Origin of the sequence: Comamonas aquatica (assembly GCF_018064205.1) — a bacterium.
Classification (GTDB): Bacteria; Pseudomonadota; Gammaproteobacteria; order Burkholderiales; family Burkholderiaceae_C; genus Comamonas; species Comamonas aquatica.
In genome coordinates this window covers 1,975,707-2,091,049 of sequence record NZ_CP072916.1, presented here as the reverse complement: position 1 = coordinate 2,091,049, position 115,343 = coordinate 1,975,707, and the positions used below count along the sequence as shown (strand labels likewise).

Sequence of the window (115,343 nt, the reverse complement as noted above, 5' to 3'; positions counted from 1 at the left end):
GGACTTCCGACAGTCCCTGGACGACATGTGCATGGGGCTAAACGAGTTGGCCGAAACGGGTGCAGCCATTGAAGTGACCTTCTACGATGCTGAGTTTGACGAGGAGGATGGCGACCGCTCCGACGAGGCCCGCGATGACTTCGTGATGCTGTTTGTGGGGCCCAATCCTGCTGCCATCATGAAAGTTCAGCGTGACATGCTGGTGCAGGACGTGATTCACACCATGGAGCGCCACTTCGATGCCTCCGAGCTGGTGGGTGTTGTGGCCGAAATCGACAAGCTGTTCATGCAGCGTTTCGACAGCCTGATCAGCTCGCTGGAAATCGGCAAGCTGCCTCCCCGGGGGGGGAGCAACGGTCCCCGTAATGGCGGGGGCAGTGGTGGTCGACGTCCACGCCACTTGCATTGACCCTTTCCCTGATCAACCCAACCCGGCTGTGCCGGGTTTTTTCTTGAGGCACTTTCGTGGCATCTTTATTGCCCTATCTGCAGGCCTACCCTGCGGGGCTGCAGCAGCAGGTGGCCCAGTTGCTGGCTGTGCCGCAGGGCATTGAGCAGTGGTTGCTGCGTCGCCATCCGCAGGCCCATGCATTGCGCTCGGACAAGGCGCTGTATGCCTATGTGGATGCGCTGAAGACCTCACGCCTGCGCAAGGCGGGCGTGCTGCACAGCGTGGCGTATGACAACAAGCTGCACGTGATGCGCAATGCCTTGGGCCTGCACACCCGCAAGGCGGTGGTGCAGGGCGGGCGCTTGAATGCGCGGCACGAGATCCGGATCGCATCGCTGTTCAAGCAGATGCCCGAGCCGTTCCTCAAAATGATCGTGGCCCATGAGTTGGCGCATTTGCGTGAGTCGGATCACGACAAGAATTTTTATGCCTTGTGCTGCCACCTGGAGCCTGAGTACCACCAGCTGGAGTTCGAGGTGCGGGTGTACCTGACGCACCTGGATGCCGGCGGTCCGCGCCTATGGGTGCCGCTGGAAGCCAGCCCCTGACCGCTCTGTCCGTCGACTGCCAGTCCGGCCTGCAAGGGCATGGGGTGCCTGTGCTGTTAGGGGCAAACGGCGTTCAACGCGCCTGTGTGTTCGACGCTTGGGGTGTGATCCAGGGCTGGTAGGAGCTCAGCAGCGCGTGAATCTGCGACGCTGGCAGGGGGCGGCTGAACAGATAGCCCTGGGCCTCATCACAGCCTTGTTCGCGCAGGAACTCCAGCTGGGCCGCGGTTTCCACGCCTTCCGCTGTGGTCTGCATGCCCAGTGCCTGTGCCATGCGGATGATGGCGCTCACGATGGCGCGATCGTTGCTGTCATGGTCCAGGTCGTGCACGAACGACTGGTCGATCTTGAGCTTGTAGATCTGGAAGCGTTTGAGCTGGCTCAGTGATGAATAACCGGTACCGAAGTCGTCCATCGACAGCCAGACGCCGCGCTCCCGCAGGGCGTCCATGGTCTGGGTGGCAGCCTGGGGGTCGTGCACGGCAACGCCCTCGGTTAGTTCCAGCTCCAGGGCGGTGGCGGGAATGTCGGACTCCTGCAGGATGCGCCCCACCAGCTCTGGCAACTGGGGCTGGTGGAACTGGATGGCCGACAGGTTGACCGCCACTTTCAGGTGCGGGAAGCCTGCCTGGTGCCAGGCTTGCAATTGCGCAATCGCATTCTTGAGGACCCATTCCCCGATCTGCAGAATCTGGCCACTGTCTTCGGCCACCGGAATGAATTCGGCCGGAGAAATGGCGCCCAGCTCGGCCTGTTGCCAGCGCAGCAGGGCTTCGACGCTGCGTATCTCCCCGGTGTGCAGGCAGATTTGCGGCTGGTAGTGCAGGGTGAACTCATTGCGCTCCAGCGCCCGGCGCATGGCGTTTTCCAGTTGCAGGGCGCGCACCGATTTGGCATGCATCTGCGGCGTGAAGAAGCGGTAGGTGTTGCGCCCCTCTAGTTTTGCGTGGTACATCGCGACATCGGCAGATTGCGTCAGGCTGTCGATGTCCTGCCCATCCTGCGGAAACAGCGCGATGCCCATGGAGGGGGCCATGCTGAGTTCGTGGTGGCCGATCTGGTAGGGCTGGCGCGAGGCTTCCTGCAACTTCCCGGCCACGCGGGCTGCCCCCTGGGCGTTGGCGCCGGGCAGCAGCAGCACGAACTCATCGCCGCCCAGGCGGGCCACGGTGTCTTTTTCGCGCACCACGGCCCGCAGGCGCTTGGCGATCTGCTCGAGCAGGGCGTCGCCCACCTTGTGGCCCAGCGAGTCATTGACGTGCTTGAAGCGGTCTAGGTCCAGAAAGATCACTGCCAGTGGGCTGCTGTTGGCCTGGGCCGTGGCGATTGCGGCCTTGCTGCGCTCTGCCAGCAGTGCCCGGTTGGGCAGGCCAGTCAGCGGGTCATAGTGCGCCATCCAGTGGATGCGCTCCTGCACCCGCTTACGGTCTTCCACCTCCTGGTGCAGGGTCTGGATGGTGACGCTGAGCTCGTTGGTGCGTTCGTGGACCAGGCTTTCCAGCTCGGCCTGCGTCTGTGTGAGGATGGCCTGGATGTGCTTGCGTTCGGTGATGTCCACCAGGATCCAGACTTCGCCCTGGCTGTGGTCCAGCGGGTCCACCCAGCGGCTGCGTGCCTCGCATTCGATGAGCTGCCCCTGCTTGTGGCGCAGCGTGATTTCACCTTCGAAGTTGCCGTGGCTGCTGGCGGCCACCTCGCTCAAGACTTCCAGTGGCGAGGTGGCATGACGCAGGGTCGCCGGCACATTCGCGAGCTGGATCAGCTCTTCGGCCTCGTAGCCCAGCATGCTGGCCAGGTGCGGGTTACAGCGGCTGGGGGTGCCGCGACGCCAGTACACGATGCCGACGGCCGCGGTCTCGAACAGCAACTGCTTCTCGCGCAGGGTGGCGGTCAGCAGGGCCTTGCGACGGCATTCTTCATCGATGTCGTCAATGATCCAGATGGAACCTTCCTGCGGGGCCGTCGGGTTGATGAGGTGGCCGGTCAGGCTGGCCCAGAACAGGTGACCGCTGCGGCGTCGCAGCCGGCGTTCGGTCTTGAAGGTTTTTCCATCGATGAGGCTGTCTACGGCGGCACGCCCCAGGGCTTTGAAATCTTCCCGTGAGGCATGCAGGGTGGTGCTGCTGATGCCGATCGCCTGCTGCGAGTGCGCAAAGCCAAAAATTTTGGCGAAATGGTGGTTGCAACGGGCTACCACGCGGTGCTTGATGAAGGCAATGCCAACACCCGCGCTGTCCAGCAAGGTCTGCTGCTCGCGCAATAAGCGCTCGAGATCGGCATGTGCGGTCGCAAGTCTGGAGCTTTGCTGGACCGCATCCAAGGTCAGTGACATGGCAGACGCAGAGAGGAGATGGAAAAAGGAGTGACACAAATTATTGCAAATTGGCCGTGTGTGGTGTTTGCGCAAATGCAAACCTGGGGCCTGCAGCGTGGTTGTTCACGGCCCATGCATCAAAAAAGCCCCGCATGGCGGGGCTGGGCACGGGGCCAGATGGCAGCTTACATGCCCAGGGATTTGAGCAAGGCCTCGGTTTCCACGTCGGCGCTATCGGCTGCGGCGCTGCTGGCAGGGCGGCTGGGCTGCGAGGCCTGGGCAATGATGGCGTCGGGATCGACCACCTCGGCGGTGTCAAAGTCGTGCAGCTTGATGAATTCGGTATTGTCCACGGCCAGCTCCAGATAGAAGATGTTGTTGCTGGCGGTGTAGAAGGTGACGCGGCGGGCTTCCGGGTTGTCCAGATTGGCATCCACGCTCAGCTGCACCTGTTTGTTGAGCACCAGCATCTTGGGCTGGTTCTGTGTGATGTGGGTCTGCAGCTCGCGGCGCACCTTGCCCGTGAAGTCGCCCACCACCTGGTTCATCAGCTCGCCCATCACATTGCTGACTTCATCCGAGGTGTGGGAGCTGGCCAGATCGCTTTCCGACATGCCCATGTTCAGCAGGTAGCTGCGGTACAGCTCCATGGCGGCCGCGGCCGAGAAGTTGATGATCACCAGGCCTGAGAACCCCCCGTCGAACAGCACGAAGCAGCCGATATCGGGCTTGAGGTAGGTTTTCTTGATGCGTTGCACCATGCCGGAATACTGGATGTGGCAGGTGGTGGCGACGTTCAGGACGCGTGTGACGGAGTTGCACAGGCTGACCAGAAGTTCGTCAGTGCCTTGCACCAGGGAAGGGGTGTCGCTCATGGGGATGTGAAGGGAGGCTGGGTAACAGAGGGTGACCGATTATGGGCGCATTCTTCCCTGCTGCCCACACCCGCGGACGACGCAGGTGGGGTGCATCAAAAAAGGAGGCCGAAGCCTCCTGAAATCAGCGTGCCGCGGCACGGGCCTGTTGCAGCCAGCCGTCGAAGGTGGACTGGTGGGCCTTGATCCAGCCGTTGACATGGCGCTCGATGTCCGCGGGCTTGTTCTGGCCCTGGTTCATCATGTGGTTCTGGGCATTGATGTCGCCCACGGGCACTTGCATGACCTCGAACAGCTTGGCCGCGGCAGGGTTCTGCTCGGCCCAGGCCTTGTTGGCCACGATGTGCTGCTTGTTCACCACGAAGCCGTAGTTCTTGCCGTTGGGCAGCTTGGTGTCCACGCCCTTTTGCGCGCCCGGGGCCGAGGAGAAGGGCACCTCCAGCCAGACCACGTCCTTGCCGGGCTGCAGCACGTTGCTGACCCAGTACGGGGTCCAGGCGTAGTACAGGATGGGGTGGCCGGCCTTGTAGCGCGTGATGGTGTTGGCGATCAGGGCCGAGTAGGTGCCCTGCTGGTGCGTGACCGTGTCGCGCAGCTTGTAGGCGTCGAGGTGGTGCTCAATCATGGCCTCGCAGCCCCAGCCGGGGTTGCAGCCGGTCAGGTCGGCCTTGCCGTCACCGTCGGCATCGAACAGCTTGGCGATCTTGGGATCCTTGAGCTGTTCTACGTTGGTGATCTTGTAGGCGTCGGCGGTCTTCTTGTCGATCAGGTAGCCCTGGGCGGCATTGTCGGAGTACACGCCCTTGCGGTACAGCTTGGCATCTCCGCCGGCGTTCTTGTAGTAATCCGCGTGCAGGGGGTTCCAGTGCGAGGCGATGAAGGTGGCGTCGCCATTGCCGATGGCCAGGTGGGCCGTGGGGTACTCGACTTCCTTGATCGGTTGCACGTCGTAGCCCAGCTGTTCCAGGGCTTTCACGACCAGCAGGGTCTGGAAGGTTTCTTCGGCGATCGAGCTTTTCAGGGGCTGCACCTTGACGCCTTGGCCGGGCCGCTCATTGGCCTGGACGCTCAGGCAGCTCAGGGCCAGGGTGCTGGCAGCGACAGCAGCCAGGGTGCGCGTGGCGTGGGTGATGGATGTCATGGTCTCGTCCTCCTGGTTGAAAAAATAGGTCAAAAGTGCTGCTTACGCCCATGGAATAAGCGCAGGCAGCTATCGTTTCAGGAATTTTTGCGGGGCTTGAGCAGCCAGCCCAGCGGGCCGCGGTGCCACCAGCGCAGGCCGCCACGCTGGGGTTCGCCCATGGCCTGGGTGATGCGGTCCAGCACGATGGCCAGCAGCACGATGCCCAGGCCGCCGACGGTGGCCAGGCCCATGTCCAGGCGGCCGATGCCGCGCAGCACCATCTGGCCCAGGCCGCCGACGGCGATCATGGAAGCGATCACCACCATCGACAGCGACAGCATCAGCGCCTGGTTGATGCCGGCCATGATGTTGGGCATGGCCAGCGGCAGTTGCACCTTCCACAGCAGCTGCCAGGGCGAGGCCCCGTAGGCGCGGCTGGCTTCGATCAGGTCGGGGCGAACCTGGCGGATGCCCAGGTTGGTCAGGCGCACCAGCGGCGGAAGCGCGAAGATGATGGTCACGATGACCCCGGGCACGTTGCCGATGCCAAACAGCATCACCACCGGCACCAGGTAGACGAAGGCGGGCGTGGTCTGCATGGCGTCCAGCACCGGGCGTGTCCAGCGCTGGGCGCGGTCGCTGGCGGCAATCAGCACGCCCAGCGGCAGGCCAATCACGATGCAGAAGGCCAGCGAGGTCAGCACCAGCGACAGGGTGACCATGGCCTCGGGCCAGATGCCCAGTGCCGCAATCGCGATCAGCGACAGCGCGGTGCCGATCGCCAGGCCGCGCCCGGCAAACTGCCAGGCCACCAGGGCCACGAACAGGGTCAGCAGCGGCCAGGGCAGGGCCAGCATCAGTTGCTCCACCCCCGACAGGGTGGCATCGATCGGGGCGCGCACGGCCTGGAAGAAGGGGCGGAAGTTGTCCACCACCCAGCCCAGGCCCTGGTTGATCCAGGCCTCGATCGGCAGTCCATCGGTCTGCAGCTGCTCCCACAGGGACAGCGGTGCGTCGGGTGTGGCGCTGGCCGGGCTGGCCAGCCAGTCGGTGGCGGGAGCGGCGGCATCGGGCGCAGCGGCTGCGGCGCCCCAGGGATCGGTGGCGGTGGCCGGGGTGCTGGCGGCCGACCAGGGATCGGCGGCGGGCGCGGCGCTGGTGCTCCAGGGATCCTGGGTGGCGGCGTTCTGGTTCACTTCACTCATGCTTGTTCTCCTTGTCGGTGGCGGGCGCGTCCGAATGCTCGTGCAGCATCGCGGGGGTGTCCGCCTCCCCCGTGGGGAACAAGGGGTTGAGCGTGACGGGCGGTTGCACCGGTTGTGGCGGTGGCACCGGCGGGGTGTCGCGGTCCAGGAAGCGCATCATGGTGGTGCGGCTGATGACGCCCAGGAATTTGCGGTCCTCGCCCAGCACCGGCAGCGGGCAGGGGGCGGTGGTCATGGGGCCGAACAGGTCCGCCACCGGCGTCGCGGCATCGATCGGCACCACGTTGTCGATGAAGGCGTGCTGCAGGCCCAGCATGCCGTCGCGGCCATGCAGGGCGTCGCGCAGCGACTGGGCAGAGACCACCCCCAGCAGGCGCCGGCGGGCGTTGAGCACGTAGGCGTGGTCGCGGTCCGAGTCTTCGATCAGGCGCAGTGCCGCGCGGCATCCGCGATCGTTGTGTTCGGACACGATGGTCAGGGCCTGGCGCGCAATGTCCGACGCCTTGAACACGGCGGCGGCATCCACGCCCTTGATGAAGCTGCGCACGTAGTCGTTGGCCGGGCTGCGCAGGATCTCGTCGGGCGTGCCGACCTGGATGACCTGGCCGTCCTTCATGATGGCAATGCGATCACCGATGCGCATGGCCTCGTCCAGATCGTGCGAGATGAAGACGATGGTGCGGCGCTTGGATTCCTGCAGGCGCAGCAGCTCGGACTGCATCTCGGTGCGGATGATGGGGTCCAGGGCGGAGAACGCCTCGTCCATCAGCAGGATGCTGGGGTCGGAGGCCAGGGCGCGGGCCAGGCCCACGCGCTGCTGCATGCCGCCGGACAGCTCGTCCGGGTAGCTGGCACCCCAGGCGCCCAGGCCGACCTGCTCCAGGGCTTCCTGGGCGGCCTTCTGGCGCGCGCCCTTGTCGACGCCGGCCATCTCCAGGCCGAAGGCCGTGTTGTCCAGCACGCTCATGTGCGGCATCAGGGCGAAGGACTGGAACACCATGGAGATGTCCTTGCGGCGCAGCGCACGCAGGTCCTTGTCGTTCAGCCCATTGATGTCCTGCCCGTCCACCACGATGCGGCCACTGGTGGGCTCGATCAAACGGTTGAGCATGCGCACCAGTGTCGACTTGCCGGAGCCGGACAGGCCCATGACGACGAAGATCTCCCCGGCTTCGATGGTGAAGTCGGCGTCGAACACACCGATCGATTGACCGGTACGTTCGAGGATTTGTTGCTTGGAAAGCCCTTGGCGCACCAGGTCCAAGGCCTGTTTTGGCTGATCGCCAAAGACCTTGAAGACGTTTTCGATGCGAATTTGTTTGGCCACTGGTTGTCCTCCCTTGAGTTGTTCTTGGGGGTTACACACAGTGCAGCCGCGTCACAAGCGAGGCTTGGACGGCCTACACGCGAAGCCGAAAGTCATGCCGACCGATGCACGGGCCGGGTTGCAGCAACCTGGCCGTCATGAAGGGTTTTAGACTGGGCCCGAATGGCACGCTGAAAGGTGCGCAAGGGCCGCAAGAGAGGGCAGAGGCCGCGCACCAACAGGCGCGCCACATGATCCAAACATGTCCGTGCATCAGGGCCGAAAGTTCGGCGCTGTGGCAGTTGCACCGTTGCGGAAACAGGCAACTGCCGGGTTAATCCGAGCCATCAAGATTCGGATTACCTGCATGGCAGGTTGTTAATAAGCTGCTTATTCTAACTATTCGGCATATGGATGTCAAGAGTTTTCACATGCCTTGGCGAAAGCCTTGGCGATATCCGCTGGCAATTGGTGGCAAGCGGCTGCGAGCCGGTGTCAAAAGCCGATAAAAGCAAAAAGCCCGGAGTGGAGGCTCCGGGCTTGGCGGGATCGAGGGGGAAATGCCTCAGTGGCTGGGGTGGTGGTTGCTGTGGATCAGCTTGTCGGTGTAGGCAATCGCCAAAGCGCTGAGCAGGAACACCGCATGGATGATGGTCTGCCACATCAGCACCTTGACATCGTAGTTGCCGGCGTTGATGAAGGTCTTGAGCAGGTGGATGGAGCTGATGCCGATGATGGACAGGGCCAGCTTGACTTTCAGCACAGAGGCATTCACATGGTCCAACCATTCCGGCTGGTCCGGGTGGCTGTCCAGACCCAGGCGGCTCACAAAGGTTTCGTAGCCGCCAACGATCACCATGATCAGCAGGTTGGAGATCATGACCACATCAATCAGGGCCAGGACCACCAGCATGATGATGGTTTCATTCAGGCCCGTCATCGGGGCCTCGGGCTTGTAGCCGATGTTGTGGATCAGGGCCTGCAGCGCCGTCTGGCTGCCAAAGGCGGCCTCAATCAGGTGCCACAACTCCACCAGGAAGTGCCAGACATACACGCCTTGGGCTGCGATCAGTCCAAGGTACAGGGGCAATTGCAGCCAGCGGCTGGCAAAGATCAGACTGGGCAGGGGGCGCATGGGCGAGTTGGGTGGGGTGGAGACAGGCGACTCAGAATGAGGGTCTAAGGAGGCCATGATGGTGGGTGGTTGAAGGAAAACACGCAAAAAAGGCGCCAAGGCGCCGGGCAGGAATTGTATGCGCTGACTTCAAGGGGAAACCCTAGCTAAGCCATTATTTTTGCTTGACTAATCGACTGGGGGGCGTCAGTGGTATGTAAGTGCTGAAACCGACATTTGCCCCAACAATCACCAGATAGCAAGGAGACAAAACCATGAATGCACCCAGCTCTGCGATCGAGTCCGTATTGGTGGAAAACCGCGTGTTTCCTCCTTCGGAGGCGGTCCAAAAAAATGCCCGTATCTCCGGCATGCCGGCCTATGAGGCCTTGTGTGCCGAGGCCCAAAAGGATTACGAGGGCTACTGGGCCCGTCTGGCGCGCGAGAACGTGGTGTGGAGCAAACCTTTCACCCAGGTGCTCGACGAAAGCAACCCACCGTTCTATCGCTGGTTTGCCGATGGCGAACTGAATGCCAGCGCGAACTGCCTGGACAAGCACATGGGCACTGCGGTCGAGCACAAGACCGCCATCATTTTCGAGGCGGATGACGGCCAGGTCACTAAGATCACCTACCGCGAACTGCTGCAGCGCGTGGCGCAATTCGCCAATGGACTCAAGTCCCTGGGCATCCAGAAGGGCGACCGCGTCCTGATCTACATGCCCATGACGATCGAAGGCGTTGTGGCCATGCAGGCCTGTGCCCGCATCGGTGCGACGCACAGCGTGGTGTTCGGCGGCTTCTCGGCCAAGGCCGTCCAGGAACGGATTGTGGACGTCGGTGCGTCGGCCGTGATCACCTCCAACTTCCAGATGCGTGGTGGCAAAGAGCTGCCGCTCAAGGCGATTGTGGACGAAGCCCTGGCCATGGGCGGCTGCGAAGCCGTCAAGCATGTGCTGGTGTATGAGCGAACGGCGACGGCCTGCAAGATGGTGGCGGGCCGTGACATCACCTTCGCGGCCTTGCTGAATGGCCAAAGCACCGAGTGTCCCCCTGTGGCCGTTGGGGCCGAGCACCCGCTGTTCATCCTCTACACCAGCGGCTCCACCGGCAAGCCCAAGGGCGTGCAGCATTCCACGGGTGGCTACATGTTGTGGGCACGCCAGACGGTGAACTGGACCTTCGACATGAAGGACAGCGATGTGTTCTGGTGCACGGCCGACATCGGCTGGATCACTGGACATACCTATGTGGCCTATGGACCGCTGGCGGCGGGTGCCACGCAGATCGTGTTCGAAGGCGTGCCCACCTTCCCGAACGCCGGCCGCTTCTGGCAGATGATTGAGCGCCATGGCTGCACGGTGTTCTACACCGCGCCTACGGCCATCCGTTCGCTGATCAAGGCCGCCGAGTCCGACGAGAAGGTGCACCCCAAGAACTGGAACCTGTCGTCGCTGCGCATCCTGGGCAGCGTGGGCGAGCCCATCAACCCCGAAGCCTGGATGTGGTACTACAAGCACATCGGTGGCGAGCGCTGCCCGATCGTGGACACCTTCTGGCAGACCGAAAACGGCGGCCACATGATCACGCCACTGCCCGGTGCCACGCCGCTGGTGCCTGGCTCGTGCACGCTGCCGCTGCCCGGCATCACCGCTGCCATCGTTGATGAGTCCGGCAACGACATGCCCAACGGTGCCGGCGGCATCCTGGTGGTGAAGAAGCCCTGGCCGTCAATGATCCGCAACATCTGGGGCGACCCCGAGCGCTTCAAGAAGAGCTACTTCCCCGAAGAACTCAAGGGCTATTACCTGGCCGGCGATGGCGCGGTACGCAGCGAAGACCGTGGCTACTTCCGCATCACCGGCCGTATCGACGACGTGCTGAACGTCTCCGGCCACCGCATGGGGACCATGGAAATCGAATCTGCCCTGGTGGCCAAGACCGATCTGGTGGCTGAAGCCGCAGTGGTGGGCCGTCCGGACGATCTGACCGGGGAAGCCATCTGCGCCTTCGTGGTGCTCAAGCGCCCCGTGCCCACCGGCGAAGAAGCCAAGGCCCTGGCCAACGAGCTGCGCAACTGGGTGGCCAAGGAAATCGGTCCGATTGCCAAGCCCAAGGACATCCGCTTTGGCGAGAACCTGCCCAAGACCCGCAGCGGCAAGATCATGCGCCGACTGTTGCGCTCGATCGCCAAGGGCGAGTCGATCACCCAGGACACCAGCACGCTGGAAAACCCCGCTATCCTGGAGCAGTTGGCCAAGACCAACTGATGGGGTCCGGGCTTGCTGCCCGCTGCGCTCCTGCCAGCCACCTTCGGGTGGCTTTTTTTATGCCGGCGTGTAGGAGCAGGGCTGTGCCTGAATGTGCCGCACGCTGGCGAAGGGGTACGACCAGTTGCGGTACAAACACAGGCAAAACAGCGCAAAGGTAACCACCATGAAATCTCGCATTGCACTGCTGACCTTGATCATTCTGATCATCGGCTTTCTGGGCTTCTTCAACTTTCCGTACCTGGCACAAACGGTGCCCACATCCCTGGGCTTCACCACGGTGGACATCCCCTTGGGCTTGATCCTGGTGGGTTTGACGGCCCTGATGGCTATCGTCTTCATTGCGTATGTGATCGCAATGCAGGGGGCCTGGTTGCTGGAGGCACGCGCGCACGCCAAGGAAATGCACGCCCAGCGGGAGCTGGCCGACAAGGCGGAAGCCTCGCGGTTCACGGAGTTGCGGGCGGCGATAGAGAGCCTGCACCAGGAGGAAGAGCGGCGCTTGATGGACCGCATGGACACCCTGGAAGCCCACCTGCAGGCCCGTGCGCAGGAAAGCGACAACAGCACGGCGGCCTACGTGGGCCAACTGGAACAGCAGTTGCGCCACACGGCAGCTGCGCCAGCGCCGCAAGCGCCCAGGCTTTGAATCTGGGGCAGTGGCGGTTGGAGCGACGGACCAAGGCCCCACCAACAAGACCGTGAATGAAAAACAGGCTTCCCTTGGGAAGCCTGTGGTCGCGCCGTCGAGGGTGCTTATTCGCCCAGGTAGGCGGCGCGCACCTTGGGGTCGTGCAGCAGATCGTGCGCCGGGCCCTGCAGTGTGAGCTCCCCCGACTCCAGCACGTAGCCGCGCTGGCTCACTTCCAGGGCCAGTCGGGCGTTCTGCTCAATCAGCAAGATGGTCACGCCGCGTTGTGAAATGTCGGTAATCACCTCGAAGATCTTGTCCACCATGATCGGTGCCAGGCCCATGGTCGGCTCGTCCAGCAACAGCAGCTTGGGTTGGGACAGGATGGCCCGGCCCATGGCCAGCATCTGCTGCTCGCCGCCCGAGAGGGTACCCGCTGTTTGCTTGCGGCGTTCGGCCAGGCGCGGAAAGCGTGTGAAGACGCCTTCCAGGTCCTGGGCCACACCGTCCTTGTCCGTGCGGGTGTAGGCCCCCATGTGCAGGTTTTCTTCGATCGTCAGTTGCGGGAAGATGCCGCGCCCTTCGGGCACCATGACCAAGCCTTGGCGCACCATGCTGTGCACGGGCTGGCCCGCCAGGCTTTGGCCCTGGTAATGGATGCTGCCAGCCGCCAGCGGGACTAGCCCGCAGATGGCGCGCAGCGTGGTGCTTTTGCCGGCGCCGTTGGCGCCGATCAGGGCCACCAGCTCGCCAGGGTGGACATGCAGATTCAGCTGGCGCACGGCGCGGATGCCGCCGTAGGCAACATCAATGCCGCGCACATCCAGCAAAGGGGTCGGGGATGTGGCTTCAGTCATGGGTGGGCGGGTTCTGTGGGGTGGCTGGGGGGGGCAGCAGCGGATCCTGTGCGGCGCCCTTGCCCAGGTAGGCTTCGATCACGCGTGGATCGTGCTGCACGTCGTGGGGCTGTCCATAGGACAGGACCTGGCCGTATTCCAGCACCAGCACGCGGTCGCACATGTTCATGACCAGCTTCATGTCGTGCTCGATCAGCAGCACGGTGATGCCGTCATCACGGATCTTTTCGATCAGCGCGCGCAGCACCACGGTTTCCGACGGGTTCATGCCGGCAGCAGGCTCGTCCAGTGCCAGCAGCGAGGGGCCGGTGGCCAGGGCGCGGGCAATTTCCAGGCGGCGTTGGTCGCCGTACGACAGCGAAGACGCCACTTCGTTGGCCACATGGCCAATTCCCACGTAGTTCAGCAGCTCCAGGGCGCGCGCTTCCGTGCGTGCCTCTTCGGCGCGGGTGGCCTGGTTGCGCGTGACCGCGCCCCACAGGCCGGCCTTGGTGCGCAGGTGCTGGCCGATCATCACGTTCTCCAGCGCCGTGAGCGAGGCGAACAGGCGGATGTTCTGGAAGGTGCGGGCCATGCCTTGCGCGGCAATCTGGTAAGGCTTGAGGCGGGTGAGCTCGACGCCGTTGAACAGGCAACTGCCCGACTCCGGGATGTAGAGCGCCGTCATCACGTTGAACAGCGTGGTCTTGCCGGCACCGTTCGGGCCGATCAGGCCGAAGATTTCACCCTTACGGATCTCGAAGCTCACGTCCTTGAGGGCCTGCAGGCCGCCAAAGCGTTTGCTCAGCCCCTTGGCGACGAGCAAGGGCTCTAGCGGGGTTGTGCTGGAAGTGGGTGGCACTGCACTCATGCTTTCTGCTCCTTGCCACGGTTGAGTTCACGTTTGCGCACCTGCGAGGGCCACAGCCCTTCGGGGCGGAAAATCATCACGGCCACCAGCGCGATACCGAACAGCAGCATGCGGATCGCATCGGGATCCACGAGCACATCGCCAAACAGGGTCTGCTGAATCGGCACCACCACATTGCGCAGGATTTCGGGAAAGATCGACAGCAGCAGGGCGCCGGCGACCACGCCCGGCACATGGCCCATGCCGCCCAGCACCACCATGCACAAGATGGCGATGGATTCGCTCAGGCCGAAGCTCTCGGGACTGACAAAACCCTGCATCGAGGCAAACAGGCAGCCGGCCACACCGCCAAAGCTGGCACCCATGCCAAACGCCATGAGCTTGATGTTGCGGGTGTTGATGCCCATCGCCTTGGCGGCGATTTCGTCTTCGCGCACGGCTTCCCAGGCGCGGCCGACGCGCGAGTTCTGTAGGCGGATGCACACGAAGATGATCAGAATCACCAGCGCCATCAGCAGGTAGTAGTACTTCTCGGGGCCGGTGATGCGGAACCCGAGGATGGTCTCCGGGCGGCCCAGCGCCCATTCACCCACCTTGATGGTGTCGATGCGGTTGATGCCTTGCGGGCCGTTGGTGATGTTGACCGGCGCATCCAGGTTGTTCATGAAGATGCGGATGATTTCACCGAAGCCCAGCGTCACGATGGCCAGGTAATCCCCGCGCAGCTTGAGCACGGGAAAGCCCAGCGCAATGCCCGCCATCGCTGCCAGCGCCACACCGATCGGCAGGACCACCCAGAAGGGCAGGTGCAAATCGAAGTGGGGCGAGGCCAGCAGGGCCCAGGCATACGCGCCCACGGCATAGAAGGCGATGTAGCCCAGGTCGAGCAGGCCGGCAAAACCCACCACGATGTTCAGGCCCAGGGCCAGCATCACGTACAACAGGGCAAAGTTCAGGATGCGGATCCAGCCCTGGCCGGCGGTCGCGCCCAGCAGGAAGGGCAGCATCAGCAGCACGGCTCCGATGGCGAAGGCCCCCAGCCAGACTTTGACCGGCGTGCGGTCTTTGGAAGCAGCAAGTGTGTGGTTCATGCGCGGTCTCCCGAACGTTCGCCCAAGAGGCCCGAGGGACGGAAGATCAGCACCACGACCAGCACGATGAAGCTGAAGACGTCCTGGTAGTGGCTGCCGAACACGCCATTGGTCAGGCTGCCGACATAGCCGGAGCCCAGTGCCTCGATCAGGCCCAGCAGTAGGCCGCCCAGCATGGCACCGCCCAGGTTGCCAATGCCGCCCAGCACCGCGGCCGTGAAGGCCTTGAGGCCCAGCATGAAGCCCATGGTGTACTGCGCCACGCCGTAATAGCTGGTGATCATCACGCCGGCGATGGCGGCCAGGGCCGAGCCGATCAGGAAGGCGGCCGAGATGACGGTGTTGATGTTCACGCCCATCAGGCCTGCGACTTCACGGTTCTGTGCCGTGGCGCGCATGGCCATGCCCAGGCGGGTCTTGTGCACCAGCAGCAGCAAGGCCACCATGATCAGGGCCGAGCCCAGCATGATGGCGATCTGCAGCATGCTCAGTCGCGCATCGCCGAGCTGCAGCACGCTGGGCTCGATGATGTGGGGGAAGTTCAGGTAGTTGCGGCCCCAGAACATCATGGCCACGTTCTGGATGATGATGGACACGCCGATCGCCGTGATCAGTGCGGCCAGGCGGGGTGCGCGGCGCAGTGGGCGGTAGGCGATGCGCTCGGCCGTCCAGCCCAGCGCCATGCACACGGGAATGGACACCACCAGGGCAGCGCCCACGGCCACGAACACAGAGACGTCACCATAGTGGCCGACCAGTGACAGCACGACGCTGGTGGCGATCATGGCGCCGACCATGACCACGTCGCCATGGGCGAAGTTGATCAGGCCGATGATGCCGTAGACCATGGTGTAGCCCAACGCGACCAGCGCATACACGCTGCCCGCCGTCAGGCCGTTGATGATTTGTTGCAGAAAAATATCCATGACAGGCGCGCCTTGGGCGTGGTCAGTCGGAAAAAATGGCCTTGCCGCGGGGCAAGACCGAGGTCAGCAGCGGGGCTGCTTGGCGGGAGGGCGCTGCCACCCACACGGGGTGGCAGCGCCCTTGGCGCTTACTTGGCCGAATCAACGATGGTCTTGACCTCTTCCCACTTGCCGCCCTTGACGGTGTAGATGGTCACGGCCACTTCGTTCAGGTCGCCATTCTTGTCGTAGGCGATGTTGGCGCTGGTGGCGCCGCTGCGCTTCAGGCCTGCCAGCTTGGGCAGGTACTTGGCCGCCTTGGCGGAGCCAGCCTGTTCCATGGCGGTGATCATGTTCCAGGCACCGTCGTACGCATAGGGGGCGTAGACGCCGGGATCGGCCTTGAAGCGGGCCTTGTAGGCCGCGGCGAACTTCTCGCCCTGGGCCATGGTCTTCAGGGGCACGCCGGCCAGCGAGGCGTAGGTGCCATTGCCGGCTTCACCGGCCAGCTTCAGGAAGGTGTCGCTGCGGGTCATTTCGCCAGACACCAGGGGCTGCTTCAGCCCCAGGGTTGCCATCTGGCGGCGCATCGGGCCCGACTGTGCGTCCAGGCCGCCGAAGAAGATGGCGTCGGCGCCCTTGGCCTTGATGCTGGTCAGGATGGCGGTGAAGTCGCTGGCCTTGTCGGTGGTGTACTCACGCGCCACCACGGTGCCGCCGGCACGCTTGACGGCCTGGATCACCTGGTCGGCCAGGCCTTGGCCGTAGGCGGTACGGTCGTCGATGATCGCCACTTTCTTGGCGTTCAGGTCCTTCACCATGAAGACGCCCACGGCCGCACCTTGCTGGGTGTCGCTGGTCATCATGCGGAAGGTGTTGTCATAGCCCTGCAGGGTGTACTCGGGCGACGTGGCCATGGCGATCTGGGGGATGCCGGCTTCGTTGTACACGCGGGATGCTGGGATGGTCGTGCCCGAGTTGAAGTGGCCCAGCATGCCTTGCACCTTGTCGTCGGCAATCTGCTGCGCCACCTGCACGGCGGTGCGGGGGTCGGCCTGGTCGTCCTTGGAGACCAGCACGAACTTGGCCTTGTCGCCGTCCAGCTTGATGCCCTTGGCGTTGGCTTCTTCCAGCGCCAGCAACAGGCCGTTGCGCATGTCTTCGCCGTAATGGGCCTGGGGGCCGGTCAGCGGAGCGGCGAAGCCCAGTCGCACGGTGGTGTCTGCGTGGGCGGCGCTCATCAAGCCGCCGAAAGCGCAGGCCAGGGCCATGGTGCTGGCCACGGTCTTGAAGGATGGAGAAGATGTCATGCTGCGTTGCTCCTTGGTGGGTGGGTGAAAAAGAGGACTGTAGGAAGGCTGTGGGCCCAGGGGAATGCGGGCTTAACCCACCATCATCAAACTGGCGTTGCCGCCAGCGGCTGTGGTGTTGGTGCTGATGCTGATCTCACGCAATAAGCGTTCCTGGCGGTAGCGCTCACCGCTGCGGATCTCTTCGGTGGTCAGGCCCTGCACCAGCAGCAGCGGACCGCTGCGGGCGCTGAGTTGCTGCTGCAGCGGCAGCAGCGCATCGGTGTCGCTTTCGGCCAGCGCCGCCTGCAGGGGCGATTGTGCAATCTGTGCTGCATCCGCCCAGTGCAGGGCCGCGGCTTGTGCCGCCGGCTGGGCCTGCTGCCATTGGACGACCAGGGCGCGCAGGGCGGGTGTGTCCTGCAGCAGCAGGGTGTTGCCCGTGGCCTGGCAGGCCTGCCATTGGGCCTGCAGCCCGTCGACGGTCAGCGGCAGGCACCAGATGGCGCCACGTGCTTGCAGCAGGTACTGGTCGGTCTCGCCCGTGGGGCCATCCAGCAGTACCTGCTGGCCGGCCGCCACGTTCAGGGTTTGGGGGCCGCGTGCGGTCTGCACCGGCAGTTGCTCCAGCGCCGGGGCCTGGGCCAGCAGGCGGAACAGGTAGAGCGGGCCGCCCGCCTTGGGGCCGGTGCCCGACAGGCCTTCGCCGCCGAAGGGCTGCACGCCCACGACAGCGCCCACGATGTTGCGGTTGACGTAGATGTTGCCGGCATGGATGCGCTCGGACACATGGGCCACGGTTTCATCCAGGCGCGTGTGCACGCCGAAGGTCAGGCCAAAGCCCAGGCTGTTGATGTCCTGCAGCAGGGCATCCATGTCCTTGCGGGCATAGCGCAGCACGTGCAGCACGGGGCCGAAGACTTCGCGGCTCAGGTCCTGGACGCGGCTGACTTCGATCAGCGTGGGCGCCACGAAGTGGCCGTGGCGGCATTCGGCAGGCAGCTCCAGGCGCGTGACGGTGTGGCCCTGACCGCGCATCTGTTCGATGTAGGCCTCGATGTCCGCCCGGGCCTGGGCATCGATCACCGGGCCGACGTCGGTGGCCAGCTGGTCGGGGTTGCCCACGCGCAATTCCTGCATGGCGCCGCGCAGCATGCGCAGCACGTGGTCGGCGCTGTCTTCCTGCAGGCACAGCAGGCGCAGGGCCGAGCAGCGCTGGCCGGCCGAGTCGTAGGCCGACATCAGCACATCGCCCACCACCTGCTCGGACAGGGCCGAGGAATCCACCACCATGGCGTTGATGCCCCCTGTTTCCGCGATCAGCGGCACGGGCTTGCCGTGGCTGCCCAGGCGCTGCGACAGGCGGCGGTGGATGTGCTGTGCCACAGGGTGCGAGCCGGTGAACACCACGGCATCGGTGCACGGGTGGGCGACCAGGGCTTCGCCCACGGTTTCACCATCGCCGGGCAGCAACTGCAGCGCATTCTCGGGAATGCCGGCCTGGTGCAGCAGGGCCACGGCCTGGGCGGCGATCAGGTTGGTCTGCTCGGCCGGCTTGGCGATCACCACGTTGCCGGCGGCCAGGGCCGCGGCAATCTGCCCGGCAAAGATGGCCAGCGGGAAATTCCAGGGGCTGATGCAGACCACCACGCCCAGGGGGCGGTGGCTGCCATTGTTCAGGTGCTGCGTGGCCTGCTGGGCGTAGTAGCGCAGGAAGTCGATGGCTTCGCGCACCTCGGAGATGGCGTTGGGCAAGGTCTTGCCGGCTTCGCGGCACAGCAGGCCCATCAGCGGCTGCAGCTGGGCCTGCATCAGGTCGGCCGCACGCAGCAGGGCCTCGGCGCGCGCCTGCACCGGTGTGGCCTGCCAGATGGGGGCCGCATGCTGGGCTTGGGCCATGGTGTGGGCCACTTCCGCAGCGCCCGCCATGCGCACTTCCCCCAGCACATCGCCGGCGTGGGCCGGGTTGCTGACGGGCTGCGCCGGCAGATGGGCCGCGTGGGCGGGTTCCGCCCGCCAGGGCGCGCTGCTGCTGAGCAGGGCAGCCGACAGGGAGGCCAGGCGCTGTTCGTTGCTCAGGTCCAGGCCGGAGGAGTTGCTGCGGCCCTGGGCCGCATACAGCTGGGCCGGGGCGGGAATGCGGTCGTGCGGGCGGCCCAGGGGTGACAGGGCCTGGGCGGCTGCCACGGGGTCGGTCACCAGCTGGGCGATGTCAACCGTCTCATCCCCGATCTGATGCACGAAGGAGCTGTTGGCGCCGTTTTCCAGCAGGCGGCGCACCAGGTAGGCGAGCAGTGTCTCGTGCGTGCCCACGGGGGCGTAGATGCGGCAGGGGCGTGCCAGCTTGCCCTGGGCGATGTCGCCCACCACTTCCTCGTACAGCCCTTCGCCCATGCCGTGCAGGCACTGGAATTCATATTGGCCGCGGTAGTAGTTGTTGCCCGCCATGTGGTAGATGCTGGCCAGGGTGTGGGCGTTGTGCGTGGCGAACTGCGGGAAGATGGCTTCGGGGGCGCCCAGCAGCTTGCGCGCGCAGGCCAGGTAGGACACGTCGGTGTGCAGCTTGCGGGTGTAGACGGGGTAGTCTTCCAGCCCGTCCACCTGGGCGCGCTTGATTTCACTGTCCCAGTAGGCGCCCTTGACCAGGCGCACCATCAGGCGGTGCTTGCTGCGGCGGGCCAGGTCAATGATCCAGTCCAGCACGAAGAAAGCGCGGCGCTGGTAGGCCTGGACCACGAAACCGATGCCGTTCCAGCCGGCCAGCGAGGGCGCGAAGCACAGCTGCTCCAGCAGGTCCAGCGAGATTTCCAGGCGGTCGGCTTCCTCGGCGTCGATGTTCAGGCCGATGTCGTACTGGCGGGCCAGTTCGGCCAGCTTCAGCAGGCGCGGGTACAGCTCCTGCATCACGCGTTCGCGCTGGGCGCGGCTGTAGCGGGGGTGCAGGGCCGACAGCTTGATGGAGATGCCCGGGCCTTCGTAGATGCCGCGCCCTTGCGAGGCCTGGCCGATGGCGTGGATGGCCTGCTCGTACGACTGCAGGTAGCGCAGCGCGTCTTCCTCGGTGGTGGCAGCCTCGCCCAGCATGTCGTAGGAGTAGCGAAAGCCCTTGTCCTCCAGCTTGCGGCTGTTGGCCAGCGCGGCGGCGATGGTCTGGCCGGTGACGAACTGCTCGCCCATCATGCGCATGGCGGTGTTCACGCCCTGGCGGATCAGCGGCTCGCCACCGCGTGCGATCAGGCGGGTCAGGGCCGAGCTGAGCTTTTGCTCGCTGTGCACGGCCACCAGCTTGCCGGTGATCATCAGCCCCCAGGTGGCGGCATTGACGAACACAGAGGGCGAGTCGGTGTGCGACTTCCAGTCGCCCTTGCTGACCTTGTCGCGGATCAGGGCATCGCGCGTGGCGCGGTCGGGGATGCGCAGCAGGGCCTCGGCCAGGCACATCAGTGCCACGCCTTCCTGGCTGGACAGCGAGTATTCCTGCACCAGGGCCTCGACGCCGCTGGTCTTCTTCTGGCGCTTGTCGCGCAGGGCCTGCACCAGGCGGGTGGCCAACTGGGCCACGCCCGTGGGGTTGGTGCTGGTGGCGGGGGCCAGCAGCAGGGGGATGCACTCGGTCTCGGGGCGGCGGTAGGCGGCGGTGATGGCCGCGCGCAGCACGCTTTGCGGCTGGACGTCCTGGGCCAGGGCGTAGAACGGCGCATAGGGCTGGCTGGCATCGGCCAGGGCCTCGGGCTCCAGCAACTCGCCGCCGGGCTGGGTGCTACCCAGGTATTGCAACTCCGGCAGGGGCTTGCCCAGCTCAATGGCCTCCAGGTAGCTGTGCAGCGCCTGCTTGTGCAGCCAATGTGGGGTGCAACCCAATTGCTGGGCTGCCGCTTTGAGCCGGTCTCGCATCAATTCGTCAACTTTGATGCCGATGGTGGTGGTGGCCATATCCGTGTTGCTCCCTGGAAGAACCTGTGCACGTTGTTTGTGAAGTGGCGCGATTCTAGGAAGGTGCAACCAAGTCAGATATTGGGGTTTGCCTGTCTCTGTTTTGGTGCAACCGAATCACTTGAGAGGGTTAACTGCAGGAAGCGTGCCAGGTGGTACTGGTACAGGAGGCCTTTTAAAAAGAGGAGCTGCTAGCGTTGATGATTGAAGGTTTTTAGATGGTTTTATGGCTGAAGTGCTTGATGTACAAGCGCTAGCAGCTCTTGTTTTTGATAGTTCATCCATAAAAAAGGCTTCCCGCAGGAAGCCTTTTGGGCAGGGTGGGCCGCCGTGGGGCGGCGCCAGCCTTACACGCGCTTGCGGTATTCGCCGGTGCGGGTGTCGATTTCGATCTTGTCTTCTTGCGACACGAACAGGGGCACAGCCACTTCGAAGCCGGTGGCGATCTTGGCGGGCTTGAGCACCTTGCCCGATGTGTCGCCCTTCACGGCGGGTTCGGTCCAGGTGATTTCGCGCACGATGGTGGTGGGCAGTTCGCAGGAGATGGCTTTTCCGTCGTAGAACACGACTTCAGCCACCATGCCGTCTTCCAGGTAGTTCAGTGCGTCGCCCATGTTTTCGGCTTCGACTTCGTACTGGTTGAATTCATCGTCCATCCACACGTACATGGGGTCGGCGAAGTAGGAGTAGGTGCACTCCTTCTTGTCCAGGATGACGTTGTCGATCTTGTCGTCGGCCTTGAACACGTTTTCGGTGCCGAAGTTGCCGATCAGCGACTTCAGCTTCATGCGCACGGTGGCTGCACCACGGCCACCACGGGCGTATTCGGTCTTCAGAACGATCATGGGATCCTTACCGAACATGATCACGTTGCCGGCGCGGATTTCTTGAGCGATTTTCATAGCTTGCTTAGCTGGTTGGGTGGAGCCGCTCAACACGGCAGGCAAGCAAGGCGCTTCTGAAAAAAGCGATAAGGCCTGCCGCATGTTCCGCGGCGGGAGCCGTCCAAAAGGTCGGGGTTGCGCAAGGCTGCACAACCGCTCTGAGGAGGCAAAGGCGAGATTTTAGCTTTTTTCCGCTGCAAACGGTTGCAGCTGTGCGATCAGATCGGCTTGTTGCAGCAAATTTGTGCGTGCCTGCTGGGCGCAGTGCCGCCATTCCCGCAGCAAATCCGGGGTCAGGGTGGGCAGGCTGGCCGCGTCGCGCATGCCGTTCCAGGCGTGGTGAAAAGCCCGCAGGCTGGCAGGGGCCTGCAGCCAGTCCAGGAAGGCATCGAGCTTGGCGTGGTGGGCCTGGTCGTCCTGCGGGTAGATGTGCCAGACGAAGGGCTGGCCCGCCCACAGCGCCCGCACCAGGGAGTCTTCGCCGCGCACCAGGTTCAGATCGCAGGCCCACAGCATGGCATCGAACTCGGCCTGTGTGCGCGGCGGAAGGTAGCGCGGCTGCAAGGCCTGTGCGCCCGCCTGTGCCTGCACCGCCTGCGTGGCGCGGCCGGGGGTGACCAGCAGGCGCGGCTGCCAGCCTGCGACCGGGTGGGCGAGTTGGCCCAGCAGTTGCGGCAGCGCCGGTGGCTCATAGCAGAACAGCGAGATGGCGCAGTCGCCATCGCCCAGGCCGTGGGCCTGGCGCCAGGCTGGGCGGTCGAACTGCGCCTGGCGCAGCAGCAGGTCGGCTTCACGCAGCAGCCCGCCGGTGCGCGCGGTGAAGCCGGGGTAGAAGAACCAGCGCGTCAGCCCCCGGCCTTCGCCCGACATGATCAGCGAGGGCAGGCGGTGGCAGCGTTCCACATAGTCTTCGGCCGACAGGTACTCCAGGTTCACCAGCACGGGGCGCGGCTGGTGGTGGCTGTGGCAGTGCGCATGGCGCCGCGACAGCGCGGCCAGGTAGGGCGCGGGGGCTTCGCAGCCAAAGGCCTCTATCACCACCGCGGGGTGCTCCGCATAGGCCGCGTCATACGGCAGCACCTGCACGCCCGGGGCACCCTGCGGTGCCATCCACGCCAGGGCCGAGGCATCGTCGATGCGCAGGCGCACCGGCACGCCGCGCGCGCCCAGCTCTGCCGCCAGGCGCCAGCACACGCCGATGTCGCCATAGTTGTCGATGACCCGGCAGAAGATGTCCCAGCGCAGGGGCTGTGGGGCGGCGGAAGAGGGGGGGACAGGCATGGGCAAGGACAAGGCGCGGCAAAGAGGGGCGATGCTAGCCCAGCCAGCAGGCCCTTGCCCGCAGTGCGTGCAGTGCGTGTGGCTATGGTGTGTAGCAAGTTTGCAGTGAAATCGGCATCCAGCCCTTGTGCAGTGCGCGCTCACAGCTATTTATTTGCAAGTGCGCTGTGCCGGTGCGCGGCAGGCGCCACAATCACGCCATGTCTAGTGTCGAGCACTCTCCCGAAATCCTGGCCCAGGTGGCAGCCTTGCCGGCCCTGCCTGGCGTGTACCGCTATTTCGATGCGGCGGACCAGCTGCTGTATGTGGGCAAGGCGCGCAACCTCAAGCGCCGGGTGAGCAGCTATTTCCAGAAGGACCATGGCGGCACGCGCATCGGCCACATGGTCAGCAAGATTGCCAGGCTGGAGACCACGGTGGTGCGCTCCGAGGCCGAGGCGCTGCTGCTGGAAAACAACCTCATCAAGACCCAGCACCCGAAGTACAACATCCTGTTTCGGGACGACAAGAGCTACCCCTACCTCAAGCTCACTGGTGTGGCGGCGCACGACGGCGACACCAGCCGCTATGCGGGCCAGTGCTTTCCGCGCATCGCCTACTACCGCGGCAGCACCGACAAGAAGCACCGCTACTTCGGGCCCTACCCCAGCGCCTGGGCGGTGAAGGAAAGCATCCAGCTGCTGCAGAAGGTGTTCCGCCTGCGCACCTGCGAGGACACGGTGTTCGCCAACCGCTCACGCCCCTGCCTGCTGTTCCAGATCAAGCGCTGCACGGCCCCCTGCGTGGGCCACATCAGTCCCGAGGACTACGCGGCCGACGTGCGCAACGCCGAGGCCATGCTGCGCGGTGAAACCCAGGAACTGCTGCAGCAGCTGGAGGCGCGCATGATGGCCTACGCCGACCGGCTGGAATATGAAAAGGCCGCCGAGATCCGCAACCAGATGAGCGCCCTGTCCACGGTGCTGCACCAGCAGGCCATCGAGACCACGGACGACAAGGATGTCGACATCCTGGCGGTCAAGGTGCAAGGGGGGCGTGCCTGCGTGAACCTGGCCATGGTGCGCGGTGGGCGGCACCTGGGGGACCGCGCGTACTTCCCCTCGCAGCTGGACGACGCCATGGGCGTCTACGCCTCGGAGGACGAGGTGCAGCCGCGCACGGTGGAGGCGCGGGTGCTGGAGGCCTTCCTGGCGCAGCACTACATCGACGTGCCCACGCCGCCGGTGCTGGTGGTCAGCGAGGCGGTGGACGTGCAGTTGCTGCAGGCCTTGTCGGTGCAGGCCGGCTACAAGGTCGCGGCCGTGCAGCAGCCGCGCGAGCAGCGCCGCATCTGGCTGGAGATGGCCGAGCAGAACGCCGCCATCCAGCTGGCGCGCCTGCTGGCCGAGGAAGGCTCGCAGCACGCACGCACCCGGGCGCTGGCCGAGGCGCTGGATTTGCCGCAGGACAACCTGGAAGCCCTGTCCATCGAATGCTTCGACATCTCGCACACGGCGGGCGAGAGCACGCAGGCCTCGTGCGTGGTGTTCCACCACCACAAGATGCAGAACAGCGAGTACCGCCGTTTCAACATCCAGGGCATCACGCCGGGCGACGACTATGCCGCCATGCGCCAGGTGCTGCACCGCCGCTATGCGCCGGTGGCCCAGGCCCTGCAGGCCGCGGGCGGGGCCGAGCCGGAGCCCGGCGCGCCGCGCCTGCCCGATCTGGTGCTGGTCGATGGCGGCAAGGGGCAGGTCAGCATGGCGCGCGAAGTGTTTGCCGAGCTGGGGCTGGATGTGTCGCGCATCGTCGGCGTGGAAAAGGGCGAGGGCCGCAAGGTGGGGCTGGAGGAGCTGGTGTTTGCCGATGGCCGGGCCAAGGTCTACCTGGGGCACGACTCCGCCGCGCTGATGCTGGTGGCGCAGATCCGCGACGAGGCCCACCGCTTTGCCATCACCGGCATGCGCGCGCAGCGTGCCAAGGTGCGCGTGGGTCAGAGCAAGCTGGAGGACATTCCGGGGATCGGCCCCAAGCGGCGTGCCCGCCTGCTGCAGCGCTTTGGCGGCGTGCGCGGCGTGGCCAATGCCAGCGTTGAGGACCTGATGACGGTCGATGGCATCTCGGCCAGCCTGGCCGAAGACATTTACCGTGCGTTGCGCTGAGGAAGGCGGTGGCCGCGGCGCAAGGCTTGCATGCAAGCGGCGTCAGCCGTGACACAATCGCGTCCATGTTCTTCACCATTCCCACCCTGATGACCTGGACGCGCATCGTCGCGATCCCGCTGATCGTCGGGGTGTTCTATGCGCCGTTGGCGCCAGAGACCCGCAACCTGGTTGCGGCGCTGATGTTCATCGTGTTTGCTGCCACCGACTGGCTCGATGGTTTCCTGGCGCGTAAGCTGAACCAGACGTCCTCGTTCGGTGCCTTTCTGGATCCGGTGGCCGACAAGTTCTTGGTCTGCGCCTCCCTGCTGGTGCTGGTCCACCTGCAGCGGGCCGATGTGTTCGTGGCGCTGATCATCATCGGCCGGGAGATCGCCATCTCGGCCTTGCGCGAATGGATGGCGCAGATCGGTGCCAGCAAGAGCGTCGCCGTGCACATGATCGGCAAGGTCAAGACCACGGTGCAGATGGTGGCCATTCCGTTCCTGCTGTTTGACGGCCGCTTGCTGGGCGTGCTCGATACGCGCTTGTGGGGCCAGGTGCTGATCTGGGTGGCGGCGGTGCTGACCGTCTGGTCCATGGTCTACTACCTCCAGAAAGCCATTCCGGAAATCCGCCGCCGGGTCAAGCACTGAATGCATGCATGCATCCACTGAAGCGCCGAAGGCACACCTCGGCGCTTGGTGGCTTGCCCAGGCCCCTGCGGCGGTGTACAAAAGTGGCTGTTTGCTTCGTCACATGGCAGTGCTTGTCAATGCGGAAAGTCACCCCGCCTGCGTGCATGAAAAAAAACGTTTGTTTCGCCAAAATGCTAGGCAAACCTGTCTAGAATCTCGCCTAACGCTGACAGGCACCCCTATGGGTGCTGAGCCTTTTTGTGAAGGCTTGGTCGCAAAGGCGCTCCAACAACCATTTCTCGAGAGGCATCTTGTGAATAAGACTGAACTGATTGAGCACATTGCTAATAACGCCGATATTTCCAAGGCTGCGGCTGCCCGCGCTCTGGAATCCACAATCGACGCAGTGAAGAAAACCCTGAAGAAGGGTGGCACAGTTTCCTTGGTGGGTTTTGGTACTTTCGCCGTTGGCAAGCGTGCTGCACGTACAGGCCGCAATCCCCGTACGGGCGATACAATCAAGATCAAGGCCGCCAAGGTGCCTAAGTTCCGTCCCGGCAAGGCCCTCAAGGACGCTTTGAACTAATCCCCAGATTTTCGGCAGTGGGGTGCTTAGCTCAGTTGGTAGAGCGGCGCCCTTACAAGGCGTAGGTCAGCGGTTCGACCCCGTTAGCACCCACCACCCACTGTATAAAAAAAGCATTTAGATTTTTCTAAATGCTTTTTTATTTCAAGATCAGTGGGTGCTTAGCTCAGTTGGTAGAGCGGCGCCCTTACAAGGCGTAGGTCAGCGGTTCGACCCCGTTAGCACCCACCACCCACTGTATAAAAAAGGCATTTAGATTTTTCTAAATGCTTTTTTATTTCAAGATCAGTGGGTGCTTAGCTCAGTTGGTAGAGCGGCGCCCTTACAAGGCGTAGGTCAGCGGTTCGAGCCCGTTAGCACCCACCACTAAAACCCACTGTAAAAACAACCACTTAGAGAAATCTAGGTGGTTTTTTTTTTGTCCAATTTACCACCCGAAAAAGCGGCCTAAAGCGGCCTATACCGGCCACAAATGACAATTTACCAACCGTGCAGGGCGTAGGTTGGCGGGTGATGGTTTGAGCTAGTTGCTGGTGGCTACTTCCAAACTTGATAAATTAGTCTGATGTTTATGCCGGCTGTGGCGCTCTTGAAGTCACTCGAGGATGTGCAGAATTTTGTGTAAATGGACAATCAACTACCGGCGCAAACCGGTCTGTCCGTACACACCATGAACACCAACAAACACGACATACCCGAAGAACTGCTGTCTGGCCTGCTGGCCAACCGACGTTTCCCCGTATTTGAGTAGCGCCTGACTCTGGAGTCCAATCCCGAATACGGGAGATTGGACGTGAAAAAGAGATTTACAGAAGAACAGATCGTTGCCTTCCTGCGAGAAGCGGAATCTGGACTGCCAGTGGCAGAGTTGTGTCGCAGGTACGGTCCAGCTACTATCTCTGGCGTAACAAGTTCGGCGGCGGTATCCAGCCTGAATCTGCCTGTATCAGGCTACTTCCGCTATGCAGCGATTGCCGCCAATTGACTCCACGAGGTGAGTGACAGTTCTTGGCCGCTTAGCAGTCGTTCAGTGAAGGTGGCTTAGAGTTGTGTGAAGTCTGAAACCGTCCAGGAAAGGCTGGTCGATTCAGCTTCGCTCCAGCCCGCAACTGTTGCCGGGCTGACCCTTGCGACCATTGCGGCATGACGTTTATGCTCTTTTGCAGCACCGATAAAAGATCATGGATCTGATCCGCTGCCATGCCTGGCAGCTCCGACTCCTGCACGTTGAACTGGCGCAGTTCTGCAAGGGGACTGTAGAGCCAAGGTCCTGTTCCTGTTTTCGTTCCTCGGTTCTACGCATGAAAGTGATGACGGTCCACCCCTTTATTAGCGTTGTGCGTCTGTGCTTTGGCGTATGGGTGCTACCCCAAAGCATGGCGTGATCTCCCTGAAATCAGTGATTGCTTGTAACTATTGTTGTCTGTAAGATGAAAACATTTACAAATTACCAGCCGCTGAGGGGGCTCCATTCGTGGGGACGTGCGGTCTGAGTAGGGTTTGTGTGGACAGTTTGTGCCCGCTTCCTGCCAGTGGCTGTGTTGGTGTTTCGAACCCATCTCTATCAGCCACCATGCAAGACCACTCTGTTTCTCATTCCTGGCAGCCTTTGGCACGCCGCGTCACCCTGATCCTGGGGGCCGGCGCTGTGCTGACCGGCTGCGCCAGCTTCAATGCCCAGCCCCTGACCGATGATGAGCTGCGCAGCCAGGTGCAGGCCGACCGCCAGCAGCTGACGCAGGATGTGGCTCCGCTGCCCGCCACCGTCACGCTGGAAGAGGCGATTGCCCGCGCCATCAAGTACAACGCCGTGCAGCGCCTGCGCGCCATGGAAGAGGCCGTGGCCCAGGGAACCTACCAGGTCTCCAAATTCGACATGCTGCCCAAGCTGGTGGCCTCGGCGGGCTACCGCTACCGTGACGAAGAGTTGATCACCCGCAGCCAGGACTCGGTCACCGGTCGCCCCTCGCTGGCCAACCCCTATATCTCTACCGACCGGGAAGCCACGCTGTACTCGCTGGGCTTTTCCTGGAGCCTGCTGGACTTCGGTCAAAGCTATTACGCCGCCCGCCAGAACGCCGACCGTGCGCTGATTGCCGAAGAACGTCGCCGCAAGGCCCTGCACAACCTGGTGCAGGAAGTGCGCACCGCCTACTGGCGCGTGGCCGCCCACCAGGCCCTGCAGGCACCGCTGCGCACGGCCAGCCAGGCGGCCGATCTGGCGCTGACCGATGTGCGCAAGGTCGAAGCCGAAAAACTGCGCTCGCCGGTGGAGCCGCTGCGCTACCAGCGCCAGTTGCTGGAAAACCTGCGCCTGCTGGAAGTGATCGAGCAGGAACTCTCGCCCGCGCGCCTGGAGCTGGCGGCCCTGATGGGCATGGCGCCTGGCCAGGCGGCCGCGGCCTGGCGTGTGGCCGAGCCCGCGCAAGGTACGTCGTCCACCTGGCTGCAGCGCCCGGTGGAAGACATGGAAGCGCTGGCCCTGGTGCGCAACCCCGACCTGCGTGAAAGCCAGTACGGTGCCCGCATTGCCCGCGAAGAAACCAAGCGCGTGATGCTGCGCATGTTCCCCGGCCTGTCCTTCAACTACGGCGCCAACCACAGCACAGACAGCTACCTGATCAACGACAGCTGGCGCGAAGCCGGGCTGCAGATCTCGTTCAACCTGCTGGGCCTGCTGTCGGTGCCGGCGCAAAAGCGCCTGGCCGATGCCGGTGTGGCCCTGGCCGACCAGAAACGCATGGCCACGCAGATGGCGGTGCTCAGCCAGCTGCACATCGCCCGCCTGCAGTTTGCCAACGCCGCCCACCAGTACGAGCGCGCCGATGCCATTGCCGAAGTGGACCAGCGCCTGACGCAGCACGTGGACAACCTGGTCAAGGTGGACAAGCAGACCCGCCAGGACAGCGTGGCACAGCAGACCGCGTCCATCCTGTCCACACTGCGGCGCTACCAGGCGCTGGCGGCCCTGCAGTCGGCAGGCTCGCGCCTGCAGGCCACGCTGGGGCTGGAGCCGGTGATCGAAGGTTCTGACAAACTGCCGCTGCCCGAGCTGACCAGTGCCGTCGGTCAGGCGCTGCAGCGCTGGGAAGCGGGGCAGCTGCAATGATGCGACTGCGAGGTGTGCGCAGCGGCGCACTGGGGATGGCCTGCTGGGGTGTGGTGCTGGCTGCGGGTGCGCAGACGGCGCCAATGCCATCTACGCCCACTGCGCCCGCCACGCCCCCTGCCGCCAAGAAGCCTGCAGCCGCGCTGCCGGGTGTGGGCAGCGCGCTGGAGCAGCGCGACATCCGCGCCCAGCTGGCACCGCGCCGCTACACCACCTTGGCCGCCGAGATTGGCGCCAAGGTGCAGCGCCTGCCGGTGGTGGAAGGGGCAGCGTTTCGCCAGGGCCAACTGCTGGTGCAGTTTGACTGCAGTCTGCAACAGGCCCAGTTGAACAAGGCCCAGGCCGGGGTGGATGCGACAGAAAAAACCTGGCGTGCCAACCAGCGCCTGGCCGAGCTGAATTCGGTGGGCAAGATCGAGCTGGACACCTCGCATGCCGAATGGAACAAGGCCCGCGCTGACCTGTCGGCCAACCGCAGCCTGCTGGGCAAATGCCAGATCAGCGCGCCCTATGCGGGGCGAATCGCCGAGCAGAAGATCCGCGAGCAGCAGTACGCCCAGGCCGGGCAGCCGCTGCTGGACATCATCGACGACAGCGTGCTGGAGCTGGAATTCCTGGTGCCTTCGCGCTGGCTGAGCTGGCTGCAGCAGGGAACGGCCTTCGAGGTGCGGATTGACGAAACCGGCAAGACCTACCCCGCCAAGGTGCAGCGCCTGGCCGCGCGGGTGGACCCGGTGAGCCAGTCCATCAAGGTCAACGCCGCCATCCACGGCAAGTTCCCCGAGTTGATTGCCGGCATGAGCGGGCAGGTGCTGATGGCGCCGCCTGCGCAGAAATAAGACCCAAGACCGCCGATGAAGGAGCACCCTGTGCGCATGTCTCATAGATAGCCCGCAGCTTGCTTCAAACAAGAAATCCGGGCCGGGCCTACAGCCACCGAAGTGACGGTGTGCAGCGGAACCAGCCCCCGTATTCCGTGCCAGTGCCCTTGCAAGTGCCGCCCGTGAGCCCGAGAAAGGGCCGCCTAGGCAAAAAGGAAGGATGATTCGATGACCGCCCACAACCGCCCCTTCTGGCGCCGCCTGGCGCAAGCTGCTGCCAAACCTGCGACGTCCGCAGCCGCTGCACCAAACCTCACCGCCCCCGCAGGGCTGGGGAGCAGCATGCGCCCCCTGGCGTTGGAGCAGCGCTTCATGTTTGACGGCGCGGGCGCTGCCGACGCCGCTCATGCCGTGGTGGACGGAGCGGCCGCCACCGACGCGGCGGCAGACACCGCTGGCGCACTGCGCCATGCGCTGATGGCCGAGGCGGCCCCCGCCACCAGCCCACGCCAGGAAGTGGTGTTTGTGGACAGCCAGGTGGTCAACCTGGCTGAACTGCTGGCAGGCTTGTCCGGCAATGCCGAAGTGGTGATTCTGGACGCCAGCAAGGACGGTCTGCAGCAGATGGCCGACTACCTGCAGGGGCGCAGTGGGCTGGACGCTATCCACCTGCTGTCGCACGGCGCGGACGGCACGGTGCAGATGGGCAATGTCTGGCTCAGCAGCGCCAACCTGGCCGAGCACAGTGCGGCTCTGCAAGGCATTGGCGCGGCGCTGAAGGCCGATGGCGATCTGCTGCTGTACGGCTGCGATGTGGGCCAGGGCGACAAGGGCCAGTCCTTCCTGGACCAGCTGGCGGCCATCACTGGCGCCGATGTGGCGGCATCGGCGGACGATACCGGGGCTGCGGCCCTGGGTGGCAACTGGATGCTGGAGCGCAACAGCGGCGCCATCGAGACCAGCGCGTTGAGCGTCAGTGGTTACGACAGCGTGATGGCTTCGACCTACACCGGCGGCGCGGTGGCCAGCGCGCCGGTCTTGGGCACCACCACTAACCAGATGAAATACGTGGTCGGCGACTTCAATGGTGACGGGCGCGCCGACATCCTATATCAGGCGGCCGGAGCCGGTGGTGCCTGGAGCTATGCGCAGAGCAACGCCGATGGCACCTTCAGCATCTTCAGCCAAGCCAACTCGATGTTCGCCGGCCTGACCCTAACCGATGCGGCCACCGGCGGCGCCAACTATCACGCCGGGGACTTCAACGGCGATGGTCGCATCGATCTGCTGGCCGCACCTGTGAGTGGTCCAACCATAAAGCTCTACCTCAACACCGGGTCGGGCTTCACCAGCCAGGACGTGAGTGGTCCGTCCTTCGGCGTGCGTACGCTGGTTGGCGATTTCAATGGCGATGGCGCCCTCGACATTCTCTACCAGACCGGCGGCACCGGCTCGTCCTGGGCATTGGCACTGAACAGTGGCAGCGCCTCACCGAGCTTTACCACCCTGACCAGTGCCGACGGCGCCTGGCCATTCGCCGGTATCACCTTGCCCGACTTCAATGCCTACAACTACAAGGCTGCCGATGTCGATGGCGACGGCTACACCGACCTGATCCATGTTGCGGCCGGCATGCAGATGAGGTATTTCCGTAACAACAACGGGGTCTTCGTCGACATGACCGCCGCGGCGAGCCTGCCGACCGTGTCCGTGAACCGGGCGATCGTCGCCGACTTCGATGGCGACGGCGACGCCGATATCCTTTACCAGACCGGTAACAACGGTACGCCCTTCCGTTACGTGCGCAATGACAACGGCACCTTCGTCGATGTAGATCAGGTCAGCTCGCCGTTCGCCAACGTGATCCTGCCCGACATGAACGCGCAGCAGTTCCGTGTCGGCGACTTCGATGGCGATGGAGATCTTGACCTGGTCTCCACCTCGTCCACGGCCAACAGCACCAGCATCTTCTACCAGAGCGGTAGCCTGCCCCAGCTGGTCAGCTCGACTCCGGCCGACAACAGCCTGACCGTCACCCCGAATGCCAATATCACCCTGACCTTTGACCAATCGGTGGCCAAGGGCACGGGCAATATCTATATTGTGCGCACCAGCGATAACGCGATCATTCAGACCATCGCCGTCAGCAGTGGCGCCGTCACCGGTAGCGGCACGACCTGGACCATCGACCCGCCGGCCGACATGGTCGCCGGCGTGGGCTACGCCGTGCGCATCGACAACAAGACCTTCGTCAACGCCAACGGCCAGGTCTACAAGGGCATCCAGGACAACACGGCGCTGAATTTCACCGTCACCGCGGTGGCCGCACCGGTGATCGGCAACTTCAATGGCGACGCCGTTGCCTACACCGAAGGCGCGGCCTACGTGCTCCTCGATGACGGTGGCAACGCCACCGTCATCGACGCTGACTCCGCCAATTTCAGCGGTGGCAAGCTGACCGTGCAGATCACGTCTGGCGGTACGGCCGGCCAGGACGTGCTGTTCATTCGCGATGAGGTCGCCGGCGCCAACAAGATCATCCTGTCCGGCGCCTCGATCCTGTACAACGGCCTGGTGATCGGTACCTACACCGGCGGCAGCAATGGCAACCCGCTGGTGGTCAGCTTCACCAGCAACGCCAACCCGACCACGGTCTCCGCCCTGGTGCACAACCTGGCGTACCGCAACTCCAACACCACCGAGCCTTCGACCACGCCGCGCACCGTGTCGGTCAGCATGGACGACGGTGCCGGTGGCACCAGTGCGACTGCCACGATCGGCGTCGAGGTTCATCCGGTTAACGATGCACCGGTGGTCAACGTTTCCGCCAGCAACCCGACCTACACCGAGAACACCTCGGCGGTGCAGCTGTTCAGCGGCGCGACGGTCAACACCGTCGAGTCCGGGCAGAAAGTGATCCAGATGACCTTCACCGTCAGCGGCCTGGCCAACGGCGCGGCCGAGAAGCTGGTGATCGATGGCAGCGATGTGACCCTGATCAACGGCACCAGCCTGACCACCAACAACAACAGCATCACGGTTACGGTCTCGGTGACCAGCGGCACCGCCAGCGTCACCCTCAGCAGCGGCGCCGGCCTGGACGTGGCGACGGCGCAGACTGTCCTCAACATCATGGCCTATCGCAACGACAGCGAAAGCCCGAACACCGCCAACCGGGTGGTAACCCTGAACACCCTGAGCGACAACGGTGGCACGGACGACGGTGGCATCCCCACAATCGCGGTGGGGGTCGCCAGCACCGTGACCGTGGTCGGCATCAACGATGCACCGGTCCTGGCCGGCGGGCCGTACAGCCTGCCGAGCATCAACGAGGACACCACCAGCAGCGGCACGCAGATCTCGACCCTGCTGACCAACTACACCATGGTCGACCCCGATGTCGGTGCCCAGCGTGGTATCGCGGTGATCACCAAGTCCGGCAACGGTACCTGGCAGTACTCCACCGACAACGCCAACTGGACCGACTTCGGTGCCGTGTCCAGCACCAGCGCGTTGTTGCTGGGCTCCACCACCTATGTCCGCTACGTCCCCGATGGTGCCAACGGCGAGACGGCCAGCCTGACCTTCCGTGCCTGGGACCAGACCACCGGCACCGCCTCCGTCAACGGCATCCGCGGCACGGCCGATACCAGCAGCAACGGAGGTACCACGGCGTTCTCCACCGTCACTGCAGTTACCAATCAGCCGGTGACTTCGGTCAACGACGCGCCAGTCATGACCGGCGTATTGCCGACCCTTACCGGGTTGAACGACACGTCCACCAACAACGCGGGCAACCTGGTCAGCTCGCTGATCGGGGGCATCACCGATGTCGACACCGGCGCGGTGAAAGGCATCGCCATCACCGGACTGACCGGCACCTATGGCAAATGGCAATTCAGCCTCGATAACGGCACCAGCTGGACCGATGTCGGCGCGGTCTCGAATGCCACGGCGTTGGTCCTGAATACGACCAACAAGGTGCGCTTTGTTCCGGATGGCATCCACGGCGAAACCGCGACCCTCATCTACAAGGCCTGGGACCAGACCGGCGGTACCGCCGGCCTTGAAGGCACCAAGCGCGATACCTCCATTTCCGGCGGCACTTCGGCCTATTCCTCGGGCACCGACACCGCCAGCGTGGTGGTCACCGCGGTCAACGATGCACCTGTGGTCACTGTGAGCAGTGGTGCTGCGTCCTGGAACGAAGGCAACAACGTCACCTCCACCCCGGTCGTGGTGGACGCGGGCCTGACCCTGGTCGACGCGGACGGCCCGAACCCGCTCAATGCCACTGCGCGGATGCTGACCTACTTCAGCGCCCAGGACAGCCTGAGCTTCGTAAACGACGGGCTGACCATGGGCAATATCGTTGGCACCTGGACCGTTGGCACTGGCACCCTGACCCTGACCTCCGCCGGGAACCAGGCCACCGCGGCCCAGTTCGAAGCCGCGCTGCGGGCGATTACCTACAACAACTCGTCGAACAGCCCGAACAGCACCACCCGCACCGTCCAGTTCATCGTCACCGATGGCAGCAGTGCCCAGTCGACGGCCGTGACCCGCGACATCACCATCACGGCGGTCAACGATTCGCCAACCATCAGTGCCGTGGCCTCGCTGCCGGTCACCGAAGACACACAGACAGCGCTTGGCCTGATCACCTTCAGCGATGTCGACTCCACCCTGGGCGTCGCGACTTTCTCGGTCGGCAGCGGCACCCTCAGCGCCATAGGCGCCGGCGGCGTGACCGTGGGCGGCACGGCGACGGCCCTGACCCTGAGCGGCACCCTGGCCAATATCAACAACTTCATCGCCGCCAACCGCCTGCTCTACACCCCGGCGGCCAATGCCAGTGGTGATGTGACCCTGACCATCAATATCAACACCACCAGCGTGTCCGATGCCACCACCACGGTGACCCTGCAGGTCGCTGCCGTGAACGACGCACCGGTGATCACCGCACCAGCGTCCATCTCGGTGACCGAGGATGTGTCGAGCGTGATCAGCGGCTTCAGCTTCAGCGATGTCGATGCCGGCGCCAACACCGTCACCGCGACGTTCTCGGTGCCGAGTGGCACCCTGAGCGCCACCACTGGCATGGGCGTCACCGTGGGCGGCGCTGGTACTGGCGAGCTGACCCTGTCCGGCAGCCTGGCCGACATCAACGCATTCATTGCGGCCAATAGCCTGACCTTCAAGACTGCCCAGGATTCCACCACCAACGTGGTGCTGACGGTGACCCTCAACGACAAGGGTTCCAGCGGCAGCGGCGGCGAGCAGACCGACACCCAGACCGTCACCCTCAACGTCAGCGCGGTCAACGATGTGCCCGTCAACAACGTGCCGGGCGCGCAGACCGCCTCGCAGAACATCGCCCTGGGCTTTAACACCGCCAACGGCAACGCCATCTCCATCACCGACGTGGACGCCGGCAATGGCTTGATGACGGTGACCCTGACCGCGACCAACGGCACGCTCAGCCTGGGCAGCCCGAGCGGCATCACCCTGCTGCTGGGCACCGGCACCAACGACGCGAGCATGATCTTCGAGGGCAACCGCGCCAACATCAATGCCGCGTTGCAGACCTTGAACTTCAAGTCCGGCAGCACCTTCCTTGGTGCTGCCAGCGTGACCATCGAGACCAACGACAACGGCAATTCCGGCAGCGGTGGGGCGAAGACCGATGTTGACACCATCTCGATCAATGTGATCCCGGTGAACCCCAGGGTGACCAGCGTGTCCGCACAGGGCCCGGACCGTGCGGTGAAGGCAGGGGACGAGGTGCTGATCAGCATGACCTGGGACCAGGCGGTCAATGTCGATCTCAGCAGTGGCAGCCCGACCTTGTTGCTGGAGACCGGGCTGGTCGATCGCGATGCGGTGTACCTGAGCGGTTCGGGCAGCAACACCCTGGTGTTCAAATACACCGTGCAGGCCGGCGATCTCAGTGCCGACCTGGACTTCCAGAGCAGTGCCGCGCTGCAACTCAATGGTGCGGTACTGGCCAACGCCAGCAACGATCTGGCGGTGCTGACCCTGCCCACCGTGGGCGGCTCTGACTCCCTTGGCGGGCGTAGCAATATCGTGGTTGATGGTGTGGTGCCGGTGGTGGGCAGCGTTCAGGCACCGACCGATGGCACCTACATCACTGGCCAGAATCTCGATTTCACCGTCAACTTCAGTGAGAATGTGGTGGTCGACACCACCGGCGGCGTGCCGCGCATCGCCGTGACCCTGGATACCGGTGGCACCGTTTATGCCGAGTACGTGTCCGGCTCCGGTGGCAGCGCCCTGGTATTCCGCCTGACCACTGCCAGCGGCCAGCTGGACAGCAACGGCGTGACCTTGGGTAGCGCGCTGCAGCTCAACGGCGGCAGCATCCGCGACACGGCCGGTAACGATACCGTGGTGACCTTGAACAGCGTCGCCAGCACTGGCGGCATCCATATCGACGGCGTGGTGCCGACGGTGACCAGTGTCACCACGCCGCTCGATGGCAGTTACAAGGCTGGCGACGTGCTGACCTTCACCATCAATGGCAGCGAAGCGCTGCAGACCGGCGCATTGCCGCCGCGCCTGGTGCTGGATGTGGGCGGGGTGACCCGCTATGCCACCTATGTCTCCGGCAGCGGCAGCGCGGCATTGGTGTTCCAGTACATTGTGCAGGCAGGTGACATCGACCCCAATGGCATCGCGGTCAGCAGCATCGACCTGCGCGGCGAGCAGCTCACCGACCTGGCCGGCAATGACCTGGACCTGACGCTGAACAGTGTGGGCAGTACCGCCGGCGTCCTGGTCGATACCACTGCTCCGAGTGCCGGCAACATCGTGCGGGTCGATGCCAACCCGAGCAACAGCGCTTCGGTTAGCTTTACCGTCACCTTCAGCGAAGATGTCAGCGGTGTGGACACCAGTGACTTCAGCTTGACGACCACTGGCACAGCAGCAGGCATTATCAGCAGCATCACTGCGGTCGATGGCCATACCTACACGGTCGTGATCGGTAGCTTGACCGGTACTGGCAGCCTGCGCCTTGACCTTCACAACAGCAGCACAGGCATCGTCGATGCCGCCGGCAATGCCATCAGCGGCGGCTTGACTGGTGCCAGCTACAGCATCGACCGGGTTGCCCCCAGCATCACCAGCGTTGATGTGCCGGCCAACGGCACCTATGTCGCAGGGCAGGACCTGGATTTCACGGTCCATCTGGATGAGGCGGTGCAACTGGACACCACGGGCGGCACGCCTCGTATCGCTGTGAGCCTGGACAATGGCACCACGGCGTATGCCACTTACCTGTCTGGCACGGGGTCCAATGCCCTGGTGTTCCGGTTGACGGTTGCCAATGGCCAGCTGGATACCAACGGCATTGCTCTTGGCAGCGGTCTGCAACTCAATGGTGCAACCCTTCGAGATGGTACAGGCAACGATGCCAACATCGCCCTCAATGGTGTGGGCGACACCAGCCAAGTGCGTATTGATGCGGTGGCTCCTGTCGTCAGCTCGGTGAGCGTTCCGGTCGATGGCAGCTACAAGGCCGGTGACGTGCTGACCTTTACCATCAACGCCAGCGAAGCGCTGCAGACCGGCTCATTGCCTCCGCGCCTGGTGCTGGATGTGGGCGGGGTGAGCCGTTACGCCACCTATGTGTCCGGCAGCGGAAGCGACATGCTGGTGTTCCAGTACGTGGTGCAGGCCGGGGACAACGACGCCAATGGCATCGCTGTCAACAGCCTGGACCTGCGTGGCGAGCAACTGACCGACCTGGCTGGCAATGACTTGACCCTGACACTCAACGGAATGGGGAGTACCGCAGGTGTCGTGATCGACACTACTGCACCAAGCGCAGGCAATATCGTGCGCGTCGATGCCAACCCGAGCAACGGCGGTTCGGTCAGCTTCACCGTGACCTTCAGCGAGGATGTCAGCGGAGTCGACGCCAGCGACTTCAATCTGCTCTTCGGCGGCAGCGCCGCGGGCAGCATCAGCAGCATCACTGCTGTGGATGGTCATACCTATACGGTCGTGGTCGGGGGCTTGACTGGTACCGGTAGCCTGCGCCTGGACCTCAAGGGCAGCGGCACCGGGATCGTCGACATTGCAGGCAATGCCATCAGTGGTGGTTTGACTGGAGCCACCTATAGCATCGACCGAGTCGCACCCAGTGTGACCAGCGTCGATGTGCCAACCCATGGTACTTATCTTGCCGGACAGACCCTGGACTTCACCGTGCACCTAGATGAAGCGGTGTACCTTAATACTGCGGGTGGCACACCACGCATCGAAGTGACCCTGGACAATGGCACCACGGCGTATGCCACTTACCTGTCTGGCACGGGGTCCAATGCCCTGGTGTTCCGGTTGACGGTTGCCAATGGCCAGCTGGATACCAACGGCATTGCTCTTGGCAGCAGTCTGCAACTCAATGGTGCGACCGTGCGAGACGGCACAGGCAACGATGCCAACATCGCCCTCAATGGTGTGGGCGACACCAGCCAAGTGCGTATTGATGCGGTGGCTCCTGTCGTCAGCTCGGTGAGCGTTCCGGTCGATGGCAGCTACAAGGCCGGTGACGTGCTGACCTTTACCATCAACGCCAGCGAAGCGCTGCAGACCGGCTCATTGCCTCCGCGCCTGGTGCTGGATGTGGGCGGGGTGAGCCGTTACGCCACCTATGTGTCCGGCAGCGGAAGCGACATGCTGGTGTTCCAGTACGTGGTGCAGGCCGGGGACAACGACGCCAATGGCATCGCTGTCAACAGCCTGGACCTGCGTGGCGAGCAACTGACCGACCTGGCTGGCAATGACTTGACCCTGACACTCAACGGAATGGGGAGTACCGCAGGTGTCGTGATCGACACTACTGCACCAAGCGCAGGCAATATCGTGCGCGTCGATGCCAACCCGAGCAACGGCGGTTCGGTCAGCTTCACCGTGACCTTCAGCGAGGATGTCAGCGGAGTCGACGCCAGCGACTTCAATCTGCTCTTCGGCGGCAGCGCCGCGGGCAGCATCAGCAGCATCACTGCTGTGGATGGTCATACCTATACGGTCGTGGTCGGGGGCTTGACTGGTACCGGTAGCCTGCGCCTGGACCTCAAGGGCAGCGGCACCGGGATCGTCGACATTGCAGGCAATGCCATCAGTGGTGGTTTGACTGGAGCCACCTATAGCATCGACCGAGTCGCACCCAGTGTGACCAGCGTCGATGTGCCAACCCATGGTACTTATCTTGCCGGACAGACCCTGGACTTCACCGTGCACCTAGATGAAGCGGTGTACCTTAATACTGCGGGTGGCACACCACGCATCGAAGTGACCCTGGACAATGGCACCACGGCGTATGCCACTTACCTGTCTGGCACGGGGTCCAATGCCCTGGTGTTCCGGTTGACGGTTGCCAATGGCCAGCTGGATACCAACGGCATTGCTCTTGGCAGCAGTCTGCAACTCAATGGTGCGACCGTGCGAGACGGCACAGGCAACGATGCCAACATCGCCCTCAATGGTGTGGGCGACACCAGCCAAGTGCGTATTGATGCGGTGGCTCCTGTCGTCAGCTCGGTGAGCGTTCCGGTCGATGGCAGCTACAAGGCCGGTGACGTGCTGACCTTTACCATCAACGCCAGCGAAGCGCTGCAGACCGGCTCATTGCCTCCGCGCCTGGTGCTGGATGTGGGCGGGGTGAGCCGTTACGCCACCTATGTGTCCGGCAGCGGAAGCGACATGCTGGTGTTCCAGTACGTGGTGCAGGCCGGGGACAACGACGCCAATGGCATCGCTGTCAACAGCCTGGACCTGCGTGGCGAGCAACTGACCGACCTAGCCGGCAATCACCTGGACGTGACGTTGAATGGGGTGGGCAACACCGCAGGTGTTCTGATAGACAACGTTGCGCCTACGGCCGAATTGTTCCTGGACAAGACCACCTTGAATGCGCAAGAGACTGCACTGTTGACCATACGCTTCAGCGAAGCGGTCACCGGTCTGGATGTGGCCGATTTCACAGTCACCGATGGTCATCTGAGTGCGTTGACGAGTACGGATGGAGGCATCACTTGGACTGCCACCCTGACCCCTGTGCAGGGCACGGTGCAGGCCAATCTGCGCGTGATTTTGAACAATGCGGGATACACCGACCGCGCTGGCAATGCCGGGATCCATACCAGCGTGTCGGACAGTTACGCCATAGACACCGTGCTGCCAGCGCAACCGGTGCTGCAGGTCGAGAGCAACGCAGAGGGCAACGCCACGGTGCGTGTGGATGCGCTGGAAGTGGGTGCACAGTGGGAGTACTCCCTGGATGCGGGCCAGACTTGGCAAACCGGTCAAGGCAATGTGGTGGCCATCGCCAGCCCCGGCCAGTACCTGCTGCAGGTGCGTCAGACCAGTGCTGCGGGGAACCGGTCTGCAGTGGCAGCACTGACTGTGGATGTGGCCCCGCTGGCGGTTCCGCCCACCGTGGAATGGCCTGTGGCAGGGATTTTTGGCAATGCGGGGATCTGGGAGATTGCGGTGCCCTCGTTGGGGGCGGTGCCCTTCGGGTCCCTTGGTACAGAACCTGTCGCACCCCGGGCCAGCGGCGCATTCCTGGGGAATGACGGCGCACCATCGGGTGCCTTGGCCACTTCCCCGTTCTTCAACGCCGATGTGGCGACGGACCGCAGCGAGCTCTCGCTGGGCTTCCTGGGCTTGGGTCCGCGCAGCATGGACGAGGTGCCCGGTGCACCCGCACCGCTGGGCGTGACTGTGTTGCCGGGGGGGGTGCCGATCGCCTGGTGCTGCTCCATTCCGTCGAGGCGGTGGTGGCCGATACGGACCGGCAGGTGGACTGGAAAGTGCCGCCCACGATGTTCGGTCACAGCGATCCGCTGGCGAACGTGCAGTTTGCGATGACGCAGGCCGATGGCCGTCCGCTGCCCGCCTGGCTGAAGTTTGATGCGCGCACGGGCCAGGTCAGCGGGACCATGCCTCCCGGGTTCCAGGGGGAGCTGACGCTGCGCCTGACGGCCCGGGACAGCCAGGGCCATGCGGTGAGCACCGTCATCAAACTCAAGGCGGGTGATGTCGGCCCTGCGGCGCGCTCGGGCATGGCCGAACAATTGCAGCGCCATGCCCAGCTGCGTGCCGGCCAGCTGGCGGCCCAGCGTCTGCATCTGTGATGAGGCCTGCTGGGTGCAGTGTAGGGATGGTGCAGTGCGCACCTTGATCCCGACCGGCAACGTGCACCCTGTGGGGCCGTTGCCGGTGGGGCAGGGCGCGGGCAGGTCTCGCATGCAGAGGCTGGTCGCGCCTGCATCACCGTGTGGTGTGGACAATGCGATGGTGAAACAACAACTGCCAGCGCACAGGCCGAACAGGCCAAGAGCAGGCTACGAGGACAGAGTGAGGATGTCGCAGTGAATGCCCCGATGACGTCAGGCAGTGTGCACCCCGCCGTGCTGCTGCTGGAATTGGGCCACCGGGCCCGGCAGGCACAGACGGTGCAGGAGCTGGAGTTCCTGCTGGTGAATGACACCCGCTTGCTGCTGCCCTACCGCCAGGCTGTATGGTGGACGCAGGAGGGTGGTGTGCAAACCCTGTCCGGGGTGGTAAAGCCGGATGCGAACGCGCCCTATGCCCAGTGGGCGGTGCAAGTGTGCCGGCATATGGCACAGCACCAGCCACGGCTTGGTGCTTTCACCGCGGCCGATGTGCCCCCCGATCTGGCGGCGCAGTGGTCGCAGTGGTGGCCCGCCCATGCGGTGTGGTTGCCCGTGTCGCAACCCACCCCGGGCACACCGGGCTCCCCGCAGCGTGAGGCGGCATCTGCCGGCCTGCTGCTGGTGGGGGCAGACCCGTTTCCCGCAGACCGGCTGCCGGTATTGGGCGAATGGTGCAGCATGTGGGGCTATGCGTGGCGGGCCTTGCAGAGCCGGCGCATGGCATCGCCGCGGCAGTGGTGGGCGCATCTGCGCCAGCAGCAGGCGCAATCGATCTGGTGGCGTCGGCCTGTGGTGTGGGCTGTGGCGGCTGTGGCGGTGTTGGCGGCCTGGCCGGTGCACCTGACCGTGCTGGCACCAGGCGAACTGGTGGCCGCGCAGCCGGCCGTGCTGCGCGCACCCATGGATGGGGTGGTGGAGCAGATCCATGTGCAGCCCAACGAGATGGTGAAGCAGGGCCAGTTGTTGTTCAACCTGGACGAGGCGCAGCTTGCCAGCCGGCTGGAAGTATCAGCGCAGGCCCTGCAGACCGCAGAAGCGGAGTACCGCCAGTTTGCGCAGTTGGCGCTGGGCGATGTGCGTTCCAAATCCCAGCTGGCAGCGCTGGCCGGCAAGATTGGCGAACGTCGCGCCGAACAGGCGTTTCTGACCGAGCAGCGCCAGCGCGCCCAGGTGCTGGCACCGCAGGATGGCATGGTGTTGTTCGATGCCCCGTCGGAATGGATTGGCAAGCCGGTGCAGACGGGCGAGCGCGTGATGCGCATTGCCCAGCCCGATGCGGTGGAGGTGGAAGCCTGGCTGCCGATTGGCGATGCGATTGCACTGCAGCCCGGTGCCTCGGTGCAGCTGTACCTGGCGGCCGACCCCTTGGCGGCCGTGCAGGCCCAGGTGCGCTATGTGGCCTATGACGCCGTGGCCCGCCCGGACGGCCAGTATGCCTACCGTGTGCGTGCGCAGCTGGTGCAGCCGGGCACGCAGCGCATCGGGCTCAAAGGCACGGCCAAGCTGCAAGGTGAGCGGGTCAGCCTGGCCTATTGGATGGTGCGCAAGCCCTGGGCCAGCATCCGCCAGTGGGTGGCGCTGTGATCGGAGCACCTGCCCCCTGGCAGCCCTTGCGGGATGAGCTGGATCTGCTGCCCGGTCCGGCCTTGCCCGATGGCCAGCCCAGCTGGACCTTGCACGACCCGGTGCGCAATCTGTTCTTTCAGCTGGACTGGGCCAGCTTTGAAGTGCTGCGCCGCTGGGACATGGCCGATGCCCAGGCCATGGCACGCGATATTGCGGCGCACACCACTTTGCAGGTGACTGCGGCGGACGTGCAGGTGCTGCAGCAGTTTCTGCTGGGCAACGAGCTGCTGCAGCCGCCGCCCCATGCTGCACCTGCGCTGGCCGAAAAGTGGCACAGCCGGCGTGGCGGCTGGTCGCAATGGCTGCTGCACAACTACCTGTTCTTCAGGGTGCCGCTGCTGCGCCCGGACCTCTGGCTGGGGCGCTGGGCGCCCCGGCTGGATTTTCTGTTTCGGCCCGGCTTCTGGTGGCTGACGCTGGCGGCCTTCCTGTGGGGGCTGTGGGGCGTGGTGCGCTCTTGGGAAGTGTTTCACGCCACCCTGGTGGACATGTGGAGCCTGCAAGGCCTGCTGGCCTATGGCGTCACCTTGCTGGGGGTGAAATGCCTGCACGAGCTGGGCCATGGCATCACCGCCAAACGCTACGGCTGCCGCGTGCCCACCATGGGCGTGGCGTTTCTGGTGCTGTGGCCCGTGGCCTATACCGATACCAACGAGGTTTGGAAGCTGACGCGCCGCGACCAGCGGCTGAAGGTGGCGGCAGCGGGCATCACCACCGAGCTGGTGATTGCCGTTTGGGCCTTGCTGGCCTGGCTGTGGCTGCCTGATGGCTGGCCCAAGGCCATGGCGTTCTTGCTGGCCACCACCACCTGGGTGAGCACGGTGCTGATCAATGCCAGCCCCTTTATGCGCTTTGATGGCTATTTTCTGCTGTCGGACTATCTGCAGATGCCCAATCTGCACAGCCGTGCCTTTGCCCTGGCGCGCTGGGATCTGCGCGAACGGCTGTTTGCGCTGGGTGAAGCACCGCCCGAGCGCTTTGCCCCCACGCGCCAGCGCATGCTGATTGCCTTTGCCTGGGCCACCTGGATTTACCGTCTGGTGCTGTTTCTGGGGATTGCGGCCCTGGTGTACCACTTCTTCATCAAGGCGGTCGGGATTTTGTTGTTTGCGGTGGAAATTGTGTGGTTCGTTGCCAAACCGGTGTGGTCGGAAGTAAAAGCCTGGCGGGAGCGCAAGGCGCAGATTGCGCACAACCGCCGTGCGCGTTGGAGTGCGGCGCTGGCGGTGGGGTTGCTGGCCTTGCTGGTGGTGCCCTGGCCGGTGCCGGTGCTCAGCAGCGGCATGCTGCAGTCTGGTGCGCAATGGCAGCTGCATGCCCCTGAGGCCGCACAACTGGCGCAAGCACCCTTGCCTGAAGGCAGTGCGGTGGCGGCCGATACCGCCGTGTTTGCGCTGACTTCACCCGCCTTGCAGGCAGCAGCCCAGCAGAATCAGGCGCGTTTGCAGCAGGTGGTGCGGCAGTCGGCAGCTGCCGGCATGGACGGAGAACTGCGCCGCGACTGGCAGGTGTGGCAGGACCGCCAGGCCGAGGCCTTGGCACAGCAGGCGGCGCTGGACACCGATGCCGCGCGCTACCAATTGCAGGCAGGCGGCAGCGGCGTGCTGCGCGATGTGGACCCGGACCTGCAGGCCGGCGAATGGGTGGCCCGCAGGGAGCTGCTGGGCCGTGTGGTGGACCTGCAGAAACTGGAAGTGGTGAGCTATGTGGCGGAGCAGGAGCTGCACCGCATACGGCCGGGCGATAGCGGTCTGTTCATCACCGAGGGTGCCGGTGGTGCCGCACTGCCGGTGCGCGTGCGCAGCATTGACCAGGACGCCAGCCGCAGCCTGAACGAAGGGGCGCTGTCCGCGCAGGCCGGTGGCAATGTGCCGGTACGCAACCAGCAGGGGGTGCTGTACCCCGAGCAGCCGGTGTACCGGGTGGTGCTGGATGTGGTGCACACGGAGGCCTTGCCCGCCTGGGCGGCCCAGCACCGCTGGCGCGGCCGGGTCAGCATCCGGGGTGCCTGGGAAGCGCCGGGGGCGCAGTTTGTGCGCACGGCGGCCAGCGTGTTCTGGCGCGAAGCAGGGTTTTAATGTGTGCGATAAGACCTCAGTACGCTGCTGATAGACCAGTCGAGACGGGCCTTTTGCCCCTAAGTGTCAGGTCCCGGATGATTGGCTGCTTACAACCAAGCGCCCGTTGCTCCATAGCAGACAAGTGCTGCAGGCTGTTGTGGCAACATGGCAATCGTCTTCCAAGGCGCCGCTATGTTGATTGCTCTACACAAGAACGCAACGACCACGCCTGCTACACGACGTGCATTGCAGCAAGCCAGTGGCACGGACCGGGAGTTGGCCCAGCAATACGGCATTGGCCTGGACACGGTGCGCAAGTGGCGTCATCGCACTACGGTGCACGATGCCAGTCATACGCCGCACCGATTGCAGACCACGCTCAATGCGGCACAGGAAGAATTGGTGGTCTATCTGCGCACCCAACTGCTGCTGCCGCTCGATGATTTGCTGGCGGTAGTGCGGGCAAATGGATCAAGCTTGGTAGAGAGCGTGCGCTGTGCAACGCGAGGCTGCACAACATCGGAGCGCAAATACTTGCGGATGGTATTGCGAGAAAGCCCGGTTCTGCGGGCGATCTCCCGGATGGACAGGTGCTCACGCAGAGCCCAGCGCCTGATGACACTCAAAGTAGCCACGTCAATCACTCCTGGTCTCCTGCTGCACATAAAAGCAGCAGGCTAGGGTTAATGCGTGGGTCAGATTGAGATGGAAAAACCGGAGGCTAGTGGGTCACTTCTGGATGGAAATCAACACCACTGGCTTGCTGCAATGCCAAACGGGTGGCAGGTGTGGTCGTAGCGTTCTTGTGAAGGCTGATCAGCATGGCAACTCCTTGGCACGGGATTGCCATGTTGCCAGAACTGCTTGCAGTACCTCTCGGCCATGCAGCAACGGACGCTTGTTTTTAAGCAGCCAATCGTCCGGGACCCGACACCTATGCCAATGCCGTATTGCTGCGCCAACTCTCGATCAGTACCACTGGCTTGCTGCAATGCCAAACGGGTGGCAGGTGTGGTCGTAGCGTTCTTATGAAGGCTGATCAGCATGGCAACTCCTTGGCACAGGATTGCCATGTTGCCAGAACTGCTTGCAGTACCTCTCGGCCATGCAGCAACGGACGCTTGTTTTTAAGCAGCCAATCGTCCGGGACCCGACAAATATGTTTATGGTTCTAAATCGGATGTGCTGTTCAGTGAGAAACAAGTGCCGCCATCCGAATGTGGAAAATGCGGTGCGCAAGACCTTCATCATCGCCAGCCCAGCATTTGGAAACGCATGACCAATCGGGAACTCCCCAATCCTTGAGTAGGGCGTGAAGGGCATGCCCTTGAACTCAGTGATGCAGCCTACCCGTGGAGGCACCGGAGGACGTGCTTTGAGAGGGTCCCTATGGCCTGCGGTGCAACTCTGGGGGGCGTGGGCCGTGCTGGTTAGCTGCTCGAGAGACTGTGCGGATTAATATGCCCAACGGCGTCAATCACTTTCAATTTTGTAAAAAAAGATCGCAGTTGGTAAACGCGGTTGGTGAATTTCCTAAGTGGTTGATTTGCAACGCAGGACTACCCCCTTACAAGGCGTAGGTCAGCGGTTCGACCCCGTTAGCACCCACCACTTCATCGTGGCAAAAAGCACCAGGAGCAATCCCGGTGCTTTTTTTGTTGGCAGCTGGCATTGGCGCGGATCAATGCGGCGCAGCGCCACAGGGAATCTGTGGCGCGATTGTCCGTGACCGATGCGGTGCAATCGCTGAAGGCGCGTGTCAATCAAAGGGTAGAATCTTCGGGTTTCCTTATGGCGAGTGGTGTGTGCAGCAGTGAATCAATGCGTCCTCACAGGATGCCCGTCCAGTGCTTGGAGCGGGGCACGCATCATTCGTAAAAGGCGAGCGCAAGTTCGCCTTTTTTTATGCATCCTCAGAAAGATTGACTATGCTCGAATCAATCCGCAAGCATTCCAAGTTCGTCATGATCTTGTTGTTCTTGCTGATCATTCCCTCGTTCATTTTTGTCGGTATCGATCAGAGCTACTTTTCGGGTGCCAGCCCGACGGTGGCACGGGTGGCCGGGCAGGACATCACCCAGAACGACTGGGACAACACGCACCGCGTGGAGAGCGATCGTCTGCGGGCAGAAAATCCCGGCATCGATCCCAAGTTGCTGGACTCGCCCGAGGCGCGCTATGCCACCCTCGAGCGCATGGTGCGTGACCGTGTGTTCCAGGCCGCTGCGCAAAAAATGCACCTGGTGACCAGCGATGCCGCATTGGCGCGCACCCTGCAGGGCATTCCCGCGATTGCCAATCTGCGCAAGCCGGACGGCAGCCTGGATGCCGAAGGCTACCGGGCCTTGCTGGCAGCGCAAGGTATGACCCCCGAGGCCTATGAGGCCTCGCTGCGCCGCGACATGTCGGTGGGGCAGGTGGTGGGCAATGTCATGAATACGGCCCTGGCCACACCGGTGGTGGCGAATGCCGCGATGGATGCATTCCTGCAGCGCCGCGAAATCCAGGTGGCGCAATTCAAGCCCCAAGACTATGTGGCGAAGGTGCAGGTGAGCGATGAGGCGCTGAAGTCGTTCTATGCCGCGAATACCGCCAAGTTCCAGCAGTCCGAGCAGGCCCGTGTGGAGTATGTGGTGCTGGACCTGAAGTCGGTCCGTGACAGCATTGAGCTCAACGAGGCGGATCTGCAGACCTATTACAAGGAAAATGCGGCCCGTCTGGCGGGTGGTCAGGAAGAGCGACGTGCCAGCCACATTTTGGTGAATGCGCCGAAGACCATGTCGGCTGCTGAGCGTGATGCCGCCAAGGCCAAGGCGCAGGCGATTGCCGACAAGGTCAAGGCCAATCCTTCCAGCTTCGCCGCCGTGGCCAAGGCCGAGTCGCAGGACACAGGTTCGGCCCCCCAGGGCGGGGATCTGGGCTTCTTTGGGCGCGGTGCCATGGTGCCCGAGTTTGAACAAGCAGCGTTCAGTATGAACAAGGGTGCGATCAGCGATGTGGTGGAGTCCGAGTTCGGCTTTCACGTGATCCAGGTGACGGATGTCAAATTGCCGGCCGTGCCCAGCTTTGCCGCAGTGCGCGAGAAGATCGTCAATGACCTCAAGGACCAGCAGGCCCAGCGCAAGTACGCGGAAGTGGCCGAGTTGTTTGCCAATACGGTGTACGAGCAGTCGGACAGCCTGCAGCCCGTGGTCGACAAGCTGGGCCTGAAGCTGCAAATGGCCGATGGCGTGACACGCGAACCCCGCCCAGGTGTCGAAGGTCCACTGGCCAATCCCGCCTTCCTGCAAGCCCTGTTTGCGGCGGACAGCATCGATCACAAGCGCAATACCGATGCGATCGATCTGGGCTCGAACCAGATGGTGTCCGGCCGGGTAGTGAACTACCAGCCTGCCAAGCAATTGGCGTTGGAGGACGTGACCGATCGCGTCAAGACCCTGTACGTGCAGCAGCAATCTGCCGTGCTGGCCCGCGAAGCGGGTGAGGCCAAGCTCCAGGCGTGGAAGGCCGATGCGTCCCAGGCGCAGGGCTTGCTGCCTGCGGTGGTGGTGTCGCGCGACAACCCGGTCGGCATGCCCCGTCAGGTGCTGGATGCGGCGCTGCAGGCCAAGACCGACAGCTTGCCGGCTTGGGAAGGTGTCAGCCTGGGCGATGCTGGCTACGCCATCGTCAAGGTGAACCGGATCGTGGGTCAGGCAGAAAGAACTGCCGACTTTAACCAGCAGGCCTCCATGCAGTATGTACAATTGTTTGGTACTGCAGAAGGCGCGGCGTATTACGAACTGCTGAAGAAGAAGTTCGATGTGCAAATCAAGGTTGCACGGCCCTGAGTAAGAAAAACATCTTGCTTTCCTTTTGAGGGCTTGGAAACAAGCTACAATACAAATCTCTTCCGGTGGCTGTAGCTCAGTTGGTAGAGTCCAGGATTGTGATTCCTGTTGTCGTGGGTTCGAGCCCCATCAGCCACCCCAAAATTTGACAGTGAAAACCCGCTTTGCGAGAGGCGGGTTTTTTCATCCCTCTACGGTGGCTGTAGCTCAGTTGGTAGAGTCCAGGATTGTGATTCCTGTTGTCGTGGGTTCGAGCCCCATCAGCCACCCCAAATAAAAAGCCTGCATCGCAAGATGCAGGCTTTTTTGTTGTCTGTGCATGCGGTGTGGGTCAGCTCATCCGGCGCCTTGGCAGACCATGGCCTGGATTGGTGAATGGGCGGGCTTTGCCTATCATGCAGGGCATGGGTTCCCAGTCTTCGTCCTTTTGCTTGCGCATCTGGCGGGCCGCGCGCGACATGGTGGTGGCCTGGGGCCGTATTGGCTATCTGGGCGCCGTGGTGGGGGTGCTGCTGTTGTCACCGTCGACCTACCGCGGGCATGCCCTGCGCCCGATCTTGCGGCGCATGTACCGGGATACCGCACCGATCCTGCTGGGTTTCACGCTGCTGGCGGCACTGATCTGCCTGGTGATCACCCGCATCGTGGTGGTCACGGCGCTGAGCTACGGCCTGTCGCGCTATGCACTGGAGATGGTGATCCGCGTGCTGGTGCTGGAGTTGATTCCGCTGACGGCGGCCTTGTTCGTGGCGATGCGCTGCACCATTCCGAATGCCACGGAGCTGGCGTTGATGCGCCAATCGGGCGAGTGGGCGGCGCGCGAGCAGCGCGGCGAGGCCCTCATCCGGGCGGAAGTGCTGCCGCGCGTGGTTGCGGGCCTGTACGCCAGCGTGACCCTGGCTGCGCTGTCCTGCGTGGTGGCCCTGGTCACGGCCTACCTGGGGGTGTACGGTTTCACCTGGGCCGGCCTGCCGGGCTACACGCGCATGTTTGGCCAGGTGTTCAACCCTTCGGTGACCCTGCTGTTTGTGCTGAAGACCTGGCTGTTTGGCCTGGCCGTGGCCATCATCCCGGTATCGACGGGACTGTATGCCCGGCCCACACACCACGACATCCGCCCCGGGGGCGAGCTTTCGGGCCTGGCGCGCATGTTTGCCGTGCTGCTGCTGATCGAGCTGACTTCGCTGATGGGCAATTACTACTGAATCCGAAGGGACCATTTTGTCTGAGCCACGCCTGCCACCTTCCGAACGTCCCGCGGCGGCGGACACCGCCGCCTTGCGCGCCGTCAGCCACCTGGAGCGCAAGGCCGCAGCCTTGCTGCTGCTGACGCTGGCCCTGATCGTCGGGGCGGCGCTGTACCTGCTGTATGCGCGCGGTGCGTTCGAACCGACCCAGAGCCTGGTGCTGACCTCGGACGATTCGGAGGGTGTGACGGTCGGCATGGACATGACGTTTTCTGGCTTCCCGATCGGGCGGGTCAGCAAGCTGGAGCTGGCCCCGGACGGCAACGTGCGCATCCTGGTGGCCGTGCCCCGCAAGGATGCACACTGGCTGCGCGAATCCAGCGTCTTCACCCTGGTCAAGGGCCTGGTGGGCGGCACCACCATCAAGGCCTACAGCGGCATGCTGCAGGATCCGCCGTTGCACGACGGGGCGGAGCGCCCCGTGCTGCGTGGCGATGCCACGGCGGAAATCCCCCAGATGGTGGCCATGGCCAAGGAGCTGCTCAACAACCTCAGCCTGATGACGGCCCGCGACTCGCCACTGGGGCAGTCGCTGGAGCAGGTGCGCCTGCTGGGGCAGAAGCTCAACGGTGACAGCGGCGCCATGGAGGTGCTGCTGGGCACGCCCGAGAACGCGCGCAAGACGGTGGAAATGCTGGACCGCGCCAACCAGCTGCTGGCGCGCATGGACCGGGTGGTGCAGCGCACTGACCAGCAGGTGTTCGATGCGGACGGCCTGATGCCGCAGCTGCGCACCACGGTGCAGACCCTGAACCTGGTGCTGGCCGACACACGCACCAGCCTGCGCAAGCTGGATGCGGTGCTGGCGAATGCCGAGGGCATCAGTGCCAATGTGCAGGAGGCGAGTACCGACATCGGCCAGCTGCGCAACGAAGTGGAGAGCAATTTGCGCAAGGTGGAGGACCTGCTGACGGAGCTGCAGCGCAAGTGGCCGTTTGCCAAGGATGGAAAGGTGGAGCTGCCATGAACGCGGAACGTGCAGGACGGTGGATGTGGGTCGGCGTGCTGGGTCTGGGAGGGTTGCTGGGGTGCAGCAGCCAACCGCCGACGCCCAGCTGGGCGCTGGAGGCGCAGTCGGCCACACAGCGCGCCGTGCAGGCCGATCTGCAGGGCCAGCGCCGCGTGGCCGAGGTGGAGTGGCGCAAGGCCTTTGCCGAAGTGGCGGCCACCGGGCAGCCGGCGGCCATGGCCCGGGTGGCGCTGTTGCAGTGCGCCGTCCAGGCAGCGGTGGTGGCACCGGCCGACTGTCCGCGCTACCAGCGGTATGCGGCCGGTGCGGCGCCGGCGGAGCAGGCCTATGCCCGCTACCTGCAGGCCCGGCATACACCGGACGATGTCGGCCTGCTGCCTGCCGCCCAGCAGGCCACGGCCCAGGCCTTGCTGGCCAGCGCACCGGTGGGGCAGCTGCCCGCAACCCAGGACCCCTTGTCCGCTTTGACCGCGGCCGGAGTGGCCTTGCGTGCCGGGCAGCTCGCACCTGCCGCCGTGCCGCAGGCGGCCGCGTTGGCTTCTGCCCAGGGCTGGCGCAAGGCCGCCCTGGCGTGGCTGCTGGTGCAGCAGCGGCTGGCCGAGCAGGCCGGCGATGCCGCCCAGGTGCAGGCCTTGCAGTTGCGGCTGCAGGTGTTGCAGGAAGACGGACGCTGAGCGTGGAGCGACGGTTGGAGCACAGGCACCGCGTGTGCGGGTCTGAGGGCATTGGCGGCAGGGTTGTGGTGGTCGGCTCGCTTGCCACCGCTGGGCTGCAATCGGTGCTTGGGGTTTTCAAAGAAGTGAGCGGCTCGCGCGCGCCGAGCAAGCTTCTTGATGGTGTTGGGTTCTGAAAGCCTTTCAAGTCGAGCGGTATGCGCTCACTTTTCAGAATAATCACCATGAAAAAAAAGCGCCCGAGTGGGCGCTTTTTTTGGGGGGGCTTGCTGCGCTTAGAAGCGGTGGCGAATACCAATGACAGCGCTGGTGCCTGTTTCGTTCTTGGCACCATCAAAGCTCAGCTTGTCATACATCACGGCAGTGTAGACATCGGTGCGCTTGGACAGGAAGTGGTCGTAACCCAGCGTCACGGTGGTGCGCTTGTTGTCAGTCTGGGCGCTGTAATCGCGGTCAGAGTAAGCGGCGGCCAGCTTCAGCGTACCGGCCTTGGTAACCGGAACATCCAAGCCCAGGCTGTAGGTTTTTTGGTCCAGGGTCTGGATAGAGGCCACTTCCTTCTCGGATTGACCGTATGTGGCGTACAACTTGGCAGCGCCAAAATCGTAAGTGCCGCCCAGCATCCAGTTTTCATTCTTATTGCCAGCTGTATAAGTGGGAGTGGATGGAGTTCCCAGGATGTCGGCTTGCTCGTAGAACGCGGTCAATGCGAGAGGGCCGCTGCGGTAGGTCAGGTTGGCGCCGACATTGTTAGCGCCCGACTTGCCAGCTTGTTCACCAAACTGGTAGTGCACGTTGGCTTGGAAACCAGCCACGGAGGGGGTCGAATAAGTGATCTGATTGCTCCAGCCGGTATCCACAGCTGTGGAATTGGCGGAAGGGACAAAGCTCATGTTGGCGTGCAGCACCAGAGGCGAGATCGTGAAGGAGTCGCCGAAGGGGTTGAACAGGATGGTGGGCAGGAAGTTGGGGGCCATGGAGCGGCCCAGCTTCACCGAACCGAAGCCGCCGGACAGCGACACGTTGGCGTCACGGGCGAAGAAGTTGTCGACGTCGGTGCGGCCAGGGGTGCCGGTGTCCGCGCGGAAGAAGGCGCCCAGTGCAAAGCCCACCTTCAGGCCGTTGCCCAGGTCTTCCGTGCCGTTCATGCCCCACCAAGAGGTGGTCATGCCGCCCGAGCCGACTTGGCTGGTGCGTTCGTTGCCGGCGGTCTTCATGGAGCCGGCGTACATGTCCACCAGACCCGACAGTTGCACATTGCTTTGTGCCTGGGCAGCGCCCATGCAGGCCAGAGCGGCACCAAAAGCGATCAGAGATTTTTTCACGGAGGAACTCCCTCAAAAGGTCGAATTAAAAAGCGGTCAGCCGATTGCCCACTTCAGGTGCGTGGGGCACACCTGAGTGCTGCTTTTGTATACAAAGCACAAGCTGTGCCAGTGTGCAGGACGTGGGGCGGAGCGCTGCGGCAGCGCTGGATGAACGGCTTATGGCGCGGGGATCAAACCCAGTAAATGTTGTGCGGCCGCATCAGGGTCGGGGGCATTCACCAGGGCGCGCACCACGGCGATGGAGCCCACGCCGGTGGCCAGGATGGCCGGGAACTGCTCGGCCGCGATGCCGCCGATGGCCACCAATGGGTATTGCTGCATCAGGCGCACATAGGCTTGCAGGCGGGCCACGCCTTGCGGGGCCGTGGCCATTTTCTTGAGCGTGGTGGGAAACACGGCACCCAGGGCGATGTAGCTGGGTTGCACGGCATGGGCGCGCACCATCTCCGCATAGCCGTGGGTGCTGACCCCCAGGCGCAGGCCGCTGGCGCGGATGGCGTTCAGCTGTGCGCCTTCCAGGGCGTCCAGGTCTTCCTGGCCGACGTGGATGCCGTAGGCGCCGGCATCGATGGCGGCCTGCCAGTGGTCGTTGATGAACAGGCGCGCGCCGGTGCCTTGCACGGCCTGCACGGCGGCCTGCACTTCGCGGCGGATGGTCGCCTGGTCATCGCTCTTGAAGCGCAATTGCACCGTGGGCACGCCGGCGCGGGCCATGCGGCCCACCCACTCGGCCGTGGGCAGCACGCCATACAGCCCCAGCGCGCGCGGGCAGGGCGGGAAGGCGAGTTGCGGATCGGCCCCGGCCAGACCGAAGTCCTGCGGGTTGCTGGGCCAGCAGTGGGCATCAAAGCCACCGGTACGCACGCTCTGCCGCTGCCAGGCCTGGGCCAGGCATTCGGCGTCGATGGCGATGAAGCCCAGGGCGCTGCAGGCCTGCAGCGCCGCCAGATAGGCGGGGTCCTGGCGGGTGGCCGCTGGCGTGGGCTGTGCCGGCAGGCGCTGTTCGTCGGGGGCGAAGGTGGCGCTGTGGGCGGCCACGATGGCCTGGGCCATGGCGGGGATGTGCAACTCAGTCATGGTGCCAGAACGGTGTGCCCAGGACGGGGGTGCTGGGCTGGGCGGCGGTCTGCTCGGCCATGGCGCCGGCCAGGTAGCCGTCACGACCGGCCTGGGTGGCGTCGGCAAAGGCGCCGGCCATGCGCACCGGATCTTCGGACAGGGCCACGGCGGTGTTCAGCAGCACGCCGTCAAAACCCCACTCCATGACCTGGCAGGCGTGGCTGGGGCGGCCCAGGCCGGCATCGACGATCAGGGGCACGTCCAGGCGCTCGCGCAGCACCTGCATGGCGTAGGGGTTGGCGGGGCCGCGGCCGGTGCCGATGGGCGCCGCCCAGGGCATGACGGCCTGGCAGCCCACGTCGACCAGGCGCTGGCACAGCACCAGGTCCTCGGTGCAGTAGGGCAGCACCTGGAAGCCGTCCTTGATCAGGAGGGAGGCAGCCTCCACCAGGTTCAGCGTGTCGGGCTGCAGGGTGTAGTCATCACCGATCAGCTCCAGCTTGATCCAGGGGGTGTCGAACACCTCGCGCGCCATCTGGGCCGTGGTCACGGCTTCCTGGATGGTCATGCAGCCGGCAGTGTTGGGCAGCACGGGCACGTTCAACTGGCGCAGCAGCTCCCAGAAGCTGGCGCCGGTTTCGGCGGCGTTGCTGCCCTGGCGGCGCAGCGAGGCGGTGACCATGGCGGGTTTGGCACGGGCCACGGCCGCTTCCAGCACGGCGGGCGAGGGGTAGCGCGATGTGCCCAGCAGCAATCGACTTTGGAAGGTCTGGCCGTACAGCACCAGGCTGTCTGCGGCGGGGGTAGGTGTGCTCATGGCGAAATTTTGATAGCTGCCAGCGCTTGATAGAAAAGAGCTAGCGGCTGATTTTATGAAGAGGCGGTGCCCCGGACCCTCAACCGCCCGTCACGGGGGCGATGATTTCCAGGCGGTCGCCCTCGGCCAGCTGGCGCGTGGCGTACAGCGATTTGGGCACGAACTCGGCATTCACCGCCACCGCAAACGGTGGCTGGGCCTGCCAGTGGGCCACGGCGTCGGCCACATTGGCCGGGTCGGGCAGTTGCACTGCCTGCTGGTTGATGGTGATGTTCATAAGCAAAAGGCCCGTATTGTCGGCGAAGCGCGGTGCTCAGGCGAGCATGGGGGCGTGCACGGCCACGTCAAAGTCCTTGGCCAGCGCCGCGCTGCCCGTGCGCAGCAGCTGCAGCGTGGCGTCCAGCATGGCGGGGGAGATCATGTAGCCGTGGCGGTACAGGCCGTTGACCTGCAGCACGCGCTCGTCCAGCCAGCGCAGGGCGGGCAGGTTGTCCGGCAGGGTAGGGCGGCACTGGGTGGCAATTTCCAGGATGCGCGCCTCGGCAAAGCCGGAGTGCACGGTGTAGAGCGCGCTGAGCAGCTCCATCACCGAGCGCAAGCTGGCCGGGCCCATGTCGTCGGATTCGATCTCGGTCGCACCGATGACGAAGATGTGGTCCTGCTTGGGCGCGATGTACAGCGGGTAGCGCGGGTGCACCAGGCGCGTGGGGCGCTGCAGCGTCACCTCGGGGGCGTGCACGCGCACCACCTCGCCGCGGATGCCGCGCAGCGCGCTCCACTGCGTGCGCGCGCCCAGGCCGCGGCAGTCCAGCACCAGATCGGGCTGACCGCTGGTGCCGGGCTGGAAGTCGGTGGTCTCACGCGGGGTGTGCCAGTGCAGGGCCACGCCCAGGCGGGTCAGTGTCTGCTCCAGTGCGGCCAGCAGCTGGCGGTTGTCCAGCTGGCCTTCGCCGGGCAGGTAGACGCCCTGGTTGAAGCGGCCTTGCAGGGCCGGCTCGACCTGGGGCAGGCGCTGGGCATCCAGGTTCTCCAGCGCGGGCAGGCTGGGGTTGAGGCGGTGGTTCTTCTCGAACAGGCCGCACAGGCGCTGGGCATCGGCCGCATCCTGGCGGTGCCAGACCACCAGCGTGCCGTTCTGCTGGAAGTACACGGGGGCGTCCAGCTGCGCGATCAGCTGGGGCCAGCGGGTCAGCCCGTACTGGCCCATGCGCACCACGCCGGGTTCGGTGATGGCCGATTCGGCCAGCGGGGCCAGCATGGCGGCAGCCACGCGCGCAGCGGCGCCGTCGGCCTCGGGCCCCTTGGCTTCGAACACCTCGACGCGATGCCCCTCGCGCGCCAGCTCCAGCGCCAGCAGGCGGCCCATCAGGCCGGCGCCCAGGATGGCAATGTGCGAAGTTGTGGTCAAAGCGAGCATAGTGAAGGGTTCCCGTTGGTAAGTGTCGCCAAGGACAAAACGGGCATCGCAGCCGTGCGGCTGCTGCTCTGTGGAAACTCCCCACGCCAGCATGACCTGGATCGGGTAACGGGGCGCAGGGCCCCAGGGTGTTTCTCAGTCGCGCACTGCGCCGGCACGGTGCCGGTGGCAGCGGGACACCCCTGTTTCGTCCGCAAGCGGCAATTACAGCACAAGGGCAGGAACAGCGGCGCCAGTGCGTGAACAAGCCTTGGCTTGGGTCATAATTTTTGCCATGACTACGCAACCCCTGCCACACGGCAGTGCACCCCCCCGTTTTCCGCGCTATGCGCGCGTGCTTTCCATCGCCGGCTCGGACAGTGGCGGTGGCGCCGGCATCCAGGCCGACCTGAAGACCTTCAGCGCCCTGGGCTGCTACGGCATGACGGCCATCACCGCCATCACCGCCCAGAACACGCTGGGTGTGCGCGGCATCCATGGCATCCCGCCCGAGATGCTGCTGGCGCAGATCGACGCCGTGGTGCAGGACATCGGGGTGGACGCTATCAAGATCGGCATGCTGCATGCGCCCGAGATCGTGCAGGTGGTGGCCGATGCCATCCGCCGCTACGGGATTGCGAACGTGGTGCTGGACCCGGTGATGGTGGCCACCAGCGGCGACAAGCTGATCCACGATGAAACCGTGGCCGTGCTGGTGCGTGAACTGTTTCCGCTGGCCAGCGTGATCACCCCCAACCTGGATGAGGCCGGTTGGCTGATTGGCCGCAAGATCGCCGATGTGGCGGACATGGCGTCCGCCGCCCAGGCCTTGCTGGACATGGGCGCGCAGCAGGTGCTGCTCAAAGGCGGGCACCTGCCGGGAGACTGGGTGGTGGACTTGCTGGCCGGTCGCGACGGCACGCGCCAGGAGCTGGGTTCGCAGCGCATACCCACGCACAACGGCCATGGCACGGGCTGCACCCTGTCCTCGGCGATTGCCGCCTACCTGGCGCGCGGCCTGCCGCTGCCTGCGGCGGTGGAAAGCGCCCGCAGCTACATCCTGGGGGCCATCGCCGCCGGGGCCGAGGTGTACACCGGGCGGGGCCATGGCCCCCTGAACCACGGCTTTGCGCCCCAGGCCCAGCTGGTGTTCACGGGCTGAGGGTGGTGGCCTGGCAGGGCCGCGATTCTCCATAAAAAAACGGCGCTCAGGGCGCCGTTTTTTATAGAAGTTCTGTCTGCCAGGAGTGTGTGACTACCAACCCCATCCCAGCTTTTCCAGCATCCAGCCAGACTGGCCCTCGGCCGTCTGGACTTTGGCCCAGTCGTCGCGCTTTTCCAGGGTCTTGACGATGTCGTACTTGCTCAGCTTGGTCACCACGCTGTGGTTGGTGCCCGGGCCTGCGCGCAGGTTGACGGTGTCGGCCTTGATCAGGTAGTGGGGCACGCTGTCGGTCAGGGGCTGGTGCACCCAGCCCAGCGGGCCTTCAAAGTCCTTGACCTTGATCCAGTCGTCCCGGCGCTCCATCACCTGCACGGGATAGCCTTTGATCAGTTCCCAGGCAATCTCGGACTTGGTCGTGGGCTTGGCGCGGATGTTGACGGTATTGCCCTTGATGCTCAAAAACTCTTGTGCTTGGGCCAAGGCAGGGGCGGCGGCAAGCACACCGGTCAACAGCAGGGCAGCAAGGCCGCTGCTGCGCAGGCGGCGGGAGAGGTGGGGGGCAAGTGGTGACAACACGCGGCAATAACTCCTGTGAATCAAGGGGGCCCAGGTGCGGGCCGTGTGCCCCGTACCTGTAAGAATTTGCATCATGCCCGCGCAGTTTCACTGAAATTTGCATTCCACTCACAAAAAAATGCGTGAAATGTGACCGCCGTCGTGTTTCTGGTCATGCTTGGCGATGAACCGTCTGGACAAACCGACCAAATTGCGGCTGGCCTGGGGTCACTGCGCCGGGGTCGCGCGTGGCAGCAGTCGCGCCAGTACAAAGCACACCAGCAGCGTTGGCAGCGCGCTGCCTGCGGCAGGGGCCAGCAGGGGCACGCCGTGGTAGAAGCCCACACCCGCCAGCCACAGCAGCACGGCTGGCCAGTGCGCGCCGCGCGCCTGCGCCAGCCATTGCGGGGCCTGGGCCAGGCGCTGGTCGGCCGCTTGCCAGGCCAGGCGGCCCAGGATCACGCCAAACAGGGGCACGAAGACCGAGCTGAGCATCAGCAGGAAGGGCTCGATGCTGTGCATGGGCAGCACCAGGGCCAGCAGCACGCAGACCACGGTCAGCCCCAGGCCCCAGCGGCGCAGGCTCCAGCGTGGTGCCATGCTGTGGGCAGCCATGGCGCCCGAGTAGGTGTCGCCATAGGCGTTGTCCACCTCGTCAATCAGGATCAGCGTCAGGGCGATCAGGCCCCCCTGGGCCAGCAGCAGGGCGGTGACCAGGTTCTCGCTGGGCAGGGTCAGCGTGATCAGCACGCCCAGGCCGTAGCACCACACGTTGGCCAGTCCAAAGCCAAGCCAGGTGCCGCGCAGGGCGCTGCGACCATCGCGGCCATGGCGGGCATAGTCCGCCACCAGCGGCAGCCAGGAGATGGGCATGGCCACCACCAGGTCCATGGCGGGCAACCAGCCCATGCCACCGGTGCCGGGGCGTTGCCAGATGCCTTCCCAGCCCTGTTCCAGGGCCAGGCCGACAAAATGCCAGGTCAGCCACAGCAGCGACAGCACCACCAGCGGCAGCGCAATGCGGGCAATCAACTGGCGCACCAGCTTGAGCATGGAGCCACTGATCAGCAGCCCGATTACGGCACCCCACACCAGGGTCATGACCACCGGCCAGTGGCTGGCCGCCATGCCGCCGGCCTGGCGTGCAATGGCCACGCTGGCGTCGCGCATCACCACCAGTTCGAAGGTGCCCCAGCCGATCAGTTGCACCAGGTTCAGCAGGATGGGCAGCTTGGCGAACTGGCGGCCGTAGACGTGGGTCATCAGCGCGGCGCTGGACAGCCCGGTGTCGCAGGCAATCTTGGCCATCCAGCCCAGCAGGCCGGCGCCCAGCAGCGACCCGCAGACGATCGCCAGCACGGCCTGCTGGGTGGACAGGGCGGGCAGCAGGTAGGCGCCCACCTGCATCACCAGCAGGCCCACGCCCAGGCTGAACCACAGCGCGGCATGGTCGTGCAGGGCGAACACCCGTTCAGACGGTGTGGTGGGAGACAGCGCCTGGTTGGCGGGCGCGGAAGACGAGGAATGCATACATGCTCCGTAAGCCTACGAAGCAGGGGCCGTGACAGGCTCGCGGCCCGCAATGACCAACAGCCTGCGGACGAGCAACCAGCATGAACAGCTTCCCTGCGCGAGGATGATCTCAATCAGGTTCAAAGGGACTCTCTCAGCCCGGCCTTGCGGCAGGGCACCCCCAGCGAGCGCCGCACCGTGCGATGCAGCGGGCGCGATTGTCCCATGAAACCGCGGTTTCCCCGACCGCAGACCCGCCCAGGGGCCGTACCGCAGCTGGACCCGGAGCACCGGAACACGCCCTAAACTTCAGCCATGCCAAATCTCTACGACTCTCTGGTTGAGGCCTTGCGTGCGCACTGGAAGGCGCACGACAACGCCTACCCTTCGTGCATTGAGCTGACCGCCGCCGACCTGCAGGCCTTGAACGCCGAGCGCAAACTGATCAACGACACCATGAACTTCAAGCAGGCTGAGGGCTGGGAGGATGTGTTTCATGGCGCCAAGCTGCAGGTGGGCGCCACCAACTGCCTGGTCCTGGCCAGCGGCGAGCGGGTGCCGGTGGCCTTGGCGGGCGCGGTGTCCACGTCTTGAAACTGCATCCAATCGGCGTTGAAGGCAGGTAAATCCTGCGCAGACAGCTATGGATGAATGAGCAAAGCGGCATGTCGGCTGGGGCGGACATGCCGCTTTTGCATGGTGGCAGCCCACCCGGTGGGCGCGGTGCTGGGCCACGGCCAGGCGGTGACCGAGACCGGGCTGGGTGGTGCTGGCAGGGTTCTGCTGGGCGGAATGCCCGAGTTGAAAAAACCTGCGATGGACCGTGGTGTGGTGCACAGCCTGGGACTGGAAAACGCGTGCAGCATCAAAGGGTTAAGGGTTTACCCTTTGTTTTTGGGGTGGGCGCGATCCAGACTGTCACTTTCTGGACAAGTTCATGCCCAGGGGGCGCTTTCAGACCCCAAGCGGCTGGTCTCTGACGCGACAATGGTCAGGTTTTCAGTCACAGAAACGACAGGATATGGACGACCCGATTCTTACTATCGAAGAACGTGAAGCGATCAATGCAGGTCGCTGGTTTTCATCCCTCTCACCTTCGCTGCGGCACGACATACTCCGATGCGCTTACGTCAAACGATTCAAGGATGGTGCTTTGATCTGCGCCCGCGGCGAAGTGCCGGAGGAATGGTTTGCGTGTGCCAAGGGGGCCGTGCGGGTGAGCTCGACGTCCATCACGGGCAAGCAGATCACGCTGACCTATGTGGAGCCGGGGCTGTGGTTTGGCGATACCTCGATCTTCGACGGGGATCGCCGCACGCACGATGCGTATGCCCACGGGGCGACCACGCTGCTGTGCGTGGCCAAGGCGGACTTCAAGCGCATCCTGGCAACGCACACCGAGTTCTACGAGGCCATGCTGTGGCTGGCGGCGCGCCGCATCCGGCAGCTGTACGGCCTGGTCGAGGACCTGAACACGCTGCCGCTGCGCGCGCGGCTGGCCAAGCAACTGCTGCACCTGGTGCGCAGCTATGGCATTCCCAGCCTGGCGCATGCCGAGGAAGTGCGCATCGGCCTGCAGCTGGCGCAGGAAGAGTTGGCCCAGTTGCTCGGGGCTTCACGCCAGCGCGTGAACCAGGAGCTCAAGGGCATGGAGCGCGAGGACATCATCCGGATCGAGCCGGGGGGTCTGGTGGTGCGCGACCGCGATGCGCTGCTGCGCATTGTGGAAACTGACCTTTAAACAACCATGAGTAACTTTGACCATTTTGTAGGTACCAAGCCAGTTTCCGACACCCATGCGTTCGATGTGTCGGCTCTGGAGGTCTGGATGAGCACCCAGGTGGCGGGCTTTGCAGGCCCGATCACGGTGGAGATGTTCAAGGGCGGACAATCCAACCCCACCTACAAACTGGTCACGCCGGGGCGCAGCTATGTGATGCGCTCCAAGCCCGGTCCGGTCGCCAAGCTCCTGCCCTCGGCGCATGCGATCGAGCGCGAATTCAAGGTCATGCAGGGGCTGGCGGGGACCGATGTGCCCGTGCCGCACATGTATGCCCTGTGCGAGGACGAGTCCATCATCGGGCGCGCCTTCTACATCATGGAGTTCAAGGCCGGCCGCGTGCTGTGGGACCAGTCTCTGCCCGGCATGACGCCGCAGCAGCGCGGTGCGATCTATGACGAGATGAACCGTGTGATGGCTGCGCTGCACACGGTCGATGTGACCCGCCAGGGCCTGGCCGACTACGGCAAGCCGGGCAACTATTTCGAGCGCCAGATCGGCCGCTGGAGCAAGCAGTACGTGGCCTCGGTCACCCAGCCGATTGACGAGATGGACAAGCTGATGGCCTGGCTGCCGATGAACATGCCGGCCAGCGCCAAGGACGACAGCAAGGTCTCCATCGTCCATGGCGACTACCGCATGGACAACCTCATGTTCGCAGCCGATACCCCGCAGGTGGTGGCCGTGCTGGACTGGGAGCTGTCCACGCTGGGCCATCCCCTGGCCGACTTCAGCTACCACTGCATGGCCTGGCACATCCCGGCCAGCCTGGGGCGCGGCATTGGCGGCCTGGACATTGCAGCCCTGGGCATTCCCAGCGAAGCCGAATACATGCGCCGCTACTGCGAGCGCACCGGGCTGGCCACGCCGCAGCAGTTGCAGGCCGACTGGAATTTCTACCTGGCCTACAACATGTTCCGCATCGCGGCCATCTTGCAGGGCATTGCCAAGCGGGTCGAGGCGGGGACCGCCTCCAGTGCGCAGGCCAAGGCCGCGGGCGATACCGCGCGGCCCATGGCGCAGCTGGCCTGGTCCTACGCGCAAAAGCACGGCGCCTGAGCCCGGCGGCGCAGGGGCCGCACCCCAGTTTTCCCCTCGTGTGTTAGACGGCTGCAGCTGCCGGGGGGCAGTGCACGCCCATGTTTGCCTGTTAACGAAAAGGAGCACTCCATGGATTTCGACTACTCCCCCAAGACCAAGGAACTGCAGGCGCGGTTGCTGCGCTTCATGGACGAGCACATCTATCCCGCCGAAGCGGCCGTCCACCACGAGCTGGAGGCCAACACCCAGGCGGGCAAGCGCTGGACCCCGCTGAAGGTCATCGAAGACCTCAAGGACAAGGCCAAGGCCCAGGATCTGTGGAACCTGTTCCTGCCCCAGGACAGCGCCGAGATCGCCGGCGTGCGCGGTGCCGGCCTGACCAACCAAGAGTACGCGCCCCTGGCCGAAATCATGGGCCGTGTGGGCTGGGCATCGGAAGTCTTCAACTGCTCGGCGCCTGACACCGGCAACATGGAAACCATTGCCCGCTACGGCACCCAGGAGCACCGCGACCAGTGGCTGCTGCCCTTGCTGCGCGGTGAAATCCGCTCGGCCTTTGCGATGACCGAACCCGAGGTGGCCTCCAGCGATGCCACCAACATCTGTACCCGCATTGAGCGCCAGGGCGACGAGTACGTCATCAACGGCCACAAGTGGTGGATCTCCGGGGCGGGCGACCCGCGCTGCGCCATCTACATCACCATGGGCAAGACCGACCCCGATGCGCCCAAGCACTCGCAGCAGAGCATGGTGCTGGTGCCGGCCGATGCCCCTGGCGTGCGCGTGGTGCGTCCGCTGAGCGTGCTGGGCTACGACGATGCACCGCACGGCCACATGGAGATGTATTTCGAGAACGTGCGCGTGCCGGTCAGCAACATCCTGCTGGGCGAGGGCCGTGGCTTCGAGATCGCCCAGGGCCGACTGGGCCCCGGCCGCATCCACCACTGCATGCGCCTCATCGGCCAGGCCGAGCGGGCGCTGGAGCTGATGTGCCAGCGCGCCTCCAGCCGCGTGGCCTTCGGCAAGACGATTGCCCAGCAGACCGTGACCCAGGAGCGCATCGCCGAGGCGCGTTGCCGCATCGACATGGCGCGCCTGCTGACGCTCAAGGCCGCGTGGATGATGGACACCGTGGGCAACAAGGTGGCACGTACCGAAATCGCCATGATCAAAGTGGTGGCGCCCAAGCTGGCCTGCGATGTGATCGACTGGGCGATGCAGGTCCACGGCGGTGGCGGCATGAGCCAGGACTTCCCCCTGGCCCACGCCTACGCCACGGCGCGCACGCTGCGCTTTGCCGACGGCCCGGACGAAGTGCACCGCAACGCGATCGCCAAGTGGGAGCTGGGCAAGTGGGGCACCTACGGCCGCGACGCGCAGGTGCCGATCACGCGCGGCGCCTGAGTGGGCGGGTGCAGCCAGGCAGGGCGCAGGCCCTGCCGGCCATGAAAAAAGCGACCCGATGGGTCGCTTTTTGCTGGCCTGTGGGCGGGGGGCTTATTGCACCTTGGCCTTGGCGCGCAGGGACTCCTGGAACTGCATCATCTTTTGCTGTTCCAGCTGCTCGGCGATCTGGGGTTTGATGTCGTCCAGCGAAGGCAGCTGGGCGTCGCGCAGGTCGTCCACGCGGATGATGTGCCAGCCAAATTGGCTCTTCACGGGCGCATCGGTCAGGCCACCCTTTTGCAGCTTGACCATGGCCTCGGTGAACTCGGGCACATAGTTCGCGGGGCTGGCCCAGCCCAGGTCGCCGCCTTGGGCGCCCGATCCGGGGTCCTTGGACTCCTTCTTGGCGATGTCTTCGAACTTCTTGCCGGCCTTGACTTCGGCAATGATGGCCTTGGCGCGGTCTTCGGATTCCACCAGGATGTGGCTGGCGCGGTATTCCTTGCCGGCGTTGGCCGCCACGAACTTGTCGTACTCGGCCTTGATCTCGGCGTCGGTCACGGGGTTCTTCTTCTGGTAGTCCACGAACAGCTCGCGGATCAGGATGGTCTGGCGGGCCAGGTCCATCTGCTGCTTGTATTCGGGCGTGGCATCCAGGCCACGCTTGGTGGCTTCCTGCAGGAAGATTTCACGGGCAATCACTTCTTCCTTGATCTGGGCCTCCATCTCTGCAGGCACCTGGCGTCCCGAGCGCTCGATCTGCTGCTTGAGCACCTTCACGCGCTCCAGAGGCACGGGCTTGCCATTGACGATGGCCAAGTTTTGCGCAGAAGCCGAAAGGGCGGCTGTGCCCAACACGGCGACAGCCACGAGGCTGGGCAAAAGCTGTTTTTTCATGCGGAAATCCAACAAAGAGGTAAGAGTAGGTGATTGCCGCCAACGACCGTTGGCGTTTCTAGCAATGGGGTTCGTCAAAGCACTTCGATGGCTAAAGCATGAAGGCCTTGGTCGATGAAATGCTGCAAAGAATCATACACAACACGGTGGCGTGCCACGCGGCTCTTGCCTTCAAAAAATGGTGAGGCAATGCGTACGCGAAAGTGGGTGCCAAAACCCGTGCCGTTGGCGCCGGCGTGGCCGGCGTGCGCGCCGCTTTCATCGATGACTTCGAGCTGGGTGGGCGCCAGTTGGGCGCGCAGCACCTGCTCGATGGCGGCGGCGGTGATGGCCTCACTCATGGCCACGCTCCTGCGAGGGGGCCTGTTCGCCGTCCTTGAGGTAGCGGCCCAGGTAGAAGGCCTGGCCCACGACGAACAGTAGCATCAAACCCATGCCGCCGAACATCTTGAAATTGACCCAGGTGTCGGTGTCAAAGTTGTAGGCCACCCACAAGTTGAGCACGCCCATGACGGCGAAGAAGCCGGTCCAGGCCCAGTTCAGCGTGGTCCAGACTGGCTCGGGCAGCTGCAGCTGCCCGCCCATCAGGCTCTTGAGGAAGTTCTTCTTGAACAGCACCAGGCCCACCAGCAGGGCACCGCCCATCAGCCAGTACAGCACGGTGGGCTTCCACTTGATGAAATTCTCGTCGTGGGCGATCAGGGTGGCGCCGCCGAACAGCACGATGACCCCCAGGCTCAGCCATTGCATGGTCTCGACCTTGCCTGTCTTGATGCGCAGGTAGGCGATCTGCGCGATGGTGGCCACGATGGCCACCGCCGTGGCGGCGTAGATGCCCCAGACCTTGAAGGCCGCGAAAAACAAAATGATGGGGAAAAAGTCGATCAGCAGTTTCATGAAAAGAATTCGGGCGCCGCAGGGCCCAGGGTCATGCGAAAAGATGCCAAGCATGCCATAGCCCCGGGGGCTGGCGGGTGCACAAATCCGGGAAGTCCAAGGGTTTCACTCGCCGAGTGCGTGCCGGTCGCCGGGCAAGACCGAAGGCGCCCGGGGCTGGCTGGCTCCGCAGGGGCGCACGCCTTCAGGCCTCGGGTTCCTGGAACTGCAGCGAGGCCGAGTTCATGCAGTAGCGCAGACCGGTCGGCTGGGGACCATCCTCAAACACATGGCCCAGGTGGGCGCCGCACTGGCTGCACACGGTTTCGGTGCGCACCATGTGGTGGCTGTGGTCCACGATCTCGGTGATGGCGCCGGGGATGGCCTGGTGGAAGCTCGGCCAGCCGCAGCCGGCGTCGAACTTGGTGTCCGCATCGAACAGCTTGGCGCCGCAGCAGATGCAGTGGTAGCTGCCGTCGGCCCAGTGCTGTTCGTAGCGGCCGGTGAAGGGGCGCTCCGTGGCGGCGTGGCGTGTGACCTGGTAGGCCACGGGCTCGGCCCCCTTGGCACGCAGGGTGTCCAGCCATTCGGCGTCGGTTTTCTGGATGGGGTAGGTCATGAGGAGCAGCTGATGGCGATGGAGGACGCCCAGTCGGGCGGGAAGTCGGCCCAGGCGCGGTGCGCCGGGTGGTCGTCAAACGGGGTGCGCAGCACCTGGTGCAAGGATTGCACCACGCTGAAGTCGCCTTGCTGCGCGGCGCGAATGGCCAGCTCGCCCACATGGTTGCGCAGCACGAAGGCGGGGTTGGTGTGCAGCATCAAATCGGCGTCTGGCGCTTGTCCCATCTGCGTAGACAGCTCTTGATAGGTGAGCAACCAGCGGTCGAAGGCCTCGGTGTCCAAGAACAGCTCGCGCGTGCGCTCGGGGTCACCGTCCTGGGCCGACAGCGACAGGCGCCGCCAGAAGATGCTGTGGTCCACGCGCTGGGCCGCCAGCAATTCCAGCAGCTGGCCGATGGTGGCGGTGGCGGCCGCTTCGTGCTGCAGTTCGGCACCGGGCAGGCCCAGCTTGCGGCACACCTGGGTGCGGAAGGCCTGGCTGAACGCCGGGCGGTAGGCTTCCAGCGCCGCCACGGTCACGTCCTGGTCTTCGATCAACGGCAGCAGGGCCTGGCCCAGGCAGAACAGGTTCCAGTAGGCGATCTGGGGTTGCTTGTTGAAGGCGTAGCGCCCCTGGTGGTCGCTGTGGTTGCAGATGTGGCCGGGGTCGAAGCCATCCAGGAACTGGAAGGGGCCGTAGTCGATGGTCAGGCCCAGCACGCTCATGTTGTCGGTGTTCATCACGCCGTGGCAAAAGCCCACGGCCTGCCAGTGCGCCAGCAGGGTGGCCGTGCGCTGGCCAATCGCATGCAGCAGGGCCGCATAGGCGTTGCCGTGCAGGGTATTGCCCTCGGCATCCTGGCCGGACCAGCCCTGGCGGCAATCGGGGTCGTAGCGGTCGATCACATAGTCGGCCAGGGCGCGCAGCTCGGTCTGCATGTCGCGGGCGGCAAAGTGCTCGAAATGGCCAAAGCGGATGAAGCTGGGCGCGGCCCGCGTGACCACGGCGGCGGTTTCCATGGTCTCGCGGTGCACCGGGGCGGGCGAGGCGGTCAGGCACAGCGCGCGCGTGGTGGGAATGCCCAGGGCGTGCATGGCTTCGCTGCACAGGAACTCGCGGATGGAGGAGCGCAGCACGGCCCGGCCATCGCCGCCGCGCGAATACGGGGTGCGGCCTGCGCCCTTGAGCTGCAGCTCCCAGCCCGCGGCGGTCTCGCCCAGGTGCAGGGCACGGCCATCGCCCAGCTGCCCGGCCCACACGCCGAACTGGTGGCCGCTGTAGACGCTGGCATAGGGCTGGCTGCCGGGCAGCACGGTGTTGCCGCTGAAGGCCTGCAAGGCCGTCTCGGACGGCATGAAGCCCGGGGGCAGGCCGACCAGCTGCGCCACCTCTTCGCTGTGCGCCACCCAGGCGGGGGCGGGCAGCGGGGTGGGGGGCAGGTGGGTCAGAAACGCCGGGCCCAGGGCGGCAAAGCCGGTGTGCCAGTCCGGGGTGGGGGAACCGTCAGGGGAATGCATGCCCACCATTGTGGCCAAGCGGCTTGACCTTGCACGCCCTGGGCGATTGGGGCCTCGGCCGCGCACGGCACGCTGCGAATTGCCGCCCAAGTGACACCTGGGCGACACATGCATGCAGGAAAGCCCGCACCCGCAGTGCGGGACATGCGCTTAGGATGGGGGTGAATGCGCGCGTGGCGGCGATGGGCCGTGGCCGTGCAGCACCATAAAAACCAGGAGCACCATTTCCATGCAAGGCTTGATGCAGAACCAGCAGCTGCTGATCTCGAATCTGATTGAATTTGCCGCGCGCCACCACAGTGATGCGCAGATCGTGTCGCGCCGGGTCGAGGGCGACATCCACCGCTACACCTACCAGGACCTGTGCGGGCGCGCCAAGCAGCTGGCCAATACGCTGGATGCGATGAAGCTGGCGCATGGCGACCGCGTCGCCAGCCTGGCCTGGAACGGTTACCGCCACATGGAGATGTACTACGGCGTCAGCGGCTCGGGCCGCGTGCTGCACACCATCAACCCGCGCCTGCACCCGGACCAGGTGGCCTGGATCGTCAACCACGCCGAAGACCAGGTGCTGTGCTTCGACATGACCTTCCTGCCCATCATCCAGGCCGTGCACGCCAAGTGCCCCACGGTGCGCCAGTGGGTGGCGCTGTGCGATGCCGACAAGCTGCCGGCGGACAGCGGCATCCCCGGGCTGATCAGCTACGAGGCCTGGATCGGCGGCCAGTCGCCGCACTACCGCTGGCCGCAGCTGGACGAGAACACGGCGTCCAGCATGTGCTACACCAGCGGCACCACGGGCAACCCCAAGGCGGCGCTGTACAGCCACCGCTCCACCGTGCTGCACGCCTATGGTGCGGCATTGCCCGATGTGATGTGCCTGTCCTCGCGCGATGCGGTGCTGCCCGTGGTGCCCATGTTCCACGTCAACGCCTGGGGCCTGCCGTATTCGGCCGCGCTGACCGGGGCCAAGGTGGTGTTCCCCGGCCCAGCGCTGGATGGCAAGTCGCTGTACGAGCTGATCGAAGCCGAGGGCGTGACCTTTGCCGCCGGCGTGCCCACGGTCTGGCAGATGTTGCTGGGCCACGTGCAGCAGAACGGCCTGAAGTTCCGCACCCTGAACCGCACGGTGATCGGCGGCTCGGCCTGCCCGCCGGCCATGATCGACATGTTCGAGGACACCTACAACGTGCGCGTGCTGCACGCCTGGGGCATGACCGAGATGAGCCCGCTGGGCACCCTGGGCACGCTCAAGAACAAGCACCTGGACCTGCCCAAGGCCGAGCAGCGCCGCCTGCTGCAAAAGCAGGGCCGCTGCATCTTCGGCGTGGACATGCGCATCGTCGGCCACGACGGCAAGGACCAGCCCTGGGACGGTAAGACCTATGGCGACCTGCTGGTGCGCGGCCCCTGGATCATCGACCGCTACTACAAGGGCGACAGCCCGCTGATCCTGGATGAGCAGGGCCTGGGCTGGTTCCCCACCGGGGACGTGGCGACCATCGATGCCGATGGCTTCATGCAGATCACGGACCGCACCAAGGATGTGATCAAGTCCGGCGGCGAATGGATCAGCTCCATCGACGTGGAGAACATCGCCATGGGCCACCCGGCCGTGGCCATGGCGGCCTGCATCGGCATGCCGCACCCCAAGTGGGACGAGCGCCCCATCGTGGCCGTGGCCAAGAAGCCGGGCGCCGAGGTCTCGCGCGAGGAACTGCTGGCCTTCTTCGAGGGCAAGACCGCCAAGTGGCAGATCCCGGACGACGTGGTGTTCGTCGACGCCATCCCCCTGGGCGCGACCGGCAAGATGCTCAAGACCAAGCTGCGCGAGCTGCTCAAGGACTACAAGCTGCCCACGGCCTGAGCGCCAGCGCCCGCTGTGCGGCGGGTTGAAAAATCATGAGCGCCTAGCGCTTGTCCACTCTTGGTTTGGATATGAAAAGTATCTGAAACCCAGCGTGGATGAGCGCCAGGCGCTCTTTTTTTATGGGTATTCCTACGGAGGGGGATAGTCCCAAGAGTGAAACCACCATGCGTTTTTGACGCAAGGCTGACTACGCTTGTCGGGTGTTTCGGTGAGTTCCAACCAACCCATCCCATTCCAATGCAGGAGACAAGCATGCAGTTTGTGTTGAAGACCGTGGCCGCTTCCGTGTTGCTCAGCTGTGCCGGCGCTGCCGTGGCGCAGCAGGGCGAGACCGTCAAGATCGCGTGGCTGGACCCCTTGTCGGGTCTGATGGCCGCGCTGGGGACCAACCAGATGAAGAGCTGGCAGTACCTGGCCGAGGAGTTCAGCAAGAACAATCCTGCCGGGGTGAAGTTCGAGATCATCCCCATCGACAACAAGCTCAGCCCTCAGGAGACCACCAGCGCCCTGCGCTCGGCCATGGACCAGGGTGTGCGCTACGTGGTGCAGGGCAATGGCTCGGGCCCGGCGCTGGCCATCATGGACGCGCTGGAAAAGCACAACGCCCGCAACAAGGGTAAGGAAGTGCTGTACCTGAACTACGCCGCCGTGGACCCCGACCTGACCAACAGCAAGTGCAGCTACTGGCACTTCCGCCTGGATGCCGACACCTCGATGAAGATGGAGGCGCTGACTACCTACATGAAGGACCAGCCCGAGGTGAAGAAGGTCTACCTCATGAACCAGAACTACGCGCACGGCCACCAGGTCAGCAAGTACGCCAAGGAGATGCTGCAGCGCAAGCGCCCCGACATCGAGATCGTGGGCGACGACATGGCCCCGCTGGCGCAGGTGCGCGACTTCTCGCCCTACATCGCCAAGATCAAGCAGTCCGGCGCGGACAGCGTGATCACCGGCAACTGGGGCTCGGACCTGTCGCTGCTGATCAAGGCCGCCAACGATGCGGGCCTGAACAACGTCAAGTTCTACACCTACTACGGCGCCACCACCGGCGTGCCCACGGCCATGGGCGCGGGCGCGGCGGGCAAGGTCTACATGGTGGCGTACTCGTACACCAACCAGCCCGGGCCGATCAATGACGTGGTCAAGGGCTTCAAGGCCAAGTTCAACGACGACATGTACACCGGCGCCGTCTACCACGGCTTCGCCATGCTCAGCGAGGCCTTCAAGCGCGCCAAGAGCACTGATCCCGTGAAGGTGGCGGCGGTGATGGAGGGCATGAAGTTCAAGAGCTTCAACGGCGAGGTGGAGATGCGCAAGCAGGACCACCAGTTGCAGCAGGGCCTGTACATCAGCCGCTGGGACAAGACCGATGCGCAGAACCCGATGGACATGGAAAACACCGGTCACACCTTCAAGCAGGTGAAGTTCTTCGAGCCCTACGTGGCCAGCACCCCCACGTCCTGCCAGATGAAGCGCCCCAGCTGACCGGCTGGGTGCATGGCCCCGCAGCGCGCCCTTGCGCTGCGGGTGGGTACGGCCCGCGCACGCGGCGGGCCGCGGTGGCTTCAGCGCGGGTAGGGTCTGATGAATCTTGAATTTTTTACCATCTCCATGCTCAACGGCATCAGCTACGGGCTGCTGCTGTTCATGCTGAGTTCGGGCCTGACGCTCATCTTCAGCATGATGGGCGTGCTCAATTTCGCGCACACCAGCTTCTACATGCTGGGTGCCTACTTCGGTTACATGCTCTCGGGCGTCATCGGCTTCTGGCCGGCGCTGCTGCTGGCGCCGCTGCTGGTGGGGGCGCTGGGCGCGGTGTTCGAGCGCTACAGCCTGCGCAAGGTGCACAAGTACGGCCATGTGCCGGAGCTGCTGGTCACCTTCGGCCTGTCCTACCTGGTGCTGGAAGTGGTGCAGTTGGTCTGGGGGCGCAGCGCTGTGCCCTACGGCCTGCCGCCGTCGCTGCAGGGGCCGCTGTTCACGCTGTATGGCACGCAGTTTCCCAAGTCGCGCTCCTTCATCATGCTGATGGCGCTGCTGATGCTGCTGGCCGTGTGGCTGCTGCTGACGCGCACGCGCATTGGCCTGGTGATCCAGGCGGCGCTGAAAAAGCCCGAGATGGTGGAGGCCCTGGGCCACAACGTGCCGCGCGTGTTCATGCTGGTGTTCGGCGGCGGCTGCGCCCTGGCCGGGCTGGCCGGCGTGATCGGCGGCAACACCTATGTGACCGAGCCGGCCATGGCCATGTCGGTCGGCTCCATCATTTTCGTGGTGGTGGTGGTCGGTGGCCTGGGGTCGCTGGCCGGGGCCTTCCTGGCCTCGCTGCTGATTGGCGTGGTGCAGACCTTTGCCGTGGCGCTGGACTACTCCGGCGCCAGCGCGCTGCAGGCCCTGGGCCTGCACCTGACGCCCGAGAGCTTCGGCTGGTCGCTGCTCAGCCTGACGATCTCGCAGATGGCGCCCATCCTGCCGTACCTGTTCCTGGTCCTCATGCTCATCTTCCGCCCCAAGGGGCTGATGGGCACCCGGGAGGATTGATCCCATGTCCGCCATCCTGATTTCGCACATGCCCAACGAAGTCGTGCCCGTACCGGGCGAGGGCGCCGCGCGCACCGCACCGGCCTATTACCGCTTCAAGCCCTGGAACATCGGGCGCATGGTGGTCTGGGGCGTGTTCGCGCTGCTGCTGATCGCCGCGCCCCATGTGTTCACCAGCTCGCTGGCGCTAACCATGCTCAGCCAGATGGGTTACGCCATCATCATCTGCCTGTCCTACAACATCCTGCTGGGGCAGGGCGGCATGCTCAGCTTCGGCCACGCGGTGTACACGGGCCTGGGCTCGTTCGTGGCCATCCATGCCATGAACCGCGCCGCCGACGGCAGCCTGCCGATTCCGCTGGTGTTGATCCCCGTGGTGGGTGGCCTGGCCGGCATGTTTTTCGCCGCCGTGCTGGGCTGGGTGACGACCAAGAAGTCCGGCACCACCTTCGCCATGATCACGCTGGGCGTGGGCGAGCTGGTGGCGGCCATGTCGCTGATGCTGCCGGGCTTCTTCGGTGGCGAGGGCGGCATCACCACCAACCGCGTCTATGGCCAGCCTTTGCTGGGGCTGGACTTCGGCCCGGGCATCCAGGTGTACTACCTCATCGCCTTCTACTGCTTTGTCTGCACGGCGCTGATGTTCGCCTTCACCGCCACGCCGCTGGGCCGCATGCTCAACGCCGTGCGCGACAACCCGGAGCGTGTGGCCTTCGTCGGCTACAACACCCAGCGCGTGCGCTACATGGGCTTCATCATCGCGGGCTTTTTCGCCGGCATCGGTGGTGGGCTGGCGGCGATCAACTTCGAAATCGTCACCGCCATGGACAGCGTCAGCATCATCCGCTCCGGCACCTTCCTGCTGTTCACCTTCCTCGGGGGCGCCACCTTCTTCTTCGGCCCCATCATCGGTGGCGTGCTGATGGTGATTGCCACGGTGTTCCTGTCCGAGTTGACCAAGGCCTGGATGCTGTACCTGGGCCTGATCTTCCTGTTCATGGTGATGTATGCGCCCGGCGGCATCGCCAGCCTGATCATGATGAACCTGCGCCTGGCCAAGTACGGCAAGCTGGGCCGCATCTTCGGTGCCTACCTGGCGCTGGCCGGCACGGCGCTGGCCATGCTGGTGGGGCTGGCGGCGGTGGTGGAGATGCTCTACCACCTGCAGCTCAACAGCGCGCTGGGCGACACGCTGCGCTTCATGGGCATGCAGCTGAACGTGCGCAGCGTGGACAGCTGGCTGGGGGCGGTGCTGGTCTTTGCGACCGGGCTAGGCCTGTTCGAGCTGACGCGTCGCGAGTACCTGCGCCACTGGGGCCAGATCCAGGAAGAGATTGAGCACGAGATCCAGCGCGCGGAGGGCCACTGATGACGCACACATCCACCTATGCGCTGGAGCTGCGCGACCTGCGCAAGAGCTTTGGCAAGACCGAGATCATCCGCGGCGCCGACCTGGCCGTGCAGGCCGGCGAGCGCGTGGCCATCATCGGCCCCAACGGCGCGGGCAAGAGCACGCTGTTCAACCTGATCAGCGGGCGCTTCGCCCCCACCAGCGGCGAAGTGCTGCTGCACGGCCAGCGCATCGACGGCCGCCAGCCGTACGAGATCAACCGCCTGGGCCTGTCGCGCAGCTTCCAGATCACCAACATCTTCCCCAAGCTCAGCGTGTTCGAGAACCTGCGCTGCGGCGTGCTGTGGAGCATGGGCTACCGCTACACCTTCTTGCGTTTCCTGTCGCGCATGGATGCGGTCAACGAGCGTGCCAAGCAACTGATGGAGCAGATCGGCCTGCACAAGAAGCGCGACGAGCTGGCCGTGAACCTGACCTATGCCGAGCAGCGCGCGCTGGAGATCGGCATCACCATCGCCGGCGGGGCCGATGTGATTTTGCTGGACGAACCCACGGCCGGCATGAGCAACAGCGAGACCGCGCGCTTCATCAACCTGATCCGCGAGGTGACCGTGGGCAAGACCTTGCTGACTGTGGAGCATGACATGGGCGTGGTGTTCGGCCTGGCCGACAAGATCGCCGTGGTCGTCTATGGCGAGGTGATCGCCTTCGACACGCCCGAGGCAGTGCGCGCCAATCCACGGGTGCAGGAGGCCTACCTGGGCTCGGTCATCGCCGAAGAGCAGGCGGCCCTGCATTGAGGAGGGGGAGACACCATGTTGAAGATCAATAACCTGCACGCCTATTACGGCAAGAGCCATGTGCTGCACGGCGTGGACTTTGCCGTGCAGCCCGGCGAGATCGTGGCCCTGCTGGGGCGCAATGGCTCGGGCCGCTCCACCACCGCCAAGGCCATCATGGGGCTGGTGGACTGGGAGGGCGAGATCACCTGGAAGGACCGCGCCTTGCACGGCCACAAGACCTACGAGATCGCGCACCTGGGCCTGGGCTATGTGCCCGAAAGCCGCGACGTGTTCCCCAACCTGACCGTGCACCAGAACCTGCTGCTGGGCCAGAAGGGCCGCGGCAAGGGCAGCCGCTGGGGCTTTGACGACATGTACGCCATGTTCCCGCGCCTCAAGGAGCGCCAGCACACCGAGGCCGGCGTCATGTCCGGCGGCGAGCAGCAGATGCTGACCCTGTGCCGCACGCTGATGGGCGATCCGGACCTGATCATCATCGACGAACCCACGGAAGGGCTGGCGCCCAAGATCGTCGAGCTGGTGGGCGAGTACCTGCAAAAGATCAAGCAGCGCGGGGTGTCGGTGCTGCTGATCGAGCAGAAGCTGACGATCGCCATGCGCATCTCCGACCGCGCCCTGGTCATGGGCCATGGCGCCATCGTGTTCGACGGCACGCCCGAAGGGCTGAAGGCCAACCAGCACATCCGCAAGGAATGGCTGGAGGTGTGAAAACCATAGCTGCTGACGCTGGATGGGTAAGCGCTGGTGGCCGTTTTGGCTGATATTCCTGCCGCCATCAAAAAAGGGCACCGCGAGGTGCCCTTGTGCATGACGGGGCCGTGGTTTACTGCACGGCCTTGCGGCTGCCGTCCTTGGCCAGCTCGAACACCACGAACTCGAAGTCCTTCAGGTCGCCCTTGGCGTCGAACGCCACCTTGCCGATCACGGTGTCGAAGGTGTTGGCGTGCATGTAGGCGGCCACCTTCTTGGCGTCGGGGCCCACGGCCTTCATCGACTTGTCCAGCACCTGCAGGGCCGCGTAGGCGGGCATCTGGTAGGCGCCGTTGGCCGAGCGCTTGGCCTTCTTGAAGGCCTCGACCACGGACTTGTTCTCGGGGCGCTGGCTGAAGTCGGCGGGGAAGGTGAACATCATGCCCTCGACGGCGGGACCGGCGATCTCGATCAGGCCCTGGTTGAACACGCCTTCGGGGCCGATCCAGCGGGTCTGCAGGCCTTGCTCCTTGGCCTGGCGCAGCAGCAGGCCCATTTCAGGGTGGTAGCCACCGAAGAACACGGCATCGACCTTGGCGGTCTTGAGCTTGGTGATCACAGCGGAATAGTCGCTGTCGCCGGCATTCAGGCCGTCGTACATCACCACGGGCACCTTCAGGCTGTCCAGCGTGTTCTTCACGTGCTGGGCCACGCCGGCGCCATAGGTCTGCTTGTCGTGCAGCACGGCCACGGCCTTGGGCTTGATCTTGTTGGCGATGAACTTGGCGGCGAACGGGCCTTGCTGGTCATCGCGGCCGATGGTGCGGAAGAAGTAGTGGCCCTTGAGGCCGTCGGTCACCTGGGGCGCGGTGGCGCCAGGGGTGATGGCGACGATGCCTTCTTCCTCATAGATCTTGGAGGCGGGAATGGTCACGCCCGAGCAGACGTGGGTGATGGCGAATTTGGCACCCGAATTGAGCACGCGGTTGGCGGCTGGCACGGCCTGCTTGGGTTCGCAGGCATCATCGATCAGCACGGGCTTGTACATGCGGCCATTCATGCCGCCGGCGGCGTTCAGCGCCTCCACGGCAGTCAACAAACCCGCCTGCACCTCGTCGCCATACTGGGTGTTGGGCCCGGTCATGGGGATGGGCACACCGATCAGGATGGGGTCCGCCGCATGGGCGCCCAGGGATGCCGTGCCCAGCAGGGCGGCGGCGGCCCAGGAGGTACTCAGGCGAATGAATGTTTTGCGTTGCATAGAGTGAGCCTTCCGATAGGGGTTGAATGCACGCGCCACGGCACGCGCTGTGCACATTGTTGGGGCAGCCCTGACCGGCATGGCTATGGCTTTCCCCAGCGTTTTATTGCAGCCACAGCCCCTCCGGCGCTGCGCTTGCGCAGACCGCATAGCAAGAACTGCGCCACACCACAGGCACGGTCCTGACCGTTGGTCGGATCGTGGCCGTGCCCCCGGCGCACCGGTGGGGCGCTGGGTGGTGTTCCGACCTGCAGAACCTGCCTTGGCCCAGATGTCCCAGTTGAGACAAACACAGGGCAAAACGCGATGGCGTTGTGCCGGCACCCTTCCTAGAATGAATTGCAGAACGCCCGTTCTTTTTTCATAGAACTGAAGGAGACAAGCCATGACGGCTGAATACAAGGTCCACGGCGCCGTGGCCGTGATCACGCTCAACAATCCTCCGGTCAATGGCCTGGGGCTGTCCACCCGCCGTGCGGTCATCGAAGGCCTGAACCAGGCCAACACCGACAGCAGCGTGCAAGCCATCGTGATCACCGGTGCCGGCAAGGCCTTCTCGGGCGGTGCGGACATCAAGGAATTCGGCAAGGAGGCGGCCCTGCAGGAGCCGAACCTGCACACCGTGATCGCGCAGGTGGAGCAGTCCGGCAAGCCCGTGGTGGCCGCCATCCACAGCGTGTGCATGGGCGGCGGGCTGGAGCTGGCCCTGGGCTGCCACTACCGCATTGCGGCGCCCGGCACCACCGTGGCCCTGCCGGAAGTCAAACTGGGCCTGCTGCCCGGCGCCGGGGGCACGCAGCGCCTGCCGCGCGCCATCGGCGTGGAGCCGGCGCTGAACATGATCGTCAGCGGCGAGGCCGTGAAAAGCGAGCTGCTGGCGCAGATCCCCGGGCAAAAGCTGTTCGACAAGCTGGCCTCCAGCCCCGAAGCGCTGGCCGCCGAGGCCCTGGCCCTGGCCCAGACCGTGGGCGAGCGCCATGCCGACGGTAACGAGGCCCTGCCTCTGGTGCGCGACCTGAAGTGCAAGCACCCCCAGGGCGATGCCTATTTCGGCTTTGTGCGCAACATGGTCAAGGGCATGTCCAAGAACTACCCCGCGCCCCTGAAGTGTGTGGACGCCGTGGAAGCGGCCACCAAGCGCAAGTTCCAGGAAGGCCTGGACTTCGAGCGCGAGCTGTTCGTCAACCTGATGTGGACGCCCGAGTCGCGTGCGCTGCGCCACCTGTTCATGGCCGAGCGTGCGGCCTCCAAGATTGCCGACGTGCCCGCCGACACCCCGGTGCGTGCCATCCAGAAAGTGGGCGTGATCGGCGCCGGCACCATGGGCGGTGGCATCAGCATGAACTTCCTGAATGCCGGCATCCCCGTGACCATCCTGGAGACCAAGCAGGAGGCGCTGGACCGTGGCGTGGCCACCATCCGCAAGAACTACGAGGCCCAGGTCAAGAAGGGCAAGCTCAAGGAAGACAAGTACGCCCAGCGCATGGCCTTGCTGTCCACCACGCTGGCCTATGACGACCTGAAGGATTGCGACCTGATCATCGAGGCCGTGTTCGAGGAGCTGGGCGTCAAGGAAGCCGTGTTCAAGCAGCTGGACGCCGTGGCCAAGCCCGGCGCCATCCTGGCTTCCAACACCTCCACGCTGGACGTGGACAAGATCGCCGCCTTCACGCGCCGCCCGCAGGACGTGGTGGGCATGCACTTCTTCAGCCCCGCCAACGTGATGAAGCTGCTGGAGGTGGTGCGCGGCAAGGCCACGGCCCACGATGTGCTGGCCACCGTGATGCAGATCGCCAAGAAGATCAAGAAGACGGCCGTGGTCTCGGGTGTGTGCGACGGCTTCATCGGCAACCGCATGATCGAGCAGTACAGCCGCCAGGCCGGCTTCCTGATCGAGGAGGGCGCCACCCCGCAGCAGGTGGACAAGGCCGTGGAGAAGTTCGGCTTCGCCATGGGGCCGTTCCGCATGGGCGATCTGGCCGGCAACGACATCGGCTGGGCCATCCGCAAGCGCCGCTATGTGGAAAAACCGCACATGAAGTACAGCAAGACCGCCGACCTGCTGTGCGAGATGGGGCGCTATGGCCAAAAGACCGGCAAGGGCTGGTACGACTACCAGGCTGGCAAGCGCGACGCCATCCCCAGCCAGGAAGTGCTGGACATGATCAGCACCTACCGCCAGAGCCAGGGCATCACGCCGCGCAAGATCTCCGACGAGGAAATTGTGCAGCGCCTGGTGTTCGCCCTGGTCAATGAGGGGGCGCAGATCCTGGAGGACGGCATCGCCAGCAAGGCCGGCGACATCGACATGGTCTACCTGACCGGCTATGGCTTCCCCATCTACCGCGGCGGCCCCATGCACTACGCCAGCGAGCTGGGCCTGATCAACGTGGTGCAGGCCATGCAGCGCTTTGCCCAGAACCCCCATGACGATGCCAGCTTCTGGCAGCCCGCGCCGCTGCTGGCGCGCCTGGCGGCCGAAGGCCAGCGTTTTTCCTGAGCGGTGTGCGCCGCTTGAACACCCAGAGATTGAAGGATTGACCCTATGACATCCGCAGTGATTGTTTCCACCGCGCGCACCCCGCTGGCCAAGAGCTGGAAGGGATCGTTCAACATGACCTATGGCCCCACGCTGGGCGCCCACGCGGTCGCGCACGCGGTGCAGCGTGCCGGCATCGACGGCGCCGAGGTGGAGGACGTGATCATGGGCCTGTCGCTGCCCGAAGGCACGACCGGCGGCAACGTGGCGCGCCTGATCGCCACGCGCGCCGGCCTGCCCGTGACCACGGCGGGCATGACCATCAACCGCTTCTGCTCCTCGGGCCTGCAGGCCATCGCCCTCGCGTCGCAGCGCATCATCGCTGGCGAGAACGAGGTGCTGGTGGCCGGCGGCCTGGAGTCCATCTCCTGCGTGCAGCTGGAGGTGAACCAGCACATGGCCCACGACCCGGAGCTGACCAAGATGAAGCCCGAGATCTACTGGTCCATGCTGCAGACCGCCGAGCAGGTGGCCAAGCGCTACCAGATCAGCCGCGAAGCCATGGACGAGTACGGCGCTGCCAGCCAGCAAAAGGCCTGCGCAGCGCAGGCCGCGGGCCTGTTCGACGCCGAAATCGCCCCCATCACCGTGACCATGGGCGTGGCCGACAAGGTCATGGGCCTGACCACCAAGCAGGTCACCGTCAGCAAGGACGAGGGCACGCGCGAGGGCACGACCGTGGAAGGCATTGCCGGCCTGCGCAGCGCGCTGCCCGGCGGGCTGGTGACGGCGGGCAACGCCAGCCAGTTCTCCGACGGTGCCGGCGCCTGCGTGGTGGTGCACGAGGACTACGCCAGCAAGCACGGCCTGCAGCCGCTGGGGCGCTTCCTGGGCTTTGCCGTGGCCGGTTGCGAGCCGGACGAGATGGGCATCGGCCCGGTGTTCGCCATCCCCAAGGTGCTCAAGAAGCTGGGCCTGAAGGTCGAGGACATCGACCTGTGGGAGCTGAACGAGGCCTTTGCCGTGCAGGTGATCTACTGCCGCGACAAGCTGGGCATCCCGAACGAGCGCCTGAACGTCAACGGTGGTGCGATTGCCCTGGGCCACCCGTATGGCGTCTCGGGCCAGCGCCTGACGGGCCATGCGCTGATCGAAGGCAAGCGCCGCGGTGCCAAGCGCGTCTGCGTGACCATGTGCATCGGCGGTGGCATGGGCGCGGCCGGTATCTTCGAGGTGCTGTGAGCGCGCGCGACGCCGCGCCCGCGGCGGCCACGCCCGAGGCCGTGCTGGCCTTTGGCCGGCAGATTCTGGCCAGCCAGCCGTTCAGTCAGTTGCTGGGCGCGGAGCTGACGGAGCTGACCGCCGAGGGCGCGTGCGAACTGCGCCTGCCCCTGCGCCCGGCGCTGACCCAGCAGTACGGCTTCGCCCACGGCGGCGTGGTCAGCTACATAGCCGACAACGCCCTGACCTATGCCGGGGCCGTGGCCCTGCGGGTGCCGGTGATCACCAGCGAGTTCAAGATCAACTACCTGCGCCCCGCCGTGGGCGAAGGCTTGATCGCGCGCTCCAGCTGCATCCATGCCGGCCGCTCGCAAGCCGTCACGCGCTGTGACGTGTTTGCCGTGCAGGACGGCGTGGAAAAACTGTGCGCCACGGCGCAGGGCACGATCAACGTCCTGCCTGCCCCCAAGGCCTGAAGCCGTGCCGGTGCGGGGCTTTGCCTCGCACCGCGCCCCGGTGTGTCAGTTTCAACAACCATAGCTGTCGGCGCTTGCCCAGCAAGCGCTGGAGGCTGATTTCGCTTCAAAACCATGTCCCAGTTGCGCTCCACCCTGGAATTTTTGGTCTATGACTGGCTGCACGCCGAAAGCCTGACCGCCCGCACCCGCTATGCCGACCACAGCCGCGAAACTTTTGACGCGGTGTGGGACACCTGTGAGCGCATCGCCCGCGAGAAGTACGCGCCCTTCAACCGCACGGTGGACACGCAGGAGCCCAGCTTCGACGGCGAGAAGGTGATCCAGCCCGCCTGCACCGGCGAGGCGCGCAAGGCCTATGCAGACAGCGGCATGCTCAGCGCGGCCCAGCCCTACGAGCAAGGCGGCATGCAGCTGCCGTATGTGGTGGAGGCCGCGGCCAACAGCTTTTTTGCCTGCGCCAGCATCAGCATCGGTTCCAACCTGCTGACCGTGGGCAACGCCAACCTGCTGCGCGTGCACGGCACGCCCATGCAGCAGCAGGTGTTTGCCGACAACGCATTCAACGGCCGCTGGGCCGGCACCATGGCGTTGTCGGAGCCCCAAGCCGGTTCATCCCTGAGCGACATCGCCACGCGTGCCGAGCCCGATGGCGCCGACTTTGAGGCCGACCCGCTGGGCGCCCGCTACCGCCTCAAGGGCAACAAGATGTGGATCAGCTCCGGTGACCACGAGCTGACCGAAAACATCGTGCACCTGGTGCTGGCCAAGATCCCCGGGCCGGACGGCAAGCTGATTCCGGGCGTGAAGGGCATTTCGCTGTTCATCGTGCCCAAGAAGCTGGTGGACACCACCGGCCAGTTGACCGGCGAGCGCAACGACGTGGCCCTGGCCGGCCTGAACCACAAGCTGGGCTGGCGCGGCACCACCAACACGCTGCTGAACTTTGGCGAGGGCAAATACCCGGTGCGCGGCGGCGCGGGCGCCATCGGCTACCTGGTGGGCAAGCCGCACGAAGGCCTCAAGTGCATGTTCCACATGATGAACGAGGCGCGCATCGGCATTGGCATGGCGGCCACCATGCTGGGCCTGGCCGGCTACTACGCCAGCCTGGACTACGCCAAGAACCGCCCGCAGGGCCGCCCCATGACCGAAGGCGGCAAAGACGCCAGCAGCCCGCAAGTGGCCATCATTGAGCACGCCGACGTCAAGCGCATGCTGCTGGCGCAAAAGGCGTACTGCGAAGGTGCGCTGGCGCTGAACCTGTACTGCGCCCAGCTGGTGGACGAAGGCCGCACAGGAACGCCGGAGGAAGCAGCCCGCGCCAAGCTGCTGCTGGAGGTGCTGACCCCCATCGCCAAGAGCTGGCCCAGCGAGAACTGCCTGGAGGCCAATTCCCTGGCCATCCAGATCCACGGCGGCTATGGCTATACGCGCGACTTCCCGGTGGAGCAGTACTGGCGTGACAACCGCCTGAACATGATCCACGAGGGCACGCATGGCATCCAGGCGGCTGATTTGTTGGGCCGCAAGGTGCTGATGCAGGGCGGCGCAGGCCTGCAACTGCTGGCCACCACCATCCACGCCACCATCGAGCGGGCCCTGCAGCAGCCGGCCCTGGCTGCTTATGCCAACCAGTTGGCCCAGGCACTGCAGGAGGTGGGCAGCGCCACCAAAAAAGCCTGGGCCACCGGCAACCCGCAGGAGGCGTTGGCGAATGCCGTGCCCTATATGCAGGCCTTTGGCCACATGGTGCTGGCCTGGGTGTGGCTGGACGTGGCGCTGACCGTGTTGCAGCGCGATGCTGCGCTATCGATAGCTGCCAACGCAGGCAGGATGGGTGCAGTACGCTATTTCTACCACTATGAGTTGCCCCAGATCACCGCCTGGCTGCAGGTGGTGAAGGCGCGCGATCTGACCTGCGCCCAGTTGCCGGCCGAGGCCTTCTGACGGCCCACGGGCCTGCCCCCTTCCTGGCGGGCCTGTGCAGGCCGGCCGGGGTTGGGGGCGTGCCCGGCACGTTCCAGGGGAATGTCCTGCGCTGCGTGCCGAGAGGTCGCGCCGCAGGATCTGCGGGGTGCCCCGGCCTGTGGGCGGCCCCTGTCTTGGGTTCCGCTGCACAAATTAATACCAAGGCCGGCACCGCCATCGCGTGGGCCGCTTTGGAAGGCCGCGAATATCTCCAACCTCGCAAATCCGTACATGCCGCCGTGCATGGCGCGGAGTGGCTTCGGGCATGCCCCAAAAAAATCGCCTCCTGGGAAGAAGGCGCAAAATACAAGCGTCTGTCTGTGGGTCACAACAGCAAGACACGCGGATTCTAGGGGGACGGCCGCAGGGCGCTGCAAAAATATGTGTGCGCGCATCTCGCTATGCGAAATTCCATGCCTACAGGGAATTCTGAAATTGAATAAGCCGCAGGTTTATTGCAGGGTGCACTGCATTCATCTTGAATATCCAATGGAAAATGCGGCCGATATGCCATCGGCGCATGAATCCGCAGGTCGTATAAATACTCAGGTGGCATTAATTTTTTGCAGTCTTTTATAAGACTTGATGCATTTGCAATACCTTGCAACATTTGATCGGCCACTTGTGTGACCGCTTCATGGCAGGGCGTGGCAACCCTGCTTGCTTGTCGGCTGTCCAACCGGGGATTGCGCCGCCGCGCCGTGCCGGCGCACAATGGACTGAATCTTTTTTCCCATGCCACCGCTGGACCGCGCCCGGGTCATTCCGGGCGCGGTCTTGCTTTGGAGCGCCACGCTGCGCGTTCCTGTGGCCTTACACACTGCTTGAAGAATGAAGTTGAGAGGTTCGCCCTTTGCGTGGGTGAGTTTTGCCATGATCGTCGGCGTGATGGGCACGGCCCTCATCAGCCCGCTGTACGCGCTCTACAAAGAGGCATGGCAACTGCAGGCCAGCGACATCTCGCTGATCTACGTGGTCTACATGAGTGGGGCGCTGTGCAGCCTGCTGTTTCTGGGTCGCCTGCCGGACCGCGCCGGCTTCAAGGCCGTGATGCAGGCCGGGCTGGTGCTGACCCTGCTGGGCACCTTCCTCAGTCTGGTCGCCTGGAACATGACCAGCCTGGTCGTCGGGCGCTTCATCGTCGGCGTGGCCTCCAGCCTGATGACCACCAGCGCCACGCAGGGGCTGGCCGTGTTGTCGCGCCCCGGCCATGTGCAGCGCGTGGCCATGGTCACCGGCTTTCTGATGGCGCTGGGCTTCGGCCTGGGTCCCCTGGTCGGCGGCATCATGGGGCAGTGGGCCCCCTATCCGCTGGTCACCACCTACATCCCGACCCTGGTGCTGGGCGGGCTGGGCCTGTACGTGCTGGCGCGGCTGGAGCTGCCACCCGCCGCGCTGCCGCGCCAGGCGGGCCGGCTGCGGCTGCAGGACGTGCTGCCCAAGCTGACCTGGCCGGAGCCCAGTGCCTCCACGGCCTTTGTGTTGACCTGCATGCTGCCCTTCCTGGCGTTTGGCGTGTTCGGCCTGTATGCCTCGATGTCGCCGCTGTTCCTGGACCGGCTGGTGCCCTGGCATGGCCCCGTGGTCAGTGGCACGGCCATCGCCGTGATCCTGCTGGCCTCGGCCTGCGTGCAGGTGCTGGTGGGCAACCTGCCCACGCAGTGGTGCGGCCTGGGCGGCCTGCTGAGCCTGGCCCTCAGCAATGCGCTGCTGATGGTGAACCTGTGGGTGGGCTCGGCCTGGCTGTTCGTGCTGGGCGTGGCGTGCACGGCCATGGGCCACGGCATGAGCATGTTGTCGGGCATGAGCATGGTCAACCGCATTGCCACCCCGTCCAACCGCTCCGGCTTGCTGTCGACCTATCTGGTGATCGGCTACATCGGCAGCATGCTGCCCATGCTGGGCATGGGCTGGCTGGCCGACCACTGGGGCATGACGGTGGCGGTGTGCAGCTTCTGCGCCATGGTGATCGTGCTGGGGCTGGTGGTGGGGGGGCTGTTCCACCGCCACCCGCGCATGCGCAGCAGCGTGCAGTAAGGCGGCCCTGGTTCAGGCGGCCTGCGCCGGGCCGAAGACCGCGGGGCGATCGCGCCCGGGCAGGCGCAGGGCCACGCCTGCGGCCAGCACCAGCAGGGCCGCGGCGCTGCCAAAGGCCAGCCAGTGCGTGCCGTGCTGCTCGAACCCCCAGCCGCCCAGCCACGCGCTGATCATGGCGCCCACCTGGTGGCCCAGGTAGGCCCAGCCATACAGCATGCCCACCTTCTTGACGCCATACACATCGGCCAGGATGGCGGACGACAGCGCAATGCTGCCGGCCCAGACCACGCCGCCCACTGCCGCCACCCCGTACAGCTGCCAGGCGCTGCCCACCAGCATCAGCCCCAGAAAGCCCAGGCCGCGCACGCCGTAGATCACGCTCAGCATCTTGCGCCGCTCCACCCGGTCGGCCAGTCGGCCCAGCACCATGGTGCTGGGAATGGCGACCAGGCCGATCAGCCCGATGCCCAGGGCGCTGGTGGTGGTGTCAAAGCCATGGTCCAGCAGCATCGGCATGCAGTGCGTGCCCATCAGGTTCATGCTGAAGCCGCAGGCAAACAGGCCCAGCGTCACCTTCAGGAACGGTGCCGTGCGCATGGCTTGCAGCACGCTCAGCTCGGCCCCCGGGGCGGGGCGTGCGGCGGTGCTGCCGGTGGCCGTGCCCAGGGGAGCGTCACCGCCTTCGGGGGCGGCGTCGCGCACCACCCACAGCGCCGCGGGCACGGTGATCAGCGTGAACACGGCCGCAAAGCCCAGCAGCGTGTGCTGCCAGCTGAAGTGCTGCAGGGCCCAGCCCAGGGCCGGGGTCATGACGGCAATGCCGGCCATGGAGCCGGTGGACAGAAAGAACAGCGCCATGCCGCGGCGGCGCTGGAACCAGCGGCTGATCACCGGCGTCAGGGCCACGGGGCTGGTGAAACCCGCACCCACCGACATGCAGACGCCGAAGCTCCAGAAAATGCCCTGGGCCGAGCGGGTGTTGACCGCCCACAGCGTGGACAGCACCAGGATGGCCGTGCCCAGCAGCAGCACGTGGCGCGTGCCCACCCGGGCCACCAGCCAGCCCGCCACAGGCATGGCCAGGCCATAGCACAGCATGCCGATGGCGATGATGCCGGCCAGCAGGCTGCGGCTGAAGCCCAGATCGTCGGCCATGGGCAGGAACAGCGGGCCGATGCCCAGGCGCATGCCGACGGTCAGCAAGGTGAGCAGCGTGGCGGCCGCCACGATGTTCCAGCCGAAGTACCAGCCGCCGGTGGGCGTGGAGGGGTGGGGTGGTGTGTGCATGGTGAATCTCCCTGGCGCGTGGTATGGATGTAGTAGGTATCGCGCGGCGCGCATGGTAGGCCATGGCGGCAGGGGTGACTGTCACCCCTGCAGGGAAATTCCATTTTTTTGATAGCTGTTTGCGCTGGCTGCATCAGCGCTGCCAGCGTTTTGGGTGCTGACGTTAGCGTTGTGCCAGCGCCCGCTGCGTCAACGGCGCACGCCGCCGAACTGCCAGTCCGGCATGGCGCGGGCAATGCTGTGCACCACCAGGGCCGTCAGGGCGCACTTGATCAGGTCGCCGGGGATGAAGGCCACATTCACCCAGATGGCCTGGGTCAGCGGCAGCTTGGCAATCCACACTAGGCCGGCGATGCCGAAGGCATACAGCACGGCAATGCAGCCCACGGCCGAGGCGACGAAGGCGCTGCCCGCGGCACGCAGGGGCGTGGACTTGGGCAGCAGGGCCATCAGCCAGCCGGTGACGAAGGCCGCAGCCGTCCAGCCCACCAGGTAGCCCGTGGTCGGCGCCATGAACACGCCCAGGCCGCCACGGCCACCCGAGAGCAGGGGCAGGCCGGCGGCCACAGCCACCAGGAACACCAGCATGGCCTGCAGGCCGCGCCAGGGGCCCAGCAGGCAGCCGGCCAGCATCACGCCCAGGGTCTGGATGGAGATGTGCACGCCCAGCGGCAGGTCGATCTTAGGGATCAGCCCCATTACGCCGAGCAGGGCGGCAAACAGGGCCACCAGGGCGATGGATTCGGAGTGGCGGCGGGTTAGGGCGGTGGTCATGGCAGGTGTTCCTAGCGGTGGTGGCGGTATTTTATGCACGCCAAATTGCAGAAACGCATGCGGAACATGAATGCATCTGCATTTAAATCTGCCTTTTTGACCGTGCCTAACTGCGTCGATCTGCGGGCGGTGATGGGGTGTGAAACACCACATTTCGCGGCAATTGCCGGCAGGATGGCGCAAGTGCTGTCTATCCGCGTGCAAGCCGCCGGCAACCGTGTTCAACGGGTGTCAAAACCCGTAGAACTTGGCGCGACAGGGGTGCGCAGCCCCGCGCCGGCTGTCGCGACGCGGCGGGCTGCCGCAGGCCGCACACCGGGGATCGCCTGCCGAGGTCGGTGTGCGCCGTGCTCAGCGTGCCTGGCTGCGCACCTGTTCTAGCATCTGGCAGGCGGCTTCCACCGCCTGGCGCGCTGCGGGGCTGGCGACCAGCATGCGGGCAAAGCCGTGCACCATGCCTTCGGCGCGCGTCCACTGCACGGCCGGGCCTTGGGGCAGGGCCTGGAGCTGGCGCGCAAAGTCCTCGGCCTCGTCGCGCAGGATGTCGTGGCTGGCGGTGACGATGGCCGTGGGCGGCAGCTGCGGCAGGGCATCGATGCACAGGCCCGGGCTTCGCCAGGCCAGTTCGGCGCCGCCCAGCTGCTGCCAGTAAGCGTCCATGGCGGCGTCGGTCAGGCCGTAGCCCTGGGCGAATGCCGCCATGCTGGGCGTGGACAGGCCGGGCTGCAGGCAGGGGTAGAACAGCAGCAGGGCCTGGATCTGCGCGCGGTTGGCAGCGGGTTGCTGGATGGTATGCACCGCGCTGCACAGGGCCAGGTGGCCGCCCGCGCTGTCACCGCCCAGCAGCACCTGGGGCTGGGCGAAGGGCAGCACGCCCTGCATCTGGTGCAGCCACTGCAGCACGGCGTGGGCATCCTCCACGGCGGCCGGGAAAGGGCTTTCGGGCGTGCGGCGGTAGTGCACGCTGAGCACGGTGTGGCCGCTGAAGTGGGCCAGGTGTTCGCACAGGTCGTCGTGCGTGTCCAGACTGCCCACCATCCAGCCGCCGCCATGCAGCCAGACCAGGGTCTGGCCGCTGGCGCGGGCCGCCGGCGTGTAGCTGCGCACGGCAATCTCGCGCCCGGGGGCGCTGACAAAGTGCTGCTGGATGGCAATGCCCGGCAGCGGCTGGGTGCGCAGCAGGCGCGCCTGCAGTTCGCTGAGTAAGCGGCGGCGCTGCACATAGTCCAGCTGGGGCGTGGGCGTCTGCGCTTCCAGTTGGGCAAAGCGGTGCTGGGTGTGTGCCAGGGCGGGATCGATGGGGGTGGGGTCAGGGGTGTGCATCATGAAAATCCATAGCTGTCAGCGCTTGCTGTGAATGGGTGAAATGCCTGTTTGGTGTGTCAAACCGGCGCCAGCCCGTCGGCCGCCGGGGCGCGGTACAGCAGCACCTTCAGGCTGCGTTCCTCGTCCACATCGGCAAAGGCGGCGGGGTTGGCGATGCGTTCCACGAACTGCAGCGTGGGCGCGATCTCGGCCATCTGGTCCTGGAGGAAGGCCGTGCCCAGTTCGGGCGCGTTCAGGCACAGCAGCGCATGGCCGCCGGGGCGCAGCAGGTCGGGCAGGCGGCGCATCAGCTTGGCGTAGTCCTTGGTGGCCACAAAGCTGCCCTTCTGGTAGCTGGGCGGGTCGATGACGATCAGGTGGTAGGGGCCGCTGCGCGTGATCTTGCCCCAGCTGCTGAAGATGTCGTGCGCCAGAAAGCTGGCCCCCGTCAGCCCGTTGAGCTGGTGGTTGTGCTGGCCCGTGGCCAGGGCGCCCTGGGCCATGTCCATGTTCAGCACCTGGCGCGCGCCGGCGTCCAGCGCGGCGACGGAGAAGGCGCAGGTGTAGGCGAACAGGTTCAGCACCTTCAGGCCATGGCGGTGTTCGGGGTGCTGTGCCACATGCGCGCGCACCCAGCGACGGCCGGCGGCCATGTCCAGGAACAGGCCGTGGTTCTGGCCGCGCAGCACGTGGGCGCGGTACTGCAGACCGGCCTCGGTGACGATGTGCGGCTCGGGCACGCTGCCGCGCACCAGGCGCGTCTCGGCCTTGGTGCCGGGCTGGCGCATCTGGAAGACCCAGTTCAGCGGCTGGCCCTGGCCGATCTGCGCCCAGCGCGCGAGCAAGGCGGCGTCCAGGGCCTGCAGCGCGGCTTCGTCCAGCGGCTGGAAGCTAGTCAGCACCAGCACGGGGGGGAAGGCGTCCAGCACCAGGTGCTCGCAGCCGGGGTGGCGCCCGCCGCGGCCGTGGAACAGGCGGCAGGCATCGGTCGGGACTTCGAGCTGGGCGATGGTGTCGAGCAGGGCTTGCATGGCATTCACGGAAAAAACACAAGGGCGAGAGTATGCGGCCACAGCCCTGGCCCTGGCGGCGGCCGGTGTACGGCGCCTGCGGGCTGCGGCGGGCGGTGCGGCTGTCACACAGGCTTCACGCAGTTGTCGCGAGCCTGTCACGGCAGTTCCCGACCATCGCGACACCCCGCTTTTGCAAGGATGCGCCCATGATTTCCGTGGACCAGATCGTCGACCTGCACCTGCCGCAATTGCAGCGGCACCCCCGACTCAGCCAGGGCGTGCGCGGCGTGCTGCGCCGGCTGCTGCGCGAGCAGAGCTTCCGCAGCTTTGCCCAGCAGTACCCGCACCTGGAGGGCTTCCAGTTTGTGGAGCAGGTGCTGGAGCACTTTGCCTTCAGCACTGCCGTGCGCGACAACGAGCGCGAGCGCATTCCCGCCCACGGGCGCGTGGTCATCATCGCCAACCACCCCATCGGCTCGCTGGACGGCCTGGCCCTGCTGAACATGGTGGGCGGCATTCGCCGCGACGTGAAGATCGTCGCCAACGGCCTGCTGGCCGAGCTGGCGCCGCTCAAGCGCCTGCTGCTGCCGGTGACCATGATGGGCGGGCGCAGCGCAGCGCGCCAGCTCAAGGCCATCATGGAACACCTGCAGGGCGAGGGCGCGGTCATCATCTTCCCGGCGGGCGAAGTCTCGCGCCTGCACCCCGAGGGCGTGCGCGATGGCCGCTGGAACCCTGGTTTCCTGCGCCTGGCCGGCCAGGCCCAGGCGCCCATCGTGCCCATCCACATCGACGGGCGCAATTCGGCGCTGTTCTACGGTGCCTCGCTGCTGTACAAGCCCCTGGCCACGCTGCTGCTGGTCAAGGAGATGTTCGGCCAGCACCAAAAGAGCATTGCCCTGCGCATCGGCCACCCGATCCCGCACAGCAGCTACGGCAGTCTGCCGGTCGAGCCCGAGGCCGCCGCCAAGCTGCTGCGCAAGCACCTGTACCGCGTGGCCCAGGACAAGCCCAATCTGCTGAAGGTGGAGACGGCGATTGCCCACCCGGTCAACCGCAGCGCCCTGGCCCAGGCCGTGACGGCCTGCGAGCTGCTGGGCGAGACCCCGGATGGCAAGCGCATCCACCTGTTCCGCGGGGCGCTGGATTCGCCCATCCTGCGCGAGGTGGGGCGGCTGCGCGAGCTGTCCTTCCGCGCCGTGGGCGAGGGCAGCGGCGCCCGCCGCGACCTGGACCGCTATGACGCCCACTACGACCACCTGATCCTGTGGGACCCGCAGGACCTGGAGATCGCCGGCGCCTACCGCATGGCGCGCACCGCCCAGGTGCTGGCCGAGCAGGGGGTGGAGGCCTTGTACACGCACAGCCTGTTCGAGTTCACGCCCGGCATGCAGAGCTTTTTGCAGCAGGGGCTGGAGTTGGGGCGCTCCTTCGTGCAGCCGCGCTACTGGGGCAAGCGTTCGCTGGACTACCTGTGGTTTGGCATCGGGGCCTACATCCAGCGCTATCCGGAATGCCGCTACCTGTTCGGCCCGGTGTCCATCAGCCGCGAAATGCCCCAGGCAGCGCGCGATCTGCTGATCTACCACTACCGCACGCACTACGGCGCCGCCTGCCTGGCCCACGCCCGCCGGCCCTATGTGCCGGGCGAGGGGCTGGAGATGTGCTCCCAGTTCACGGGCGAGGACAGCGCGGCCGACTTCGTGCGCCTCAAGCACCTGCTGGCCCACATGGGCTCCAGCGTGCCCACGCTGTACAAGCAGTACGCCGAAGTGGCCGAGCCCGGGGGCGTGCGCTTCCTGGACTTTGGCGTGGACCCGGATTTCTCGCACTGCGTGGACGGCCTGGTGCTGGTGGATGTGCAGCGCCTGAAGCCGCACAAGCGTGACCGCTACATGCCCCGCCGTGATGCCGAGGCTGGCACCGAAGCCGTGACCGAAGTCGTCACCGCAACCGCCGCAGCCTGATCGCACCGTAGCGCGTCAAAAAGCAGAGCAGCAGGCGTCCTTCGGACGGGCGCCTGCTGCTTTTTCGTGCCTGATCGCCGGGACGGGCACTGGGTGGACTGCGGTGTCGCATGGGGTATTCCAAAAAAGATACAAAACAGTCGCAGATGGGCGCATGCAATGTGGGTATTGCGTATCTTTTTTGAGATTAAGATGCTTTCTTAGCAACCCTCACAGCCTGCGCGTCGCGTGCGGCAGGCCCGTCCGACATGGAACTGCAGTCTCTACAGCCACTGGCACAGCAACTGTTTGCCGACATTCGTGCGCTGACTTTCGATGGCGTGGGCGTCACCCGTGCCAGCTATGGGGCCGGTGAAAACGCCTGTGCCCGCCATCTGGAGGCCTTTGCCCGCGCCGAGGGGCTGGAGGTGACCACCGACCGCGCCGGCAACTTTGTCTACAGCGACCCGGCCGACACCCGCCAGGGGCCGGTGATCTGGACCGGCTCGCACCTGGATTCCGTGCCGCAGGGCGGCAATTACGACGGCCTGGCCGGCATCGTCGCCGGCCTGCTGGTGCTGATTGCGGCCAAGCGCCAGGGCGTGACGCTGCCCGCGCCGCTGCAGGTGATCGGTTTCCGCGGTGAGGAGAGCGCCTGGTTCGGCAAGGCCTACATGGGCTCGGGCGCGCTGTGGGGCAAGCTGACGGCCGCCGACCTGGCCCTGCAGCGCCGCGAGGACGGCGTGACCCTGGGCGACGCCCTGGCTGCCTGCGGCGCTGACCTGGCCGCCATCGCCCGCCAGGACAAGCTGTTCAACCCTGCCGACATCCGCGCCTATGTGGAGCTGCACATTGAGCAAGGCCCGGTGATGGTGGCGCGCGAGATTCCCGTGGGCGTGGTCAGCGGCATCCGCGGCAATGTGCGCCACAACAAGATCGAATGCTTTGGCGAGGCCCAGCACTCCGGCGTGGTGCCGCGCTGGCTGCGCAAGGACGCGGTGTTCGCCGTGTCCGACCTGATCGTGCGCCTGGACACCCACTGGCGCGCGCTGCTGGAGCGCGGGACCGACCTGGTGGTGACCTGCGGCGTGGTGCAGACCAACCCGGCCGAGCACTCCATCTCGCGCGTGCCGGGCTATGCACATTTCAGCTTCGAGGCGCGCAGCAAGAGCAGCGACACGCTGGAGGCCTTCTACCAACTGGTGCAGGCCGAGATGGCCTCCATCGAGCGCGAGCGTGGCGTCAAGTTCCAGCTGGACCGCCGCCTGCTGAGCGAGCCCGCTGTCACCGACCCCCAGCTGTGCGACCTGATGGCCAAGGCCTGCCGCGAGCGCGGCATTGCCCACGAGCGCATCCCCAGTGGCGCCGGCCACGATGCGGCCCTGTTCGCCAACGGCGGCGTGCCCTCGGCCATGGTGTTCGTGCGCAACCAGCATGGTTCGCACAACCCGCACGAGGCCATGGAGCTGTCGGACTTCATGCTCGGCACCCAGGTGATGGCCGACACCATCGCCGCCATTCCCGTGGCCCCGGCCTCGGTATAGTCGCGGGCAGCCGCCACCATGACCACGGACCCCTTCACCTCCCACATCGACTATGCCGCGCTGGGCGACCGGCTGCGCGCCTACCGCATGGGGGCGGGCCTGCAGGCCGACGAGGTGGCGCAGCAGCTGGGCGTGTCGCGCGCCGTGGTCTACCGCATGGAAAAGGGCGAGATCGTCAAGATCGACACCCTGGAGCGGCTGGCCCACCTGCTGGGCACCAGCCTGGCCTCGCTGCTGGGGGTGGAGGCCGAGTACTATGCCTCGGCGCTGGCGCTGTTCGAGCGCATGCGCCAGCTGGAACAGACCTCGGACCGCATCCTGGCGCACTTCGAGCCGATCTCGCTGCTGCTGATGTCCGAGCACTACCTGGAGCACCTGGGCCTGATGCTGGCCGAGGCCTTGCCGCAGGGCGCCGATGCCCCGCTGCACGCGCGCCAGGCGCAGCAAATCATGAACATCCTGCGCGAGCGGCGGCTGAACTTCGAGCGGCGCAAGCCGCACATCGTCAGCCTGATCGGCCTGCGCGAGCTGGAGCGCTTTGTGCAGACCGGCCTGATCGGCCGCATGGACGTGGCACCCGGCGTGCGCCGTGCCCGTGTGCAGGCCGCGCGCCAGGAGGTGCAGCGCATCGCCGAGCTGATGGACAGCGAGCCCTGGTACGCCCAGGTGGGGCTGGTGGATGATGCCATGCCTTCGGCCACCTACCAGGTGCTGATTGGCCCCGGCCACCGGGTGCTGATGCACAGCCCGTTCCGCCTGGGTGAGCTGCCGAATGTGCGCAATGGCATCGCCATGGTGACCGCCTCGCAGGAGGCTGTGGCGCTGCACGAGCGCATGACCACGAATTTATGGGCCACGGCCAGCAAGGGTCCCGCCGGCGCACAGCGCCTGCGCGCCTTGCTGGAACGCACGGCCCCGGACTGACCCAAGAAAGAAGATTGCAATGACACCTTTGATGAGCCAGCAGGCCGCGGCCTGGTTGTTGGAAGCCGGTTGTGTGGAAGTGCGCACCGATGCGCCCTTCGTGCTGCCCTCGGGCTGGGCCAGCCCGGTGTACATGGATGCCACGCGCCTGATCTCGCTGCCCACCATCCGCCGCGAGCTGATGAAGCAGGGCGTGCAGCGCCTGCTGGATGCCGGCGCCCTGCAGGGCCTGAGCGCCGTGGCCGGCGGCGAGTCCAGCGGCATTGCCTTTGCCGCCTGGTTTGCCGAGAAGCTGGACATGCCGCTGCAGTACGTGCGCAAGCGCGCCGTGGGCAGCCGCCAGATCGAAGGCACGGTCGAGCCGGGGGGCAAGGTGCTGCTGGTGGACGACATGGTGTCCGCCGGCCAGTACAAGCTGAGCTTCATCGACGCCCTGCGGGCCCAGGGCGCGCGCGTGGAAGACCTGTTCGTGGTCTTCGACTACGCCTGCTTCGGCTCCGACGCGGTGCTGGCCCAGCACGGCGTGCGCGTGCACGCGCTGTGCAACTGGCAGGACGTGCTGGCCATGGCCTTCCAGCGCGGCGGCTTCTCGGTCGAGCAACTGGCCGTGTGGCAGACCTTCCTGCAGGACCCGGCCAAGTGGTCGCTGGCCCACGGCGGGATCGGTAAGTAAAAAACAGAGCGTCTTGCGCTGGTCCTGCCAGCGTTTGCAATCGATTGTTGGCGGAAACGCCCTGCAGCCGCGCGCGGGCTGCTCCTGAAATGCGCAATGCAAAAAGCCTGCTGATCCAGCAGGCTTTTTGGTGTGGGTACCAGGGCGGCGCTCAGGCGGCCACGGCGGCCTTCACATCGTTGGCAGCGCTTTCAAAGGCGGCGGCCACAGCGTCGGGTCCCATGCCCAGACCTTCGGCGCGCACAAAGCGCACGTCGGTGACGCCGAAGAAGCCCATCACCACCTTCAGGTAGCTTTCCTGGTGCTCCATGGCCTGACCGGCTTCGCTGGTGGAGTACATGCCGCCGCGCGAGGAAGCGATGATCACGGTCTTGCCCTTGGCCAGGCCTTCAGGGCCGTTGGCGGTGTAGCGGAAGGTGCGGCCGGGCTGGGCGATGCGGTCGATCCAGGCCTTCAGCTGGGTGGGGATGCTGAAGTTGTAGAACGGGGCACCGATCACGACCACGTCGGCCGCCAGGAACTGGCTCACCAGCTGTTCGGACACGGCGTTCTCGGCCACTTGCTCGGCGGTCAGGCCGTCGGTCTGGCCGGTGCGGGGGGTCATGGCGGCCATGGTGAAGTGGTTGGGGGCCTGGGCCACCAGGTCCAGGTAGGTCACTTCGGTGCCGGCGTGCTTGGCCGTCCAGGCGTTGACGATTTGCTGGGTCAGCTTGCGCGAAGCCGAGTTGTCGCCGGTGATCGCAGAGTCAATGTGCAGCAGTTTCAAGGGGTGCTCCTGAGAAATCAAAGTTCGATGGGTTGAAGTATGCATTGATACCGCTGTTCCGATAAGTCATCGAAAATGCGATAGATTGTTCTGAATATCGATTCAATCGGACCCAACCATGCAAGATCTCAATGACATGCTGTACTTCGCCGAGGTGGTGGAGCGCGGGGGCTTCGCCGCAGCGGGCCGGGCCCTGGGCATTCCCAAGTCGCGGCTGTCGCGGCGCATTGCCGAGCTGGAGGCCCGCCTAGGCGTGCGTCTGCTGCAGCGCACCACGCGCAAGCTGTCACTGACTGAGGTGGGGTCGGCCTACCTGCGCCATTGTCAGGCCATGCGCGATGCCGCCGAGGCCGCACAGGACACGGTCGAGCAGGTGCAAAGCGAGCCGCGCGGCACGGTGCGTGTCAGCTGCCCGGTCACCCTGTCGCAGACCGTGCTGGCCCCGCTGATGCCGCTGTTCCTGGAGAAGTACCCCCAGGTGCGGGTGGAGATGATGGTGGTCAACCGCCCCGTCAACGTGGTGGAAGAGGGCGTGGATGTGGCCCTGCGGGTGCGCTCCACGTTGGAAGACAGTGCCAGCATGGTCGTCAAGCGCCTGGGGTTGGCCAACCAGATCCTGATGGCCAGTCCGGCCTATCTGCAGCGCCAGGGCACGCCGCAGAACCCGCAGGACCTGCTGCAGCACCACGTGCTGTCGATGTCGGTCTTCGACGGCGTGGCGCACTGGCGCCTGCGCAGCGACACCGGCGCCGAGGTGCAGCTGCAGCCCCAGGTGCGCTACATGGCCGACGATTTGCTGACGCTCAAGTACGCGGTGCTGGGCGGCGCGGGCGTGTGCTATCTGCCCGATTACATGTGCCAGGCCGAGATGGACCGGGGCGAGCTGGTGCATGTGCTGCCGCAATGGCGCTTCCCGCTGAGCATTGTCCACGCCGTGTTCGGCTCGCGCCGCGGCCTGACCCCGGCGGTGCGCAGCTTTCTGGATTTTCTGGGCGAGCACATGGCCAGCCACGGTCCGGGCCCCGATGCCGGCGTGCGGGCCAGTTGAGGAGGCGTGCCCTGTTGTCCACCACCGACACAGAAGCCCTTCGATTCCTGGGTGGTCGGGGTGGCAAGGCCAGCAAACCGTGGCAGAATTCATAACAGGAATAATTCTCACTCTGAAGCAAAGCCCGAATGGCAGTGCTTCTCCTGTTTGGCCAGCGCACCCGCTGGCTGTTCCCTGACCACTGGAAGCGAAGAAGATGAAAATTTGGAAGACGGCGCTGTGCCTGAGCTTGGTTGGCGCGGCCACTTTGGCCCAGGCTGCACAGCCCCAGGCTGTGACGGTGTACTCCGCACGCATTGAAGCCCTGCTCAAGCCCACGTTGGACGAATACACCAAGCAGACCGGTGTCAAGATCAACCTGCTGACCGACAGCGGTGGCTCCCTGACCGAGCGCCTGGCCGCCGAAGGCGCCAGCTCGCCCGCCGACGTGCTGATCACCGTGGACGTGGGCAATCTGTGGAACGTGGCCGAGCGCGGCCTGCTGCAGAAGGTGGATTCGCCCCTGCTGAACGCCAATGTGCCCGCCAACTTCCGCGATCCCGGCAACCGCTGGTGGGGCCTGTCGGAGCGTTCGCGCACCATCTTCTACGCGGCCGATCGCGTCAAGCCCGAGCAGCTGAGCACCTACGAAGACCTGGCCGACCCCAAGTGGAAGGGCAAGCTGTGCCTGCGCACCTCCAAGCAGGCCTACACCCAGTCGCTGGTGGCCATGCTGATCGCCAAGCACGGTGTGGAGAAGTCCGAAGCCATCGTCAAGGGCTGGGTCAACAACCTGGCGGGTGACGTGTTCACCAACGACAGCAGCCTGCTGAAGGCGATTGCCGCCGGCCAGTGCGACGTGGGCATTGCCAACACCTACTACTTTGGCCGCATCCTGGCCAAGGAGCCTGACTTCAACAAGCAGGTCAAGCTGTTCTGGGCCAACCAGGGCAAGAACGAGGGCGGCGCCCACGTGAACCTGTCCGGCGCTGGTGTGACCAAGCACGCTAAGAACCCCGAAGGCGCGCGCAAGCTGCTGGAATGGCTGTCCTCGGCCAATGTGCAGACGGCTTACACTCACGGCACGTACGAAAGCCCGATCAATCCCAAGGCGGATGTCGATCCCATCGTCAAGGCCTGGGGCAAGTTCACGCCCAGCCCTCTGAATGCTTCGGACATCGGCTCCAAGCAAGCGGAAGCGATCAAGCTGCTGGATCGTGTAGGCTATCGTTAATCGGTTTTTGGAATTAGGTTCGAACCTTGTCTGTTGTAGACCATGCCGCGCCAGCGCACCGCTGGCGCGGTTTTGCTTTTGCGCTGCCCATCGCCTTGCTGACCATCGTGCCTTTGCTCACGGTGGTCGGCATGGCATTGACGCCCCAACCTGAGATCTGGCAGCACCTGTGGAACTACGTGCTGCCGCGCGTGCTGGGCAACACCTTGCTGCTGATGCTGCTGGTGGGCAGCGTGGTGCTGGTGGTGGGCGTGCCCCTGGCCTGGCTGACGGCGATGTGCGAGTTCCCGGGCCGCAAGTTCTTTGCCTGGGCCCTGGTGCTGCCGCTGGCCATTCCGGCCTATGTGCTGGCCTTTGTGCAGATGGGCCTGTTCGAATATGCCGGGCCGGTGCAGCGCCTGCTGCGCGAGGTGGTGGGCAGCAGCCACTGGTTCCCCGACATCCGTGGCAGCCTGTGGGGCCTGGTCATGGTGCTGGTCATGGCCTTCTACCCCTACGTCTACCTGATGGCGCGCAGTGCCTTCCTGACGCAGGGCCACCGCAGCATGGAGGCCGCCCAGGCCCTGGGCTACAGCCCCCTGGCCGCGTTCTTCAAGGTGGCCTTGCCCCTGGCGCGGCCCTGGATCGGCGCCGGCCTGGCCCTGGTGCTGATGGAAGTGCTGGCCGACTTTGGTGCGATCTCGGTCTTCAACTTCGACACCTTCACCACGGCCTTGTACAAGTCGTGGTTCAACCTGTTCAACATCACGGCCGCCGCGCAGCTGGCCGCGATCCTGGTGCTGGTGGTGCTGGTGCTGGTGGCGGCGGAGCAGCGCTCGCGCCGCGCCAAGCGCTTCCACGTCAGCAACCCGCAGCAGCAGCGCACCGTGCTGCAGGGCGGCCGCCGCTGGCTGGCGTTCGCCGCCTGCGCCCTGGTGTTTGGCGCGGCCTTTGCCGTGCCCATGGTGCAGATCGTGGCCTGGGTGTGGTCGGTGTGGCGCCAGGACCTGAACAGTGATTACTGGGGCTATGTCTGGAACACGCTGTGCCTGGCGCTGTTCACGGCCGCCGTGACCACGGTGTTCGCCCTGCTGCTGTCGTGGACGCGGCGCCGCCACAGCGACCCCTGGACGGCCTGGACCGTGCGCCTGGCCGTGCTGGGCTATGCCATGCCCGGCGTGGTGCTGGCGGTGGGCGTGTTCGTGCCGATTGCCTGGCTGGACGAGCGCCTCATCGCCCTGCTGGCCCCGCTGGGGATCGAGACCCTGGCCATCCTCAAGGGCAGCCTGGCCGGTATGCTGCTGGCGCTGGCCGCACGCTTCATGGCCGTGGCCTACAACGCCACGGATGCGGCCATGCAGCGCATCACGCGCAGCCAGGAAGAGGCCTGTGCCTCCCTGGGCCTGGGGCCGTGGCAGACCTTGCGCCGCCTGCACCTGCCGTTGCTGCGCACGGGCCTGCTGTCCGCCTTCCTGATGGTGGTGGTGGACGTGATGAAGGAAATGCCCATCACGCTGATGATGCGCCAGTTCGGCTGGGACACCCTGGCCGTGCGCGTGTTCCAGCTGACCTCCGAGTCCATGTGGGACCAGGCGGCCTTGCCCGCGCTGGCGATTGTGCTGGTGGGGCTGCTGCCCGTGATCCTGCTGGTGCTGCAGACCGAGAAACAACCGTCTGCGGCCGGTTGAATATCGCCGAGATTTTGTGATGCTTGAAGTCAAAAACGTTTCACTGGGATACGGCGCCACCACGGTGGTGCAGAACGTCAGCCTGCGTCTGGACCAGGGCGAGATCGGTTGCCTGCTGGGCCCTTCGGGCTGCGGCAAGACCACCTTGCTGCGGGCCATCGCTGGCTTCGAGCCGGTGCGTGCCGGCCACATCGACCTGCAAGGCCGCACGGTGGCGGCCGTGGCGCAACGCGTGCCACCCCAGCACCGCGACATCGGCATGGTGTTCCAGGACCATGCCCTGTTCCCGCACCTGACGGTGGACGGCAATGTGGGCTTCGGCCTGCAGCAGCTGTCCAAGACCGAGCGCGCCGCGCGCGTGCAGGAAATGCTGGAGCTGGTGGGCCTGCAGGGCATGGGCCAGCGCTGGCCACATGAGCTGTCCGGCGGCCAGCAGCAGCGCGTGGCGCTGGCGCGCGCCCTGGCCCCCAAGCCCCGCCTGCTGCTGATGGACGAGCCGTTTTCCAGCCTGGACACCACCATGCGCGAGAGCATCGCGCGCGAAGTGCGCGCCATCCTCAAGCACGCCAAGGCCACGGCCCTGATGGTCACGCACGACCAGAACGAAGCCTTTGCCATGGCCGACAACGTGGGCGTCATGTCGCACGGCCAGCTCATGCAATGGGGCAATGCTGTGCAGGTCTACTGCGCCCCCGCCACGCAGGAGGTGGCCCGCTTCGTGGGCGAGGGCGCGCTGGTGCCGGCGCAATCCACGCCCGGGGGCCAGTGGCAGACGGCGCTGGGCATGTTGCCAGCCGGTCACCCCCACTTCCAGACCGAGCAGGGGGTGCAGGTGCTGCTGCGGCCCGAGCATGTGCGCCTGGTGGAGCAGGGGGTGAGTGCCCAGGTGCGCGAGCGGACCTTTCGCGGCAGCCACTTCGTGTTCGAGCTGGAGCTCCCCGACGGCCAGCCCATCATGGCCAAGGCCTCGCTGAATGCCTTGTACGGCAGTTGCGATACCGTGCGCATCGGTCTGGCTGCCGATCTCTGAGTCAGCAACCATAGCTGCCAGCGCCCATCCCGCAAGGGCTAGGGCGCTTTTTCATGCCCGAAATCGGGCGCTCCACTTGCCGGGCCTGTGTCGTGGGTCGCCGGTGCTATAGGGTGGGGGCGTGCCTGGGGTGGCTGTTGGCTGCAGGGGACATGCGGTGGCATCTGTCTAGCAACCCCAAGGGGATGGTGCGCTCCACGCAGGCAGCGGCAAACAGGGCAGTGCCTGTGCACCGCACCGCCGGCTCCCATGGATCGGTCCATGGGAGCCGGCCCGGTGTTGTATGCGCCATCTTGATGGTGCGCGGCTGCATCTGAATGCGGGCTTGAGGCCGGCGCTTCTAGATTCCCTGCATCGCAACCACGGGCATGCACGGGCAGCCCTTCCAGGTATGAAACCTATCGCCATTCTTCAGCATGAAGCCACCCAGGGGCCGGGGGTGCTTGAGGAGTTCCTGCAGCAGCAGGGCATTGCTTACGAGCTGATCCAGCCTTGCCATGCCGGCCTGGCCCCGCGGCATGCCGCAGATTTCCGCGGGCTGGTAGTGCTGGGCAGCAACCACTGTGCGAACGAGCCGCTGCCATGGGCCGACGCAGAGCGGTGCCTGCTGCAAGACGCACTGGCCCATGACGTGCCGGTGCTGGGACATTGCTTTGGCGCCCAGATGCTGGCGCGCGCCATGGGCGGGCGGGTGTGGCGCAACCCGTGCCCCAACATCGGCTGGAGCCAGGCCTGGGTGACGCCCCAGGCGCAAGCGCTGCTGCAGCTGCCGCTGCCGCGCGAGATCACGCTGTTCAACTGGCACTACGACACCTTCGAAATTCCCCAGGGTGCGCAGCGCAGCATGTCTGGCGCCTATTGCCTGAACAAAGGCTTTGTGCACGGCCGCAACTGGGCGTTCCAGGGGCACCTGGAAGTGACGGCACACAGCGTGCAAGCCTGGTGTGACGCAGGACGGGAGGAGCTGTGCCAGGCCCGGGGCCCCGCCGTGCAGCGCCAGGCACAAATACTGGCCCAGCTGCCGCAGCGCATGCAGGCGCTGCGGGCCCTGGCGGTGCGCGTGTATGGCGCCTGGGTGGCGCAGTTGGAGCGGCCCGCCGAAGTCCGCCCAGGCCAGCCCGGCGATCCCCTGGCCGATGTGGGCGCGGCAGGCCCACTGTCCACACCGCAGTGGGCGCTGCAGTACCAGGCCGTGCTGGCCGCTCACACCCGGGAGATCCTGGCGCGGTTCGCGCGCTGAGGCGATCCCCAGCCTGGATGGTGGCAATCTTGATGCCGTCTTGATACCCGGCGGGACATTCTCTACACGGTATTGACGGGGGAATTTCTACATTCGTTCCATGGACCTTTGGCGGCATCCCCCTGCGCAGTGCAGGGGAGCGCCACCGGTCATTGGAGAAACGAAATGCCCACCAGCCACTGGATGGAAGCCCTCGCCGCCTGCCTGGCGTTCGGCCTGTTTGTGTACCTGGCCTATGCGCTGCTGCGCCCTGAGAAATTCTGAGGAGACGGCCATGCACGCACTGCAAGACCTGCTGTTTGTCAGCCTCACGGTTGTCTGTTTTGTCGCCCTGCTGGGCTTTGTCCGCGCCCTGGTGCGCATCTGAAGGGGATGGCCATGTGGTTACCCTGGATCGAATTCGCCGTGGTCCTGGCCGTCATGGCGCTGCTGGCCATCCCCATGGGGCAATGGCTGGCGCGCTGCTTCACCAGCGAGCACCATACCTGGCTGGAGCGCTGCACCTATGGCGCCCTGGGCGTCAACCCGCAGGAGCGCATGACCTGGCAGCGCTATGGCGCCAGCCTGCTGCTGTCCAACGCCATGATGATGCTGCTGGGCTACCTGGTCTTGCGCCTGCAGGGTGCCCCCCGCATCCTGCTGATCGAAGACGATGCCAGCATCCGCCGCTTTGTGCGGCTGGCGCTGGAAGACGAAGGCTGGCAGGTGTTTGAAGCCGAAACCGCCAAGCGGGGCCTGATTGAAGCCGCCTCCCGGCAGCCCGACGCCGTGGTGCTGGACCTGGGCTTGCCCGACGCCGATGGCAAGCAGGTGATCACCGAGCTGCGCAGCTGGAGCCAGCTGCCCGTGCTGGTGCTGTCCGCGCGCGAGCGCGAGGAAGAGAAGGTGGCGGCGCTGGACGCCGGGGCCGACGACTACCTGTCCAAGCCCTTCGGCGTGCCCGAGTTGCTGGCGCGCCTGCGCGTCATGCTGCGCCGGCGCCAGCTGTCGCACCAGGGGGGGCGCCAGCCAGCCAGGTCAGCTTTGGCACGGTGGTGGTCGATCTGGCCAGCCATGAGGTGCGGCGCGGCGACGAGGTGGTGCACCTGACGCCCATCGAGTTCCGCCTGCTGGCCGCGCTGATCGCCGGGCAGGGCCGGGTGCTGACCCACAGGCAGCTGCTGCTGCAGGTCTGGGGGCCGGAATACCTGGACCGCCCGCATTACCTGCGCGTGCACATGGCCAATTTGCGCCAGAAGATCGAAGAGAACGCCGCCCAGCCGCAGTTCCTGATGACGGAGCTGCAGGTGGGCTACCGCCTCAGCCTCAAGCCCCTGGCGTAAGCCGCGGGTGCCCGGGGTGCGGGTGGGGTGGTGGCAGGTCGCCCCGGATTTTGCGCGGCGCTCTCAATTTCTGCGAGCGTGTGGACCACCGGTCGCGCGCAGCCCGGTCCGGGTGCCTGCCGCCAGGGCCTGAGGCGGCCTGGACGCCCCAGCAGGGCTGCCGGCGCACAAGCTTATGCACATAAGAAAACAACCAATCATTCGTTGGGTTTGGCGGCATGGGCGCAGACAATCGGCGGCCTCAAAGGAGGGCCAGCCATGGCACACACAGAACCGCGCATCGTCATCGTTCCGGGGTGGCGCAATTCCGGCCCCGATCACTGGCAGAGCCTTTGGGCCCACAGCCTGCCGCAGGCCGAGCGGGTCGAGCAGGACGACTGGCTCACCCCCAAGCGCGCCGACTGGGTCCCCACACTGGAGGCGCTGATCCTGTCGCGGCCCGAGCCGGTCATCATCGTGGCCCACAGCCTGGGCTGCATCACCACCAGCCACGTCGGTCCGGAGGCGGCCGCGCGCATCCAAAGCGCCTTGCTGGTGGCGCCGGCCGATCCCGAGCGGCGGGCGCACCTGGCCGACTTTGCCCCCGTGCCCTACCAGGCGCTGCCGTACCGCAGCATCCTGGTGGCCAGCAGCAACGATCCCTATTGCCCCGTGCGCCTGGCCGGTGCCTATGCCCGCGCCTGGGGCAGCGAGTTTGTGCGCCTGCAGAACGCCGGCCACATCAACACCGAGTCCGGGCACGGCGAATGGCCGCTGGGCCGGGCACTGCTGCAATCCCTGGTGCAGGACATGGCCTGGGGGGCCCAGCCGCGCACGGTGGTAGCCTGAATTTGCATGAAATCGTGGTCTTTCGCTTGCTGGGTCTGCGCAGATAGCTCACTTTTTCTTTATTCTTATTTTGGATTAATTTAAAAAAATATATTCTTTTGAGTTTTAAAGATTGTTCTTCACAATCCGCTGCATCTCTTGCAACAGACTCCGCGTGAGTAAGGCGACCGCACCATGACCTCTTTGAAGCTCAAGACTATCCTGGCAACGATTGCGCTGGCCGCCTCCGGCATGGCCTCTGCGCAGAGCCAGTTGCTCAACGTCTCCTACGACGTGGCCCGCGAGTTCTACAAGGACTACAACCAGGCCTTCATTGCGCACTACAAGAAGACCACCGGCCAGGATGTGAAGATCGACCAGGCGCACGGCGGCTCCAGCGCCCAGGCGCGCGCGGTCAACGACGGCCTGCCCGCCGATGTGGTGACCTTCAACACCACCACCGACATCGAGTTCCTGGCCAACAACGGCGTGGTGGCCAAGGACTGGGCCAAGCAGTTCCCGCACGACGCCTCGCCCACCACCTCGACCATGCTGTTCCTGGTGCGCAACGGCAACCCCAAGAACATCAAGGACTGGAAGGACCTGACCCGCCCCGACGTGAAGGTGGTGGTGGTCAACCCCAAGACCGGTGGCAATGGCCGCTACGCTTACCTGGCGGCCTGGGGCTCGGTGCGTGAAGCTGGCGGGACCGACGCCCAGGCCCAGGAATTCGTGAAGCAGCTGTACAAGAACGTGCCCGTGCTGGGCAAGGGCGGGCGCGATGCCACGGCCATCTTCCTGCAGCGCAACATCGGCGACGTGCTGATCACCTTCGAATCCGAGGTGATCTCCGTGGACCGCGAGTTCGGCAAGGGCAAGGTGCAGGCGGTTTACCCCTCCAGCTCCATCGTCGCCGAGAACCCCGTGGCCATCGTGCAGCGCACGGCCGAGAAGAAGGGCAGCAGTGCCCTGGCCAAGGCCTACCTGGACTACCTGTACTCGGACGAAGCCCAGGAAATCGCCGCCAACCATGCCCTGCGCCCCCGTTCCGAAGCGGTGCTGAAAAAGCATGCCAATGTGTTCAAGCCCCTGAAGCAGTTCACCGTGGCCAAGTACTTCGGCTCGCTGGGTGAAGCGCAGAAGGTGCACTTCAACGACGGCGGCAAGTTCGACGAGATCTACACCCCCGGCAAGTAAGCCCGGGCTGTGCATGGGGCGCTGGCCACAGCGTCCCTTTTCATAACAACAACGATTTCTGGCCGACTGGGAAAAACCAACAATGTCCGTCGCATCCCCTGCCAGCCCCACGCCCAGCGCCACAGCCTCCGGTCAGCCCTCAGGGCCACGCCGGGGCCGTGGCGCGGGCCGCGTCCTGCCCGGTTTCGGGCTGACGCTGGGCTACACCCTGTTTTATCTGAGCGTGATCGTGCTAGTCCCCTTGTCGGCCTTGCTGTTCAGAACCTTTGACCTGTCCTGGGCCCAGTTCTGGGAGGCCGTGGCCGCACCGCGCGTGGTGGCCTCGTACAAGCTGACCTTTGGCTCGTCGTTCATCGCGGCCTTGGTCAATCTGGTGTTTGGCCTGCTGATCGCCTGGGTGCTGGTGCGCTACCAGTTCCCCGGCAAGAAAATCGTCGATGCCCTGGTCGATCTGCCGTTTGCCCTGCCCACGGCCGTGGCTGGCATCTCGTTGACAGCCTTGCTGGCCGGCAACGGCTGGGTGGGCCAGTACCTGGAGCCGCTGGGCGTCCAGCTGGCCTTCAACCCCAACGGCATCGTCATTGCCTTGATCTTCATCGGCCTGCCGTTCGTGGTACGCACCGTCCAGCCTGTGCTGGAAGACACCGAGAAGGAGCTGGAAGAGGCCGCCACCAGCCTGGGCGCCACCCGCTGGCAGATCTTCTACAAGGTGATCCTGCCCAGCATCACACCGGCCTTGATGACCGGTTTTGCGATGGCGTTTGCGCGCGCGGTGGGCGAGTACGGCTCGGTCATCTTCATCGCCGGCAACATGCCCATGATTTCCGAAATCACACCGCTGATCATCATCGGCAAGCTGGAACAGTATGACTACGCCGGTGCCACGGCCGTGGCGGTGGTGATGCTGCTGATCTCCTTTGTGCTGCTGCTGGTCATCAACGCCTTGCAGGCGTGGCAGCGCCGCCATGCAGGAGCCCCCGCATGAACGAACAACACTATTTCCTGTTGAAGCTGCTGCTGGCCGTGCTGGTGCTGGCCGTGGTGGCCTACCACCTGACGGCCCCGCGCAAGGGCAGCAAGCCCGAAAAGCTGTCCACCACCGAGCCGCGCTGGGTGCGCTGGGTGCTGACCGGGGTGGCGCTGTCCTTCATCGCCCTGTTCCTGGTGCTGCCGCTGGCGGCGGTGTTCACCGAGGCGCTGCGCAAGGGCTTCGGGGCCTACCTGGAGGGTTTGAACGAACCCGACGCCTGGGCCGCCATCCAGCTGACGCTGATCACCGCGGTGATTGCCGTGCCGCTGAACCTGGTGTTCGGCGTGGCGGCCGCCTGGTGCATCGCCAAGTACAACTTCCGTGGCAAGGCCTTCCTGATCACGCTGATCGACCTGCCGTTCTCCATCTCGCCCGTGGTGGCGGGTCTGATGTATGTGCTGGTGTTCGGCGCGCATGGCTGGTTCGGCCCCTGGCTGGCGGCACATGACATCAAGATCATCTTCGCCGTGCCCGGCATCGTGCTGGCCACCGTGTTCGTGACCTTCCCCTTCATCGCCCGCGAGCTGATCCCGCTGATGCAGGCCCAGGGCAATGACGAGGAGCAGGCCGCCATCGTGCTGGGGGCCAGCGGTTGGCAGACCTTCTGGAAGGTGACGCTGCCCAACATCAAGTGGGGCCTGCTGTACGGCGTGATCCTGTGTAACGCCCGTGCCATGGGCGAGTTCGGTGCGGTGTCGGTGGTCTCGGGCCACATCCGCGGCCAGACCAACACCATCCCGCTGCACGTGGAGATCCTCTACAACGAATACCAATCCGTGGCGGCGTTTGCGGCGGCCTCCCTGCTGGCCCTGCTGGCGCTGGTGACCCTGGTCATCAAGACCATGGCCGAATGGAAGCATGAACAACAGCTCAAGGACGCGGCCAGCCTGCCGCCCGAGCAACCCACGCCACGCACCGCCGCCTGAAGCGCGGCGCGCATGAAAGATCAAGACCATGAGCATTGAAATCCGCAATGTCAGCAAGCAGTTCGGCGACTTCCAGGCCCTGCGCGATGTGAGCCTGGACATCCAGTCCGGGGAACTGATTGCCTTGCTGGGCCCCTCGGGCTGCGGCAAGACCACGCTGCTGCGCATCATCGCCGGGCTGGAAACGCCCGACGTGGGCAGCATCCACTTCAGCGGCGAAGACACCACCGACGTGCACGTGCGCGAGCGCAACGTGGGCTTCGTGTTCCAGCACTACGCGCTGTTCCGCCACATGACCGTGTTCGAGAACGTGGCTTTCGGCCTGCGCGTCAAGCCCCGCCGCGAGCGCCCCAGCGAAGCCCAGATCAAGGAAAAGGTGATGAGCTTGCTCAAGCTGGTGCAGCTGGACTGGATCGCTGACCGCTTCCCCTCCCAGCTGTCGGGGGGCCAGCGCCAACGTATTGCCCTGGCGCGCGCCCTGGCGGTGGAACCCAAGGTGCTGCTGCTGGACGAGCCCTTCGGTGCGCTGGACGCCAAGGTGCGCAAGGAACTGCGCCGCTGGCTGCGCCACCTGCACGATGAGCTGCATGTGACCTCCATCTTCGTGACGCACGACCAGGAAGAGGCGCTGGAAGTGGCCGACCGCGTGGTGGTCATCAACCAGGGCAAGATCGAGCAGGAAGGCACGCCGCAGGAAGTCTGGAACAACCCGGCCAGTCCGTTTGTCTACGGCTTCCTGGGTGATGTGAACCTGTTCAAGGGGCGCGCCCAGGACGGCCACGTGGTGCTGGCCGATGGCACGCAGCTGGCCAGCAGCGATGCCGCCGGGGCCGTGGACCGCAACGCCTTCGCCTATGTGCGCCCGCACGAGCTGGAGGTGGAGCGCTATTCCCCCGGCCAGAACACCGACGGCAACGGCCGCCAGACCGGCATGGTGGTGCAGCTCAGCCGTGCCATCGTGGTGGGTCCGATCGCGCGCCTGGAACTTATTCCCGCGGACGACACCCAATCCGCAGACAATGCGGGTTCCGAGCGTTTGATCGAGGCGCAAATCCCTGCCCAGCAGTTCCACGAGATGGCACTGCGCGAGGGGGAGACCTTGGTGGTCACACCACGGCGCGCCAAGGTATTCTTGGACGAAGCAGCCGGTATCTGAGTCCGCCACCTGCATGGGGCAGGGGGCGCTGGTGCCGTCCCCTGAAATGAGAACAACATGCTGGTTTTGAACTGGATCACCTCCACCCCGCGCCGCACGCTGGCGCTGATTGCCGCCGCCTGCGTGGCCTTACTGGCCTTTGGCATGTACCTGCAGCACGTGCAGGGCCTGGAGCCTTGCCCCATGTGCATCGTGCAGCGCTATGCCCTGGTGCTGGTGGCCCTGTGCACCGGCCTGGCCAGCCTGGGCCGGCGCAGTGCCTGGTGGAAGACCTGGAGCCTGCTGGCCACGGTGGCCGCCGGCCTGGGCGCCTTCGTGGCCGCCCGCCAGAGCTGGCTGCAGTGGAATCCGCCCGAGTTCGCCAGCTGCGGCCGTGACCTCTACGGCATGATCGAGAACTACCCCATCAGCCGCGCCATTCCCATGATCTTCCGTGGCTCGGGCGACTGCACGGCCGTGGACTGGACCTTCCTGGGGGGCACCATCGCCAACTGGTCCTTCCTGTGGTTTGTCGGCTTTGCGCTGGTGCTGTTGGCACTGCTGTGCAAAGGCGCCCAGCGCCGCTGAGAACCAGCTCCCCCTGAGGATTGCAGCCCCGCATGCCTGGCATGCCGGGGCTTTGTTTTGGGCCGACAATCACGGCCTTTGCGCACTATCGATCCGGCATGCCCCAGTACATCCTCTTCCACAAGCCGTATGGCGTCCTGTCCCAGTTCACCCCCGAGGATGGGGCGCGGTCGCTGGCGGAGTTCGACCTGCCGCCCGGGGTGTACCCGGCCGGGCGGCTGGACAAGGATTCCGAGGGCCTGCTGCTGCTGACCGACGACGGCCCGCTGATCGAGCAGTTGCTCCACCCACGCCACCAGAAGCCCAAGACCTATTGGGTGCTGGTCGAACGCGTGCCCGACGAGGCCGCCTTGCAGCGCCTGCGCGACGGCCTGCGCATCGAGGACTACACCACCTTGCCGTGCCAAGCACAGCTGCTGCAGCCCCAGCCGCAGGTCGCGCTGCGCGATCCGCCGGTGCGGGTGCGCAAGAGCGTGCAGGACGTGTGGCTGGAGATCACCGTGGTCGAGGGCAAGAACCGCCAGGTGCGCAAGATGACGGCGGCCATCGGCCACCCCACCTTGCGCCTGATCCGGCGCAGCATTGCCAACCTGCAGCTGGACGCGCTGGCCCCGGGCCAGTGGCGCGCGATTGCGCGTGAAGACATCCAGTGGGGCGACGTGGCTGCAGCGGGCAGCCAGGCGTCGGCGGGCACGACATCACGGCGCCCAACGGGCAGTCCGGTGGCCTCGGCGCGCCGGCCCGGCGCCTGGTTCCACAAAGGCCGCTGAGCGGGCCTGGCGCCTTGGGCTGCGATGGCCAGCCCGTGCCCAGAAGCCGGCTGGCGATGGCAGGGGAGGCCCGCGGCGGGCGTCGGCGTTGCGCCGTTCCGTCCACGGCCGGTGAGGGCCATGGCCGCATGGCGGGCTGCCCCACCCCTCGGTCGGGGTGCCGCGCAAGCCTGTGATGCAGCATTGAAAAGAGGAGCTGCTGCCCCTTTCTGCTTATGCGCTACAGGCCAAAAATGCTTGCAATGGTCAGCGCACCGGCTCAGGCCGATTCGATGCTGTCGGTGCTGAAGGTCGGGCCCCGTGTGCCAGGGATCCAGCCGGGGTAGGTTTCCATGATCTCGGCAAACAGCGCCGAATCGATCCAGCGTTGCAGCCAGTCCTGCAGGTGGGGCCAGGGCTGCTCGGCCCACTGGGCTTCATCGATGCGCGCAAACTGGCGCACGAAGGGACGTAGCGCCATGTCGGCCAGGCTGGGGTTCAGGCCGAACAGGTAGCCGCTGTCGGCCAGTTGCTCATCCAGATCGGCCAGCCAGGTGATGGCATCGGTCTGGGCTTGGTTGACCTCTTCGGCCGTGTAGCGCTCGGGGTACTTGCAGCGGTCCAGTGCCTGCTTGAAGAAGCCGTCGTTGCGGCCGATCAGCGCCAGCATGTCGTCCAGCGTGCCCTGGGTGGGGGCCAGCCAGCCGTCCGGGTCGTTGGCGAGCAGGGCATGCAGCATGATGTCCAGGCTTTGCTCGATCACGCGGCCGTCCTGCAGCACCAGCACCGGCACCGTGCCCTTGGGCGAGGCCTGCAGCAGCTCCTGCGGCTTGGCGCGCAGGTTGATTTCGCGCAGCTCGCAGGCCTGTCCGGCATGGGCCAGTGCCAGACGCGCACGCATGGCGTAGGGGCAACGGCGGAAGGAATAGAGCACGGGCAGGGCAGGCGAAAGGGTCATGGGAGCGATGGTGCTGGTGAAAACGCAGCAGGTTGGAAAGACAAGCTGCGTACTTTAAGTCCTCAGGACAAAGCCTGTATCGCGGCGGAGTAAGCCAGCCGTGCCCTGCCTGGGGTAAGCTCGCCCGCTTGGATGGTGTAAGCGAATGAAACACAACAAAAAAAATATAGCGCCGGCGCTCATCGCCTGGCTGCTGCTGTTGAGCCCCTGCCTGTTGGAGGGCGTGCATGCGAAATCCCTGGGTCTTTGGCTTCTCGCCGCGGTGCTGTGGGCGCCGTTGCTGCTGCTGCGGCCGGTGCGCTGGCTGCTGGTGCCCGCTGTGTGGCTGCTGGGGCTGGTGAATGTGGTGCACGTGGGCTTCTTTGGCTATCTGGCCGATCAGTTCTTCCTGGCCACGGCGCTGCGCACCACGTCCAGCGAAACCTGGGAGTTCGTGCACACCCTGCCCACGCTGACCGTGGTGATGGCCTTGCTGTGGCTGCTGGGCTCCGGCTGGCTGGGCTGGACGCTGCTGCGCTGGCCCGCGCAGTCGCTGCGCCGCAGCCCGCTGCTGCGTGTCGCCTGCATCGCCAGCACGCTGGTGTGGGGTGGGTTCGCGCTGTATGGCGCCAAGAAGGGCTACGACGGCTGGGGCTACCTGAACAAGCTCGACCGGGTGTACCCGCTGCACATCGTCAAGGCCTACCTGCTGCACCGGCAAATCAATGCGGCCTTGTTCTACAGCCCGCAGCTGCCGGTGCCGCCGTCGCAGCCGGCCCCGGTGCAGACGCTGGTGGTGGTGATCGGCGAAAGCGCCTCGGCCCAGCGCTGGTCGCTGCTGGGCTATGACGGCGGCGACACCAACGCACCCCTGCGTGACATTCCCGGGATCGAGGCCATCCGCGTGATGGCCCAGGGCTCGAACACGGCGGCCGCCTTGCCCTTCATGCTGACGGGCCTGTCGGCCAACGACAGCGTGCAGCAGCAGGCCCCCTCGTTCCTGGATGTGGCGCACCAGGCGGGGTTCAAGACCTTTGTGCTGACCAATTCGCGCTTTTTCGACAGCCAGGAAGACTTCTTTGTGCAGACCCTGCGGCGCTCGGCCGATGTCTACACCAAAGTGGGCGATGGCGGGGACGACGATGCACTGACGGAGCCCTTGCGCCGAGCGCTGCAGGACCCCGCCACGCACAAGCTGGTCGTGCTGCACACCTTCGGCAGCCACCCGGACGTCAAGCACCGCTACCCCGCGGACTACGCCGCGCTGGAAGATGCCTATGACAACTCCCTGCACTACAGCAGCGCCTTGCTCGCCAAGTGGACGCAACTGCTCGACCAGTCCTCCCGCCCGGGCAGTCCCTCCCTGCTGGTCTACAGCAGCGACCACGGGCTGGTGCTGCCACCGTGCAGCGAGGGCTATCGCACGGGCTTGAGCCGCAGCACGCTGGAGGTGCCGCTGCTGGTCTGGCGCAACCCGGCGCTGGTGGCGATGGCCGAGGCGGCCGGCATGCCCCGCTTCAGCGCGCAAGAGCGCGAGACGCCCCTGCATGGCAATTCGATGGTGGCCCAGCTGGTGCGCTGGGGCGTGGGCGATGGGGTAGCACCACTGCACCACGCGCCGCAGGCGCTCCAGTTCCAGGGGCGTGACTGGCAGGCGATTGCCAAAGCGGATCGCTGCTCGCTGGAGTGAGCGTCATCCGTCCATAAAAAAAGGAGGCCAAGGCCTCCTTTTTTCATAGCTGCTTGCGCAGGCTGGATCAGCCGCAAGCGCCGATATAGCCACAGGCGGTGCAGAACGAGCAACCATCCTTCTTGATCACGGCGTGGGCGCCGCAGTCGGGGCACTTCTTGCCGCTCATGGTCTGCGTGGCATCGGCCACAGGCGCTGGTGCAGGGGCCGCGCTGGTGCTGGGGGCGGGCTGGGCCTCACCGCGGTTGGCAATGATGGCCTGCACGGCGTAGGCCAGCAGGGCCACTTCGCTGTCGTGCCACAGTGGCACGCGGCTGCCGTCGGCCTTGTCCATCCAGCCGTAGCGGATGGGGCCACGGTCCCAGGCCACCTTGCGCAGGTCGTCCAGGGCCTTGTCCAGGAAGCCGCCGCGCGCGGCCAGCGACAGCGAGCGCATGGTGGCGGTGATCCACTGCTGGCTCTCACCGGTCTGGCCCACGGGCATGAAGAACTCGATGGGGCGCTCCACGCCGTCCACCAGCATGAAGCTGACCACCAGGTACAGGCGGCGCGCGCCGTCGTGCGTGAAGTACTCGATCTTGTCGACCACGGCGTTCAGCGGGCCTTCGGGGCGGCGTTCCACCACGGCGGCGATGTTGCTGCTGTGGGTGCTGGCCACGGGCTTGGGCGCTTCGGCGGGCTTGGGCGGCTCCACGGACAGCACGGCACCCAGCGTGTCGTTGGGGCGGTAGGTGGCGCAGCCCTTGAGGCCGGCCTTCCAGCTTTCCATGTAGAGGTTCTTGAAGTCCTCGAACGGATAGTCGGCGGGGATGTTCACCGTCTTGGAGATGGCGGTGTCGATGTAGGGCTGGACCACGCGCATCATCGCCACGTGCTCGGCGGCGGTCATTTCCAGCGCGCTGACGAAGGCTTCGGGCAGGGGCGCATCGGCGCCGTGCATGGCCTTGAACACGCGGTAGGCGTGGTCTTCCACGGTGTAGTGGCTGTTGCCGCCATCGGCCGTGCGCTTCTTGCGGTTGTAGGTCCACGAGAAGGGCGGCTCGATGCCGTTGGAGGCGTTGTCGGCAAAGGCCAGCGACACGGTGCCGGTGGGCGCGATCGACAGCAGGTGGCTGTTGCGGATACCGTGGGCACGGATCTCGGCGCGGATGGCTTCGGGCAGGCGCTGGGTGAAGCCGCTGGCCAGGTACTTGTCTGCGTCGAACAGCGGGAAGGCACCCTTTTCCTTGGCCAGTTCGACCGAGGCCAGGTAGGCGGCGTCGCGCATCTGGCGGGCGATTTCTTCGCCCTGCTGCACACCGGCGTCGCTGTTGTACTTCAGGCCCAGCATGATCAGGGCATCGCCCAGACCGGTGAAGCCCACGCCGATGCGGCGCTTTTGCTGCGATTCCTTGTGCTGCTCGGGCAGGGGCCAGACGGTGGCGTCCAGCACGTTGTCCAGCATGCGCACCTGGATGGCGACGGCGGCGCGGAAAGCGTCCACATCGAAACGGGCTTCGGGCGTGAAGGCATCGCGCACGAACTTGGTCAGGATGATAGGGCCCAGGTCGCAGCAACCGTAGGGGGGCAGGGGTTGCTCGCCACAGGGGTTGGTGGCGGCAATCGTCTCTGCGTAGTACAGGTTGTTGTCGTTGTTGATGTTGTCGATGAACAGGATGCCCGGCTCGGCGAAGTCGTAGGCCGACTTCATGATGCTGTCCCACAGTTCGCGCGCCTGCGCGGTGCGGTAGACCCACTTGCCGTCGTCGCGCTGGTAGGCGCCGGCATCGATCTGCAGGTCCGAGGGGGTGGCCACGTGCACCAGCTCCCAGGGGGCATCGTTTTCCACGGCCTGCATGAAGTCGCTGGTCACGCCGACCGAGACGTTGAAGTTGTTCCAGCGGCCCTTCTGGCGCTTGGCGGTGATGAAGTCCAGCACATCGGGGTGGTCGATGCGCATCACGCCCATCTGCGCACCGCGGCGCGCACCGGCGGATTCCACGGTGGTGCACGAAGCGTCGAACACGTCGATGAAGGAGCAGGGGCCCGACGCGTAGGAGTTCGTGCCCTTGACCCGCGCACCCTTGGGGCGCAGGTTGGAGAAGTCATAGCCCACGCCGCCGCCGCGGCGCATGGTTTCCGCGGCCTGCGACAGCGCGGTGTAGATGCCGGGGTTGCCGTTTTCGTCAAAGCCGTTGGTGGCGTCGGCCACGGGCTGCACGAAGCAGTTGATCAGCGTGGCCTTGGTGTCCAGGCCGGCGGCCGCCATGATGCGGCCGGCGCCGATGGCACCGGCTTGCATGTTTTTGAAGAACTTCTCCGCCCACTCGGCGCGCAGCTCCGGCTTTTCTTGGTCTGCCAGAGCCTGGGAGACACGTCGGAACAGGTCTTCGGCGGTGTGTTCGCCGGCAGCCAGGTATTTCTCGGCCAAGACGTCTTGGCTGATCGGTTGGGTGTTCAAAGAAGTCATTGCGTCTTTGCAGTAAGAAGAATGTCGAGACAGTCCTTGCACAAGCAAAAGCCATGCACAGGGAACGAAAAAAAAGAGGCCGGGCGTACTTGGCACGCCCGGCCAGGGGATCGGATTCGGGCCTGGTGGGCCCGGTTGGCGCCAGGGCCAACAAAGGGTGAATTGGAACCCAAAATCCGAGCCTCCGGCATGCGGGCGCTGCAATAGTGGTGCCCTGGTCGGGGGCTATCGCAGCGGTTTCTGCACCGAGCACGGCGCGTATTCTAGTCAGGTTTGGAGTATGAAATTAATAGCAAAAAATCATGTATTCATGAGAATTTTGCTGCTATTTGTTGGCAAGTGCTGTTTAAAATTTTTTACCGTTGATCGGTAAACGTCGGTTACAGCTTCTTGACCAGCACCTGGCTCTTGCGGTCCCAGTTGTACTTGGCCTTGCGCGCTTCTGGCAGCCAGTCCGGGCTGACCGGCTGGAAGCCCCGCTTGATGAACCAGTGCATGGTGCGCGTGGTCAGCACGAACAGGGTGTCGCAGCCCATGATGCGGGCGCGCTGCTCGATGCGTTTGAGCAGCTTTTCGCCATCGCCCGTGCCCTGGGCCTTGGGCGAAACGGTCACGGCGGCCATCTCGGCGGTCTTGGCTTCGAGGTAGGGGTGCAGGGCCGCGCAGCCGAAGATCACGCCGTCGTGCTCGATCACGGTGTAGCTGGCGATGTCGCGCTCGATCTCGGTGCGGTCGCGCTTGACCAGGGTGCCGTCGTTCTCGAAGGGCTCGATCAGCTGGATGATGCCGCCCACGTCGTCGATGGAGGCCTCGCGCAGCTCCTCCAGCTTCTCGTCGATGACCATGGTGCCGATGCCGTCGTGCACATAGATTTCCAGCAGCAGCGCGCCATCGACCGCAAACGGCAGGATGTGGCTACGCTCCACGCCCTGTTCGCAGGCGCGTACGCAGTGCTGCAAGTAAAAGCCCGTGTCCGTGGGCACCTGCGGCGCGGGCAGCTTGGCCAGCAACTGGCGCGCGGCGGCCAGGGGCAGCTCGGTGTCGATGGGGTTGTCATCGCTCTCGGGCGCCATTGGGTCGGTGCGCACGCCAGGCACTTCGGTCAGGAACAGCAGCTTGTCGGCCTTCATCTCGCTGGCCACGCGGGTGGCCACCTCTTCCATGCTGAGGTTGAAGGCCTCGCCCGTGGGCGAGAAGCCGAAGGGCGACAGCAGCACCATGGCCTCCGAGTCCAGGGCGCGGCGGATGCCTTCCACGTCCACCTTGCGCACCAGGCCGGAGTGCATGAAATCCACGCCATTGACGATGCCCACGGGGCGGGCGGTCAGGAAGTTGCCCGACATGACGCGCACCCGGGCGCCGGCCATGGGGGTGTTGGGCAGGCCCTGGCTGAAGGCGGCCTCGATCTCGTAGCGCAGCTGGCCGGCGGCTTCCTGGGCGCAGTCCAGGGCCACGCTGTCGGTCACGCGGGTGCCGTTGTAGTACTGCGGCTCCTGGCCCTTGAGGCGCAACTGCTCGTTCACCTGGGGGCGAAAGCCGTGCACCAGCACCAGCTTGACGCCCATGGCCTGGATCAGCGCCAGGTCCTGCACGATGCCTTGCAGCTTGCCGGCGGCAATCGCCTCGCCCGTGATG

The 115,343-nt window shown here is 65.1% G+C and carries 88 protein-coding genes, 5 tRNA genes, 5 pseudogenes and 1 riboswitch (2 of these 99 cut by a window edge); of the genes and pseudogenes, 61 read left to right on the top strand and 37 right to left on the bottom strand.

What is annotated here, in order from left to right; translation table 11 throughout:
- Positions 1-409, top strand: partial view of a DUF6806 family protein gene (locus KAQ61_RS09920; protein ID WP_210931840.1) — the 3' portion only. Its footprint begins 227 nt before the window's first position; the window shows 409 of its 636 coding nt (coding positions 228-636); its start codon lies off the left edge, out of view; the stop codon is at positions 407-409.
- Positions 410-465: 56 nt separating this feature from the next.
- Positions 466-999 (top strand): YgjP-like metallopeptidase domain-containing protein, encoded by a 534-nt coding sequence (locus tag KAQ61_RS09915; RefSeq protein ID WP_210929066.1) that lies wholly within the window; start codon positions 466-468, stop codon positions 997-999.
- A 73-nt stretch (positions 1,000-1,072) separates the two neighbouring features.
- Here KAQ61_RS09915 and KAQ61_RS09910 read toward each other — a convergent pair whose 3' ends face one another.
- The 6 genes from KAQ61_RS09910 to KAQ61_RS09885 form a co-directional block, all read right to left on the bottom strand.
- Positions 1,073-3,331 carry a sensor domain-containing protein gene (locus KAQ61_RS09910; protein WP_042412985.1) on the bottom strand — a complete coding sequence of 753 codons (2,259 nt, stop codon included), beginning with the start codon at positions 3,329-3,331 and terminating at the stop codon, positions 1,073-1,075.
- 167 nt (positions 3,332-3,498) lie between these two features.
- Positions 3,499-4,188: a DUF3334 family protein gene (locus tag KAQ61_RS09905; RefSeq protein WP_210929065.1), complete on the bottom strand. Its 690-nt coding sequence runs from the start codon at positions 4,186-4,188 to the stop codon at positions 3,499-3,501.
- Between the two features lie 124 nt (positions 4,189-4,312).
- Entirely contained in the window at positions 4,313-5,329 is a 1,017-nt protein-coding gene (proX, locus tag KAQ61_RS09900) for a glycine betaine/L-proline ABC transporter substrate-binding protein ProX (protein WP_210929064.1), read from the bottom strand.
- Between the two features lie 77 nt (positions 5,330-5,406).
- The gene (gene proW / locus KAQ61_RS09895; protein ID WP_210929063.1) at positions 5,407-6,516 is read right to left on the bottom strand and encodes a glycine betaine/L-proline ABC transporter permease ProW; all 1,110 of its coding nucleotides are present in this window, start codon (positions 6,514-6,516) and stop codon (positions 5,407-5,409) included.
- The gene (proV, locus tag KAQ61_RS09890) at positions 6,509-7,843 is read right to left on the bottom strand and encodes a glycine betaine/L-proline ABC transporter ATP-binding protein ProV (protein ID WP_210929062.1); all 1,335 of its coding nucleotides are present in this window, start codon (positions 7,841-7,843) and stop codon (positions 6,509-6,511) included. The genes proW and proV overlap by 8 nt, the downstream gene beginning before the upstream one ends.
- Positions 7,844-8,387: 544 nt before the next feature.
- The gene (locus KAQ61_RS09885; protein ID WP_043387258.1) at positions 8,388-9,014 is read right to left on the bottom strand and encodes a TIGR00645 family protein; all 627 of its coding nucleotides are present in this window, start codon (positions 9,012-9,014) and stop codon (positions 8,388-8,390) included.
- A gap of 197 nt (positions 9,015-9,211) precedes the next feature.
- Between KAQ61_RS09885 and acs the strand changes: the two genes are divergently transcribed.
- Both acs and KAQ61_RS09875 read left to right on the top strand, forming a co-directional pair.
- Entirely contained in the window at positions 9,212-11,206 is a 1,995-nt protein-coding gene (acs, locus tag KAQ61_RS09880) for an acetate--CoA ligase (protein WP_210929061.1), read from the top strand.
- Between the two features lie 166 nt (positions 11,207-11,372).
- The gene (locus KAQ61_RS09875; RefSeq protein ID WP_045267956.1) at positions 11,373-11,855 is read left to right on the top strand and encodes a hypothetical protein; all 483 of its coding nucleotides are present in this window, start codon (positions 11,373-11,375) and stop codon (positions 11,853-11,855) included.
- Between the two features lie 107 nt (positions 11,856-11,962).
- On the opposite strand, the gene KAQ61_RS09870 is transcribed toward KAQ61_RS09875, so the two are convergent.
- From KAQ61_RS09870 to earP, 8 genes are all read right to left on the bottom strand, one after another.
- Complete coding sequence (locus KAQ61_RS09870; RefSeq protein WP_210929060.1) at positions 11,963-12,694, bottom strand: ABC transporter ATP-binding protein; 732 nt, start codon at positions 12,692-12,694, stop codon at positions 11,963-11,965.
- Complete coding sequence (locus KAQ61_RS09865) at positions 12,687-13,544, bottom strand: ABC transporter ATP-binding protein (protein ID WP_210929059.1); 858 nt, start codon at positions 13,542-13,544, stop codon at positions 12,687-12,689. The genes KAQ61_RS09870 and KAQ61_RS09865 overlap by 8 nt, the downstream gene beginning before the upstream one ends.
- On the bottom strand, positions 13,541-14,635 hold the full coding sequence (locus KAQ61_RS09860) for an ABC transporter permease subunit (RefSeq protein WP_045267025.1): 1,095 nt from the start codon (positions 14,633-14,635) through the stop codon (positions 13,541-13,543). The genes KAQ61_RS09865 and KAQ61_RS09860 overlap by 4 nt, the downstream gene beginning before the upstream one ends.
- Positions 14,632-15,561, bottom strand: a complete 930-nt coding sequence (locus tag KAQ61_RS09855; protein WP_183302949.1) for a branched-chain amino acid ABC transporter permease — start codon at positions 15,559-15,561, stop codon at positions 14,632-14,634. The genes KAQ61_RS09860 and KAQ61_RS09855 overlap by 4 nt, the downstream gene beginning before the upstream one ends.
- Before the next feature lie 128 nt (positions 15,562-15,689).
- A complete protein-coding gene (locus KAQ61_RS09850; RefSeq protein WP_225890691.1) occupies positions 15,690-16,811 on the bottom strand; it encodes a branched-chain amino acid ABC transporter substrate-binding protein in 1,122 nt (373 codons plus the stop codon).
- A gap of 111 nt (positions 16,812-16,922) precedes the next feature.
- Entirely contained in the window at positions 16,923-20,762 is a 3,840-nt protein-coding gene (putA, locus tag KAQ61_RS09845; RefSeq protein WP_210929058.1) for a trifunctional transcriptional regulator/proline dehydrogenase/L-glutamate gamma-semialdehyde dehydrogenase, read from the bottom strand.
- A 347-nt stretch (positions 20,763-21,109) separates the two neighbouring features.
- A complete protein-coding gene (efp, locus tag KAQ61_RS09840; protein WP_042412962.1) occupies positions 21,110-21,664 on the bottom strand; it encodes an elongation factor P in 555 nt (184 codons plus the stop codon).
- A 162-nt stretch (positions 21,665-21,826) separates the two neighbouring features.
- Positions 21,827-22,927, bottom strand: coding sequence for an elongation factor P maturation arginine rhamnosyltransferase EarP (gene earP / locus KAQ61_RS09835; protein ID WP_210929057.1), 1,101 nt, complete (start codon positions 22,925-22,927; stop codon positions 21,827-21,829).
- 200 nt (positions 22,928-23,127) lie between these two features.
- Between earP and uvrC the strand changes: the two genes are divergently transcribed.
- The 14 genes and pseudogenes from uvrC to KAQ61_RS18810 form a co-directional block, all read left to right on the top strand.
- Positions 23,128-25,071, top strand: coding sequence for an excinuclease ABC subunit UvrC (uvrC, locus tag KAQ61_RS09830; RefSeq protein WP_210929056.1), 1,944 nt, complete (start codon positions 23,128-23,130; stop codon positions 25,069-25,071).
- Positions 25,072-25,136: 65 nt separating this feature from the next.
- Positions 25,137-25,706 carry a CDP-diacylglycerol--glycerol-3-phosphate 3-phosphatidyltransferase gene (gene pgsA / locus KAQ61_RS09825; RefSeq protein ID WP_045267020.1) on the top strand — a complete coding sequence of 190 codons (570 nt, stop codon included), beginning with the start codon at positions 25,137-25,139 and terminating at the stop codon, positions 25,704-25,706.
- A gap of 295 nt (positions 25,707-26,001) precedes the next feature.
- Positions 26,002-26,274: an HU family DNA-binding protein gene (locus KAQ61_RS09820; RefSeq protein WP_043387285.1), complete on the top strand. Its 273-nt coding sequence runs from the start codon at positions 26,002-26,004 to the stop codon at positions 26,272-26,274.
- Positions 26,275-26,294: 20 nt separating this feature from the next.
- A tRNA-Val gene (locus KAQ61_RS09815) sits at positions 26,295-26,370 on the top strand.
- Positions 26,371-26,429: 59 nt separating this feature from the next.
- A tRNA-Val gene (locus KAQ61_RS09810) sits at positions 26,430-26,505 on the top strand.
- A gap of 59 nt (positions 26,506-26,564) precedes the next feature.
- A tRNA-Val gene (locus KAQ61_RS09805) sits at positions 26,565-26,640 on the top strand.
- Between the two features lie 427 nt (positions 26,641-27,067).
- A pseudogene (locus KAQ61_RS09800) lies at positions 27,068-27,195 on the top strand (transposase); the annotation flags it as partial.
- Between the two features lie 652 nt (positions 27,196-27,847).
- The gene (locus tag KAQ61_RS09795; RefSeq protein WP_244982859.1) at positions 27,848-29,383 is read left to right on the top strand and encodes a TolC family protein; all 1,536 of its coding nucleotides are present in this window, start codon (positions 27,848-27,850) and stop codon (positions 29,381-29,383) included.
- Complete coding sequence (locus tag KAQ61_RS09790) at positions 29,380-30,222, top strand: efflux RND transporter periplasmic adaptor subunit (RefSeq protein WP_244982858.1); 843 nt, start codon at positions 29,380-29,382, stop codon at positions 30,220-30,222. Before KAQ61_RS09795 ends, KAQ61_RS09790 begins: the two co-directional genes overlap by 4 nt.
- A 210-nt stretch (positions 30,223-30,432) precedes the next feature.
- A complete protein-coding gene (locus KAQ61_RS09785; protein ID WP_210929055.1) occupies positions 30,433-41,103 on the top strand; it encodes a DUF4347 domain-containing protein in 10,671 nt (3,556 codons plus the stop codon).
- On the top strand, positions 41,058-41,369 hold the full coding sequence (locus KAQ61_RS09780) for a putative Ig domain-containing protein (protein ID WP_210929054.1): 312 nt from the start codon (positions 41,058-41,060) through the stop codon (positions 41,367-41,369). The genes KAQ61_RS09785 and KAQ61_RS09780 overlap by 46 nt, the downstream gene beginning before the upstream one ends.
- Before the next feature lie 237 nt (positions 41,370-41,606).
- Positions 41,607-42,995 (top strand): efflux RND transporter periplasmic adaptor subunit, encoded by a 1,389-nt coding sequence (locus KAQ61_RS09775; protein WP_244982857.1) that lies wholly within the window; start codon positions 41,607-41,609, stop codon positions 42,993-42,995.
- Positions 42,992-45,115 (top strand): site-2 protease family protein, encoded by a 2,124-nt coding sequence (locus tag KAQ61_RS09770; RefSeq protein WP_244982856.1) that lies wholly within the window; start codon positions 42,992-42,994, stop codon positions 45,113-45,115. The genes KAQ61_RS09775 and KAQ61_RS09770 overlap by 4 nt, the downstream gene beginning before the upstream one ends.
- 174 nt (positions 45,116-45,289) lie before the next feature.
- Positions 45,290-45,559 (top strand): annotated as a pseudogene (locus KAQ61_RS18810) (IS481 family transposase); the annotation flags it as partial.
- On the opposite strand, the pseudogene KAQ61_RS09765 reads toward KAQ61_RS18810, so the two are convergent.
- Both KAQ61_RS09765 and KAQ61_RS19080 read right to left on the bottom strand, forming a co-directional pair.
- Positions 45,508-45,741, bottom strand: a pseudogene (locus tag KAQ61_RS09765) (winged helix-turn-helix transcriptional regulator); the annotation flags it as partial. The pseudogenes KAQ61_RS18810 and KAQ61_RS09765 sit on opposite strands and share 52 nt — an antisense overlap.
- Positions 45,742-45,843: 102 nt before the next feature.
- Positions 45,844-46,143, bottom strand: a complete 300-nt coding sequence (locus tag KAQ61_RS19080; protein WP_210929053.1) for a hypothetical protein — start codon at positions 46,141-46,143, stop codon at positions 45,844-45,846.
- 882 nt (positions 46,144-47,025) lie between these two features.
- Between KAQ61_RS19080 and KAQ61_RS09755 the strand changes: the two genes are divergently transcribed.
- The 6 genes from KAQ61_RS09755 to KAQ61_RS09730 all read left to right on the top strand — a co-directional run bounded on the left by KAQ61_RS09755 (position 47,026) and on the right by KAQ61_RS09730 (position 51,818).
- Positions 47,026-48,927 carry a SurA N-terminal domain-containing protein gene (locus KAQ61_RS09755; RefSeq protein ID WP_210929052.1) on the top strand — a complete coding sequence of 634 codons (1,902 nt, stop codon included), beginning with the start codon at positions 47,026-47,028 and terminating at the stop codon, positions 48,925-48,927.
- Positions 48,928-48,992: 65 nt separating this feature from the next.
- Positions 48,993-49,068: transfer RNA gene (locus KAQ61_RS09750), tRNA-His, on the top strand.
- A gap of 55 nt (positions 49,069-49,123) precedes the next feature.
- Positions 49,124-49,199 (top strand) — tRNA-His (locus tag KAQ61_RS09745).
- Positions 49,200-49,331: 132 nt separating this feature from the next.
- Positions 49,332-50,132, top strand: a complete 801-nt coding sequence (locus tag KAQ61_RS09740) for an MlaE family ABC transporter permease (RefSeq protein ID WP_210929051.1) — start codon at positions 49,332-49,334, stop codon at positions 50,130-50,132.
- Positions 50,133-50,148: 16 nt separating this feature from the next.
- Positions 50,149-51,141 carry an MlaD family protein gene (locus KAQ61_RS09735; protein ID WP_210929050.1) on the top strand — a complete coding sequence of 331 codons (993 nt, stop codon included), beginning with the start codon at positions 50,149-50,151 and terminating at the stop codon, positions 51,139-51,141.
- Complete coding sequence (locus KAQ61_RS09730; protein ID WP_210929049.1) at positions 51,138-51,818, top strand: hypothetical protein; 681 nt, start codon at positions 51,138-51,140, stop codon at positions 51,816-51,818. The genes KAQ61_RS09735 and KAQ61_RS09730 overlap by 4 nt, the downstream gene beginning before the upstream one ends.
- A gap of 275 nt (positions 51,819-52,093) precedes the next feature.
- Here KAQ61_RS09730 and KAQ61_RS09725 read toward each other — a convergent pair whose 3' ends face one another.
- From KAQ61_RS09725 to KAQ61_RS09705, 5 genes are all read right to left on the bottom strand, one after another.
- Positions 52,094-53,143 (bottom strand): porin, encoded by a 1,050-nt coding sequence (locus KAQ61_RS09725; protein WP_210929048.1) that lies wholly within the window; start codon positions 53,141-53,143, stop codon positions 52,094-52,096.
- Positions 53,144-53,302: 159 nt separating this feature from the next.
- Complete coding sequence (gene thiE, locus KAQ61_RS09720) at positions 53,303-54,223, bottom strand: thiamine phosphate synthase (protein WP_210929047.1); 921 nt, start codon at positions 54,221-54,223, stop codon at positions 53,303-53,305.
- Positions 54,216-55,022, bottom strand: coding sequence for a thiazole synthase (locus KAQ61_RS09715; protein WP_042412950.1), 807 nt, complete (start codon positions 55,020-55,022; stop codon positions 54,216-54,218). The genes thiE and KAQ61_RS09715 overlap by 8 nt, the downstream gene beginning before the upstream one ends.
- Positions 55,023-55,101: 79 nt before the next feature.
- Positions 55,102-55,299, bottom strand: coding sequence for a sulfur carrier protein ThiS (gene thiS / locus KAQ61_RS09710; RefSeq protein ID WP_045267014.1), 198 nt, complete (start codon positions 55,297-55,299; stop codon positions 55,102-55,104).
- A 36-nt stretch (positions 55,300-55,335) separates the two neighbouring features.
- Positions 55,336-56,439 (bottom strand): FAD-dependent oxidoreductase, encoded by a 1,104-nt coding sequence (locus KAQ61_RS09705; RefSeq protein ID WP_210929046.1) that lies wholly within the window; start codon positions 56,437-56,439, stop codon positions 55,336-55,338.
- Positions 56,440-56,713: 274 nt separating this feature from the next.
- Here KAQ61_RS09705 and thiD point away from each other — a divergent pair, with 274 nt between their 5' ends.
- Positions 56,714-57,580 (top strand): bifunctional hydroxymethylpyrimidine kinase/phosphomethylpyrimidine kinase, encoded by an 867-nt coding sequence (gene thiD / locus KAQ61_RS09700; protein ID WP_210929045.1) that lies wholly within the window; start codon positions 56,714-56,716, stop codon positions 57,578-57,580.
- A gap of 93 nt (positions 57,581-57,673) precedes the next feature.
- On the opposite strand, the gene KAQ61_RS09695 is transcribed toward thiD, so the two are convergent.
- Positions 57,674-58,159, bottom strand: a complete 486-nt coding sequence (locus KAQ61_RS09695; RefSeq protein ID WP_244982855.1) for an SH3 domain-containing protein — start codon at positions 58,157-58,159, stop codon at positions 57,674-57,676.
- A gap of 207 nt (positions 58,160-58,366) precedes the next feature.
- Positions 58,367-59,668: a purine-cytosine permease family protein gene (locus KAQ61_RS09690; protein WP_210929044.1), complete on the bottom strand. Its 1,302-nt coding sequence runs from the start codon at positions 59,666-59,668 to the stop codon at positions 58,367-58,369.
- Positions 59,669-59,744: 76 nt separating this feature from the next.
- A riboswitch (TPP riboswitch) is annotated at positions 59,745-59,843 on the bottom strand.
- A gap of 122 nt (positions 59,844-59,965) precedes the next feature.
- On the opposite strand from KAQ61_RS09690, the gene KAQ61_RS09685 reads away from it, so the two are divergent.
- From KAQ61_RS09685 to KAQ61_RS09665, 5 genes are all read left to right on the top strand, one after another.
- The gene (locus KAQ61_RS09685) at positions 59,966-60,244 is read left to right on the top strand and encodes a hypothetical protein (RefSeq protein WP_210929043.1); all 279 of its coding nucleotides are present in this window, start codon (positions 59,966-59,968) and stop codon (positions 60,242-60,244) included.
- 102 nt (positions 60,245-60,346) lie between these two features.
- Positions 60,347-60,706 (top strand): hypothetical protein, encoded by a 360-nt coding sequence (locus tag KAQ61_RS09680; protein WP_210929042.1) that lies wholly within the window; start codon positions 60,347-60,349, stop codon positions 60,704-60,706.
- Positions 60,672-61,391, top strand: a complete 720-nt coding sequence (locus KAQ61_RS09675; RefSeq protein ID WP_043384622.1) for a Crp/Fnr family transcriptional regulator — start codon at positions 60,672-60,674, stop codon at positions 61,389-61,391. Before KAQ61_RS09680 ends, KAQ61_RS09675 begins: the two co-directional genes overlap by 35 nt.
- 6 nt (positions 61,392-61,397) lie before the next feature.
- Positions 61,398-62,489: a phosphotransferase gene (locus tag KAQ61_RS09670; protein WP_210929041.1), complete on the top strand. Its 1,092-nt coding sequence runs from the start codon at positions 61,398-61,400 to the stop codon at positions 62,487-62,489.
- A 111-nt stretch (positions 62,490-62,600) separates the two neighbouring features.
- Positions 62,601-63,875, top strand: coding sequence for an acyl-CoA dehydrogenase family protein (locus KAQ61_RS09665; protein ID WP_043384631.1), 1,275 nt, complete (start codon positions 62,601-62,603; stop codon positions 63,873-63,875).
- Positions 63,876-63,968: 93 nt separating this feature from the next.
- Here the strand turns inward: KAQ61_RS09665 and KAQ61_RS09660 are convergent, their stop codons facing one another.
- The 5 genes from KAQ61_RS09660 to KAQ61_RS09640 all read right to left on the bottom strand — a co-directional run bounded on the left by KAQ61_RS09660 (position 63,969) and on the right by KAQ61_RS09640 (position 67,757).
- Positions 63,969-64,754 (bottom strand): peptidylprolyl isomerase, encoded by a 786-nt coding sequence (locus tag KAQ61_RS09660; protein ID WP_043384634.1) that lies wholly within the window; start codon positions 64,752-64,754, stop codon positions 63,969-63,971.
- Between the two features lie 74 nt (positions 64,755-64,828).
- A complete protein-coding gene (locus tag KAQ61_RS09655) occupies positions 64,829-65,095 on the bottom strand; it encodes a BolA family protein (protein WP_042412933.1) in 267 nt (88 codons plus the stop codon).
- Positions 65,088-65,651 carry a septation protein A gene (locus tag KAQ61_RS09650; protein WP_210929040.1) on the bottom strand — a complete coding sequence of 188 codons (564 nt, stop codon included), beginning with the start codon at positions 65,649-65,651 and terminating at the stop codon, positions 65,088-65,090. Before KAQ61_RS09650 ends, KAQ61_RS09655 begins: the two co-directional genes overlap by 8 nt.
- Positions 65,652-65,835: 184 nt before the next feature.
- Positions 65,836-66,249 (bottom strand): peptide-methionine (R)-S-oxide reductase MsrB, encoded by a 414-nt coding sequence (msrB, locus tag KAQ61_RS09645; RefSeq protein ID WP_043384640.1) that lies wholly within the window; start codon positions 66,247-66,249, stop codon positions 65,836-65,838.
- Complete coding sequence (locus tag KAQ61_RS09640) at positions 66,246-67,757, bottom strand: protein adenylyltransferase SelO (protein ID WP_210931828.1); 1,512 nt, start codon at positions 67,755-67,757, stop codon at positions 66,246-66,248. The genes msrB and KAQ61_RS09640 overlap by 4 nt, the downstream gene beginning before the upstream one ends.
- 220 nt (positions 67,758-67,977) lie before the next feature.
- On the opposite strand from KAQ61_RS09640, the gene KAQ61_RS09635 reads away from it, so the two are divergent.
- From KAQ61_RS09635 to KAQ61_RS09610, 6 genes are all read left to right on the top strand, one after another.
- Positions 67,978-69,615, top strand: coding sequence for a 3-(methylthio)propionyl-CoA ligase (locus KAQ61_RS09635; RefSeq protein WP_210929039.1), 1,638 nt, complete (start codon positions 67,978-67,980; stop codon positions 69,613-69,615).
- A gap of 255 nt (positions 69,616-69,870) precedes the next feature.
- On the top strand, positions 69,871-71,106 hold the full coding sequence (locus KAQ61_RS09630; RefSeq protein WP_045267005.1) for a branched-chain amino acid ABC transporter substrate-binding protein: 1,236 nt from the start codon (positions 69,871-69,873) through the stop codon (positions 71,104-71,106).
- Between the two features lie 99 nt (positions 71,107-71,205).
- Entirely contained in the window at positions 71,206-72,159 is a 954-nt protein-coding gene (locus KAQ61_RS09625; RefSeq protein ID WP_154163895.1) for a branched-chain amino acid ABC transporter permease, read from the top strand.
- A gap of 28 nt (positions 72,160-72,187) precedes the next feature.
- Entirely contained in the window at positions 72,188-73,528 is a 1,341-nt protein-coding gene (locus KAQ61_RS09620) for a branched-chain amino acid ABC transporter permease (protein WP_210931826.1), read from the top strand.
- Entirely contained in the window at positions 73,528-74,310 is a 783-nt protein-coding gene (locus KAQ61_RS09615) for an ABC transporter ATP-binding protein (RefSeq protein ID WP_042412921.1), read from the top strand. Before KAQ61_RS09620 ends, KAQ61_RS09615 begins: the two co-directional genes overlap by 1 nt.
- 15 nt (positions 74,311-74,325) lie before the next feature.
- Positions 74,326-75,021: an ABC transporter ATP-binding protein gene (locus tag KAQ61_RS09610; RefSeq protein WP_043384651.1), complete on the top strand. Its 696-nt coding sequence runs from the start codon at positions 74,326-74,328 to the stop codon at positions 75,019-75,021.
- Between the two features lie 115 nt (positions 75,022-75,136).
- Here KAQ61_RS09610 and KAQ61_RS09605 read toward each other — a convergent pair whose 3' ends face one another.
- Positions 75,137-76,264, bottom strand: coding sequence for a high-affinity branched-chain amino acid ABC transporter substrate-binding protein (locus tag KAQ61_RS09605; RefSeq protein ID WP_154163897.1), 1,128 nt, complete (start codon positions 76,262-76,264; stop codon positions 75,137-75,139).
- 385 nt (positions 76,265-76,649) lie between these two features.
- Here KAQ61_RS09605 and KAQ61_RS09600 point away from each other — a divergent pair, with 385 nt between their 5' ends.
- The 5 genes from KAQ61_RS09600 (at position 76,650) to KAQ61_RS09580 (ending at position 84,448) form a co-directional block, all read left to right on the top strand.
- Entirely contained in the window at positions 76,650-78,764 is a 2,115-nt protein-coding gene (locus KAQ61_RS09600) for a 3-hydroxyacyl-CoA dehydrogenase NAD-binding domain-containing protein (RefSeq protein ID WP_210929038.1), read from the top strand.
- Between the two features lie 45 nt (positions 78,765-78,809).
- On the top strand, positions 78,810-79,985 hold the full coding sequence (locus KAQ61_RS09595) for an acetyl-CoA C-acyltransferase (protein ID WP_045267001.1): 1,176 nt from the start codon (positions 78,810-78,812) through the stop codon (positions 79,983-79,985).
- Positions 79,982-80,440 carry a PaaI family thioesterase gene (locus KAQ61_RS09590; RefSeq protein WP_244982853.1) on the top strand — a complete coding sequence of 153 codons (459 nt, stop codon included), beginning with the start codon at positions 79,982-79,984 and terminating at the stop codon, positions 80,438-80,440. The genes KAQ61_RS09595 and KAQ61_RS09590 overlap by 4 nt, the downstream gene beginning before the upstream one ends.
- Before the next feature lie 114 nt (positions 80,441-80,554).
- Positions 80,555-82,390: an acyl-CoA dehydrogenase family protein gene (locus tag KAQ61_RS09585; RefSeq protein ID WP_210929037.1), complete on the top strand. Its 1,836-nt coding sequence runs from the start codon at positions 80,555-80,557 to the stop codon at positions 82,388-82,390.
- 852 nt (positions 82,391-83,242) lie between these two features.
- Complete coding sequence (locus KAQ61_RS09580) at positions 83,243-84,448, top strand: MFS transporter (RefSeq protein WP_244982852.1); 1,206 nt, start codon at positions 83,243-83,245, stop codon at positions 84,446-84,448.
- Between the two features lie 12 nt (positions 84,449-84,460).
- Here the strand turns inward: KAQ61_RS09580 and KAQ61_RS09575 are convergent, their stop codons facing one another.
- The 4 genes from KAQ61_RS09575 to KAQ61_RS09560 form a co-directional block, all read right to left on the bottom strand.
- Entirely contained in the window at positions 84,461-85,735 is a 1,275-nt protein-coding gene (locus KAQ61_RS09575; RefSeq protein ID WP_210929036.1) for an MFS transporter, read from the bottom strand.
- Between the two features lie 189 nt (positions 85,736-85,924).
- The gene (locus tag KAQ61_RS09570) at positions 85,925-86,509 is read right to left on the bottom strand and encodes a biotin transporter BioY (protein ID WP_042412906.1); all 585 of its coding nucleotides are present in this window, start codon (positions 86,507-86,509) and stop codon (positions 85,925-85,927) included.
- 351 nt (positions 86,510-86,860) lie between these two features.
- Positions 86,861-87,835, bottom strand: coding sequence for an alpha/beta hydrolase (locus KAQ61_RS09565; protein ID WP_210929035.1), 975 nt, complete (start codon positions 87,833-87,835; stop codon positions 86,861-86,863).
- 56 nt (positions 87,836-87,891) lie between these two features.
- Entirely contained in the window at positions 87,892-88,845 is a 954-nt protein-coding gene (locus KAQ61_RS09560; RefSeq protein WP_210929034.1) for a class I SAM-dependent methyltransferase, read from the bottom strand.
- Between the two features lie 188 nt (positions 88,846-89,033).
- Between KAQ61_RS09560 and olsF the strand changes: the two genes are divergently transcribed.
- The 4 genes from olsF to KAQ61_RS09540 all read left to right on the top strand — a co-directional run bounded on the left by olsF (position 89,034) and on the right by KAQ61_RS09540 (position 93,914).
- Entirely contained in the window at positions 89,034-90,794 is a 1,761-nt protein-coding gene (olsF, locus tag KAQ61_RS09555) for a bifunctional ornithine lipid synthase OlsF (protein ID WP_210929033.1), read from the top strand.
- Between the two features lie 248 nt (positions 90,795-91,042).
- Positions 91,043-92,317 (top strand): hydantoinase/carbamoylase family amidase, encoded by a 1,275-nt coding sequence (locus tag KAQ61_RS09550; RefSeq protein WP_210929032.1) that lies wholly within the window; start codon positions 91,043-91,045, stop codon positions 92,315-92,317.
- Between the two features lie 18 nt (positions 92,318-92,335).
- Positions 92,336-93,241 (top strand): helix-turn-helix domain-containing protein, encoded by a 906-nt coding sequence (locus tag KAQ61_RS09545; RefSeq protein WP_210929031.1) that lies wholly within the window; start codon positions 92,336-92,338, stop codon positions 93,239-93,241.
- A gap of 19 nt (positions 93,242-93,260) precedes the next feature.
- On the top strand, positions 93,261-93,914 hold the full coding sequence (locus KAQ61_RS09540; RefSeq protein ID WP_051519554.1) for an orotate phosphoribosyltransferase: 654 nt from the start codon (positions 93,261-93,263) through the stop codon (positions 93,912-93,914).
- A 151-nt stretch (positions 93,915-94,065) separates the two neighbouring features.
- On the opposite strand, the gene KAQ61_RS09535 is transcribed toward KAQ61_RS09540, so the two are convergent.
- On the bottom strand, positions 94,066-94,680 hold the full coding sequence (locus KAQ61_RS09535; RefSeq protein WP_042412894.1) for an FMN-dependent NADH-azoreductase: 615 nt from the start codon (positions 94,678-94,680) through the stop codon (positions 94,066-94,068).
- Between the two features lie 118 nt (positions 94,681-94,798).
- Here KAQ61_RS09535 and KAQ61_RS09530 point away from each other — a divergent pair, with 118 nt between their 5' ends.
- The 15 genes and pseudogenes from KAQ61_RS09530 to KAQ61_RS09460 all read left to right on the top strand — a co-directional run bounded on the left by KAQ61_RS09530 (position 94,799) and on the right by KAQ61_RS09460 (position 108,653).
- The gene (locus tag KAQ61_RS09530) at positions 94,799-95,728 is read left to right on the top strand and encodes a LysR substrate-binding domain-containing protein (RefSeq protein WP_210929030.1); all 930 of its coding nucleotides are present in this window, start codon (positions 94,799-94,801) and stop codon (positions 95,726-95,728) included.
- A gap of 196 nt (positions 95,729-95,924) precedes the next feature.
- Entirely contained in the window at positions 95,925-96,941 is a 1,017-nt protein-coding gene (locus tag KAQ61_RS09525; RefSeq protein ID WP_210929029.1) for an extracellular solute-binding protein, read from the top strand.
- Between the two features lie 26 nt (positions 96,942-96,967).
- On the top strand, positions 96,968-98,608 hold the full coding sequence (locus tag KAQ61_RS09520; RefSeq protein ID WP_043384685.1) for an ABC transporter permease: 1,641 nt from the start codon (positions 96,968-96,970) through the stop codon (positions 98,606-98,608).
- 19 nt (positions 98,609-98,627) lie between these two features.
- Complete coding sequence (locus KAQ61_RS09515) at positions 98,628-99,638, top strand: ABC transporter ATP-binding protein (protein ID WP_210929028.1); 1,011 nt, start codon at positions 98,628-98,630, stop codon at positions 99,636-99,638.
- 391 nt (positions 99,639-100,029) lie between these two features.
- Entirely contained in the window at positions 100,030-100,878 is an 849-nt protein-coding gene (locus KAQ61_RS09510) for a type 1 glutamine amidotransferase (protein WP_210929027.1), read from the top strand.
- A gap of 165 nt (positions 100,879-101,043) precedes the next feature.
- On the top strand, positions 101,044-101,142 hold the full coding sequence (gene kdpF, locus KAQ61_RS09505) for a K(+)-transporting ATPase subunit F (RefSeq protein ID WP_183302986.1): 99 nt from the start codon (positions 101,044-101,046) through the stop codon (positions 101,140-101,142).
- 108 nt (positions 101,143-101,250) lie between these two features.
- Positions 101,251-101,445, top strand: a pseudogene (locus KAQ61_RS19030) (potassium-transporting ATPase subunit KdpA); the annotation flags it as partial.
- Positions 101,446-101,466: 21 nt separating this feature from the next.
- Positions 101,467-102,200: pseudogene (locus KAQ61_RS09495) on the top strand (response regulator).
- Between the two features lie 258 nt (positions 102,201-102,458).
- Positions 102,459-103,028: an RBBP9/YdeN family alpha/beta hydrolase gene (locus tag KAQ61_RS09490; RefSeq protein WP_210929026.1), complete on the top strand. Its 570-nt coding sequence runs from the start codon at positions 102,459-102,461 to the stop codon at positions 103,026-103,028.
- A gap of 174 nt (positions 103,029-103,202) precedes the next feature.
- Positions 103,203-104,204, top strand: a complete 1,002-nt coding sequence (locus KAQ61_RS09485; RefSeq protein WP_210929025.1) for a sulfate ABC transporter substrate-binding protein — start codon at positions 103,203-103,205, stop codon at positions 104,202-104,204.
- A gap of 82 nt (positions 104,205-104,286) precedes the next feature.
- On the top strand, positions 104,287-105,189 hold the full coding sequence (cysT, locus tag KAQ61_RS09480; protein ID WP_210929024.1) for a sulfate ABC transporter permease subunit CysT: 903 nt from the start codon (positions 104,287-104,289) through the stop codon (positions 105,187-105,189).
- Positions 105,186-106,160 carry a sulfate ABC transporter permease subunit CysW gene (gene cysW, locus KAQ61_RS09475; RefSeq protein WP_210929023.1) on the top strand — a complete coding sequence of 325 codons (975 nt, stop codon included), beginning with the start codon at positions 105,186-105,188 and terminating at the stop codon, positions 106,158-106,160. The genes cysT and cysW overlap by 4 nt, the downstream gene beginning before the upstream one ends.
- 28 nt (positions 106,161-106,188) lie before the next feature.
- Positions 106,189-107,316 carry a sulfate/molybdate ABC transporter ATP-binding protein gene (locus KAQ61_RS09470; protein ID WP_154163918.1) on the top strand — a complete coding sequence of 376 codons (1,128 nt, stop codon included), beginning with the start codon at positions 106,189-106,191 and terminating at the stop codon, positions 107,314-107,316.
- A 60-nt stretch (positions 107,317-107,376) separates the two neighbouring features.
- Positions 107,377-107,883, top strand: coding sequence for a disulfide bond formation protein B (locus tag KAQ61_RS09465; RefSeq protein WP_042413050.1), 507 nt, complete (start codon positions 107,377-107,379; stop codon positions 107,881-107,883).
- Positions 107,884-107,981: 98 nt separating this feature from the next.
- The gene (locus KAQ61_RS09460) at positions 107,982-108,653 is read left to right on the top strand and encodes a pseudouridine synthase (RefSeq protein ID WP_210931640.1); all 672 of its coding nucleotides are present in this window, start codon (positions 107,982-107,984) and stop codon (positions 108,651-108,653) included.
- A 259-nt stretch (positions 108,654-108,912) separates the two neighbouring features.
- On the opposite strand, the gene KAQ61_RS09455 is transcribed toward KAQ61_RS09460, so the two are convergent.
- On the bottom strand, positions 108,913-109,590 hold the full coding sequence (locus tag KAQ61_RS09455) for a glutathione S-transferase (protein WP_210931638.1): 678 nt from the start codon (positions 109,588-109,590) through the stop codon (positions 108,913-108,915).
- A 145-nt stretch (positions 109,591-109,735) separates the two neighbouring features.
- Here KAQ61_RS09455 and KAQ61_RS09450 point away from each other — a divergent pair, with 145 nt between their 5' ends.
- Positions 109,736-111,259, top strand: a complete 1,524-nt coding sequence (locus tag KAQ61_RS09450) for a sulfatase-like hydrolase/transferase (protein WP_210931636.1) — start codon at positions 109,736-109,738, stop codon at positions 111,257-111,259.
- Between the two features lie 67 nt (positions 111,260-111,326).
- Here KAQ61_RS09450 and KAQ61_RS09445 read toward each other — a convergent pair whose 3' ends face one another.
- Both KAQ61_RS09445 and argA read right to left on the bottom strand, forming a co-directional pair.
- Entirely contained in the window at positions 111,327-113,708 is a 2,382-nt protein-coding gene (locus tag KAQ61_RS09445) for an adenosylcobalamin-dependent ribonucleoside-diphosphate reductase (protein WP_210931634.1), read from the bottom strand.
- A gap of 380 nt (positions 113,709-114,088) precedes the next feature.
- Positions 114,089-115,343, bottom strand: the 3' portion of a protein-coding gene (argA, locus tag KAQ61_RS09440) for an amino-acid N-acetyltransferase (RefSeq protein WP_154163923.1). The gene runs 92 nt beyond the window's last position; the window shows 1,255 of its 1,347 coding nt (coding positions 93-1,347); the start codon falls outside the window, past its right edge; the stop codon is at positions 114,089-114,091.

What these genes read in the sequence shown, in the direction of transcription:
- KAQ61_RS09615 (WP_042412921.1), top strand. Translation starts at nt 73,528, where the DNA reads ATGACGCACACATCCACCTATGCGCTGGAGCTGCGCGACCTGCGCAAG.
- KAQ61_RS09455 (WP_210931638.1), bottom strand. Translation starts at nt 109,590, where the DNA reads ATGACCCTTTCGCCTGCCCTGCCCGTGCTCTATTCCTTCCGCCGTTGC.
- KAQ61_RS09515 (WP_210929028.1), top strand. Translation starts at nt 98,628, where the DNA reads ATGCTTGAAGTCAAAAACGTTTCACTGGGATACGGCGCCACCACGGTG.
- olsF (WP_210929033.1), top strand. Translation starts at nt 89,034, where the DNA reads ATGATTTCCGTGGACCAGATCGTCGACCTGCACCTGCCGCAATTGCAG.
- KAQ61_RS09715 (WP_042412950.1), bottom strand. Translation starts at nt 55,022, where the DNA reads ATGAGCACACCTACCCCCGCCGCAGACAGCCTGGTGCTGTACGGCCAG.
- KAQ61_RS09575 (WP_210929036.1), bottom strand. Translation starts at nt 85,735, where the DNA reads ATGCACACACCACCCCACCCCTCCACGCCCACCGGCGGCTGGTACTTC.
- KAQ61_RS09875 (WP_045267956.1), top strand. Translation starts at nt 11,373, where the DNA reads ATGAAATCTCGCATTGCACTGCTGACCTTGATCATTCTGATCATCGGC.
- KAQ61_RS09885 (WP_043387258.1), bottom strand. Translation starts at nt 9,014, where the DNA reads ATGGCCTCCTTAGACCCTCATTCTGAGTCGCCTGTCTCCACCCCACCC.
- KAQ61_RS09790 (WP_244982858.1), top strand. Translation starts at nt 29,380, where the DNA reads ATGATGCGACTGCGAGGTGTGCGCAGCGGCGCACTGGGGATGGCCTGC.
- KAQ61_RS09510 (WP_210929027.1), top strand. Translation starts at nt 100,030, where the DNA reads ATGAAACCTATCGCCATTCTTCAGCATGAAGCCACCCAGGGGCCGGGG.
- KAQ61_RS09565 (WP_210929035.1), bottom strand. Translation starts at nt 87,835, where the DNA reads ATGATGCACACCCCTGACCCCACCCCCATCGATCCCGCCCTGGCACAC.
- KAQ61_RS09610 (WP_043384651.1), top strand. Translation starts at nt 74,326, where the DNA reads ATGTTGAAGATCAATAACCTGCACGCCTATTACGGCAAGAGCCATGTG.
- cysW (WP_210929023.1), top strand. Translation starts at nt 105,186, where the DNA reads ATGAACGAACAACACTATTTCCTGTTGAAGCTGCTGCTGGCCGTGCTG.
- KAQ61_RS09670 (WP_210929041.1), top strand. Translation starts at nt 61,398, where the DNA reads ATGAGTAACTTTGACCATTTTGTAGGTACCAAGCCAGTTTCCGACACC.
- KAQ61_RS09865 (WP_210929059.1), bottom strand. Translation starts at nt 13,544, where the DNA reads ATGAGTGCAGTGCCACCCACTTCCAGCACAACCCCGCTAGAGCCCTTG.
- thiD (WP_210929045.1), top strand. Translation starts at nt 56,714, where the DNA reads ATGACTACGCAACCCCTGCCACACGGCAGTGCACCCCCCCGTTTTCCG.
- KAQ61_RS09490 (WP_210929026.1), top strand. Translation starts at nt 102,459, where the DNA reads ATGGCACACACAGAACCGCGCATCGTCATCGTTCCGGGGTGGCGCAAT.
- KAQ61_RS09740 (WP_210929051.1), top strand. Translation starts at nt 49,332, where the DNA reads ATGGGTTCCCAGTCTTCGTCCTTTTGCTTGCGCATCTGGCGGGCCGCG.
- putA (WP_210929058.1), bottom strand. Translation starts at nt 20,762, where the DNA reads ATGGCCACCACCACCATCGGCATCAAAGTTGACGAATTGATGCGAGAC.
- KAQ61_RS09705 (WP_210929046.1), bottom strand. Translation starts at nt 56,439, where the DNA reads ATGCTCGCTTTGACCACAACTTCGCACATTGCCATCCTGGGCGCCGGC.
- KAQ61_RS09650 (WP_210929040.1), bottom strand. Translation starts at nt 65,651, where the DNA reads ATGAAACTGCTGATCGACTTTTTCCCCATCATTTTGTTTTTCGCGGCC.
- KAQ61_RS09795 (WP_244982859.1), top strand. Translation starts at nt 27,848, where the DNA reads ATGCAAGACCACTCTGTTTCTCATTCCTGGCAGCCTTTGGCACGCCGC.
- KAQ61_RS09635 (WP_210929039.1), top strand. Translation starts at nt 67,978, where the DNA reads ATGCAAGGCTTGATGCAGAACCAGCAGCTGCTGATCTCGAATCTGATT.
- KAQ61_RS09470 (WP_154163918.1), top strand. Translation starts at nt 106,189, where the DNA reads ATGAGCATTGAAATCCGCAATGTCAGCAAGCAGTTCGGCGACTTCCAG.
- KAQ61_RS09690 (WP_210929044.1), bottom strand. Translation starts at nt 59,668, where the DNA reads ATGCATTCCTCGTCTTCCGCGCCCGCCAACCAGGCGCTGTCTCCCACC.
- KAQ61_RS09540 (WP_051519554.1), top strand. Translation starts at nt 93,261, where the DNA reads ATGACACCTTTGATGAGCCAGCAGGCCGCGGCCTGGTTGTTGGAAGCC.
- KAQ61_RS09595 (WP_045267001.1), top strand. Translation starts at nt 78,810, where the DNA reads ATGACATCCGCAGTGATTGTTTCCACCGCGCGCACCCCGCTGGCCAAG.
- KAQ61_RS09525 (WP_210929029.1), top strand. Translation starts at nt 95,925, where the DNA reads ATGAAAATTTGGAAGACGGCGCTGTGCCTGAGCTTGGTTGGCGCGGCC.
- proX (WP_210929064.1), bottom strand. Translation starts at nt 5,329, where the DNA reads ATGACATCCATCACCCACGCCACGCGCACCCTGGCTGCTGTCGCTGCC.
- KAQ61_RS09585 (WP_210929037.1), top strand. Translation starts at nt 80,555, where the DNA reads ATGTCCCAGTTGCGCTCCACCCTGGAATTTTTGGTCTATGACTGGCTG.
- KAQ61_RS09755 (WP_210929052.1), top strand. Translation starts at nt 47,026, where the DNA reads ATGCTCGAATCAATCCGCAAGCATTCCAAGTTCGTCATGATCTTGTTG.
- KAQ61_RS09680 (WP_210929042.1), top strand. Translation starts at nt 60,347, where the DNA reads ATGGTGGCAGCCCACCCGGTGGGCGCGGTGCTGGGCCACGGCCAGGCG.
- KAQ61_RS19080 (WP_210929053.1), bottom strand. Translation starts at nt 46,143, where the DNA reads ATGCTGATCAGCCTTCATAAGAACGCTACGACCACACCTGCCACCCGT.
- thiS (WP_045267014.1), bottom strand. Translation starts at nt 55,299, where the DNA reads ATGAACATCACCATCAACCAGCAGGCAGTGCAACTGCCCGACCCGGCC.
- KAQ61_RS09530 (WP_210929030.1), top strand. Translation starts at nt 94,799, where the DNA reads ATGCAAGATCTCAATGACATGCTGTACTTCGCCGAGGTGGTGGAGCGC.
- cysT (WP_210929024.1), top strand. Translation starts at nt 104,287, where the DNA reads ATGTCCGTCGCATCCCCTGCCAGCCCCACGCCCAGCGCCACAGCCTCC.
- efp (WP_042412962.1), bottom strand. Translation starts at nt 21,664, where the DNA reads ATGAAAATCGCTCAAGAAATCCGCGCCGGCAACGTGATCATGTTCGGT.
- KAQ61_RS09905 (WP_210929065.1), bottom strand. Translation starts at nt 4,188, where the DNA reads ATGAGCGACACCCCTTCCCTGGTGCAAGGCACTGACGAACTTCTGGTC.
- KAQ61_RS09580 (WP_244982852.1), top strand. Translation starts at nt 83,243, where the DNA reads ATGAAGTTGAGAGGTTCGCCCTTTGCGTGGGTGAGTTTTGCCATGATC.
- KAQ61_RS09675 (WP_043384622.1), top strand. Translation starts at nt 60,672, where the DNA reads ATGGACGACCCGATTCTTACTATCGAAGAACGTGAAGCGATCAATGCA.
- KAQ61_RS09630 (WP_045267005.1), top strand. Translation starts at nt 69,871, where the DNA reads ATGCAGTTTGTGTTGAAGACCGTGGCCGCTTCCGTGTTGCTCAGCTGT.
- msrB (WP_043384640.1), bottom strand. Translation starts at nt 66,249, where the DNA reads ATGACCTACCCCATCCAGAAAACCGACGCCGAATGGCTGGACACCCTG.
- pgsA (WP_045267020.1), top strand. Translation starts at nt 25,137, where the DNA reads ATGTTCTTCACCATTCCCACCCTGATGACCTGGACGCGCATCGTCGCG.
- uvrC (WP_210929056.1), top strand. Translation starts at nt 23,128, where the DNA reads ATGTCTAGTGTCGAGCACTCTCCCGAAATCCTGGCCCAGGTGGCAGCC.
- KAQ61_RS09560 (WP_210929034.1), bottom strand. Translation starts at nt 88,845, where the DNA reads ATGCAAGCCCTGCTCGACACCATCGCCCAGCTCGAAGTCCCGACCGAT.
- KAQ61_RS09625 (WP_154163895.1), top strand. Translation starts at nt 71,206, where the DNA reads ATGAATCTTGAATTTTTTACCATCTCCATGCTCAACGGCATCAGCTAC.
- KAQ61_RS09600 (WP_210929038.1), top strand. Translation starts at nt 76,650, where the DNA reads ATGACGGCTGAATACAAGGTCCACGGCGCCGTGGCCGTGATCACGCTC.
- KAQ61_RS09665 (WP_043384631.1), top strand. Translation starts at nt 62,601, where the DNA reads ATGGATTTCGACTACTCCCCCAAGACCAAGGAACTGCAGGCGCGGTTG.
- KAQ61_RS09730 (WP_210929049.1), top strand. Translation starts at nt 51,138, where the DNA reads ATGAACGCGGAACGTGCAGGACGGTGGATGTGGGTCGGCGTGCTGGGT.
- KAQ61_RS09850 (WP_225890691.1), bottom strand. Translation starts at nt 16,811, where the DNA reads ATGGCCCTGGCCTGCGCTTTCGGCGGCTTGATGAGCGCCGCCCACGCA.
- KAQ61_RS09570 (WP_042412906.1), bottom strand. Translation starts at nt 86,509, where the DNA reads ATGACCACCGCCCTAACCCGCCGCCACTCCGAATCCATCGCCCTGGTG.
- KAQ61_RS09910 (WP_042412985.1), bottom strand. Translation starts at nt 3,331, where the DNA reads ATGTCACTGACCTTGGATGCGGTCCAGCAAAGCTCCAGACTTGCGACC.
- KAQ61_RS09620 (WP_210931826.1), top strand. Translation starts at nt 72,188, where the DNA reads ATGCCCAACGAAGTCGTGCCCGTACCGGGCGAGGGCGCCGCGCGCACC.
- acs (WP_210929061.1), top strand. Translation starts at nt 9,212, where the DNA reads ATGAATGCACCCAGCTCTGCGATCGAGTCCGTATTGGTGGAAAACCGC.
- KAQ61_RS09640 (WP_210931828.1), bottom strand. Translation starts at nt 67,757, where the DNA reads ATGGTGGGCATGCATTCCCCTGACGGTTCCCCCACCCCGGACTGGCAC.
- KAQ61_RS09785 (WP_210929055.1), top strand. Translation starts at nt 30,433, where the DNA reads ATGACCGCCCACAACCGCCCCTTCTGGCGCCGCCTGGCGCAAGCTGCT.
- KAQ61_RS09450 (WP_210931636.1), top strand. Translation starts at nt 109,736, where the DNA reads ATGAAACACAACAAAAAAAATATAGCGCCGGCGCTCATCGCCTGGCTG.
- kdpF (WP_183302986.1), top strand. Translation starts at nt 101,044, where the DNA reads ATGCCCACCAGCCACTGGATGGAAGCCCTCGCCGCCTGCCTGGCGTTC.
- KAQ61_RS09685 (WP_210929043.1), top strand. Translation starts at nt 59,966, where the DNA reads ATGCCAAATCTCTACGACTCTCTGGTTGAGGCCTTGCGTGCGCACTGG.
- KAQ61_RS09485 (WP_210929025.1), top strand. Translation starts at nt 103,203, where the DNA reads ATGACCTCTTTGAAGCTCAAGACTATCCTGGCAACGATTGCGCTGGCC.
- thiE (WP_210929047.1), bottom strand. Translation starts at nt 54,223, where the DNA reads ATGACTGAGTTGCACATCCCCGCCATGGCCCAGGCCATCGTGGCCGCC.
- KAQ61_RS09445 (WP_210931634.1), bottom strand. Translation starts at nt 113,708, where the DNA reads ATGACTTCTTTGAACACCCAACCGATCAGCCAAGACGTCTTGGCCGAG.
- KAQ61_RS09605 (WP_154163897.1), bottom strand. Translation starts at nt 76,264, where the DNA reads ATGCAACGCAAAACATTCATTCGCCTGAGTACCTCCTGGGCCGCCGCC.
- KAQ61_RS09780 (WP_210929054.1), top strand. Translation starts at nt 41,058, where the DNA reads ATGTTCGGTCACAGCGATCCGCTGGCGAACGTGCAGTTTGCGATGACG.
- proW (WP_210929063.1), bottom strand. Translation starts at nt 6,516, where the DNA reads ATGAGTGAAGTGAACCAGAACGCCGCCACCCAGGATCCCTGGAGCACC.
- KAQ61_RS09870 (WP_210929060.1), bottom strand. Translation starts at nt 12,694, where the DNA reads ATGACTGAAGCCACATCCCCGACCCCTTTGCTGGATGTGCGCGGCATT.
- KAQ61_RS09545 (WP_210929031.1), top strand. Translation starts at nt 92,336, where the DNA reads ATGACCACGGACCCCTTCACCTCCCACATCGACTATGCCGCGCTGGGC.
- KAQ61_RS09860 (WP_045267025.1), bottom strand. Translation starts at nt 14,635, where the DNA reads ATGAACCACACACTTGCTGCTTCCAAAGACCGCACGCCGGTCAAAGTC.
- KAQ61_RS09550 (WP_210929032.1), top strand. Translation starts at nt 91,043, where the DNA reads ATGGAACTGCAGTCTCTACAGCCACTGGCACAGCAACTGTTTGCCGAC.
- KAQ61_RS09655 (WP_042412933.1), bottom strand. Translation starts at nt 65,095, where the DNA reads ATGAGTGAGGCCATCACCGCCGCCGCCATCGAGCAGGTGCTGCGCGCC.
- KAQ61_RS09855 (WP_183302949.1), bottom strand. Translation starts at nt 15,561, where the DNA reads ATGGATATTTTTCTGCAACAAATCATCAACGGCCTGACGGCGGGCAGC.
- earP (WP_210929057.1), bottom strand. Translation starts at nt 22,927, where the DNA reads ATGCCTGTCCCCCCCTCTTCCGCCGCCCCACAGCCCCTGCGCTGGGAC.
- KAQ61_RS09460 (WP_210931640.1), top strand. Translation starts at nt 107,982, where the DNA reads ATGCCCCAGTACATCCTCTTCCACAAGCCGTATGGCGTCCTGTCCCAG.
- KAQ61_RS09660 (WP_043384634.1), bottom strand. Translation starts at nt 64,754, where the DNA reads ATGAAAAAACAGCTTTTGCCCAGCCTCGTGGCTGTCGCCGTGTTGGGC.